107 protein-coding genes, 1 pseudogene and 2 riboswitches are annotated in these 114,986 nt (G+C 73.4%); of the genes and pseudogenes, 47 read left to right on the forward strand and 61 right to left on the reverse strand.

Features of this window, described 5'->3' with window-relative positions; translation table 11 throughout:
* Positions 1-192: 192 nt before the first annotated feature.
* Positions 193-1,401 carry an LCP family protein gene (locus ACRYR2_RS05490; RefSeq protein WP_432561828.1) on the forward strand — a complete coding sequence of 403 codons (1,209 nt, stop codon included), beginning with the start codon at positions 193-195 and terminating at the stop codon, positions 1,399-1,401.
* Here the strand turns inward: ACRYR2_RS05490 and ACRYR2_RS05495 are convergent.
* The 4 genes from ACRYR2_RS05495 to ACRYR2_RS05510 all read right to left on the reverse strand — a co-directional run bounded on the left by ACRYR2_RS05495 (position 1,387) and on the right by ACRYR2_RS05510 (position 6,604).
* On the reverse strand, positions 1,387-1,608 hold the full coding sequence (locus ACRYR2_RS05495) for a hypothetical protein (RefSeq protein WP_432561829.1): 222 nt from the start codon (positions 1,606-1,608) through the stop codon (positions 1,387-1,389). The genes ACRYR2_RS05490 and ACRYR2_RS05495 overlap by 15 nt on opposite strands.
* Positions 1,609-1,627: 19 nt before the next feature.
* Entirely contained in the window at positions 1,628-3,310 is a 1,683-nt protein-coding gene (locus tag ACRYR2_RS05500; RefSeq protein ID WP_432561830.1) for a sodium:solute symporter family protein, read from the reverse strand.
* A gap of 126 nt (positions 3,311-3,436) precedes the next feature.
* Complete coding sequence (locus ACRYR2_RS05505) at positions 3,437-5,182, reverse strand: S8 family serine peptidase (RefSeq protein ID WP_432561831.1); 1,746 nt, start codon at positions 5,180-5,182, stop codon at positions 3,437-3,439.
* 150 nt (positions 5,183-5,332) lie between these two features.
* Entirely contained in the window at positions 5,333-6,604 is a 1,272-nt protein-coding gene (locus ACRYR2_RS05510; RefSeq protein WP_432561832.1) for an alpha/beta fold hydrolase, read from the reverse strand.
* Between the two features lie 70 nt (positions 6,605-6,674).
* Here ACRYR2_RS05510 and ACRYR2_RS05515 point away from each other — a divergent pair, with 70 nt between their 5' ends.
* The gene (locus tag ACRYR2_RS05515) at positions 6,675-6,827 is read left to right on the forward strand and encodes a DIP1984 family protein (protein ID WP_432561833.1); all 153 of its coding nucleotides are present in this window, start codon (positions 6,675-6,677) and stop codon (positions 6,825-6,827) included.
* Between the two features lie 345 nt (positions 6,828-7,172).
* Here ACRYR2_RS05515 and purE read toward each other — a convergent pair whose 3' ends face one another.
* Positions 7,173-7,697, reverse strand: a complete 525-nt coding sequence (gene purE, locus ACRYR2_RS05520; RefSeq protein WP_432561834.1) for a 5-(carboxyamino)imidazole ribonucleotide mutase — start codon at positions 7,695-7,697, stop codon at positions 7,173-7,175.
* Positions 7,694-8,935, reverse strand: coding sequence for a 5-(carboxyamino)imidazole ribonucleotide synthase (locus ACRYR2_RS05525; RefSeq protein WP_432562005.1), 1,242 nt, complete (start codon positions 8,933-8,935; stop codon positions 7,694-7,696). Before ACRYR2_RS05525 ends, purE begins: the two co-directional genes overlap by 4 nt.
* A gap of 354 nt (positions 8,936-9,289) precedes the next feature.
* On the opposite strand from ACRYR2_RS05525, the gene ACRYR2_RS05530 reads away from it, so the two are divergent.
* Positions 9,290-9,877 (forward strand): GtrA family protein, encoded by a 588-nt coding sequence (locus ACRYR2_RS05530; protein ID WP_432561835.1) that lies wholly within the window; start codon positions 9,290-9,292, stop codon positions 9,875-9,877.
* On the opposite strand, the gene ACRYR2_RS05535 is transcribed toward ACRYR2_RS05530, so the two are convergent.
* Complete coding sequence (locus ACRYR2_RS05535) at positions 9,818-10,618, reverse strand: biotin--[acetyl-CoA-carboxylase] ligase (protein ID WP_432561836.1); 801 nt, start codon at positions 10,616-10,618, stop codon at positions 9,818-9,820. The two genes, ACRYR2_RS05530 and ACRYR2_RS05535, sit on opposite strands and share 60 nt — an antisense overlap.
* Positions 10,619-10,708: 90 nt before the next feature.
* Between ACRYR2_RS05535 and ACRYR2_RS05540 the strand changes: the two genes are divergently transcribed.
* From ACRYR2_RS05540 to ACRYR2_RS05555, 4 genes are all read left to right on the forward strand, one after another.
* Positions 10,709-11,716: an ABC transporter substrate-binding protein gene (locus ACRYR2_RS05540; protein ID WP_432561837.1), complete on the forward strand. Its 1,008-nt coding sequence runs from the start codon at positions 10,709-10,711 to the stop codon at positions 11,714-11,716.
* A gap of 129 nt (positions 11,717-11,845) precedes the next feature.
* The gene (locus tag ACRYR2_RS05545) at positions 11,846-13,492 is read left to right on the forward strand and encodes a DUF885 domain-containing protein (protein WP_432561838.1); all 1,647 of its coding nucleotides are present in this window, start codon (positions 11,846-11,848) and stop codon (positions 13,490-13,492) included.
* 135 nt (positions 13,493-13,627) lie between these two features.
* Positions 13,628-14,278 (forward strand): Maf family protein, encoded by a 651-nt coding sequence (locus tag ACRYR2_RS05550; protein ID WP_432561839.1) that lies wholly within the window; start codon positions 13,628-13,630, stop codon positions 14,276-14,278.
* 86 nt (positions 14,279-14,364) lie between these two features.
* Positions 14,365-16,212, forward strand: a complete 1,848-nt coding sequence (locus ACRYR2_RS05555) for an acetyl/propionyl/methylcrotonyl-CoA carboxylase subunit alpha (protein ID WP_432561840.1) — start codon at positions 14,365-14,367, stop codon at positions 16,210-16,212.
* Between the two features lie 38 nt (positions 16,213-16,250).
* Here the strand turns inward: ACRYR2_RS05555 and ACRYR2_RS05560 are convergent, their stop codons facing one another.
* From ACRYR2_RS05560 to ACRYR2_RS05575, 4 genes are all read right to left on the reverse strand, one after another.
* The gene (locus ACRYR2_RS05560; RefSeq protein ID WP_432561841.1) at positions 16,251-16,829 is read right to left on the reverse strand and encodes a DUF4097 family beta strand repeat-containing protein; all 579 of its coding nucleotides are present in this window, start codon (positions 16,827-16,829) and stop codon (positions 16,251-16,253) included.
* Positions 16,826-17,479 carry a response regulator transcription factor gene (locus tag ACRYR2_RS05565; RefSeq protein WP_432562006.1) on the reverse strand — a complete coding sequence of 218 codons (654 nt, stop codon included), beginning with the start codon at positions 17,477-17,479 and terminating at the stop codon, positions 16,826-16,828. Before ACRYR2_RS05565 ends, ACRYR2_RS05560 begins: the two co-directional genes overlap by 4 nt.
* A gap of 5 nt (positions 17,480-17,484) precedes the next feature.
* Positions 17,485-18,786, reverse strand: a complete 1,302-nt coding sequence (locus tag ACRYR2_RS05570) for a sensor histidine kinase (RefSeq protein ID WP_432561842.1) — start codon at positions 18,784-18,786, stop codon at positions 17,485-17,487.
* A gap of 89 nt (positions 18,787-18,875) precedes the next feature.
* The gene (locus ACRYR2_RS05575) at positions 18,876-20,315 is read right to left on the reverse strand and encodes an NAD(P)H-quinone dehydrogenase (RefSeq protein ID WP_432561843.1); all 1,440 of its coding nucleotides are present in this window, start codon (positions 20,313-20,315) and stop codon (positions 18,876-18,878) included.
* Positions 20,316-20,344: 29 nt separating this feature from the next.
* Between ACRYR2_RS05575 and ACRYR2_RS05580 the strand changes: the two genes are divergently transcribed.
* Positions 20,345-20,806, forward strand: a complete 462-nt coding sequence (locus ACRYR2_RS05580; protein WP_432561844.1) for a gamma-glutamylcyclotransferase — start codon at positions 20,345-20,347, stop codon at positions 20,804-20,806.
* Between the two features lie 31 nt (positions 20,807-20,837).
* On the forward strand, positions 20,838-21,659 hold the full coding sequence (locus ACRYR2_RS05585; protein WP_432561845.1) for a purine-nucleoside phosphorylase: 822 nt from the start codon (positions 20,838-20,840) through the stop codon (positions 21,657-21,659).
* A gap of 3 nt (positions 21,660-21,662) precedes the next feature.
* Here the strand turns inward: ACRYR2_RS05585 and ACRYR2_RS05590 are convergent, their stop codons facing one another.
* Both ACRYR2_RS05590 and ACRYR2_RS05595 read right to left on the reverse strand, forming a co-directional pair.
* Entirely contained in the window at positions 21,663-22,463 is an 801-nt protein-coding gene (locus ACRYR2_RS05590) for an ABC transporter permease (protein ID WP_432561846.1), read from the reverse strand.
* The gene (locus ACRYR2_RS05595; protein WP_432561847.1) at positions 22,460-23,482 is read right to left on the reverse strand and encodes an ATP-binding cassette domain-containing protein; all 1,023 of its coding nucleotides are present in this window, start codon (positions 23,480-23,482) and stop codon (positions 22,460-22,462) included. Before ACRYR2_RS05595 ends, ACRYR2_RS05590 begins: the two co-directional genes overlap by 4 nt.
* A gap of 290 nt (positions 23,483-23,772) precedes the next feature.
* Here ACRYR2_RS05595 and ACRYR2_RS05600 point away from each other — a divergent pair, with 290 nt between their 5' ends.
* The 4 genes and pseudogenes from ACRYR2_RS05600 to ACRYR2_RS05615 all read left to right on the forward strand — a co-directional run bounded on the left by ACRYR2_RS05600 (position 23,773) and on the right by ACRYR2_RS05615 (position 27,723).
* Positions 23,773-24,876, forward strand: coding sequence for a sensor histidine kinase (locus ACRYR2_RS05600; RefSeq protein WP_432561848.1), 1,104 nt, complete (start codon positions 23,773-23,775; stop codon positions 24,874-24,876).
* The gene (locus tag ACRYR2_RS05605; protein WP_432561849.1) at positions 24,873-25,532 is read left to right on the forward strand and encodes a response regulator; all 660 of its coding nucleotides are present in this window, start codon (positions 24,873-24,875) and stop codon (positions 25,530-25,532) included. Before ACRYR2_RS05600 ends, ACRYR2_RS05605 begins: the two co-directional genes overlap by 4 nt.
* Before the next feature lie 97 nt (positions 25,533-25,629).
* A pseudogene (locus tag ACRYR2_RS05610) lies at positions 25,630-26,688 on the forward strand (MMPL family transporter); the annotation flags it as partial.
* 306 nt (positions 26,689-26,994) lie between these two features.
* A complete protein-coding gene (locus ACRYR2_RS05615; protein ID WP_432562007.1) occupies positions 26,995-27,723 on the forward strand; it encodes an MMPL family transporter in 729 nt (242 codons plus the stop codon).
* Here ACRYR2_RS05615 and ACRYR2_RS05620 read toward each other — a convergent pair.
* A complete protein-coding gene (locus ACRYR2_RS05620; RefSeq protein ID WP_432561850.1) occupies positions 27,720-28,739 on the reverse strand; it encodes a CobW family GTP-binding protein in 1,020 nt (339 codons plus the stop codon). The two genes, ACRYR2_RS05615 and ACRYR2_RS05620, sit on opposite strands and share 4 nt — an antisense overlap.
* Before the next feature lie 30 nt (positions 28,740-28,769).
* Here ACRYR2_RS05620 and ACRYR2_RS05625 point away from each other — a divergent pair, with 30 nt between their 5' ends.
* The 3 genes from ACRYR2_RS05625 to ACRYR2_RS05635 are packed head-to-tail and all read left to right on the forward strand — an operon-like array spanning position 28,770 to position 31,360.
* Entirely contained in the window at positions 28,770-30,434 is a 1,665-nt protein-coding gene (locus ACRYR2_RS05625) for a phospho-sugar mutase (protein WP_432561851.1), read from the forward strand.
* Between the two features lie 45 nt (positions 30,435-30,479).
* Positions 30,480-31,139: a hypothetical protein gene (locus ACRYR2_RS05630; RefSeq protein WP_432561852.1), complete on the forward strand. Its 660-nt coding sequence runs from the start codon at positions 30,480-30,482 to the stop codon at positions 31,137-31,139.
* The gene (locus tag ACRYR2_RS05635; RefSeq protein ID WP_432561853.1) at positions 31,136-31,360 is read left to right on the forward strand and encodes a helix-turn-helix domain-containing protein; all 225 of its coding nucleotides are present in this window, start codon (positions 31,136-31,138) and stop codon (positions 31,358-31,360) included. The genes ACRYR2_RS05630 and ACRYR2_RS05635 overlap by 4 nt, the downstream gene beginning before the upstream one ends.
* A 20-nt stretch (positions 31,361-31,380) precedes the next feature.
* Here ACRYR2_RS05635 and ACRYR2_RS05640 read toward each other — a convergent pair whose 3' ends face one another.
* Positions 31,381-32,958 carry a PHP domain-containing protein gene (locus ACRYR2_RS05640; RefSeq protein ID WP_432561854.1) on the reverse strand — a complete coding sequence of 526 codons (1,578 nt, stop codon included), beginning with the start codon at positions 32,956-32,958 and terminating at the stop codon, positions 31,381-31,383.
* A gap of 144 nt (positions 32,959-33,102) precedes the next feature.
* Between ACRYR2_RS05640 and ACRYR2_RS05645 the strand changes: the two genes are divergently transcribed.
* Together ACRYR2_RS05645 and ACRYR2_RS05650 are read left to right on the forward strand one after the other, a co-directional pair.
* Positions 33,103-34,455 carry an aldehyde dehydrogenase family protein gene (locus ACRYR2_RS05645; protein ID WP_432561855.1) on the forward strand — a complete coding sequence of 451 codons (1,353 nt, stop codon included), beginning with the start codon at positions 33,103-33,105 and terminating at the stop codon, positions 34,453-34,455.
* The gene (locus ACRYR2_RS05650; RefSeq protein ID WP_432561856.1) at positions 34,448-35,062 is read left to right on the forward strand and encodes an aldehyde dehydrogenase family protein; all 615 of its coding nucleotides are present in this window, start codon (positions 34,448-34,450) and stop codon (positions 35,060-35,062) included. Before ACRYR2_RS05645 ends, ACRYR2_RS05650 begins: the two co-directional genes overlap by 8 nt.
* A gap of 66 nt (positions 35,063-35,128) precedes the next feature.
* On the opposite strand, the gene ACRYR2_RS05655 is transcribed toward ACRYR2_RS05650, so the two are convergent.
* Positions 35,129-35,614 carry a MarR family winged helix-turn-helix transcriptional regulator gene (locus ACRYR2_RS05655; protein WP_432561857.1) on the reverse strand — a complete coding sequence of 162 codons (486 nt, stop codon included), beginning with the start codon at positions 35,612-35,614 and terminating at the stop codon, positions 35,129-35,131.
* A gap of 87 nt (positions 35,615-35,701) precedes the next feature.
* Between ACRYR2_RS05655 and ACRYR2_RS05660 the strand changes: the two genes are divergently transcribed.
* Together ACRYR2_RS05660 and rsgA are read left to right on the forward strand one after the other, a co-directional pair.
* Positions 35,702-36,607: an NADP-dependent oxidoreductase gene (locus ACRYR2_RS05660; protein WP_432561858.1), complete on the forward strand. Its 906-nt coding sequence runs from the start codon at positions 35,702-35,704 to the stop codon at positions 36,605-36,607.
* An 83-nt stretch (positions 36,608-36,690) separates the two neighbouring features.
* Entirely contained in the window at positions 36,691-37,779 is a 1,089-nt protein-coding gene (gene rsgA, locus ACRYR2_RS05665) for a ribosome small subunit-dependent GTPase A (protein WP_432561859.1), read from the forward strand.
* On the opposite strand, the gene ACRYR2_RS05670 is transcribed toward rsgA, so the two are convergent.
* Positions 37,770-38,342 carry a TIGR03086 family metal-binding protein gene (locus tag ACRYR2_RS05670; RefSeq protein WP_432561860.1) on the reverse strand — a complete coding sequence of 191 codons (573 nt, stop codon included), beginning with the start codon at positions 38,340-38,342 and terminating at the stop codon, positions 37,770-37,772. The two genes, rsgA and ACRYR2_RS05670, sit on opposite strands and share 10 nt — an antisense overlap.
* Positions 38,343-38,403: 61 nt before the next feature.
* Here ACRYR2_RS05670 and ACRYR2_RS05675 point away from each other — a divergent pair, with 61 nt between their 5' ends.
* Positions 38,404-39,381 (forward strand): helix-turn-helix transcriptional regulator, encoded by a 978-nt coding sequence (locus ACRYR2_RS05675; protein WP_432561861.1) that lies wholly within the window; start codon positions 38,404-38,406, stop codon positions 39,379-39,381.
* On the opposite strand, the gene ACRYR2_RS05680 is transcribed toward ACRYR2_RS05675, so the two are convergent.
* Positions 39,366-40,466 (reverse strand): adenosine deaminase, encoded by a 1,101-nt coding sequence (locus ACRYR2_RS05680; protein ID WP_432561862.1) that lies wholly within the window; start codon positions 40,464-40,466, stop codon positions 39,366-39,368. The genes ACRYR2_RS05675 and ACRYR2_RS05680 overlap by 16 nt on opposite strands.
* A 118-nt stretch (positions 40,467-40,584) precedes the next feature.
* Here ACRYR2_RS05680 and ACRYR2_RS05685 point away from each other — a divergent pair, with 118 nt between their 5' ends.
* Positions 40,585-41,109 (forward strand): GNAT family N-acetyltransferase, encoded by a 525-nt coding sequence (locus ACRYR2_RS05685; protein WP_432561863.1) that lies wholly within the window; start codon positions 40,585-40,587, stop codon positions 41,107-41,109.
* Here ACRYR2_RS05685 and ACRYR2_RS05690 read toward each other — a convergent pair.
* A complete protein-coding gene (locus ACRYR2_RS05690; protein ID WP_432561864.1) occupies positions 41,030-41,956 on the reverse strand; it encodes a DMT family transporter in 927 nt (308 codons plus the stop codon). The two genes, ACRYR2_RS05685 and ACRYR2_RS05690, sit on opposite strands and share 80 nt — an antisense overlap.
* A gap of 89 nt (positions 41,957-42,045) precedes the next feature.
* On the opposite strand from ACRYR2_RS05690, the gene ACRYR2_RS05695 reads away from it, so the two are divergent.
* From ACRYR2_RS05695 to ACRYR2_RS05710, 4 genes are all read left to right on the forward strand, one after another.
* Positions 42,046-42,945, forward strand: a complete 900-nt coding sequence (locus ACRYR2_RS05695) for a LysR family transcriptional regulator (RefSeq protein ID WP_432561865.1) — start codon at positions 42,046-42,048, stop codon at positions 42,943-42,945.
* Between the two features lie 34 nt (positions 42,946-42,979).
* Positions 42,980-44,383, forward strand: a complete 1,404-nt coding sequence (locus ACRYR2_RS05700; RefSeq protein ID WP_432561866.1) for an MFS transporter — start codon at positions 42,980-42,982, stop codon at positions 44,381-44,383.
* Positions 44,384-44,423: 40 nt separating this feature from the next.
* Positions 44,424-45,413, forward strand: a complete 990-nt coding sequence (locus ACRYR2_RS05705; protein ID WP_432561867.1) for an intradiol ring-cleavage dioxygenase — start codon at positions 44,424-44,426, stop codon at positions 45,411-45,413.
* Positions 45,414-45,640: 227 nt separating this feature from the next.
* Positions 45,641-46,201 carry a hypothetical protein gene (locus ACRYR2_RS05710; RefSeq protein WP_432561868.1) on the forward strand — a complete coding sequence of 187 codons (561 nt, stop codon included), beginning with the start codon at positions 45,641-45,643 and terminating at the stop codon, positions 46,199-46,201.
* On the opposite strand, the gene ACRYR2_RS05715 is transcribed toward ACRYR2_RS05710, so the two are convergent.
* The 10 genes from ACRYR2_RS05715 to ACRYR2_RS05760 all read right to left on the reverse strand — a co-directional run bounded on the left by ACRYR2_RS05715 (position 46,188) and on the right by ACRYR2_RS05760 (position 59,061).
* Positions 46,188-48,446, reverse strand: coding sequence for a putative bifunctional diguanylate cyclase/phosphodiesterase (locus tag ACRYR2_RS05715; protein ID WP_432561869.1), 2,259 nt, complete (start codon positions 48,444-48,446; stop codon positions 46,188-46,190). The two genes, ACRYR2_RS05710 and ACRYR2_RS05715, sit on opposite strands and share 14 nt — an antisense overlap.
* An 86-nt stretch (positions 48,447-48,532) precedes the next feature.
* Positions 48,533-49,033 carry a DinB family protein gene (locus ACRYR2_RS05720; RefSeq protein WP_432561870.1) on the reverse strand — a complete coding sequence of 167 codons (501 nt, stop codon included), beginning with the start codon at positions 49,031-49,033 and terminating at the stop codon, positions 48,533-48,535.
* A gap of 287 nt (positions 49,034-49,320) precedes the next feature.
* Positions 49,321-50,604, reverse strand: coding sequence for a thymidine phosphorylase (locus tag ACRYR2_RS05725; protein WP_432561871.1), 1,284 nt, complete (start codon positions 50,602-50,604; stop codon positions 49,321-49,323).
* Entirely contained in the window at positions 50,601-51,056 is a 456-nt protein-coding gene (locus ACRYR2_RS05730; RefSeq protein ID WP_432562008.1) for a cytidine deaminase, read from the reverse strand. The genes ACRYR2_RS05725 and ACRYR2_RS05730 overlap by 4 nt, the downstream gene beginning before the upstream one ends.
* A 103-nt stretch (positions 51,057-51,159) precedes the next feature.
* A complete protein-coding gene (locus tag ACRYR2_RS05735) occupies positions 51,160-52,467 on the reverse strand; it encodes an ABC transporter permease (protein ID WP_432561872.1) in 1,308 nt (435 codons plus the stop codon).
* On the reverse strand, positions 52,464-53,681 hold the full coding sequence (locus tag ACRYR2_RS05740; RefSeq protein ID WP_432561873.1) for an ABC transporter permease: 1,218 nt from the start codon (positions 53,679-53,681) through the stop codon (positions 52,464-52,466). The genes ACRYR2_RS05735 and ACRYR2_RS05740 overlap by 4 nt, the downstream gene beginning before the upstream one ends.
* The gene (locus tag ACRYR2_RS05745) at positions 53,678-55,195 is read right to left on the reverse strand and encodes an ABC transporter ATP-binding protein (protein ID WP_432561874.1); all 1,518 of its coding nucleotides are present in this window, start codon (positions 55,193-55,195) and stop codon (positions 53,678-53,680) included. Before ACRYR2_RS05745 ends, ACRYR2_RS05740 begins: the two co-directional genes overlap by 4 nt.
* A gap of 39 nt (positions 55,196-55,234) precedes the next feature.
* Entirely contained in the window at positions 55,235-56,329 is a 1,095-nt protein-coding gene (locus ACRYR2_RS05750; protein ID WP_432561875.1) for a BMP family lipoprotein, read from the reverse strand.
* A 168-nt stretch (positions 56,330-56,497) separates the two neighbouring features.
* Positions 56,498-57,754: an amidohydrolase gene (locus tag ACRYR2_RS05755; RefSeq protein WP_432561876.1), complete on the reverse strand. Its 1,257-nt coding sequence runs from the start codon at positions 57,752-57,754 to the stop codon at positions 56,498-56,500.
* 107 nt (positions 57,755-57,861) lie between these two features.
* The gene (locus tag ACRYR2_RS05760) at positions 57,862-59,061 is read right to left on the reverse strand and encodes a mannose-1-phosphate guanylyltransferase (protein ID WP_432561877.1); all 1,200 of its coding nucleotides are present in this window, start codon (positions 59,059-59,061) and stop codon (positions 57,862-57,864) included.
* 321 nt (positions 59,062-59,382) lie between these two features.
* On the opposite strand from ACRYR2_RS05760, the gene sdhC reads away from it, so the two are divergent.
* From sdhC to ACRYR2_RS05790, 6 genes are all read left to right on the forward strand, one after another.
* Positions 59,383-59,802 carry a succinate dehydrogenase, cytochrome b556 subunit gene (gene sdhC, locus ACRYR2_RS05765; protein WP_432561878.1) on the forward strand — a complete coding sequence of 140 codons (420 nt, stop codon included), beginning with the start codon at positions 59,383-59,385 and terminating at the stop codon, positions 59,800-59,802.
* Between the two features lie 11 nt (positions 59,803-59,813).
* Positions 59,814-60,320: a succinate dehydrogenase hydrophobic membrane anchor subunit gene (locus ACRYR2_RS05770; RefSeq protein ID WP_432561879.1), complete on the forward strand. Its 507-nt coding sequence runs from the start codon at positions 59,814-59,816 to the stop codon at positions 60,318-60,320.
* 22 nt (positions 60,321-60,342) lie between these two features.
* Positions 60,343-62,175 (forward strand): FAD-binding protein, encoded by a 1,833-nt coding sequence (locus tag ACRYR2_RS05775; protein WP_432561880.1) that lies wholly within the window; start codon positions 60,343-60,345, stop codon positions 62,173-62,175.
* Entirely contained in the window at positions 62,175-63,014 is an 840-nt protein-coding gene (locus ACRYR2_RS05780) for a succinate dehydrogenase iron-sulfur subunit (protein ID WP_432561881.1), read from the forward strand. Before ACRYR2_RS05775 ends, ACRYR2_RS05780 begins: the two co-directional genes overlap by 1 nt.
* Positions 63,015-63,257: 243 nt before the next feature.
* Positions 63,258-63,866 (forward strand): class I SAM-dependent methyltransferase, encoded by a 609-nt coding sequence (locus tag ACRYR2_RS05785; RefSeq protein ID WP_432561882.1) that lies wholly within the window; start codon positions 63,258-63,260, stop codon positions 63,864-63,866.
* A gap of 110 nt (positions 63,867-63,976) precedes the next feature.
* Entirely contained in the window at positions 63,977-64,276 is a 300-nt protein-coding gene (locus ACRYR2_RS05790) for a hypothetical protein (protein WP_432561883.1), read from the forward strand.
* Positions 64,277-64,393: 117 nt separating this feature from the next.
* On the opposite strand, the gene ACRYR2_RS05795 is transcribed toward ACRYR2_RS05790, so the two are convergent.
* Genes ACRYR2_RS05795 through ACRYR2_RS05810 form a run of 4 tightly spaced genes read right to left on the reverse strand, consistent with a single transcriptional unit; the run spans position 64,394 to position 68,506 of the window.
* On the reverse strand, positions 64,394-65,428 hold the full coding sequence (locus ACRYR2_RS05795; protein ID WP_432561884.1) for a 4-hydroxythreonine-4-phosphate dehydrogenase PdxA: 1,035 nt from the start codon (positions 65,426-65,428) through the stop codon (positions 64,394-64,396).
* Complete coding sequence (locus ACRYR2_RS05800; protein ID WP_432561885.1) at positions 65,425-66,984, reverse strand: tripartite tricarboxylate transporter permease; 1,560 nt, start codon at positions 66,982-66,984, stop codon at positions 65,425-65,427. The genes ACRYR2_RS05795 and ACRYR2_RS05800 overlap by 4 nt, the downstream gene beginning before the upstream one ends.
* Positions 66,984-67,544, reverse strand: a complete 561-nt coding sequence (locus ACRYR2_RS05805; protein WP_432561886.1) for a tripartite tricarboxylate transporter TctB family protein — start codon at positions 67,542-67,544, stop codon at positions 66,984-66,986. Before ACRYR2_RS05805 ends, ACRYR2_RS05800 begins: the two co-directional genes overlap by 1 nt.
* Positions 67,541-68,506 carry a tripartite tricarboxylate transporter substrate binding protein gene (locus ACRYR2_RS05810; RefSeq protein ID WP_432561887.1) on the reverse strand — a complete coding sequence of 322 codons (966 nt, stop codon included), beginning with the start codon at positions 68,504-68,506 and terminating at the stop codon, positions 67,541-67,543. Before ACRYR2_RS05810 ends, ACRYR2_RS05805 begins: the two co-directional genes overlap by 4 nt.
* 161 nt (positions 68,507-68,667) lie before the next feature.
* On the opposite strand from ACRYR2_RS05810, the gene ACRYR2_RS05815 reads away from it, so the two are divergent.
* Both ACRYR2_RS05815 and ACRYR2_RS05820 read left to right on the forward strand, forming a co-directional pair.
* Positions 68,668-69,405: a FadR/GntR family transcriptional regulator gene (locus tag ACRYR2_RS05815; protein WP_432561888.1), complete on the forward strand. Its 738-nt coding sequence runs from the start codon at positions 68,668-68,670 to the stop codon at positions 69,403-69,405.
* 76 nt (positions 69,406-69,481) lie between these two features.
* Positions 69,482-71,140, forward strand: coding sequence for an ABC1 kinase family protein (locus ACRYR2_RS05820; RefSeq protein ID WP_432561889.1), 1,659 nt, complete (start codon positions 69,482-69,484; stop codon positions 71,138-71,140).
* 126 nt (positions 71,141-71,266) lie between these two features.
* On the opposite strand, the gene fdhA is transcribed toward ACRYR2_RS05820, so the two are convergent.
* Entirely contained in the window at positions 71,267-72,502 is a 1,236-nt protein-coding gene (gene fdhA, locus ACRYR2_RS05825; protein ID WP_432561890.1) for a formaldehyde dehydrogenase, glutathione-independent, read from the reverse strand.
* 181 nt (positions 72,503-72,683) lie between these two features.
* On the opposite strand from fdhA, the gene ACRYR2_RS05830 reads away from it, so the two are divergent.
* Complete coding sequence (locus tag ACRYR2_RS05830; RefSeq protein ID WP_432561891.1) at positions 72,684-73,313, forward strand: MBL fold metallo-hydrolase; 630 nt, start codon at positions 72,684-72,686, stop codon at positions 73,311-73,313.
* Here the strand turns inward: ACRYR2_RS05830 and ACRYR2_RS05835 are convergent.
* The 9 genes from ACRYR2_RS05835 to trpS all read right to left on the reverse strand — a co-directional run bounded on the left by ACRYR2_RS05835 (position 73,303) and on the right by trpS (position 82,234).
* Positions 73,303-74,772 carry a GH1 family beta-glucosidase gene (locus ACRYR2_RS05835; protein WP_432561892.1) on the reverse strand — a complete coding sequence of 490 codons (1,470 nt, stop codon included), beginning with the start codon at positions 74,770-74,772 and terminating at the stop codon, positions 73,303-73,305. The genes ACRYR2_RS05830 and ACRYR2_RS05835 overlap by 11 nt on opposite strands.
* Before the next feature lie 71 nt (positions 74,773-74,843).
* Positions 74,844-75,737, reverse strand: a complete 894-nt coding sequence (locus tag ACRYR2_RS05840; RefSeq protein WP_432561893.1) for a carbohydrate ABC transporter permease — start codon at positions 75,735-75,737, stop codon at positions 74,844-74,846.
* Positions 75,734-76,714 carry a carbohydrate ABC transporter permease gene (locus tag ACRYR2_RS05845; protein ID WP_432561894.1) on the reverse strand — a complete coding sequence of 327 codons (981 nt, stop codon included), beginning with the start codon at positions 76,712-76,714 and terminating at the stop codon, positions 75,734-75,736. The genes ACRYR2_RS05840 and ACRYR2_RS05845 overlap by 4 nt, the downstream gene beginning before the upstream one ends.
* 85 nt (positions 76,715-76,799) lie before the next feature.
* A complete protein-coding gene (locus ACRYR2_RS05850; protein WP_432561895.1) occupies positions 76,800-78,107 on the reverse strand; it encodes an ABC transporter substrate-binding protein in 1,308 nt (435 codons plus the stop codon).
* 146 nt (positions 78,108-78,253) lie between these two features.
* Entirely contained in the window at positions 78,254-79,270 is a 1,017-nt protein-coding gene (locus tag ACRYR2_RS05855; protein ID WP_432561896.1) for a LacI family DNA-binding transcriptional regulator, read from the reverse strand.
* A 27-nt stretch (positions 79,271-79,297) separates the two neighbouring features.
* Complete coding sequence (locus ACRYR2_RS05860) at positions 79,298-79,531, reverse strand: SCO4848 family membrane protein (RefSeq protein ID WP_432561897.1); 234 nt, start codon at positions 79,529-79,531, stop codon at positions 79,298-79,300.
* Positions 79,532-79,552: 21 nt separating this feature from the next.
* A complete protein-coding gene (locus ACRYR2_RS05865; RefSeq protein ID WP_432561898.1) occupies positions 79,553-80,644 on the reverse strand; it encodes a YihY/virulence factor BrkB family protein in 1,092 nt (363 codons plus the stop codon).
* Positions 80,645-80,660: 16 nt separating this feature from the next.
* On the reverse strand, positions 80,661-81,197 hold the full coding sequence (locus ACRYR2_RS05870) for a 2'-5' RNA ligase family protein (RefSeq protein WP_432561899.1): 537 nt from the start codon (positions 81,195-81,197) through the stop codon (positions 80,661-80,663).
* On the reverse strand, positions 81,194-82,234 hold the full coding sequence (trpS, locus tag ACRYR2_RS05875) for a tryptophan--tRNA ligase (protein WP_432561900.1): 1,041 nt from the start codon (positions 82,232-82,234) through the stop codon (positions 81,194-81,196). The genes ACRYR2_RS05870 and trpS overlap by 4 nt, the downstream gene beginning before the upstream one ends.
* A 115-nt stretch (positions 82,235-82,349) precedes the next feature.
* Here trpS and ACRYR2_RS05880 point away from each other — a divergent pair, with 115 nt between their 5' ends.
* From ACRYR2_RS05880 to galK, 4 genes are read left to right on the forward strand one after another with little or no spacing between them, the layout of a single operon-like run.
* Positions 82,350-84,386 (forward strand): beta-galactosidase, encoded by a 2,037-nt coding sequence (locus tag ACRYR2_RS05880; RefSeq protein ID WP_432561901.1) that lies wholly within the window; start codon positions 82,350-82,352, stop codon positions 84,384-84,386.
* The gene (locus ACRYR2_RS05885) at positions 84,387-85,172 is read left to right on the forward strand and encodes a DeoR/GlpR family DNA-binding transcription regulator (RefSeq protein ID WP_432561902.1); all 786 of its coding nucleotides are present in this window, start codon (positions 84,387-84,389) and stop codon (positions 85,170-85,172) included.
* A gap of 29 nt (positions 85,173-85,201) precedes the next feature.
* Entirely contained in the window at positions 85,202-86,302 is a 1,101-nt protein-coding gene (gene galT / locus ACRYR2_RS05890; RefSeq protein ID WP_432562009.1) for a galactose-1-phosphate uridylyltransferase, read from the forward strand.
* The gene (gene galK / locus ACRYR2_RS05895) at positions 86,299-87,522 is read left to right on the forward strand and encodes a galactokinase (protein ID WP_432561903.1); all 1,224 of its coding nucleotides are present in this window, start codon (positions 86,299-86,301) and stop codon (positions 87,520-87,522) included. The genes galT and galK overlap by 4 nt, the downstream gene beginning before the upstream one ends.
* 100 nt (positions 87,523-87,622) lie before the next feature.
* Here the strand turns inward: galK and panD are convergent, their stop codons facing one another.
* Genes panD through ACRYR2_RS05920 form a run of 5 tightly spaced genes read right to left on the reverse strand, consistent with a single transcriptional unit; the run spans position 87,623 to position 91,583 of the window.
* Positions 87,623-88,030 carry an aspartate 1-decarboxylase gene (gene panD / locus ACRYR2_RS05900; RefSeq protein WP_432561904.1) on the reverse strand — a complete coding sequence of 136 codons (408 nt, stop codon included), beginning with the start codon at positions 88,028-88,030 and terminating at the stop codon, positions 87,623-87,625.
* A gap of 38 nt (positions 88,031-88,068) precedes the next feature.
* The gene (locus ACRYR2_RS05905; RefSeq protein WP_432561905.1) at positions 88,069-88,806 is read right to left on the reverse strand and encodes an ABC transporter permease; all 738 of its coding nucleotides are present in this window, start codon (positions 88,804-88,806) and stop codon (positions 88,069-88,071) included.
* Positions 88,803-89,741, reverse strand: a complete 939-nt coding sequence (locus ACRYR2_RS05910) for an ABC transporter ATP-binding protein (protein ID WP_432561906.1) — start codon at positions 89,739-89,741, stop codon at positions 88,803-88,805. Before ACRYR2_RS05910 ends, ACRYR2_RS05905 begins: the two co-directional genes overlap by 4 nt.
* Positions 89,742-89,772: 31 nt before the next feature.
* On the reverse strand, positions 89,773-90,648 hold the full coding sequence (locus ACRYR2_RS05915; protein WP_432561907.1) for a hypothetical protein: 876 nt from the start codon (positions 90,646-90,648) through the stop codon (positions 89,773-89,775).
* The gene (locus ACRYR2_RS05920; protein WP_432561908.1) at positions 90,645-91,583 is read right to left on the reverse strand and encodes an ABC transporter ATP-binding protein; all 939 of its coding nucleotides are present in this window, start codon (positions 91,581-91,583) and stop codon (positions 90,645-90,647) included. Before ACRYR2_RS05920 ends, ACRYR2_RS05915 begins: the two co-directional genes overlap by 4 nt.
* Positions 91,584-91,665: 82 nt before the next feature.
* Between ACRYR2_RS05920 and ACRYR2_RS05925 the strand changes: the two genes are divergently transcribed.
* Positions 91,666-92,979 (forward strand): FAD-dependent oxidoreductase, encoded by a 1,314-nt coding sequence (locus tag ACRYR2_RS05925; RefSeq protein WP_432561909.1) that lies wholly within the window; start codon positions 91,666-91,668, stop codon positions 92,977-92,979.
* A gap of 21 nt (positions 92,980-93,000) precedes the next feature.
* Here ACRYR2_RS05925 and ACRYR2_RS05930 read toward each other — a convergent pair whose 3' ends face one another.
* The 4 genes from ACRYR2_RS05930 to ACRYR2_RS05945 form a co-directional block, all read right to left on the reverse strand.
* The gene (locus ACRYR2_RS05930; RefSeq protein WP_432561910.1) at positions 93,001-93,825 is read right to left on the reverse strand and encodes an exodeoxyribonuclease III; all 825 of its coding nucleotides are present in this window, start codon (positions 93,823-93,825) and stop codon (positions 93,001-93,003) included.
* Between the two features lie 129 nt (positions 93,826-93,954).
* Positions 93,955-94,842 carry a bifunctional methylenetetrahydrofolate dehydrogenase/methenyltetrahydrofolate cyclohydrolase gene (locus ACRYR2_RS05935; RefSeq protein ID WP_432561911.1) on the reverse strand — a complete coding sequence of 296 codons (888 nt, stop codon included), beginning with the start codon at positions 94,840-94,842 and terminating at the stop codon, positions 93,955-93,957.
* Entirely contained in the window at positions 94,839-96,134 is a 1,296-nt protein-coding gene (gene glyA / locus ACRYR2_RS05940; protein ID WP_432561912.1) for a serine hydroxymethyltransferase, read from the reverse strand. Before glyA ends, ACRYR2_RS05935 begins: the two co-directional genes overlap by 4 nt.
* Before the next feature lie 31 nt (positions 96,135-96,165).
* A riboswitch (ZMP/ZTP riboswitch) is annotated at positions 96,166-96,272 on the reverse strand.
* Positions 96,273-96,305: 33 nt separating this feature from the next.
* The gene (locus ACRYR2_RS05945; RefSeq protein ID WP_432561913.1) at positions 96,306-97,439 is read right to left on the reverse strand and encodes an isochorismate synthase; all 1,134 of its coding nucleotides are present in this window, start codon (positions 97,437-97,439) and stop codon (positions 96,306-96,308) included.
* A 23-nt stretch (positions 97,440-97,462) separates the two neighbouring features.
* On the opposite strand from ACRYR2_RS05945, the gene purU reads away from it, so the two are divergent.
* On the forward strand, positions 97,463-98,320 hold the full coding sequence (gene purU, locus ACRYR2_RS05950) for a formyltetrahydrofolate deformylase (RefSeq protein ID WP_432561914.1): 858 nt from the start codon (positions 97,463-97,465) through the stop codon (positions 98,318-98,320).
* A gap of 1 nt (position 98,321) precedes the next feature.
* Here the strand turns inward: purU and yidD are convergent, their stop codons facing one another.
* A complete protein-coding gene (gene yidD, locus ACRYR2_RS05955; protein WP_432561915.1) occupies positions 98,322-98,627 on the reverse strand; it encodes a membrane protein insertion efficiency factor YidD in 306 nt (101 codons plus the stop codon).
* A 26-nt stretch (positions 98,628-98,653) separates the two neighbouring features.
* The gene (locus tag ACRYR2_RS05960; protein WP_432561916.1) at positions 98,654-99,781 is read right to left on the reverse strand and encodes a magnesium and cobalt transport protein CorA; all 1,128 of its coding nucleotides are present in this window, start codon (positions 99,779-99,781) and stop codon (positions 98,654-98,656) included.
* Between the two features lie 158 nt (positions 99,782-99,939).
* Here ACRYR2_RS05960 and ypfJ point away from each other — a divergent pair, with 158 nt between their 5' ends.
* Entirely contained in the window at positions 99,940-100,860 is a 921-nt protein-coding gene (ypfJ, locus tag ACRYR2_RS05965) for a KPN_02809 family neutral zinc metallopeptidase (protein WP_432561917.1), read from the forward strand.
* A 232-nt stretch (positions 100,861-101,092) separates the two neighbouring features.
* Here the strand turns inward: ypfJ and ACRYR2_RS05970 are convergent, their stop codons facing one another.
* Positions 101,093-102,307, reverse strand: a complete 1,215-nt coding sequence (locus ACRYR2_RS05970) for an NADP-dependent isocitrate dehydrogenase (RefSeq protein ID WP_432561918.1) — start codon at positions 102,305-102,307, stop codon at positions 101,093-101,095.
* Positions 102,308-102,414: 107 nt separating this feature from the next.
* Between ACRYR2_RS05970 and ACRYR2_RS05975 the strand changes: the two genes are divergently transcribed.
* From ACRYR2_RS05975 to ACRYR2_RS05990, 4 genes are all read left to right on the forward strand, one after another.
* Complete coding sequence (locus tag ACRYR2_RS05975; protein ID WP_432561919.1) at positions 102,415-104,025, forward strand: acyl-CoA carboxylase subunit beta; 1,611 nt, start codon at positions 102,415-102,417, stop codon at positions 104,023-104,025.
* A gap of 13 nt (positions 104,026-104,038) precedes the next feature.
* Complete coding sequence (locus ACRYR2_RS05980) at positions 104,039-104,281, forward strand: acyl-CoA carboxylase subunit epsilon (RefSeq protein ID WP_432561920.1); 243 nt, start codon at positions 104,039-104,041, stop codon at positions 104,279-104,281.
* 92 nt (positions 104,282-104,373) lie between these two features.
* Positions 104,374-105,501, forward strand: a complete 1,128-nt coding sequence (locus tag ACRYR2_RS05985) for a metallophosphoesterase family protein (protein WP_432562010.1) — start codon at positions 104,374-104,376, stop codon at positions 105,499-105,501.
* Complete coding sequence (locus tag ACRYR2_RS05990; RefSeq protein WP_432561921.1) at positions 105,498-108,152, forward strand: AAA family ATPase; 2,655 nt, start codon at positions 105,498-105,500, stop codon at positions 108,150-108,152. The genes ACRYR2_RS05985 and ACRYR2_RS05990 overlap by 4 nt, the downstream gene beginning before the upstream one ends.
* On the opposite strand, the gene idi is transcribed toward ACRYR2_RS05990, so the two are convergent.
* The 5 genes from idi to purN form a co-directional block, all read right to left on the reverse strand.
* Positions 108,109-108,648: an isopentenyl-diphosphate Delta-isomerase gene (gene idi, locus ACRYR2_RS05995; RefSeq protein WP_432561922.1), complete on the reverse strand. Its 540-nt coding sequence runs from the start codon at positions 108,646-108,648 to the stop codon at positions 108,109-108,111. The genes ACRYR2_RS05990 and idi overlap by 44 nt on opposite strands.
* A gap of 120 nt (positions 108,649-108,768) precedes the next feature.
* The gene (gene sfnG / locus ACRYR2_RS06000) at positions 108,769-109,902 is read right to left on the reverse strand and encodes a dimethylsulfone monooxygenase SfnG (protein WP_432561923.1); all 1,134 of its coding nucleotides are present in this window, start codon (positions 109,900-109,902) and stop codon (positions 108,769-108,771) included.
* Positions 109,903-109,911: 9 nt separating this feature from the next.
* Positions 109,912-109,994, reverse strand: a riboswitch (SAM riboswitch).
* Positions 109,995-110,041: 47 nt separating this feature from the next.
* Positions 110,042-110,326, reverse strand: coding sequence for a DUF3017 domain-containing protein (locus ACRYR2_RS06005; RefSeq protein ID WP_432561924.1), 285 nt, complete (start codon positions 110,324-110,326; stop codon positions 110,042-110,044).
* A gap of 16 nt (positions 110,327-110,342) precedes the next feature.
* Positions 110,343-111,914, reverse strand: coding sequence for a bifunctional phosphoribosylaminoimidazolecarboxamide formyltransferase/IMP cyclohydrolase (gene purH / locus ACRYR2_RS06010; protein ID WP_432561925.1), 1,572 nt, complete (start codon positions 111,912-111,914; stop codon positions 110,343-110,345).
* Positions 111,911-112,501: a phosphoribosylglycinamide formyltransferase gene (purN, locus tag ACRYR2_RS06015; RefSeq protein ID WP_432561926.1), complete on the reverse strand. Its 591-nt coding sequence runs from the start codon at positions 112,499-112,501 to the stop codon at positions 111,911-111,913. Before purN ends, purH begins: the two co-directional genes overlap by 4 nt.
* 47 nt (positions 112,502-112,548) lie before the next feature.
* On the opposite strand from purN, the gene ACRYR2_RS06020 reads away from it, so the two are divergent.
* Entirely contained in the window at positions 112,549-113,310 is a 762-nt protein-coding gene (locus ACRYR2_RS06020; RefSeq protein ID WP_432561927.1) for a VOC family protein, read from the forward strand.
* A gap of 78 nt (positions 113,311-113,388) precedes the next feature.
* On the opposite strand, the gene ACRYR2_RS06025 is transcribed toward ACRYR2_RS06020, so the two are convergent.
* Positions 113,389-114,921 (reverse strand): LCP family protein, encoded by a 1,533-nt coding sequence (locus tag ACRYR2_RS06025; RefSeq protein WP_432561928.1) that lies wholly within the window; start codon positions 114,919-114,921, stop codon positions 113,389-113,391.
* Positions 114,922-114,986: the final 65 nt, after the last annotated feature.

A 114,986-nucleotide genomic window follows, 5' to 3' on the forward strand; every position in this document is an offset into this window, starting at 1 on the left:
CCCCACCCGCCCCCCCCCCCCCCGCCCCGCGACGCCGCCCCCCCCCCCCCCCCCCCCCCCCCCCCCCCCCCCCCCCCCCCCCCCCCCCCCCCCCCCCCCCCCCCCCCCCCCGAGGCAACGGGTCCGGGCGGAAAGTGTGCTTTCCGCGTGTGGACGCGGAGTCGGGCCCGGTGACCGCCGTACGGTGGGGCAATGCCCGCTGATCCGCCCGAGCACCACGACTCCCCCGGGAGCCACGACGCGGCCGGGCAGCGCTGGCACTCCACGACCTACGGCCGTCCCTCCCGCCGCCCGGTGCGGACCCGTGCGGCCGCGCAGACCCCCGGCCGCGGGCAGCGGCTGACGCAGTACGCGCGGGACCTCGAGGAACCGCCCACTCCCCCGCCGGCCCCCCGTCGTCCCGCCGAACCCCGTGCGCGGCGCCGGCCGAACGTGCGGCGCCGCCGGCGGGTCCTGGCCGTCGTCGCCGTGCTGGTCGTCCTCGCCGTCGTCTACCCCCTCGCCCTGGCCTGGCGCGGGTGGTCGGCGGTGGACCAGGTCGCGGCGGCCTCGACGGGCGAACGCCCGGCCGCCACCCCCGGAACCACGTACCTCATCGTCGGCAGCGACTCGCGCGACGGCCTGAGCCAGGAGGAGATCGCGGAGTACTCCGCCGGTGGGGACGACATCGCCGGGCGGCGCACCGACACGATCATGCTGCTGCACGTCCCCGAGGGCGGGGGCCCGGCGGCGCTCATCAGCGTCCCCCGCGACTCCTGGGTCCCCATCCCCGGTCACGACCGCAACAAGATCAACGCCGCCTACGCCATCGGTGGGGCGCCGCTGCTCGCGCAGACCCTCGAGGACGTCTCGGGCCTGCGGATCGACCACTACGTCGAGACCGGCTTCGGGGGTTTCGCCCAGATCGTCGACGCGCTCGGCGGGGTGGACATGTGCCCGGCGGCAGCCGTGAGCGACGTCCGCGCCGGGCTGGACATCCAGGCCGGCTGCCAGACCATGGACGGCGCGACGGCGCTGGGGTACGCCCGCTACCGCTACTCCGACAACCTGGGCGACTTCGGCCGCGTGCAGCGCCAGCGGGAACTGCTCGGCGCCATCACCTCCGCGGCCGCCAGCCCGGCGACGTTGCTGAACCCGTTCCGCGCCTTCCCGCTGGCCTCGGCCGGCGGCGGCGCCGTCACCCTCGACGAGGACGCCTCGATCACCGACCTGGTGGGTTTCCTGCGCGGGATGCGCTCGGCGACCGGCGCCGGGGGGATCTCCATGACGGTCCCGGTGTCGGACCCGAACTACCGCACCTCGCACGGCCTGGCCGTGAAGTGGAACACCGACCAGGCGCTGGAGATGTTCGAGGACCTCAAGGCCGACGACACCGAGGCGCTGCGCTCACTGCTGGCGTGAGCCCCGCGTCGACCGCGCCGCGGCGACCGCGAACACCAGGCCCACGACGAGCAGGGCGGCGCCCGTCCACAGGTTCAGCGCGATCCCACCGGTCTTGGCCAGGTCCTCCTCGGTCGTGCCGAAGAGCCCCTGCCCCAGCAGCAGCAGGCCGAACAGGAACATCGTCACGGCACTGATGCCGCGCAGGTCGGTGACGAAACGCTTCACGGGTGCTCCTCAGGGTCGCTCAGGCGAAGGCGAGGTTCAGGGCCAGGCAGCCGGCGAGCACGACCAGCCCCAACGGCAGCGGACGCCGCCACCACGGCTCGTCGACCTCGGGCGCCGCGCCGTCGAGCACGGGAACCGCTGCGGCACCGCGGATCGGCAACCGGCCGCGGCCCCACACCAGCCCGTCGAGCTCCTCCACGGGTTTGGGCGTCGTCACCAGCGACACGACGACGCAGGCGAGGGCACCGGCCACGAACGCCACCCCCATGCCGACGAAGGAGGCCATCTGGCTGGAGTTGAACGTCACCCAGCCCAGTCCACCCACCACGCTCGTCCCCACCGCACCGGCGGTACCCGCCAGCAGCCCGGCCAGCCCCGCCCACGGCGTCATCCGCTTCCAGAACAGGGCGATGATGAACGTCGTGAACAGCGGGGCGTTGAAGTAGGACTGCAACTGCTGGATGTAGTCCTGCAGGTTGTCGAAGCGGGCGGCGATGAACGCCGTGGCCACGCCCACCAGCACGCCGTGCACGTTGACGCGCCGGCCGACGCGCAGGTAGTAGGCGTCGGGCCGGTCCTTGCGCACGTACGTCTGCACGATGTCGTAGGTGACGACGGTGTTGAACGCGGAGACGTTCGCGGCCATGCCGGCCATGAACGCCGCCATCAACCCGGCCAGGGCCAGGCCCAGCAGGCCGTTCGGCAGCACCTCGTCGATGAGGGCGGGCAGCGCCTCGTTGTACGGCAGCCCCGGTTCCCCGAGCCCGACGACCAGCTGACCGGCGACCATGCCCGGCACGATGACGATCGCCGGCAGCAGCATCTTGACGGCCGCGGCGAGGATCGGGGTGCGCTGCGCGGCCGACATGTCCTTGGCCGACAGCGCGCGCTGCACCTCGGTGAAGTTCGTCGTCCAGTAGCCGAACGAGTTCACGAAGCCGATGCCCAGGACGATGAGGATCCAGTTCCCGAAGGGGTTCGTGGCCTCCCCCACACCCGTTCCGCCCCAGGCGTGCAGGGCCGTGGGCGCCAGCGCGGGATCGGCCGCCGTGCTCGCGACCAGGCCGTCCCAGCCGCCGATGCGGTGCAGCCCGGCGATCGTCAGCGGCGTCATCGCGGCGACCACGACGAAGAACTGCAGGACCTCGTTGTAGATCGCGGCAGTGAGCCCACCCAGGCCCGTGTAGACCAGCACGACGGCGGCCGCCACGCCGATCGACAACCAGATCGGCCAGCCGATGAGCACGTTGACCAGCAGCGCCAGGGCGTACAGGTTGATCCCGGCGACCAGCGCGGTCGCGATCGCGAACACGACCGACTGGTACAGGTGGGTGGCGCGGTTGAACCGCAGCCGCAGGAACTCCGGCACCGAACGGACCTTGGAGCCGTAGTAGAACGGCATCATCACCAGGCCCAGGAACACCATGGCCGGGATCGCGCCGATCCAGTAGTAGTGCGTCGTCGGCATCCCGTACTGGGCGCCGTTGGCGGCCATCCCGATGAGCTCGACGGCTCCGATGTTGGCCGACAGGAACGCCAGCGCCGTGATCCACGCGGGCAGGCGACGGCCGGAGAGGAAGAAGTCGCGGCTGTCGTGCACGGTGCGGCGGGCGATGAAACCCACGCCGAGGACGACCGCGAAGTAGACGACGACGAACGCGTAGTCGATGGCCTTCGCCTCGAGCCGGAGATCGACGTCCACTGCGCGAACCACTCCCCACCGGTGCCGGACCCACCACCACCTCGACCGCGGGCCGGACCACTGTACCCGTGCACACGACGGCGCCCCGCCCACCGCGCGGGTGGACGGGGCGCTGGAGGGGGACGCTCAGAACAGCGAGACGGCCGCCTGGGCGTCGACGAGGCCTTCGCCGTAGAAGCCGTTGTCCTCGGCCGGACCGGCGCAGGTGGCGGTGGAGACGACCTCCCCGGCCGTGGCCGAGTACCGGCGGTAGGTGTACTCGGCCGGCACCGGGCAGGGCGTGTCGGTCGCGGTGCCGAGCAGGACCGCCTCGGTGACGGCGGGGTCCAGCGTCAGCGTGCCCGGGTGGGCCGGGTCGGGCCGGCCGTACTCGCTGACGATGAGGGCTGCGACCCCGGCCGCGTGCGGCGCGGCCATCGAGGTGCCCTGGGCGTACTGGTAGTAGGCGTCCTGCCCGTCCGGGGTGGTTTCGCGGATCACGAACGGGCTGGTGGGCTCACCGTTCTCGTCGATGGCGCCCTCGGCGATCGCGACGTTCTCCGGGTAGGCCCCCAGGACCTGCGCGCCGGGGCTGACGCGGCCGTTCGGGGTGTCGTAGGCGTCACCGCCGGGCGCGGAGACGTCGGACTGCTCGGTGCCGAAGTTGGAGTAGTACGCCTTGCGGCCCGAGGGTCCGGTCGAGTTCACGGTGACGACGCCGTCGTTCTCGGCCGGCACGTTCAGGCAGGTCGCGTTGTCGATGGTGCGCTCGCGCGCGTCGGCGGGGTTGCCCTCCGGATCCAGCGGGTAGTCCGGGCTGGAGGCGTCGACGCCGGGGGCGCCGAGGTCGGTGGCCTCGTTGCCGGAGGCCGACACGGGCAGGACGCCCTTGCTGCGCGCGTAGTCGATGGCGCGCTGCACGGCGGCGACGATGACGCGCTGCTGCTGCTGCTCGGCCGGGGAGTCGGCCGGGTTGGCCTGGCAGTTGTACAGCCACGGGTCGACGTAGAAGCTCATGTTGATGACGTCCACGCCGGCGTCGGCGGCGTAGGTGATGGCGTCGAGGGTGGGCTGCAGGAAGAAGAACCCGGAGTCCTGGCCGGCGCGGATGTTGACGAGGTTCACGTTCGGGGCGACCCCGGCGATGCCGACGCCGTTGACGGGCGAGCCGATCGAGCTGGCGACGTGGGTGCCGTGACCGCCCTCGTCGACGTCGGCGGGGTCGACGCAGCTCTCGACCTCGCAGGGACCGTCGATGTCGGGCATGTCGGTGACGAAGTTGCGGCTGAGCCCGGCGTCGAAGTTCGGCGCGATGTCGGGGTGCGACCCGTCGACGCCGGTGTCGATGACCCCGACGCTGACCTTCTTGCTGCCCGGCTGTGTGCGGTAGCTGCCCTCGGCGGTGGCGCCGATGGCCTGCATGTCCCACTGCAGGGAGGCCAGCGGTTCCTCGGCGGGCCGACGCGCCGCGAGCGCCTTGAGCGAGACGTCCCCGTCGACCTGGGCGCGCTCGGCGGCGGTGAGGCGCTCGACCGCGTCGGTGTCGCGGACGGCGTCCTTCGGGGCGGCGCCGATCGTCCGGTTGGCGGCGGCGCCGACGAGCCCGGCTGCGTCGCCGGTCTTCTCGGAGAAGTCCGCGGCCGTGCTGGTGACGACCGCGTAGCCGACCTCGGCGTTGCTGGACAGGACGGTGCCGCCGGCCGCGGCGATCTGAGCCCGCGCCACGGCGTCGGAGGTGCCGGGGTCGTAGAGGACGACGTAGTTGGTCTGGCCCGCGGTCGTGGTGGTGCTGTCGGTGGTGCTGGTCCCGGCCGAGGACGCGGACTGCGTCACCGCCAGGGTCGTCGCGACGAGCGCCGTGCTCATCGCGGCCGACAGGATGATCTTGCGCACGGGGGGTCTCCTACCTCGATGGTTGCTGGAGGCAGAGTTTGGTGCACAGAGTGCTCACAGACAAGGGTTTGCCGTGGTCGATTTGAGGATGCGGGACGGGCGTTCGGCGTTATCGTGCGCGCCCCGCGCGGGACGCCGCCCAGGGCCGGGTCAGCGCCGCGCCAGGTCCACCAGCACGTCCAGCAACCGCCGCCCGTCCATCCGCAACCCGTCGTGCTGGTACTCGTTCGTCACGAACGTGCGGGCCCCGCGGATCGCCTGTGCGGTGCGCCGGCTGAACTCGTACGGCACGAACATGTCGTCGACGTACACCGCGGCCGCGACGGGAACGGTGTTGTGCGCCAGCACGTCCGCGTCGTACAGCGGCGGCAGCGAGTCGTCGGCGGCGAGCAGGCCGGCCGCCTCGCGCAGGGGCACCAGGGCGGGATCCTCCTCGAACTGCCACGGGTACACGTGTTCCCCGGTGAACCGGAACTCCGGCGCGTCGAGCGCGAAACCGGCCTCGTCGCGCACCCGGTGCGCCGACCAGTTCGTCGCCGACCCCTGCGCGTAGATGCTCTCGTGGACCAGCGCGTACAACGGGTGGTCGGCGAAGGACAACCGCCGGGACATCTCCAGCAGGAACCGCTCGGACAGCCGGCGGACGCCGTGCACCGTGGTGAACGGGTCCTCCAGGGCGAAGTGCAGGGCGTCGAAACCCGACACCTGCCCCAGCGCGATCCCGATGGTCCGGAACCGCCGGGACGACAACCGCTCCCCCGTCACCAGGAACTCCTCGGTCCCCTCGAGGTGGTCGGCGACCTGCTGCGCGACCACGAGGTCGCGGGGGTAGCGGGCGAAGAACTCCTCGTTGCGCACGGCGGTCTGCGCGTAGGTCGCGCGGTAGACGTCGTCCGCCGTCGTCTCGATCCCCGGCAGCCCGGCGGTGATGAACACCTCGCGCAGGCCCTGCGGCGCCTGGGACAGGTACGTCGTCAGGCAGAAACCGCCGTAGCTCTGCCCCAGCGCCGCCCAGGTGTCCCCGCCCAGCTCGGCGCGCAGCAGTTCGGCGTCGGCCACGATCGAGTCGGCGCGGAAGTGCCTCAGGTACCGCGCCTGCTCGGCCGGTGCACCGGTCAGGCTCTGGCGGTCCAGCCGGTTCGAGCGTCCGGTCCCGCGCTGGTCGAGCAGGACGACGCGGAACTCCTCCAGCGCCCGGTCCAGCCAGCCGCCGACCACGTCGGGACGGTTCGCGGGATGGCCCGGCCCGCCCTGGAAGAACACCAGCCGCGGCGCGTCCTGCCGGCCGTCCCGGACGTACTCGCGGGCGAACACCTCCAGGGTTCCCGGTGTCCCGCCGCGGTGGTCGAGGGGGACGGTGACGACGTGCTCGTGCACGTCGTGGCCGTCGACGCGGTGGGACTCGGTGCTCAGCGGACTCACCCCCCGACCGTAAGCCACCGGTGGACGCGACCCGGTCGACGGGAGCGGCCGCCGCGCCCACCGTCGCGACGTGGAGATCGCCGGGGCGCTGACCGAGCGCGCCGACGCCCAGCGGCGGGTGGAGCAGCTGCGCTCACGCATCACCGCGAACGCCCGCCACCAGGAGGGCGAGGAGCCGGCCGGGGACGCCGCCGCGCTGCTGGTCGAGACCGGCAGGTGCTGACCCGGTCGCAGACCCTCGTCGCCCGCACCGACCGCACCGACTCCCAGGTCGACCTCGGGCCCGACGGCACGATGACCGGCGCTCGTCGTCGCCCAGCCGGAGCGGCCGCGCGTTCGAGCGCGAGGTCACCGCGTGCGCGGTGAACGCGCGCGAGGTCACCGCGCGCCACGACCACCACGCCGCGCGTTCGAGCGCGACGTCACCGCGTGCGCGGTGAACGCGCGCGAGGTCACCGCGCGCCACAACCACCACGCCGCGCGTTCGAGCGCGACGTCACCGCGTGCGCGGTGAACGCGCGCGAGGTCACCGCGCGCCGGCACGGTGGCCGCGCGGCGGCCGGCGACCTCAGCCGCCGAAACCGACGCCGGAGCGCCGGGTGCGGGCACGCAGCTTCTCGCCCTTGTCGTACGCCGCCTGCCGCAACGAGTCCTGGAACTCCACCATCCGCGTCCGCAGCTCCGCGTCGGCCGCGGCGAGGATCCGCACGGCCAGCAGCCCGGCGTTGCGCGCGCCGCCGATGGAGACCGTCGCGACCGGGACGCCGGCGGGCATCTGGACGATCGACAGCAGGGAGTCCATGCCGTCGAGGTGGCGCAGCGGGACGGGGACGCCGATGACGGGCAGCGGCGTCACGCTGGCCAGCATCCCCGGCAGGTGCGCCGCCCCGCCGGCGCCGGCGATGACGACCTGCAGACCGCGTTCGGCGGCCGCGGCGCCCCAGGCGACCATGTCGTGCGGCATGCGGTGCGCCGAGACGACGTCGGCCTCGTAGCCGACCTCGAACTCCTCCAGCGCCTTGGCCGCCTCCTCCATCACGGGCCAGTCGGAGTCCGACCCCATGACCAGACCCACACGCGTCACGGTGCTCACTCGTCGATCTCCCCCGCGATGAAGGCCGCCGCGTGCCGGGCACGCGCGCGGACGGTTTCCAGGTCGTCGCCGTAGACGGTGACGTGCCCGAGCTTGCGGCCGGGCCGCTGCTCCTTGCCGTACAGGTGCACCTTGACGCCCGGGTCGTGCGCCATGACGTGCAGGTAGGACCGGTAGAGGTCCTCGTGCCGGGCCTCGATGGCCTTCGGCCCCAGCACGTTGACCATGACCGTCCACGGCGCGCGCGGCTGCGTCGACCCCAGCGGCAGGTCCAGCACGGCCCGCAGGTGGTTCTCGAACTGGCTGGTGACCGACCCGTCGATGCTCCAGTGACCGGAGTTGTGCGGGCGCATGGCGAGCTCGTTGACGACGACGTCGCGCACCCCGTCGCGGTCGACCTCGAACACCTCGACGGCCAGCACGCCCGTGACGTCGAGGCCGCCGGCGATCCGCAGGGCGATGTCGGTGAGCCGGCCGGCGAGGTCGTCGGACAGGTCCGGCGCGGGGGCGGTGACCTCGTGGCACACACCGTCGCGCTGCACGGTCTCCACGACCGGCCACGCCGCGGCCTGGCCCGAGGGGCTGCGCGCGACGAGCGCGGCGAGCTCGCGGGTGAAGGGCACGTGCTCCTCGGCCAGCAGCCCACCGCGCCCGGCCCAGTCGGCCAGCCACTGCTGCGCCGTGGACCACTTCGCGTCGTCGGGGCCGTCCAGGACGAGGACGCCCTTGCCGTCGTAGCCGCCGCGCGGGGTCTTCAGCACGACCGGCCAGCCGGCGGTCGCGGCGAACCGCTCGACGGCGCCGCGGTCGGCGACCCGCGCCCACGCCGGGCACGGCACGCCGAGGGAGCTGAGCTTCTCGCGCATGACGATCTTGTCCTGGGCGTGCACGAGGGCGTCGGCCCCCGGCTGCACCGACGTGACCTCGGCCATCGCCCGCAGCCCCGGACCGGGGACGTGCTCGTGGTCGAAGGTCACCGCGTCGCACTCGGAGGCGAAGGCGACCAGCGCCTCGAGGTCGTCGGCGGCGCCGAGCGGCGCGGGCGTGATCACCTGCGCGGCCGCGACGTCGGGGCCTTCGGCCAGGACCCGCAGCCGCAGGCCGAGCGCGAGCGCGGCGGGCTGCATCATGCGGGCGAGCTGGCCGCCGCCGACGACTCCGACGACGGGGAAGCCGCCGGGCCGGGCGTACGGGGCGGGATCCGTCCGGTGGGGTTGCGTGCGGGCGGGTGTGGGCACAGCGGTCACGTCTGCCGAGCGTAGTGGCCGCGGCGCGTCGTTCAGGTCATCACCCGTTCGGCCGATGGACCCTGGGATGCCTGCCGCACCGAGGTGCGTCACAGTTGACCCGTCGCGCCACGGAACCGTGGTGCGTGCCCACGGAGGGGGAGCAAGTTGTTCACCGTGATCGCCTGTGTGGCGTTCGTCGTCCTCGGCATCGTTGGAGCCGTCAAGATGGAGGACCACCTCGACCCGCGGAAGACACGCACCTCTGCGAAGCGGTGACGTCGAGCCCGTTCCCAGCCTGACCCGTCAGACTGCGTGGCCGCGGGGGAACACCCACCCCCGGGACGACGGAGAGAGCGGGAGCCAGTGAGCGGGAGAGATCAGGGCGGGACGGGTCTCGTGCGCCGGTTGCGCGACACCTACGAGGTCCTGGCCCGCGAGGCCGCGAAGTTCGGCATCGTCGGCGCGGTCGCGTTCGTCACCGACTTCGGGATCTTCAACCTGCTGCGCTACGCCGGCCCCGACGGGGTCGGCGTGCTGCACCACAAGCCGCTGACGGCCAACGTCATCTCGGTGGTCACCAGCATCGTGGTGGCCTGGCTGGGCAACCGGTACTGGACGTTCCGGCACCGGCGTCGCGCCTCGGCGCCCCGGGAGCTGCTGCTGTTCTTCGTGATGAACGGCTTCGGGCTGCTCATCTCGCTGGCCTGCCTGGGGTTCACCTACTACGTGCTCGACCTGCGCGGGCCGCTGGCCTCGAACATCTCGGCCAAGGTGGTCGGCGTCGCGCTCGGCACGCTGTTCCGCTGGTGGGCCTACCGGAGGTTCGTCTTCGTCGAGGAGCTGCGCGAGGAGGGCTGGGAGGCCCACCCCTCGCACGAGCAGCCGCAGGCCTCAGCGGGGCCGCAGGTGGACGACGTCCGCCGCAGCGAGGCGCGTCCGGGCGCCGCCTGAGCCCTCCACGAGCAGCCGCCCGTCGTCGTCGACGTCGACGGCCCGGCCCTCCAGCGCCGACCCGTCGGGCAGGTGGGCCCGCACGTCGGCGCCGATCGTCGCGCTGACCGCGCGGTAGGCCGCCAGCGGTGACTCCCCCGCCGCCCACCGGTCCACCCGCACGCGCAGGGCCCGCAGGTAGCGGCGCAGCACGGTGTCCCGGTCGTACGACCGGGCCCCGGCCAGCAGCAGCGAGGTGGCCGTCTCGACGGGCAGCTCGTCGGCGCGCAGGGACACGTTGAGCCCGGCGCCGAGGACGACCCGGTCCGGGCGGGCCTCGGCGAGGATGCCGCACAGCTTGCCCGGCCGGTCGGGGCCCTCGACGAGGACGTCGTTGGGCCACTTCAGGCGCGCGCGGACCCCGAGCCCCTCCAGGGCGTCGACGACGGCGACCCCGGTGACCAGCGGCAGCAGCGCCCAGTCCTCGACCGGCCGCTGCGGTCGCAGGAGCACCGAGACGGCCAGGGAGGAGCGCGGCGGGGCCGACCAGGTGCGCCCCAGCCGACCGCGGCCCGCGGCCTGGTGGTCGGCGACGAGCACGGCGCCGTGCGGCGCGTGCTCCTCGGCGACGAGGTCGGCGTTGGTGGACCCGGTGCTCGCGACGACGTCGAGGCGGCTCCAGCCGTCCGGTCCGACGAGCGCGGCGCGCAGGGCGGCGGCACGCAGCGGAGGGCGTTCGAGGTCGCTCCACGGGTTGTCCACGCCTCGATCATCCCCTCCGGGATTTCCCTCTCGGCGCGCCGTGTGGTGAGGTGAGCCTGCCCTGACCCTCCGAGCTCGATGGAGTTCCCCGTGCGCACCTCCCGCCGCGCCCTGCTGGCCACCGTTCCCCTCGCCGCGCTCGTCGGCGCCTGCGGCTCCGAGGACGAGACGGCCTCCGAACCCGCCAGCGCCCCCACGAGCGGCGGCGGCGCGTTCCCGGTGACGATCGAGCACGCGCTGGGGTCCACGACGATCGACGCCGAGCCGAAGCGGATCGTCTGCCTGGGCTGGGGCTCGCAGGACGTCGTGTGGGCGCTGGGGCTGCAGCCGGTGGGCGTTCCGGAGGTGACCTACGGCGGCCTGGAGGACGGCACCTACCCGTGGTGGGAGGGGCACTTCGACGCCTCGACGACGACGTTCCTGCCCAACCCGACCTCCGGGGAGGTCCCGTTCGAGCAGATCACGGCGCTGGCCCCGGACCTGGTCCTGGCGGTCTACTCGGGCATCACAGCCGACGACTGGAGCACCCTGAGCCAGATCGCCCCGACCGTGGCCTACCCCGGCGAGCCGTGGCTGACGAGCTGGCAGGACCAGACCACGATGATCGGGCAGGCCGTCGGCAGGAGCGCCGAGGCGGAGGCGCTCGTCGCCGACACCGAGGACGACCTCGCCTCGCGCGCCGCGGGCAGCCCCGCGCTGGCCGGCAAGACGTTCACCTACATCTCGGCCGACCCGGCCACGCTGTACGTCTACCTGCCCGGGGACCCGCGCGTGGACATGCTGCACGAGCTGGGCCTGGTGGACGCGCCCGGCGTGACCACGCTGGCCGAGCAGGAGGACACCTTCTACGCCACCGTGGCCAAGGAGCGCGTCCGCGACCTGGACGCCGACATCGTCGTCGGGTACGGCATGACCCGCGACGAGCTGCGCGCCGACCCCGTGTACGCGACGATGCCGGCCGTCGCCGCGGACGCCGTCGCCTGGCTGGAGGACCAGTCGCTGGTCAGCGCCACCTCGGCCACCGTGCTGAACCTGCCCTGGCAGCTGGACCGGCTCGTGCCCTTGCTGGACGCGGCGGCGCAGAACGCCTCCGCCTGACCCGCCGCCCCACCCACCCTCCCCCGCGATCAAGGACTCAACTCCGACGATCAAGGATTCGCGATTCCTTGATCGACATCGGCGAATCCTTGATCGCGGGGGTGGGGGGTCGGGAACTAGGGTCGGGGCGTGAGTGAGCAGCGGCAGGCGACCGCGATCGACGCAGTGGCCGAACGTCACCTGGAGACGGTGCTGCGGTTGCAGCCGTCCTTCGCCCTGTCCCTCGGCGTCCCCGACCCCGCACCGGGGCTGGGTGACCGTTCCCCCGCGGGCCTGGAGCAGATCGCGGACGCCGACCGGGCGACGCTGGCCGCGCTCGAGGCGACCCCCGAGGTCGACGAGGTCGACCGGGTGACGGTGGCGGCCCTGCGCGACCGGCTCGGCCTGGAGGTCGCGCTGCACGAGGCGGGCGAACTGCTCGGCGACCTCAACGTCATCGCCTCCCCCGTGCAGGACCTGCGGATGGTCTTCGACCTGCTGCCGACCGGCTCCGACGACGACTGGCAGGTCGTCGGCGAGCGGCTGGCGGCCGTGCCCGCGGCCCTGGAGGGGTACGTCGAGAGCCTGCGCACGGCGGCCGCGGCCGGCCGGGTCGCCGCGGTCCGCCAGGTGCGGGCGTGCACGGCCGAGGCGGCCTCGTACGCCGCGCCGGAGGGGTTCTTCACCACCTTCACGGCCGGCCGGGGCCCGGCCGTCGAGGCGGCCGGAAACGCTGCGGCGCAGGCCTACGGGGACCTGGCGCGGTTCCTGCGCGAGGAACTGCTGCCGCAGGCGCCGACGGCCGACGCCGTCGGCCGCGACCGGTACGCCCTGTGGTCGCGGTACTTCGTCGGCGCGCGGGTCGACCTCGACGAGACGTACGCGTGGGGTCTGGAGGAGGTCGCCCGGCTGCGCGCGGAGATGGCCGACGTCGCCCGCCAGCTGACGGGTTCGGGTGACGTCGCGGCCGCGGCCGCTGCGCTGGACGCCGACCCCGGCCTCGTCGTCGAGGGCGCGGAGAACTTCCGGGCGTGGATGCAGGACCGCTCCGACGCCACGGTGGACGCGTTGCAGGGCAGGCACTTCGACATCCCCGAGCAGATCCGCCGACTGGAGTGCCGGATCGCGCCGACGACCAGCGGCGGGATCTACTACACCGGCCCCAGCGAGGACTTCTCCCGTCCCGGGCGGATGTGGTGGGCGGTTCCCGCAGGGCAGACGACGTTCTCCACGTGGCGCGAGGCGACGACGGTGCACCACGAGGGAGTCCCCGGGCACCACCTGCAGATCGGCCAGACGGCCGTGAACAGCGCCCTGCTCAACCGCTGGCGGCGCCAGGCCTGCTGGATCTCCGGGCACGGCGAGGGCTGGGCGCTGTACGCCGAACGGCTGATGCAGGACCTGGGTTTCCTGCGCGACCCCGGCGAGGTGCTGGGCATGCTCGACGCGCAGCTGCTGCGCGCCGGTCGCGTCGTGCTGGACATCGGGATCCACTGCGGCCTGCCGGCTCCCGCGGAGGTCGGCGGCGGCGCGTGGACCTACGCCAAGGCGTGGCAGTTCCTGCAGTCGGTCTCGGGCAACCACCCCGACGTGCTGCGCTTCGAACTCGACCGCTACCTCGGCTGGGCCGGGCAGGCACCCAGCTACAAAGTCGGCGAACGGTTGTGGACGGCGCTGCGCGACGACGTCGCCGCCCGCGACGGCGCCTCGTTCGACCTCAAGGAGTTCCACCGGCGCGCGCTGGACGTGGGTTCCGTGGGCCTGGACGTCCTGCGCTCGGCCCTCCTCCCCGCCTGACCCCGCTCACTGCGCGTGGTCGCCAGGTGGGGACCGTTGACGCAACGGGCCGCACCTACCGGCCCGTTGCGTCAACGGTCTCCCACCGTGACCACCCACCGTGACCACCCGCAGTGACGTGTGACGATTGACGGCGTGACGTCGCTGCTGCTCGCCTCCGCCTCCCCCGCCCGCCTGGCCACCCTGCGCGCGGCCGGTCTGGACCCGGCGGTGATCGTCTCCTCGGTCGCCGAGCCGGCGGTGGTCGAGCGGTACGGGGTCACCGACGCCGAGGACGTGTGCCTGGTCCTGGCCAAGGCGAAGGCCGAGGACGTGGCCGGGCAGCTGGCGAACCGCGACGACGCCCCCGACGACGCGCTGGTCCTGGGCTGCGACTCGGTCCTGGCCATCGACCTCGGCGACGGCGTGGAGGTCCTGGGCAAGCCCGCCGACGCGGCGGAGGCGACGACGCGCTGGCAGGCGATGCGCGGGCGCAGCGGGGTCCTGCACACCGGGCACTGGCTCATCGACGACCGCGAGGACGGCTCGGGCGCCACCATCGGCGGCGTCGCGAGCGTGACGGTGCACTTCGCCGACGTCACCGACGCCGAGATCGAGGCCTACGTCGCCTCCGGTGAGCCGCTGAACGTGGCGGGCGCGTTCACCGTCGACGGCCTCGGCGGGGCCTTCGTGCGGGGCGTGGAAGGAGATCACCACGCCGTCGTGGGGGTCTCGCTGCCCCTGCTGCGCGACCTCGTCCGCGAGGCGGGGGTCTCCTGGACCGACCTGTGGGCCGAGCGCGGGTAGTCTCAGCCCTCGTCCCGCACCCTCCCTCGAACTTCCGGAGACGCCGCATGACCTCCCCCGAGCCGTCGACACGAGTCACGGGTCCGGTGACGAAGGTCCTCGTCGCCAACCGCGGGGAGATCGCGGTCCGCGTCGTGCGGGCCGCACGCGACGCGGGCCTGCGTTCCGTCGCCGTCTACTCCGAGGGCGACCGGGACGCGCTGCACGTGCGCAGCGCCGACGAGGCGTACGCCCTGGGCGGCACGACCGCCAAGGAGTCCTACCTCGACGCCGGCAAGATCGTCGAGGTCGCGCTGCGCTCCGGCGCCGACGCCGTGCACCCCGGGTACGGCTTCCTGTCCGAGAACGCCGCCTTCGCCCAGGCCGTCATCGACGCCGGGCTGACGTGGATCGGCCCGCCGCCCGCGGCGATCGAGGCCCTGGGCGACAAGGTCTCCGCCCGGCACCTGGCCGCCCGCGCGGGCGCGCCGCTGGTGGCCGGCACCCCCGACCCGGTGGCCGGGCCCGAGGAGGTCCTCGCCTTCGCCGACGAGCACGGTCTGCCCATCGCGATCAAGGCCGCCTTCGGTGGTGGCGGGCGGGGGCTGAAGGTCGCCCGCCACCGCGAGGACGTCGAGGAGCTGTTCGCCTCGGCGGTGCGCGAGGCCGAGGCCGCCTTCGGCCGCGGCGAGTGCTTCGTGGAGCGCTACCTCGGCCGTCCGCGCCACGTCGAGACGCAGGTCCTGGCCGACGCGCACGGCGGCGCCGTCGTGGTCTCCACCCGTGACTGCACGCTGCAGCGCCGGCACCAGAAGCTCGTCGAGGAGGCCCCGGCCCCCTTCCTGACGCCCGAGCAGGACGCCGAGCTGCGCCGCGCCTCGCTGGCGATCGTGCGCGAGGCCGGCTACGTCGGCGCCGGGACGGTGGAGTTCCTCGTCGCCGCGGACGGGACGCTGGCCTTCCTGGAGGTCAACACCCGCCTGCAGGTCGAGCACCCGGTGACCGAGGAGGTCAGCGGCATCGACCTGGTCGTGGAGCAGTTCCGCATCGCCCGCGGTGAGCACCTGGGCTACTCCGAGGTCGCCACCCGCGGCCACTCGATCGAGTTCCGCATCAACGGCGAGGACCCGAGCGCGAACTTCCTGCCCCGGCCGGGCAAGCTGACCCGGTTCTCGCTGCCCTCCGGTCCCGGCGTCCGCGTCGACACCGGCATCGACCCGCGGTCGGCGGCCGTCGACGGTGGCGTGGAGATCTCCCAGGACTTCGACTCGCTGCTGGCCAAGCTGATCGTGACCGGCGCGACCCGCGAGCAGGCGCTGGCCCGTGCGGCCCGTGCGCTCGGCGAGTTCGTCGTCGAGGGCGTGCCGACGGTCCTGCCGTTCCACCGCGCGATCGTCACCGACCCCGCGTTCGCGGCGACCTCGGCCGGGCAGTTCACGGTGCACACCCGCTGGATCGAGTCCCCGGAGTTCGACGCCTCCCGGCTGGAGGGTTCCGGCTCCCACGAGGAGGCCGGCGACGCCCCGCACCGGGAGACGATCGTCGTCGAGGTCGCCGGCAAGCGCCTGGAGGTCTCCTTCCCGGTCGAGCAGTTCAACGCCCAGCTCTCCCGCGCCGGCCACGAGATCTCCCGCGCCGGTGTCGCCACCGGTGCGGCGGTGGCCCGCGCCTACCGTTCGGCCACCCACCGCGGTGCCGGCAAGAAGGGCAAGGCCGCGGGTGGGTCGGCGAAGAACCCGAACGCGCTCGTGACGCCCATGCAGGGCACGATCGTCAAGATCGACGTCAACGAGGGTGACGTCGTGGCCGAGGGCGACCTCGTCGCGGTGCTCGAGGCGATGAAGATGGAGCAGCCGCTGCTGGCCCACCGCTCCGGGACGATCACCGGCCTGACGGCCAAGCCCGGCGACACCACGACGACCGGCGCCGTCCTCTGCGAGATCCTCGACGCCTGAACGCGCACCCCGCGGAGGGGAAGCTCTCCGCGGGGCGGTCAGGACGTGGTGACGGTGACGTCGCCGGCGCCGGTGTTCAGGTCGAGGACCGGTCCGTCGTCGTCGGCCGGCACCTCGACCGTGCGGTCGCCGACCAGCGAGCCGCCGCGCACCGCGTAGCCCGTCCCGTCCCCCGGGACGGTCACGTCGAGGTCACCGGCCGACGTCTCGACCCGTGCCGCGGAGAACTCCCCGACGAGTTCGACGTCCCCGGCCTCCGAGGTCACCTCGACGTCCAGACCGGCCGGGACGGTGAGCGTCCAGTCGGCCGAGCACGGGCCCGGCAGGCTGCCCACCTCGCAGTCGCTGCGGAACACCAGGGTGTCGCCCTGCCGGGTGAACCCGTGCTCGGCCCGCCCCCAGCTGTGGGTGACGGTTCCGGTGACGGACACCTCGCCGACCTGACCGGCCCGGATGCTCACGTCCCCGACGCCCAGGACCACGACGAGACGGTCGCCGACCGCCGCACGCTCGGCGACCCGCACGTCGACGGACGTCATCTGCCCCAGCGCCGAGAGCGAGCCCGCCGCCACCGCCAGGCCCGCGAGCACCCCGGCGGCCACCTTCCCCGCGCTCACCGGGCCGCCTCCTCGAGGTAGCGCAGCACGGCCAGCACCCGGCGGTGGTCGTCGGAGTCGGGTGGCAGGTCGAGTTTGGCGAAGATGTTCGACACGTGCTTCTCCACGGCCTTCTCGGTGACGCCGAGCTCGGACGCGGTGCCGGTGTTGGACCGGCCGGCGGCCATGTGCCGCAACACCTCCGTCTCGCGCGGGGTGAGCCGGGCCAGGGGGTCGTCGCGACGGGCGCGGGCCAGCAGCTGCCCCACGACCTCCGGGTCCACGGCCGTCCCCCCGGCGGCCACCCGGCGCAGTTCACCGACGAACTCCCCGACGTCGCCGACGCGGTCCTTCAGCAGGTACCCGACCCCGCGGGCGCTGGAGGACAGCAGGTCCCCGGCGTACTGCTCCTCGACGTACTGCGACAGCACCAGCACCGCCGTGCCGGGGTTGTTCGCCCGCACGACGACGGCCGCGCGGATCCCCTCGTCGGTGAACGTCGGCGGCATCCGGACGTCGACGAGGGCGAGGTCGGGGGCGTGCCGGTCGACGGCGGTCAGCAGCCGCTCCGCGGTGTCGACGGCCTCGACGACCTCGATCCCCTCGGCCGTCAGCAGGCTCGTCAGCCCCTCGCGCAGCAGGACCGAGTCCTCCGCGATGACCACCCGCAGCCCCATCACCCCTCCCTCCCGTCGAAACCCGGCAACCCGACGCTGACGTCCGTGGGCCCACCGGGCGGGGAGTCGACGCGCAACCAGCCGTCGACGGCGCCGAGCCGGTCGGCCAGGCCCGTCAGACCCGATCCCCCGGACCCGTCCGCGCCGGCGCCCCCGATCCCGTCGTCGCTGATCCGCGCCCGCAGCTGCGTCCCGTCGCGCCACACCTGGACGCGGGCCGAACTCGCGCGGGCGTGCTTGGCGACGTTGGTGAGCGCCTCGGAGACGCAGAAGTAGGCGATCGCCTCGGCCGCCGGCACCGGCCGGGTGGACAGCCGCACCTCCACCGAGACCGGCAGCGGCGCGGCGGCCGCCAACCCGGACAGCGCGGCGTCCAGCCCGCGGTCGGTGAGCACGGGCGGGACGATCCCGCGGGCCACCGAGCGCATGTCGGTGATGGCCTCCCGAGCGTTGCCCTGCGCGGCCGCCAGGAAACCGGAGACGTCGGCCTGCGGATCCTTCTCCAGCGCGCGCCGGGCCATCCCGAGCTGCAGCGCGACCGCGACGAGCCGCTGCTGGGGGCCGTCGTGCAGGTCGCGTTCGATGCGCCGGCGCTCGGCCTCCACCGAGTCCACGGCCCGCTCCCGGGTGGTGGTCAGCGTCTCGACCCGTCGCCGCAGGGCGGCCTCGGTGGTGCGCGGCGGCCGCAGCAGGGAGCGGGCCGGTCCGGCCTCGCACTCCAGGAGGTACGGCGCGAACCGCACGACGCCGACGACCAGCAGCGCCCCGGCCGCGGCGACGGCGCCGTCCGGCAGCGGGATGGTGCCGGGGATGCCGAACGGCCAGTGCACCCCGGCACCGGCGACACCGCTGACGCTCTCGACCAGCACCGGCGCGAAGATCGCCCCGGTCCCGGCCGAGACCAGGCCCAGCGCCAGCGTCCCGACGAGCGCGCCGACGGTGCAGACGAGCGCCAGGTGCGCCACCGTCCGCCACATCACGACGTCGCCCAGCAGCGTGCGCCACCAGCCGCGCCCGGGCACCGGGTCGCCCGGCGCCTGGATCTCGACGTCCAGCAGCGTCCGGTAGCGGCGACGTTCGAGGCCACCGGCCAGGCGGGCCAGGAACCGTCCGGCCACGAGCAGCGGAACCCCGGTGAGCAGCACGGGGGTCAGGGCGGTGCCGAGCACGACGAGGAGCACGACGAGGAGGTAGGGCCCGAGCAGCAACAGGCTGGTGGTGCCGTGGCACAGGGCCCACCACCCCGAGCGCCAGGGGGCCAGCCAGGGGCGACCACCGGCCGGCTGCTGAACGTTGGACACGCGTCGACCCTAGGGATCGGCCGGCCCCCGGGAACAGGGGGCGATCACCCGGGCGGTGGTGGGGTTTCCCCCACCACCGGGCTACCCCGTCACTCCCCCATGACGTGCAGCTGGCGCGCCGCCTCGGCCAGCGACCCCGACAGCGAGGGGTAGACGGTGAACGCGTGCGCGACGTCGTCGACGTTGAGCCGCTTCTCGACCGCCAGGGTCACCGGGAAGATCAGCTCGCTCGCCCGCGGGGCCACCACCACCCCGCCGATGACGGTGCCCGAGCCCTTGCGGCAGAACAACTTCACGAACCCGTCGTGGATGCCGAGCATCTTGGCCCGGGCGTTGGTCGACAGCGGCAGCTTGACGATCTCGCCCTGCGCCTCGTCGGAGTCGATCTGCGCCTGGGTCCAGCCGACGGTCGCGATCTCCGGGGAGGTGAACACCGTCGAGGCGACCGAGCGCAGCTTCAGCGGGCCGACGCTGTCGCCGAGCGCGTGCCACATGGCGATGCGGCCCTGCATGGCCGCGACCGAGGCCAGCGGGAAGACGCCGGTGCAGTCGCCGGCCGCGTAGACCCCGCGCGCCGACGTGCGCGAGACCCGGTCGACGTCGATGTGCCCCGACTCCGAGGTCCACACCCCGGCCTCCTCCAGACCGAGGCCGGCGGTGTTCGGGATCGCGCCGACGGCGACGATGCAGTGCGACCCCTCGACGGTGCGCCCGTCCGAGAGGGTGACGGTGACGGAGTCGCCGTGCCGTTCGACCTTCTCGGCGCGCGAGCGGGACAGGACGGTCATGCCGCGGCGGCGGAAGACGCCCTCGAGGACCTCGGCGGCGTCGGCGTCCTCCCCCGGCAGCACCCGGTCGCGGGAGGAGACGAGCGTGACCTGCGCGCCGAGGGCGTCGTAGGCGTTGGCGAACTCCGCGCCGGTGACGCCGGAGCCGACGACGATGAGGTGCTCGGGCAGTTCGGTGAGGTCGTAGACCTGCTTCCACGTGAGGATGCGCTCGCCGTCGGGCTGGGCGTCGGGCAGCGTGCGCGGGCGGGCGCCGACCGAGACGAGCGTGACGTCGGCCTCCACCCGGGCGCCGGCGTCCTCGCCCTCCCGCACCACGATCGTCTGCGGGCCCTCCAGGGCGCCGTTGCCGGACAGGATCCGCACGCCCTCCTTCTCCAGCCGGGCCCGCACGTCGGCCGACTGCGCGGCGGCCAGCGCCTTGACGCGGGCGTGGACGCGCCCCAGGTCCACGCTCACCGCGCCGGCGGGCTCGGACTCGGGCGTGGGCCCGCCGGGGAAGCGCACCCCGAGTTCGGTGGCACCGCCGACGGTGGTCATGAGCTCGGCGGTGGCGATGAGGGTCTTGGAGGGCACGACGTCGGTGAGGACGGTGGACCCGCCGAGGCCGTCGCGTTCGACGACGGTGACCTCGGCGCCGAGCTGGGCCGCGACGAGGGCGGCTTCGTACCCGCCGGGGCCGCCACCGAGGATGGCGACACGGGCGGCCTGGGCTTTCGGGGACGCACTGGTGGCACTCACGACTCCATGCTCCCCTACCCTTCTTCTCCGTGCCTCCCTCGCCCGCCTACGCCGCGTACGCGACCAACCTCGACCCCGAGACGATGGCGCGCAAAGCCCCGCACTCGCCCCTGCGTTCGACGGGGTGGCTGCTCGGCTGGCGGCTGACCTTCGGCGGGGAGGACCGCTCGTGGCAGGGTCCGATCGCCACCGTCGTCGAAGCCCCGGGCGAGCAGGTCTACGTGGCGCTGTACGACCTCACCGAGGCCGACGAGGCCCGCCTCGACGCCAGCGAGGGCATGGACATCGGCCTGTTCCGCAAGATCAAGGTGCGGGTGCAGACCCTGGACGGCGACGTCGTGGCGTGGACGTACGTCCTCGACGACTACGAGGGCGGCCTGCCCACCGCGCGCTACCTCGGCGGCCTGGCCGACGCGGCCGAGGCCGGCGGCGCCCCCCACGACTACGTCCTGGACCTGCGCGGGCGGGCCTGCCGCTCCAACGACGCCTGAGCCGCCGCCGGGCACGCCCTAGGGTGAGCCCGTGACCTCGATCGACGACACCGACCCGTTCACCCTCGCCGAGGAGTCCGCCGCCCGGCTGGCCGAGCTGACCGGTGTCGCGCGGCACGACGTCGCGCTCGTCCTGGGGTCGGGCTGGGCCGCGGCCGCCGACCAGCTCGGCGAGGTCGTCGCGACCGTCCCCTCCACCGACCTGCCCGGGTTCCGGGCCCCGGCGGTCGTGGGGCACGCCGGCACCGTCCGCTCGATCAGCGTGCCGCGGCAGGGCGCGGACCCGCTGCGCGCCCTGGTGCTGCCCCGCACCCACGTCTACGAGAACCACGGCGTGCGGGCCGTCGCGCACGGCGTGCGGGTCGCGGCCGCGGCGGGCTGCCGCACGATCGTGCTGACCAACGGCTGCGGCGGGCTCGACCGCTCGATCCCGGCCGGGTCGCCCGTCCTCATCGCCGACCACCTCAACCTCACCGGCGCCTCGCCGCTGGAGGGGCCGACGTTCGTCGACATGACCGACCTGTACGACCCGCAGCTGCGCGCCCTGGCGCGGAGCGTGGACGCGGACCTCCCCGAAGGGGTCTACGCCCAGTTCCGCGGGCCGCAGTACGAGACCCCCGCCGAGGTGCGGATGGCCGGCGTCCTCGGCGCCACCCTCGTCGGGATGTCGACGGGGCTGGAGGCCGTCGCGGCCCGGCACGTGGGCCTGAAGGTCCTCGGGTTCTCCCTGGTGACCAACCTCGCCGCCGGGGTCTCGGACCAGCCGCTGTCGCACGAGGAGGTGCTGCAGGCCGGCCGCGAGGCCGCCCCCCGCTGCGCCGCCCTGCTGGCCGGCGTCACGCCGCTGCTCTGAGGTTCACCGCGCCGCGGCCCGCTTGTACTGGCGGGTCGCCAGCGGCACGAACACCACGAGGATCAGCACGATCCACGCCAGCGTGTACAGCTCGGCGTGCTGCAGCGGCCACGCCGTGGGCTCGGCCCCCGGGCCGACGTTCCCGAACCGCTCCCGGGTGGCCTGCACGAGCGTGGAGACGGGGTTCCACTCCGCGATCGCCTTCAGGACCGGCGGGTAGCTGTCGATCGGCACGAACCCGTTGGTGATGAACGTGACCGGGAAGATCGTGATGAACACCAGGTTGTTGAACGCCTCCGGTGTCCGGATCAGCAGTCCCAGCAGCGCCATGCACCAGGAGATCGCGTACGCGAACAGCAGCAGCAGCGCGTAGCCGATGAGCGCGTCCCACACCGAGGTGCGGATCCGCCAGCCGATCACCAGACCGGTCAGGGACATGATGACCACCACGATGACGTTGGTCACCACGTCGGAGGCCGTCCGGCCGATGAGCACCGCCGACTGCGCCATCGGCAGCGAGCGGAACCGTTCGATGATGCCCTTCTGCATGTCGTCGGCCAGCCCCGCGCCGGTGATCGTCGCCCCGAAGATGACGGTCTGGGCGAAGATCCCCGGCACGAGGAACTCGCGGTAGTTGATGCCCGGCACCGCGATCGCCCCGCCGAACACGTAGCCGAACAGCAGGATGAACATGATGGGTGAGATCAGCGTCCCGACCAGCAGGTCCGGGATCCGCTTGATCTTGATGATGTTGCGCTTGGCGACGACCGATCCGTCGGCCAGCGCCGTCCCGAGCGAACTCATGCCTGCCCCGATCCTTGCGTCTGCGGTTGGTCGGCGTCCTCACCCGCGAGCTCCTCGGCGGGTTTGCCGGTCAGGGTGAGGAAGACGTCGTCCATCGTCGGCCGGCGCAGCCCCGCGTCGAGCGGGACGATCCCGGCGGCCTCCAGCCGGCGCAGGGCGTCCACCAGCGCCGGGGTGCCCCCGCTGACCGGGACGGTGATGCGGCGCGCGCGGCGGTCGACCTGCAGGTCGCCGACGGCGACGGGTTCGAGCGCCCCGACGGCCGCGGCCACCTCCTCGTCGCGGGCCACCACGAGCTCGACCCGCTGTCCACCGACCTGCGTCTTCAGCTCGTCCGCGGTGCCGCGGGCGATGACCCGGCCGTGGTCGACGACGACGATGTCGTCGGCGAGCCGTTCGGCCTCCTCCAGGTACTGCGTCGTCAGCAGCAGCGTCGTGCCACCGGCGACCATGTCGGTCAGCAGTTCCCACATGTCGTTGCGCGAACGCGGGTCCAGACCCGTCGTCGGCTCGTCGAGGAAGAGCACCGGCGGGTGGGCGACCAGGGCCCCGGCCAGGTCGAGCCGGCGACGCATGCCGCCGGAGTAGGTCTTGGCGACCCGGCCGGCCGCGTCGGTCAGCCGGAACTGGTCCAGCAACTCCCACGCACGCTCACGGGACCGCTTGCGGCCCAGGTGGTACAGCCGGCCGACCATGTCCAGGTTCTCGAAACCCGTGAGGTTCTCGTCGACCGCGGCGTACTGCCCGGACAACCCGATGCGGCGCCGGACCTCCCGCGGGTCGCCCACGACGTCCACACCCGCGACCGAGGCCGTTCCCGCGTCGGGGAGCAACAGCGTCGTGAGCATCCGCACGACGGTCGTCTTGCCCGCGCCGTTGGGGCCCAGCAGGGCCGTGACGGTGCCCTCGGGCACCTCGATGTCCACTCCCGCGACGGCCGTGACCTCGCCGAAGCGCTTGACCAGTCCGCGCGCCTGCACCGCCGCGTCCGGACCCCGAGACCTTCCGCTCACCGCCATGTCCCCGACCCTAGGAGGTACCACCGACACCACGCCCGTCCTTTCCCGGCACGTTCCCGACCCGCCGAACTCCTGCGACCACCGACCCCGCACGCCGCGCGAACTCATCGGCTCCGCCCGCCCCGTCGTGCAACCCCGGTCCGCAACGCCGGACCGGCGGCGCCCGGTGCCCGTCGAGCACGAGCGCCCGGACGGCGAGGGAACGGTGAGGCGGTCCGAACTCGTGCGCGAACTCCAGCACGGCCCTCCGACACGACCACGCCGGCGTCCCGCCCGGTACCGTCACCCGCGTGCACGCCCTGCGTGGGAGGACCTCGTGGCGCAACCCGCTGCTGCAGGACGCCCTCGGCGGCGTCGTGCTGCTCGTGGCCTGCGTGGTCGTGCGGGAGCCGCACCCCACCCGGGAACCGTGGCCGTGGGGATGGGTGCTCGTCCTCGTCGCGGCCGTGGGCCTGGCGGTGCGCCGCCGGTACCCGGTTCCGGCGCTCGTGCTGACCTTCGCGGCGGCGCTGACCTACTACCCGTCGGGTTTCCCGGGCAACCCGATGGGTGTGGCGTTCTTCCTGACCCTCTACACCGTCGCGCAGACCAGCCGCGTGCTGTGGATCGTGGCCGTCGTGGCGTTCGCGACCAGCCTCGCGCTGGTGGCCTCGCTGCTGGCCGACCGCCCCGAACCACCGGCCGACCTGGTCGGACTCACCGGGATGCTGCTGGTGACGGCCGCGCTGGGCGAGGCCGGCCGGGCCCGGCGGCTGCGGCTGGAGGCCGCCGAGGAACGCGCCCGCGCGGCCGCCGGCACCGAACGGCTGCGCATCGCGCGCGAACTGCACGACGTCCTGGCCCACCAGATCTCCCTCATCGCCGTGCAGTCCGGGGCGGCGCTGCACTCCGGGAACCCCGACCGCGCCCAGGACGCGCTGCGGGCGGTGAACGTCGCCAGCCGGGAGGCCCTCACGCGGCTGCGGGAGGTGCTCGGCGTCATGCGCGACGTCGACAGCTGGCGGGACGCCGACGACCCCGGCCCCGGGCTGGCCGACCTGGAACGCCTCCTCGAGGGGGTCCGGGCGACGGGACTGCGCGTGCGGTTCACCCCTCAGCCCGCGCACGCCGCCGCCGACGTCGAGCTCGTGGCCTACCGGATCGTCCAGGAGGCCCTGACGAACACCGTCCGCCACGCCGGCGCCCGCACCGTCGACGTCGAGGTGCGCGCCGACGGTGACCGGCTGCGCCTGCGGGTGAGCGACGACGGGCGGGGAACCGGCGGGCGGCCGGCCGGCAACGGGGTGCGCGGGATGGGCGAACGCGCCGCCGCGGTGGGTGGCCGGGTGCAGGTCCGCGACTCGCCGTCCGGTGTGACCGTCACGGCCGACCTGCCGATCGGCGGCCGCCCGTGATCCGGGTGCTGCTGGCCGACGACCAGGCGCTGGTCCGGGCCGGTTTCCGGCTGATCCTCGAGGACGAACCCGACGTCGAGGTCCTGGAGGCGGCCGACGGGGAGGAGGCGGTGGCGCTCACCCGTCGCGAGCGCCCCGACCTGGTGCTGATGGACGTGCGGATGCCGGGCACCGACGGCCTGGAGGCCACCCGCCGCATCACCGGCGATCCCGACCTGGCCGGCTGCCGCGTCGTCATCCTCACGACCTTCGAACTCGACGAGTACGTCTTCGCGGCGCTGCGCGGGGGTGCCAGCGGGTTCCTCGTCAAGGACACCGAACCGGCCGACCTGCTGCGCGCGGTGCGCACGGTCGTCGCGGGCGAGGCGCTGCTGTCGCCGTCGGTGACGCGCCGGCTGATCGAGGCGTTCGCGACCGGTCCGGCGCCGAGCCCGGTGGCGGGCGCGCTGGCCGAGCTCACCGGCCGGCAGCTGGAGATCGTCCGGCTGGTGGCGACGGGGGCGTCCAACGCCGAGATCGCCGCGGCCCTCGACATCACGCACGCCACCGCCCGCACCCACGTCAGCCGGATCCTCGGGCGGCTGGGGCTGCGCGACCGCGCGCAGCTGGTCGTGCTGGCGTACGAGAGCGGGCTGGTGGCGCCGGGGCGTCGATAGCCGGCGCGGGTCGTGTCGCCTCGAGGCGTACGGCAGCAGCCGACCCCGCGACGTGCGGACGATGCCGCCCGGCACCCGGCCCACGCACGATGGGCGGGTGCTCACGTCCCTGGCCCGCACCGTCGTCGCCCACCGCTGGTGGGTCATCGCCGTCTGGCTCGTCCTGACCGCCTTCGGCGCGTTCGCGGCCCCGCGGGCGACGGACGCGCTCACGTACGACTTCAGCCTCCCCGGCCAGCCCGGGTACGAGACGAACCTGACGATCAGCGAGGAGTTCGGGTCCGGTGGGGACCGGGCCCCGGTCCTGCTCGTCGTCGGCGACGGGTCGGCGGCGGTCGACCCCGCGGCCGCCCGGCCCGTGACCGACGCCGTCGCCCGGGCCCTGCCCGGATCGCGGACGGCCTCGTTCGCGACCGAACCGGAACTGCTCGCCCAGGACGGCCGGCTCGGGGTGGTCGTCGTGTACCCGCAGCCGGTTCCGGGGCCGGACGGCTACGTCGCCGCACTCCCTGCGCTGGAGGGCCTCGCGGGGCAGTTCAGCGCGAACGGGACGCCGGTCGCGGTGACGGGTGCGGATGCGCTGATCGCGGGGCAGGGTGCCGAGTCGGGCGGCGCGGACGTGCTGGCCGAAACGCTGTTCGGGGCCGTCGGTGCGCTGGTCGTGCTGCTGCTGGTGTTCGGTTCGGCGCTGGCCGTCATGCCGCTGCTGGTGGCGGCCGCCTCGATCCTGACGACGTTCGCCGTCGTGTGAGGGCTGACCGGGATCACCGACATCTCGTTCATCGTGCAGTTCCTGCTCGCACTCATCGGCCTGGGCGTCGCGATCGACTACGCCCTGCTGCTGGTGACCCGCTGGCGCGAGGAACTCGGCCACGGTTTCGAGGCCCGGGAGGCCGTCGAACGGGCCATGGCGACCGCGGGCCGGTCGGTGATGTTCTCCGGGCTGACCGTGGCGATCAGCCTGGCCGCGCTCATCGCGCTGCCGGTGCCGTTCCTGCGCAGCGTCGGGTTCACCGGGCTGCTCATCCCGCTGGTCAGCGTCGTCTCGTCGCTGACGCTGCTGCCGGCGCTGCTGGCCGTGGCCGGTCGCCGGCTGGACTGGCCGCACCGGCGGACCACGTCGCCGGACTCGCGCAGCTGGCGGCGCCTGGGCGGTCTCGTGGTGCGGCACCGCTGGATCGCCGCCGCGCTGTCGACGGCGGCGCTGCTGGCGCTGGCCTTCCCCGTGCTGGGCCTGCGGCTGGGTTCGCCCAGCGACGCCTCCCTCGCCTCGACCGGTGGCCCCGCCGCGCAGGCCGTGCTGCGGTTGCAGGACAGCGGCATCGGGAACGGCCTGACCTCGCCGGTGGAGGTCGTCACCGACGATCCGGACGCGGTCGTGGCCGCGGTGCGGGGCCTGGACGGGGTCGCCGGGGTGGTGGCCCCCGCGGACTGGACGGCCGGTGGTTCCTCGATCGTGCAGGTGTGGAGCGCGGCCGAGTCGAGTTCGGCGGCCGGGGTCGGCACCGTGGCGCTGGTGCGCGAGACGGCCGAGGACCTGGGCGCGGGGGTCGGCGGAGTTCCGGTGCAGGACGCCGACTTCCTCGAGGCGGTCTACGGCAACGCGTGGTGGGTCGTCTCGCTCATCGTGGTCGTCACGTTCGTGCTGCTCGCGGTGGCCCTGCGCTCGGTCGTGCTGCCGTTGAAGGCGTTGCTGCTGAACGTCCTGTCGCTGGCCGCCGCCTACGGCGTCACCGTCCTGATCTGGCAGGAGGGCTTCGCCACCGAGGTCCTGTTCGGGCAGATCGCGTCGGGTTCCCTCACGACGTGGGTCCCGATCGCGGTGTTCTCGTTCCTGTTCGGGTTGTCGATGGACTACGAGGTGTTCCTGCTCTCCCGGATCCGGGAGGAGTACGACGCCACCGGCGACACCGACCGGGCCACGGTCGACGGGGTCGCCCGCACCGGGCGGCTGGTCAGTTCCGCCGCGCTCATCCTGTTCCTGGCGTTCATCTCGCTGTCCCGCGTGCCCGCGACCGACGTGAAGATCATGGCGACCGCGCTGGCCCTGGGCATCATCCTCGACGCGACCCTGGTGCGCGGGGTCCTGGCTCCCGCCCTCGTCGCCGGGCTGGGCCGGGCGAACTGGTGGCACCCGTGGGCCCGGCGGCCGGAGGCCGCCGGGCGGCACCGGATCAGCACGAAGGTCTAGGCGTTCTCGGTGCTGCGCAGCACCCCCATCATCGCCATCTCGTCCTCGAGCAGCGGCCCGTCGTGCACGCACTCCTGCAACGCCTCGCGCAACCGCTCCTCGTCCAGCCCGGCGCCGATGAGGACGAGTTCGGTGACCCGGGCCGAACCCCGCGGCCAGCTGCCCCGTTCGAACCGCACCGCGGCACCGACGGTGTGCAGCAGGTACCGCTGGTCGAAACCCTCGACGGCGAACCGGACGAAACCCTTCATCCGGAACACCCCGGAGGGGCGGCCGTCGAGGAACCGCACGAAGCGGCGGGGGTCCAGCGGGGTGTCGCTGCGGAACTCCACGGCGTCGTACATGGAGTGCAGGTGCGTCCCGTGATCCTCGGGGACGGTCTCACCCAGGGCCAGTTGCCGTTGCTGGACGGGCCTGGGCTCGAACAGCAACCGCGGGTCCAGCTGCCCGCGGGCGGCGGGGACGACCGGGGCCCAGGCGTTGAGCCGGCGGCACACCGCGGCGATCCGTGCCGCCTCCTGCTCGTCCACCAGGTCGGTCTTGGTGAGCAGGACGACGTCGGCCATGGCGACGTGGTCGTCCAGTTCGGTGTGCCGCAACCTCGTCGTCTCGAACTCGACGGCGTCGACGGCCACCACGAGCCCGCCGTAGGCGATCCCGGGCACGGTGCTGGTCAGGACCTGCCGGACCATCGCGGCCGGCTCGGCCACCCCGCTGGCCTCGATGAGCACCGCGTCCAGGCCGGGTCCGCGGCGGCGGGGGGCGGTCAGCCTCGTCAGCAGTTCGTCGATGCTGCCGTCGTCGGTGGAGCAGCACAGGCAGCCGTTCTCCAGCGAGACGGTGCTGTCGGCCCAGCCGGCCACCAGCAGCGAGTCGATGCCGACGGAGCCGAAGTCGTTGACGATGACCCCGAGCCGCACGTCGGAGGCCGAGCGCAGCAGCTGGTTGAGGACCGTCGTCTTCCCGGCGCCGAGGAACCCGGCCAGGACCACCACGGGGATGCTCACGCCCGTCATCGTCGCACGGACGGCTCGTAGGCTGGTGAGGTGAACGATGCCCTGTTCGACCGTGTCCGCACCTGGATCGCGGACGATCCCGAACCCCACGACCGGCAGACCCTGCAGCAGTTGCTGAGCGACGCCGAGGGCGGCTCGCAGACCGCGCTCGACGACCTCGCGGAGCGGTTCTCGGGTCCGCTGGAGTTCGGCACGGCCGGGCTGCGCGGCGTCGTCGGCGCCGGTGAGCACCGGATGAACCGGGCCGTCGTGCAGCGCGCCGCGGCCGGTCTCGGGGCGTGGCTGACCGCCCGGTTCGAGCGGCCGCGGGTCGTGATCGGCCTGGACGCCCGGCACGGGTCGCGCGAGTTCGCCGACGACTCCGCGGCCGTCCTGCTCGCCGCCGGGTGCGAGGTGCTGCTGCTGCCGCGGCCGCTGCCGACGCCCGTCCTGGCGTTCGCGGTCCGCCGCTTCGACGCCGACGCGGGGGTGATGGTCACCGCGAGCCACAACCCGGCGCGCGACAACGGCTACAAGGTCTACCTCGGTGGTCGCGCGAGCGGGCCCGAGGGGCGCGGGGTGCAGATCGTGCCACCGGTCGACGCCGAGATCGCCGAGCGGATCGCCGCGGTCGGCCCGCTCGCCGACCTGCCGCGGGCGGCCGGCGGGTGGACGGTCCTGGGCGAGGAGGTGGTCCAGGAGTACCTGGCCGCGATCGGCGACGCGGTGTCCCCGGCCCCCGGGCCGAACCCGCGGATCGTCGTCACCGCGATGCACGGCGTCGGTGGCCCGGTCCTGACCGAGGCGCTGCGGCGCAACGGGTTCACCGACGTGCACGAGGTCGCCGAGCAAGCCGAGCCGGATCCGGGGTTCCCGACCGTGCCGTTCCCGAACCCGGAGGAACCCGGCGCCCTGGACCGTGCGGTCGAGCTCGCCGTCCGGGTGGGGGCCGACGTGGTGCTGGCGGTGGACCCGGACGCGGACCGGTGCTGCGTCGCGGTGCCCGGCCCGGACGGCTTCGTGCAGCTGTCCGGGGACCAGCTGGGCCGGGTGCTGGGCGAGGAGCTGGCCGGCCCGGGGGCCGTGCTGGCGTGCTCGGTGGTGAGCTCGCAGGCCCTGCAGCGGATCGCCGCCCGGCGCGGCGCCCGGTTCGCCTCCGCGCTCACCGGGTTCAAGTGGATCGCCCGCGTTCCCGGGCTGACGTTCGGCTACGAGGAGGCGATCGGCTACTGCGTCGCCCCCGACGTGGTGCGCGACAAGGACGGGATCTCCGCCTCGCTGCTGGTGGCCGGGATCGTGCGCCGCGAGCTGGCCGCCGGGCGCACCCTGCACGACGTGCTGGCCGACCTCGACCGCGCCGACGGGGTGCACCTGACCGCGCCGGTGACGCTGCGGGTGCAGGACCTCTCGCTCATCGGGGCGGCGATGACCCGGCTGCGCCAGGACCCACCCGCCTCCCTCGGCGGGTCGGCCGTGACGTCGGTCGAGGACCTCGCCGACGGGCTGGACGGTCTCCCGCCGACGGACGGGCTGCGGTTCCGCACCGCCGACGGCACCCGCGTCGTCGTCCGGCCCAGCGGGACCGAGCCGAAGCTGAAGTGCTACTGCGAGGTCGTCGCGGACGTGGACGGACCGCTCGAGGACGTCCGGGGGGTGGCCCGCGAGCGCCTGGCCGCCGTCACGCGGGACGTGCGGGCGGCCACCGGGATGGACTGAGGCCTTTCCGGGACGCAGCGACAGTCGATGCGCCACGCTCTCGGCATGGCACATCGACCGTCGACGGCTCCGCGGGTCGCGCGGCGGTTCGGCGTCCACCTGCGCCCGCACGTCATGGCGTTGTGCGGCTTCTTCGCCGGGCGCATCGGCTGGTGGTGCGTCGTCGTGGGGACCTGGCTCCTCGTCGCCCCGTCGGGGACGGCGACGGAGCAACCCGTCCGTCCCCTCGGCGACGCCGGGGCTGCCGTCGACGGGCTGGTGGTCGACCCGCCGGTGCCCGCGGGCGTCGAGGTCCGGACGATGCCGACCTCGGATCCGGTGCTGGTCCTGCACCCGGGGTCGTGGCTCGAACGCGGCCTCGCCCACGGGCAGACCCCGCTGGTCTGGTTGTGCGTCGGGGCGGCCGCGCTGTGGCTGGCGCCGCTGCTGCGCAGCTTCGCGGCGGGTGAGCCGTTCGACCGCGGCAACCCGCGACGGCTGCGCGGCATCGCCGCCGCCGTCCTGGTCGCCGGCCACGTCGCACCCTGGCTGCCCGTCCTGGCGACGGAACTGGCGCTGCGACGGCTGGGCATGACCGGCGACTGGTCCCCGTCCCGGGGTCTGCCCGTCCACACGTCGCTGCTGTTCGCCCTCCTGCTGCTGCTCCTGGCCGGAGCCCTGCGCCAGGGGCGCACGCTGCAGGACGACGTCGAGGGGCTGGTGTGAGCGACGACGCTGCGCACCGGGTGGTCTGCCACCTGGACCGGTTGCTGGCCGAGCGCGGCATGACGCTGGTGGAACTGGCGGCGCGCGTGGGGGTGACGGTGGTGGACCTGTCGGTCCTGGAGGACGACCGGGCCCGGGCCGTGCGGTTCTCCACGCTGACCGCGATCTGCGACGTCCTGCACTGCCAGCCGGGGGACCTGTTCAGCGTGCGCGGCGCCTGACCCCTGGGGATGCTCGCAGGTCAGCGCACGTCGACGAACACCGGGTTGGTGTAGCACCACAGGTCGTCCCAGGGGTCGGCGTCGCCGATCCGGTCGACGCGCGGGTGCCCGTCGGCGTCGGCGTGCCGGCCGTCGCTGCCCCGGAACCGGACGTACAGCGGGTCGGCCACCCCGCGCAGGACGGTGCGGAACACCTGCCGGCCCGAGGCGTGGGCGGGCACCTCGAAGCTCTCCACGACCCGGGTTCCGGGCGCCTCGAACAGGTCCCGGTCGACGTCGGCGACCCGTCCGGTGACGGTGCCGACGATGACGTCCCAGCGCGCCGAGCGGGGAACCTGCCCGCTGCCGTTGGGTTCGGTGGCGGGATCGACGGTGAGTTCGACCTCCACGTCGCCGCCGCGTTCGACGGTGGTGCGGGCGCCGAACGTCACCCCGGGCCCGGGACCGGTGCGCACCCGCCCCTCGACGGCCTTCACCAGCCCACCGTGGACGACGAAGATCCGGCCGCCCCGCAGGGCGGCCATGACCGAGCGGTAGTCGCGCGAGGGTGAACCCACGCAGGTGCGGGAGTAGAAACCCGGGGCGAAGTCGACGTACCCGTGCTGCACGACGCCGGTGTCGACGGGTTCACCGCGCGAACCGTGCTCGCGGTAGTGGTCCAGGGAGAGGTTCCCGGCCACCCAGGTGTCGCCGATGTCGAAGTGGTTGTCGGAGTTCGCGGTGATCCACCACGGCAACCCCTCGGCCAGCAGCGAGTCCCACAACCCGCCCATCCGCGCGGTCGCGGCGTCGAAACCACCCCAGGTGCGGTACTGGTCGAGGTCGTAGCCCGGGAAGGACCACCTGCCCGGGGACTCGTCGTACTGCCCGCGCCCGCGCCCGCGTCCCAGCGGGGCCGGCAGCGCCGCGGCCTGGTGACCGGGCGCGCCCTCCCAGCCGATGAACACCCCGGGCGCGGCGTCGCGCCAGCCGCGCACCTTCGAGGGCGAGACCCGGCCGGTGCGCATGGGGTGGTTGGACAGGACGAGGGCCTCCCCCACCGTGCCGGTGCGCAGTTCCTCCACCAGCCAGGCCAGCGCGTCCAGGCCCAGCTGCTCGGCGACCGGGCCGCCCTCGACGGAGTCGGCGATGGCCCGCGGGCCGTGCGGGTTCTGCCGGGCGCCCAGGACGTCGCCGTCGAAGCGCCGTTCGAAGCGTTCGAGCAGGTCCGGGGTGTCCTCGTGGTCGGGCGCGATGAACGTCGCGTGCTCGGCGCCGGGGATGTTCCACTCCATGCCCTGGAAGACCAGGACGTCGTGCTGCTCGCGGGCCGCCGCGATGAGCGGGGTCTGCAGGGCGACGGACTGCTTGGCGTGGTCGGGGCCGCCGTGGTCGGTGATGACCATCCAGTCCAGCCCGCACTCGGAGGCCCGGCGGACCTGGTCGTCGACGGAGTACATGGCGTCGCGGGAGAACGTCGTGTGGATGTGGTGGTCCCCGGCGTACCAGGCGAACTGCCGGTCGTCGCCCTCGGAGCTGACCGGGTCGGGCGGCAGCGGGGTGGGCTCGTGGGAGTGCGGTTCCTGGGAGTGCGCATGGGTGTGCGGGTGGGGGTGCACGACGCCCACCCTGCCAGGGCCGTTCAGCGGCTGCGCGAACGCCCCTCTCAGACCACGGATGTCTCAGTAGACTCACTCGTCGTGAGTACCTCGCTACCGGACACTGTCGCGGGGCTGTCGGCCCCGCGGGAGTCCCCGCTGCGTGTGACCACGCTCGACCTGCCCGCCGCCGCCGACTCCCTCGCCGCCGTGTCCCAGCCCGACCCCGGCCCCTTCCCGTCCCTGCCCGACGAGGTCCCGGCCGTCGTCCTGGCCGACGGGCCCGCGGGCCACGCCGACGGACGAGGACCGGTGCCGGGCGAGCTGCTCGACGTCCTGGCCCCCACGACGGGCGAGCGGCTGCTGCAGGTCGAGGACACCGGCCCGGAGCTGGTGGGCGACATCGCCTCGGCCGTCGCGGCGACCAGCCGCAGCGACTGGGCGTGGCTGTCCCCCGAGGACCGGGCCAGGTTCCTGTTCGCCGTCGCCGACGTCCTGGCCGACCACGTCCGCGCCCTGGCCGTCACGGCCGCGCTGACCACCGGCCGTCCCCTGGCCGCCGGTTTCACCGTCGACGCCCCGGCCGCCCACGCCGCCGCGTTCTCCGCCGCCGGCTGGGCCGACAAGCTGCCCGCGGTCGGCGCCGCCCACCGACCCGGCGGCGGTGTCGTGGCGGTCCTGACGACGTGGCGCACGAGCACCGCGGACGCCCTCAGCGCCGTGGTGGCCGCGCTGGTGACGGGCTGCGGGGTCGTCCTGCGCGCCCGGCCGGCCGCCGCCGCGAGCGCCCGCCAGATCGTCCGGCTGGTGGAGGAGGCGGGCGTGCCCGCGGGCCTGGTGCGCTCGGCTCCGGGCGCCGACGCCGCGGCCGACGCGGCACTGTGGTCGCACCCCGAACTCGTCGCGGTCCGCGCGGACGGTTCGGTCGAGGACCTGCGGGGGGTCGGGGTGGCGCTGGCGCACAGCGGAACCCCGCTGCTGCAACGGGTCGACGCCCCGCACGTGGACGTCGTGCTGCCCTCGGCCGACCTGGAGGCGGTGGCGGCGGCGCTGGTCGAGGCGGCCGTCGGCGGGGCGCACGAACGTCCCGGCGGCTCCCGCGTGCTCGTCGTCCGCTCCGTCGCCGACGCGCTGGTGGCCCGGGCCTCGCCGGTCGTGGCCCGGCTGCGCACGGGTCATCCGCTGGACCGCGCCACCGCCGTCGGCCCGGTCCCGACGCCGCACCTGGCCCGCGCCGCGCGGGAGGTGCTGGACGCCACCGCGGGGTTGCCGCCGGGGTTGCCCGAGGGCGGCTGGTGGGCTCCCCCGGGGATGGCGACGATCGGCCGGCACAGCGCCTGGCCACCGCCCGGTCCCGTCCTCGGCGTGCGCACGGTCCGCTCGACCGAGGACGCCCTCAACCAGCTGGCCGGCGCCGGGTCGGTGACGGTGTGGGGCGGCGAACTGGGCGCGGAGGTCCCCGCCCCGCCGGATCCGCGCCGGGACGCCCTGGACCTGCTGCGGGCCTGCCGTGCCTGAGCCGGCCGGCGCCCAGGGCGCGGCCCGCCGCGGCCGGGCGCTGCTGGCGGCCGCCTCGGAGGTCGAGGCCGACCGCAACCGCTTCGTCGAGCAGGTCCGGCGCGCGCACGGCTGCCGGATCTCCGAGGCCGTGGCGCAGGTCGACGGCTGCGTCGACACGATCGTGCGCTGGGCCGGCTGGGCCGACAAGCTCGACCTGCTGCTGCCCGTCGCCGCGGGCGGCCGGCGGCCGCCCCCGGTGGCGATCCTGCCTCCCGGGGAGTTCCTCGGCGCCGCCCGGGCGGTGTGCTCGGCCCTGGCCGCGGGCGCCCGCTGCGTCGTGGCCCACGAGTCCGCGGCCGTGGGCTCGCTCATCGACGTCATCGCGGCGGAGTTCCCCGCCGCGGCCGTGACGATCGTGGCCCGCGACCCCGCCACCGTGCGCGAGCTGGCCACGACGGTGGCCCTGCTCGACGCCCGCGCGGCCGCCGAGGACTTCGACGCCGACCTGCGGCTGGCGTGCGCCGAGGCGGGGACGCGCGTGCTGGCGCCGCACCCCGGGCTGGCCGACCTCGGCGACCTGGAACTCGTCGGCGCCCTGTTCGCCGGCGCCACCCGTCCCGTCTGAAGCGATCGTGAGGGGACCGTTGACGCAGCGGGCCGGACCTACCGGCCTGCTGCGTCAACGGTCCCCTCACGATCGTCGGCGCGGCCGGGCCGAGCGCGGCGGGGCGGCGCGCAGCCGGTCGCGCACGGGCCCCAGCACGCCCTGCAGCACCGCGACGTCCCCGTCCGGCATGGCCTCGAACAGCACCCCGCGCACGACGTCGACGTGCCCGGGCATGACCCGCGCCAGCAACTCCCGGCCGGCCGCCGTGATGGTCACGAGGGTGCTGCGCTCGTCCTGCGGTGAGGGTTCCCGCGCGATGAGCCCGCGCTTCTCCAGCTGTCCCGCCTGGTAGCTGAAACCGCTGCGGCTGTAGACGATCCGATCGGCCAGGTCCGTCATGCGGTAGGTCGCGTCCGACGTTCCCAGCGTGGCCAGGACGGCGAACTGCACGGGACTGAGGTCCCCGTCGGCGCGCAGCTGGCTGCTGACCGCCTGCTCGAGCAGGTTCCCGACCTCGGTGAGCGTGAAGTACGCCTGCAGCTGCTGCTCGCTCAATCCCGACCGGTTCATGCCCCCAGGGTACTTGCGTCGAATTCGAAGCAGCTCTACTCTCTCCACATGCTTCGAATTCGGAGCACTTTCCCAGGAGGAGACACCGTGCGCACCGTTCAGATCACCCGCTTCGGCACCCCCGACGTCCTGCAGGTCTCCGAGGTCGAACCCCCCGTCCCCACCGCCGGCGAGGTCCTCGTCCGGGTGGCCGGCACGACCTTCAACAACGTCGACGCCGCCATCCGCTCGGGCGTCATGACCGGACTGATCCCCGTCGAGCTGCCCTACACCCCCGGCCTGGAGGTCTCCGGCACCGTCGAGGGGACCGGCGAACGGGTCATCGCCTTCCTCGGCGTCCCGGTCGGCGGCGGCGCCGCCGAGTTCGCCGCCGTCCCCCGCGAACTGCTCGTGCCCGCTCCGCGGTCGGTGCCGCTGGCCGACGCCGCGGTGCTGCCCGTCGCCGGCCTGACCGCCCACCAGGGCCTGTTCGAGCACGGTGGTCTGCGCGCCGGGCAGCGGGTGCTGGTCAACGGCGCCGGTGGCGGCGTCGGCGGTTTCGCCGTCCAGCTCGCCAAGCGCGCCGGCGCGCACGTGATCGCCACCGCCAGCGCCCGCAGCCGGGCGGCCGTGCAGGCCCGCGGCGCCGACGAGGTGATCGACTACACGACCACGGCGCTCGCCGACGCCCTGACCGAACCGGTCGACCTGCTGTTCAACAACGTCTCCGGCGACCCCGCGGACCTCAGCCGGCTGACCGACCTGGTCCGCGACGGCGGCACCGCCGTCAGCGCTCCCCCGCTGCCGCTGACCGACGACGAGGCCCGCGAGGTGCACTGGAAGGTCCTCTACGTCCGCAACGACACCGCCCAGCTGAGCGACCTCGTCAAGGCGGTCGACGCCGGTGAACTCGTGCTCGACGTCTCCGACCGGCGCCCGCTCGCGGACCTGGCCGCCGTCCACGCCGACGGGGAGGCCGGCCGGTTCCGCGGCCGCGTCGTGGTCACCCTGTGACCCCTCCTCCCTCCCCACCGGGTGGGTGGGTGGCCGGGGAAAACCCCTCGCCGCCCGGGGCGGGGGAAACCTAGCCTCGTCGCGTGCTGACCGAAGCGAACCCGGCCGACCCGCTGGTGCGGCTCGGCTGGGACGAGGACTGGGCCGTGCGGTGGGCGAGGTTCCACGACGCCTCCGGCTGGGCCGACCGGCACCTGCTGCCCGCACGGGTGGTCCAGGTGCACCGCGGCGCCTGCGACGTGGAGACGCCGCTGGGCCCGCAGCGCGTGGAGACCCCCGCGGGCCACCTCGTTCCCGAACCCACCACCGGCGACTGGGTGGGGTTGTCGCTGGACGAACCCGAGGGCGCCCGGATCGTCGGCGTCGTCCCCCGCCGCACGGTGCTCGCCCGGGCCTCGGTCACGGGACGGTCGCACGAGCACCAGCTGGCGGCGAACGTCGACACCGTCGTGGTGGTCATCGGCGCCGATTCACGCACGACCCTCGGGCGGGTGGAACGTTTCCTGGCCCTGGCCTGGAACTCCGGCGCCACCCCGGTGGTGGCGGTCACCAAGTCCGACCTGCTCGGGCAGGAGGCGCTGCAGGAGGTGCTGCAGCGGGTCCGCGCCGACGCCGTCGGCGTGGAGGTGGTCGCGGTGAGCAGCACCGGCGGCGACGGACCGGTCGGCGTCGAGGAACTGCGCGACGTGCTGCGCGGCACCGTCGTGCTCATCGGCTCCTCCGGCGCCGGGAAGTCGACGCTGGCGAACGCCCTGCTGGGCCGGGACCGCTTCGCCGTCGGTGCCGTGCGCTCGGTCGACGGCAAGGGCCGGCACACCACGGTGACCCGGGAACTCGTGCCCGTGCCCGGTGGCCTCGTGCTCGTCGACACCCCGGGCCTGCGGACCCTGGGCCTGGCCGAGGTCGGCGACGGCCTGGACCGGACGTTCGCCGACGTCGAGGAGGTCGCCGTCGACTGCCGGTTCTCCGACTGCTCGCACACCAGCGAACCCGGGTGCGCCGTGCTGGCCGCCATCGACGCCGGGGTGTTCGAGCGACGCCGGCTGGACAGCTACCGGCGGCTGGAACGGGAGCAGGCGTGGTTCGCCACCCGCACCGACGCCCGGCTGGCCGCCGAGCGACGGCGCGAGTGGAAGAAGATCGCCAAGGCGAACCGGAACCGCTACACCTGAACCAGGTCGCGGCCCAGCCAGGCCGCCAGCCGGACGTGCACGGGCGCGTCCTGCGGAACCGCCACCGGCGGGGCGAACGGGAAGCCGGGCCGGTGCGCGGGCACGACCCGCAGCGCGACCTCGAGGACACCGGCGAGGAACTCCTCGTCGAGCAGGTCGGTGCGGTCGATCGCGACGGCCAGGTCGACGGCGTGGGTGGCGAACTCCTGCGCGTAGATCGCCGCACCGGCCGCCCCCGGCATGTCACCCGCCGGGTGGTGCACGGTGCGGGTCAGGACGGAGTCCTCCGCCCACGCGTCGCGGACGCCGGCCACGCCCGAGCGGTAGGCCGTGGCGAAACCCTCGGCCGGTTCGGCCGCCAGCACGGTCGGCAGGTCGGACGGGTGGCCACCGCGGGCGATGTGCGCCACCCGCGCCGTGACGGCGACGAGGTGGCCGAGCAGGTCGCGGACGGTCCACTCCCGGCAGGGCGTGGGGCGGTCGTGGGCGTCGTGCGGAACGGCGGTCAGGACGAGGCCGGCGAGGTCGGCGGCGCGGAACATGTCGGTCCGGGGATCGGTCATGGAGGCACTCTCCCCGTAGAACACGACACCTCCTGTCATGTTCTCGTGCGATCCTCGACCGGTGCGCGCCGACCGTCTGCTCTCCCTCCTCTTCCTGCTGCAGACGCACGGCCGGCTCTCGGCCCCGGACCTGGCCGCCCGGCTGGAGGTCTCCCCCCGCACGGTGCTGCGCGACGTGGAGGCCCTGTCGACCGCCGGGGTGCCGGTGTGGACCGAACGGGGTCGCGGCGGCGGGATCTCGCTGCTGGAGAACTGGCGCACCGACGTCTCGGGGTTCACCACGGCCGAGGCGCGCGCCCTGTTCTCCGGGGCGTCCGGCACGGGCGACCCGCAGCGGCGGGCCTGGGAGTCGGCCGTGCGCAAACTGCTGGCGGCGACCCCGGCGGCCCGGCGCGAGCCGTTCCGCCGCGCCGCCGAACGGATCCTGGTCGAACCGGCCGGGTGGCGTTCGCGCGAGCGGACCCCGCACCTGGCGGCGTTGCAGGAAGCGGTGTTCTCGGCGCGGCGCGTCCGGATCCGCTACCGCTCGGCCGGCGCGGCACGGGCCTCCACCAGGACGCTGGACCCCCTGGGCCTCGTGGCCAAGGGCGGCACCTGGTACCTGGTCGCCGCCGTCGCCGACGGCGAGAGGCTGTTCCGGGTCGACCGCGTCGCCGAGGCCGAACTCCTCGACGAGCCGGTGGCGGCGGACCTGCCGGACCTGGCCCCGGTGTGGGGGCGGCTGCGCGAGCAGGTCGAACGCCCGCCCGGCGAAGGGGTCCGGGTGCGGTTGCGGGTGGGCGCCGACGACGCCGGCCTGCTGCTGCGCATCGCCGACGCGCAACTCCTCGACGAACCCTCCGTGGAACCCGTGGAACACGCGGAACCCGGTGGGTTCGTCGAGGTGGTCGCGACGTTCCGCGCGCTACCGGCCGCGCGCGCCGTCCTGCTCGGGCTGGGCACGGCGGTCCTGGTGCTGGAACCTGCCGAACTCGTCGCGGACCTGGTGCGGACGGCCCGCGACGTGCTCGGCAGGTACGCGGGTCAGGCCGGGGTGTAGGCCGGGCGCACGACCTCGGTGGCCAGCGCCAGCCGGTCCGGGAAGGGCAGGAAGGAGGCCGACAGCGCCGTGATGGTGGCCCGCTCCACGTCGGCCAGTTCCCAGCCGGCCTCGTCGACCAGCAGCGCGAACTCCCGCGACAGCGACGTCCCCGACATCAGCCGGTTGTCGGTGTTCACGCTGATCGAGAAGCCCAGGTCCTTCAGGACGGTGATCGGGTGCTCGGCGACGCTGGTCGCGGCCCCCGTCTGCACGTTGCTCGACGGGCACAGTTCCAGGACGATCCCGCGGTCGCGGACCCACGTCGCCAGCCGGCCCAGCGTGGCGTTCGGCAGCCCGAGCCGGTCGCGGCCCTCACCGAGTTCGACGTCCTCGATGATCCGCACACCGTGGCCGATGCGTTCGGCGCCGCAGGTGTGCAGCGCGTCGGCGATGCTGGGCAGCCCGAACGCCTCCCCCGCGTGGATCGTCACCGGGAAGTTCTCCGCGTGCAGCCGGTCGAACGCCGCGAGGTGGTTCGAGGGCGGGAAACCGATCTCGGCGCCGGCGATGTCGAACCCGACGACGCCGGAGTCGCGGTGCCGCAGCGCCAGTTCGGCGATCTCCAGGCCGCGGTCGGCGTGGCGCATGGCGGTGACGAGGGTTCCGACCCTGATCGGGGTTCCGGCCTCGGCCGCGAGCTGTTCCCCGCGGCGCATGCCCTCCTCGACCGCGACGACGACCTCGTCGAGGCTCAGTCCCTGCTGCAGGTGCTGTTCGGGGGCGTAGCGCAGTTCGCCGTAGACGACACCGTCGGCGGCCAGGTCCAGGACGGCCTCGGTCGCGACGCGGGCCAGCGATTCCGCGTCCTGCATGACGGCGATGGTGTGGTCGAACGTCTCCAGGTAGCGGACCAGGGTGCCGGAGTCGGCCGCGTCGCGGAACCAGGCGCGCAGTTCCTCGGGGTCGGTCGTCGGCAGCCGGTGCCCGTTCGCCTCGGCGATCTCCACGATCGTCGCGGGCCGCAGCCCCCCGTCGAGGTGGTCGTGCAGCGACACCTTCGGCAGTGCCTTCATCCGGTCCAGGGTCGTGCTCTCAGTGCTCACCCCCCGATCCTGCCAGCCGCCCCGGCGGATCCGCACCACGCGGACGAGGCGGCGGTCGGCCCGGCCGCGGGTGCGGTGCCGGTCACGCCGACCGGCTTCCCGCACCTACGCTCCTGACGTGCAGCACCGAACCGTCCGCCCGGCCACCACCGCCGACGCCGCCGCGTGCGCAGGCATCTACGCGCACTACGTCCGCGAGACCGCCGTCACCTTCGAACTCGACCCCCCGACCGAGCAGGAGGTGGCGCGTCGCATCGAGGCGTCCTGGCGGCAGCACGCGTGGCTCGTGCTCACCGAGGACGACGTCGTCCGCGGTTACGCCTACGCGGCGCCCTACGCGGCGCGGGCGGCGTACGCGTGGTCGTGCGAGACGAGCGTCTACCTCGAACCGGGGCTGCGCCGCAGCGGCGCGGGCCGGGCGCTGTACCAGGAGTTGTTCGCGACCCTGGAGCGCCGCGGTTTCCGCATGCTGGTCGCCGGCATCACCCAGCCCAACGAGGCGAGCACGGGCCTGCACCGGGCGATGGGTTTCACCGACGTCGGCACGTTCACCCGGATCGGGTTCAAACTCGGTCGCTGGTGGGACGTGCACCGGATGCAGCGCCCGCTGGGTCCCCGGACGGCACCGGGGCCGTTGCTCTAGAACGGGTCTCGATCCGCTGCCCGCAGAACGTCGCGCCGAGCAGCAGCACGGCCCCGGCGGCCCCGGCCACGCCGAGCACGTCGCCGGCGAAGGCGATCCCGAAGACCACGGCCCACAACGGCTCGGTGCCCAGCAGCAGGCTGGCCCGCGCCGCCGACGTCCGGCGCACCGCCCAGGACTGGGCCAGGAACGCGAACACGCTGCAGCCCAGGGCCAGGTAGGCGATCCCCAGCCACTGCGCCGGCGTCGCGGAGGCCACCAGACCGGCCGTGCCGACGGGATCCAGCACCGCGCAGACGAGGGCACCGACGACGGTCTGCACGAACGTCAGGGCGCGCAGGTCCAGCCGCACCCGCCGGGTCACCCGGCCGATGGCGGTGACGTGGCAGGCCCGGACCACGGCCGCCGCCAGCACCAGCAGGTCCCCGGCGTTCGGCACCCGCCAGCCACCGCCCCCGACGAGCAGCGCCACCCCGACGACGGCGACGAGCGCCGCGGCGAAGAACGCCGGCGGCAGCCACGACCGGGCCACCAGGCCGTCGACGGCCGGGGTCAGCAGGATCGTGGTGGAGATGAGCAGGCCCGCGTTGGTCGCGCTGGTGCCGGCGACGCCGAACGTCTCCAGCAGCAGGATCGCGGCCTGCGACAGGCCCAGCAGCAGCCCCCAGCGCAGTTCGGCGCGGCCCACCCCCGCCCGGGCCACCACGAGGACCACGCCCAGCGCGAGCGCCGCGCCGGCGTAGCGCAACGCCAGCACCGGCAGGACGCCCGCGACGTCGACCAGCAGCTTGGCGGCCAGGTAGCTGCTGCCCCACACCACGGCGACGCCCAGCAGCAGGGCGTCCACCCGACGATCTCGTACCACCCCCCGAGGATGGCCGCAGGCAACAGTCCAGTCCAGCGCCGGTTCCTCACCCCGGTGTTTAGCCTGTCTTCATGGACGTGCGGCAGCTGACGATCCTGCGCGAGCTCGCCGAGCGCGGCAGCCTGGTCGCCGTGGCCCGCGCGCTGCACGTCACCCCGTCCGCGGTCTCGCAGCAACTGGCCGCGCTGCAGCGGACCTGCCCGGTCCCGCTGACCGAGAAGCGCGGACGGCGGCTGGCGCTGACCCCGGCCGGGGAGGCGCTGGCCGTCGCAGCCGTCGACGTCGCCGCCGCGATGGACCGCGCCAGGACCGCCGTGGCCGGGCACCTGGACTCACCCGACACCGAGGTCGGCGTGTCCGCCTTCCACTCCGCCGCGCTGGCGTGGTTCGGGCCGCTGCTGACGGCCCTGGACGGCAGTCCACCCCTGCGGTGCGCCGACGAGGACGTCGCCCAGCACGAGTTCCCGGCGCTGGTGGCCGACTACGACGTCGTCGTCGCCCACCGGCCCGAAGCCGGGCCGTCGTGGCCCGCGCGGCGGGTGCGGGTCGTCCCGCTGCTCGTCGAACCCCTGCACGTGGCGATCGCCGCGGGCCACCCCCTCGCGGGCCGCGAGCACCTCACCGTCGCCGACGTCGCCGGTGAGCGGTGGATCTCGGTGCACGAGGGGTTCCCGCTGGCCGGGGCCCTGGACGTCGTGGCGGCCGCGGCCCGCCGCCCGCTGGACGTCGTGCACCGCATCAACGAGTTCTTCGTCGCCGCCTCGGTGGTGGCCTCCGGGGACGCCGTCGCCCTGCTGCCCTCGCGCACCACCCGTCCCGAACCGGGCGTGGTGCTGCGGCCGCTGGCCGACGTGTCGGTGAACCGGCGCGTCGACGCGCTGCTGCGCCCCGAGGCGCTGGCGCGGCGCAGCGTGCGGGCCGTCCTGGACGCCCTGCGGGAGGTGGCGGGCACGGCACCGGAACTCGGTTGAGCTCAAGCGCGCTGCAGCACCTAGCGTGAGCCGGGTGACCCAGAGCACCACCCCGGCGCGCGCCGCCGCGCCCACCGCGGGGATCTTCTCCGCCCACTACCTCGTGATGACGTTGGGCACGACGGCCCTGGTGTTCCTGACGGCCTTCGAGAGCCTGGCCGTGACGACCGTGATGCCGGTCGTCAGCGCCGACCTCGGCGGCCGCGACGCCTACGCGACGGCGTTCGCGGCGACCCTGGCCGCCAGCGTCCTGGGCATGGTCGCGGCCGGGGGCTGGGCCGACCGCCGGGGGCCGGGGCGGCCGCTGCTCACCGCGCTGGCGGTGTTCTGCGTCGGGTTGCTCGCGGCGGCGCTGGCGCCGTCGATGGAGGTGTTCGTCGCCGCCCGGTTCCTGCAGGGGCTGGGCTCGGGCGGAATCAGCGTCACCCTGTACGTCCTCGTCGCGCTGGCCTTCCCGCCGAACCTGCGCCCGGCGGTGTTCGGCGCGTTCGCCGCGGCCTGGGTCCTGCCCTCGCTGGTCGGCCCCTCGCTGGCCGCCCTGGTCGCGCAGGCCTTCAGCTGGCACTGGGTGTTCTCCGGTGTGCTGGTCCTCGTGCTGGTCGCCGCCGCGGCCGTCCTGCCCACCCTGCTGCGCGTCCGGCCGACGGCCACCACCACCGACCGGTTCCCCCGCAGCCGGTTCCTGGCCGCGGCCGGGGTGGCGACGGCGGTCGTCGCGCTGAGTTCGGCGACCTCGACGGGCGGCTGGCGGTGGCCGCTGGCGGTCCTCGCCCTCGTCGTGCTCGTGGTCTCGGTGCGCCCGCTGCTGCCGGCCGGAACCCTCACCGCCCACCGCGGGATGCCCGCGACGGTGCTGCTGCGCGGGCTGCTCGCGGCGACGTTCTTCAGCACCGAGGTGTACCTGCCGCTGATGCTGCACGAACGGTTCGGCCTGGAACTGTGGGCCGCCGGCGCCACCCTGACCGCGGCGGCCATCGCGTGGGCGGCGGCCTCGGCGGTGCAGGGCCGGCTCGGCGCACGACTGCCGCACTCGCGGGCCGTGCGGACCGGCACGGTGCTGCTCCTCGTGGGCGTGGTGGTCCAGGCCGTCGTGGCCGCGGCCACCCCGGCCCCGCTGGTCGCCGTGGTGGTGAGCGCCGCGGGCTGGTTCTGCGCCGGTGCCGGGATGGGGCTGAGCTTCCCGCGCACCACGGTGCTCGTCCTGGAGCAGTCCGCCCCGGGACAGGAGGGCGCCGGTTCGGCGGCGCTGACGATCTGCGACGCCGCCGGGGGCGGAACGGCGATGGCCCTGACCGGCCTGGCCTTCGCCGCCTTCGGTGCGGTGTCGGCCTGGGCGGGGTTCGCCGGGACGTTGCCGCTGTGCGTCGTCTTCGCCGTCCTGGCGCTGCTGGCCGCCCGCCGGGTGTCGGGGGGCGCCTCACAGCCGGTTCATCGATGAGGCACCGCGGATCCTCGGCCGGCCCGCCGACGGTGGTGCCATGACGAACAACCAGCCCAGCTACGAGGGTCGCCCGCTCCCCCGCCCCGACGAGGACGTCGACGACCAGGGTCTGGCGTTCGACATCGCGACGATGCTGGACCGTCGTCGTGCGCTGGGCCTGATCGGCCTGGGAGCCACCGGCCTGACCCTGGCCGCCTGCGGGGACGACGACGCGACGGCCGCCTCCTCGTCCTCCTCGAGCACGACGTCGGGCAGCCTGGCCGAGATCCCCGACGAGACCGCGGGCCCCTACCCCGGTGACGGCTCGAACGGGCCCGACGTCCTGGAGCAGAGCGGGGTCGTGCGCAGCGACATCCGCTCCAGCTTCGGGTCGAGCACGACGACCGCCGAGGGGGTTCCGATGACCCTCACGCTGAACGTCGTCGACCTGGCCGGCGGGAACGTCCCCTTCGAGGGCGTCGCCGTCTACGTGTGGCACTGCAACCGGGACGGGGAGTACTCCCTCTACGGCGAGGGCATCACCGGCGAGAACTACCTGCGCGGCGTCCAGGTGGCCGACGAGAACGGCGACGTCACGTTCACCAGCATCTACCCGGCCTGCTACGACGGCCGCTGGCCGCACATCCACTTCGAGGTCTACCCCGACCTCGACAGCATCACCGACGTCGCGAACTGCATCGCGACCTCGCAGGTCGCCATGCCCCAGGACGCCTGCGAGGCCGTGTACGCCACCACGGGGTACGAGAACTCGCTGAGCAACTTCGCCGGGGTCGACCTGTCGACCGACAACGTGTTCGGCGACGACAGCGGCGCCTCCCAGACCCCGACCGCCACCGGCGACACGACGAACGGCTACGCGGTGGAGCTCACCGTCGGCGTCGACACCACCACCGAACCGACCGCGGGAACCATGGCCGGCATGGGCTCGGACACCTCCGGGCACCCGGCCGGCGGCCCGGGCGGCGGCGGAACCCCGCCGTCGGGCGCGCCCACGGACCTGCCCACCGCGATGTCCTCCGCCGCCTGATCGGGCGCACGCCGGGGACCTCGCGCGAGCCGTCCCGTCCACCCCTCGCGTCAGGGCCAGCAGGGTTCCGTCCGCGGAACCCTGCTGGCCCTGACGCACCGTGTCCGCAGGGCCCGTTCGAGGGACGCCGCGTCGGCTGAACGGATGGCTGCGATCTTGTTCCGTCACCGATCGTGATCGATCGGTGTCAAGATCGGGTCACGCCGAAACGCACCGGAGGACATCTCATGCCGCGCGCCAACACCGCCCTGGACGTGCTGGACCGACTCGACGGGAACGACCGGGAAGACGCCTGGAAGGCCTACGAACTGGCCTTCTCGGGGCTCGCGGTCCGGGCCGCGCAACAGCACCTCATGACCCGGGAGGAGTTCGAGGAGGTCTGCCTCGACGAGCGCTGGCGCAAGTACGTCATCCGCGACGTGGACCGCGACGGGACCGTGGGGGCGTTCGGCACGGCCACGAACGACCTGTCCGTGGTGCCGCTGCTCTCCCTGGACTTCTACGCCGACCGGTACCCGCGGCAGTTCGCGGACCGGACGATCTGCTACATCGGGTGCATCGGGGTGCACCCGTCCTACCGCAGCAGCGGCGCGTTCGTGCGGATCGTGGAGACGATCTGCCGCGGCATCCACGAGCAGGGCGGCGTGGCCGCGGTGGACGTGTGCGCGTACAACGACGAGCAGCTCGCGCTGCCGCGGCTCATCAACCGCATCACACGGACGTTCGGCACCGAGGGCGAACGCCTCGACACCCAGGCGTTCTACGGTTACGACTTCAGTCGGCCTTGAGCGCCGGCCGCGGGTCCACCGCCACCAGGCGGAAGGAGGCGAGGTACTGCGCGGTGTCGGCGACGGGCTGGGCCCGGTGCCACAACCACCCCTGGCCCTGCCCGACCCCCAGGCGCTGCAGCACCTCCCGCTGTTCCTCGGTCTCGACGCCCTCGGCGGTGATGGCGAGCTCGAGGGCGTTGCTGACGGCCACGACAGCACGCAGCACCTCCTCGTCCCCGATGTTCCGGTCCACACCGGAGACGAGGCTGCGGTCGACCTTGACCCGGGTCACGGGGAAGTTGCGCAGGTAGCTCAGCGCGGAGTACCCCGTCCCGAAGTCGTCGACGGCCAGGCCGACGCCCAACGACCGCAGCCGGTCCAGCAGCCGCATCGTCTGCTGGTCCTGCTGCAGCATCGAGGTCTCCGTGATCTCGAGCATGAGCGCGGGCCCCTCGAGGCGGTGGGCCTGCAGGAGTTCACCGACGGTGTCGGCGAAGAACGGGTCGAGCAGCTGGCGCGGCGAGACGTTCACCGACAGCACGAAGTCCTCGGTGACCAGGCCCTGGTCGCGCCAGCCCCGCAGGTCCGTCAGGGCGGTGTCCAGGACCCGGCGTCCGACGTCGACGATCAGCCCGGTCTCCTCCAGGACGGGCACGAACCGCACGGGCGAGATCGGGCCGTGCAGCGGGTGGTTCCACCGCAGCAGGGCCTCGACACCGTGGGGGGAGCCCGTGGCCAGCGAGACGACGGCCTGGTAGTGGACCTCCAGGGTGTGTTCGGCGACGGCGCTGCGCAGGTCGAGCTCGAACTCGACCTCGTCGCCGATCTGCATCCGCAGCGACTCGTCCCAGATGGCGAACTGGTTCCGGCCGTGCGCCTTCGCCCGGTACATCGCGGCGTCGGCCTCGCGCAGCGCCACGGCGAAGGAGGTCGCGAGCTCGGCGACCCCGAGGGAGGCGGAGACGGCGACCTCGGCCACCGGCAGCCGGACGGGCGTGCGCAGTCCGCCGATGAGTTCACCGGCCAGGTCGACGGCAGCGGGCAGGTCGCCGCTGACGGCGACGACGAACTCGTCGCCGGCCAGCCGGCCGATCACCGCGTCGGGCGGGGCCAGTCGCCGCAACCGCCCCGCGACCGCGCACAGCAGGTCGTCGCCGGCGCCGTGGCCGTAGGAGTCGTTGACGAGCTTGAAGCCGTCGAGGTCGATGAACAGCAACCACGCGGACCCGGCGCGGCCGGCCAGCGTCGCGTCGACGCGACGTTCGAACTCGTCACGGCCGGGCAGGTCGGTGAGCGCGTCGTGCGTCGCCCGGTGTTCCAGGACGACCTTCGCGGCGGCGTGCCCGTTGACCGCGACGACGGCCCGGGCCAGCACCAGGCCGATCATCACGCACAGCAGCACGAACGCCGCGATCTGTTCCAGGCGACTCTGGTTGACGCGGGTGCTGGCGAGGTAGGCCGCCCCCGCGAGCGAGGTGCCCAGGACGGCGAGCCGGGCCGGCGACCAGGCGTCGAAGCGGACGGTGCGGCGGCGGTCGCGGGACGTGCGGCGGGGCAGGTGCAGCAGGGCGACCGCCAGCAGGAAGTACGAGACGACGAACGGGGTGTCGAACGCGGTGGGCGCGACGAACTGCCCCTGCCGCCCGAGGACGGCGTACCCGAGGTCGCCCAGGAGCATGAAGCCGATGCACCCACCCAGCCAGCGGTAGGCCACCACCTGCGGGGCCGTCAGCAGCAGGTCCAGCACCAGCAGCAGGACGAAGGCGTCCAGCAGCGGGTAGACCCCGGCGAGCACGGAACCGGTCACGGTGCGGCCGGGCAGGTCCAGCACGGGCAGCACCAGGAACTGCACCGCGGCCACCGCCCCGGCCAGCCCCGCGACCAGCACGTCGATGACCACCTCGCGCCGCAGCCCGCCGGCCGCCCGCGCCAACCGGGCCAGGCCCACCGACAGCACGACGTAGCCGGAGAGGGAGAACGGGTCCCCGGCGAAGGCCCACACCCCGGGCCTGCCGTCGGCCCAGGGCCGCAGCGCGGACCCGACGAGGAACAGGGCCGCGCTGATCGGGACGAGGGACCACGTCCACGCCGGTCGCGGCCGGCGGCGCCGGACGACCACGACCGAGACCCCCAGGACACCGACGGCCAGGACGCCGTAGCCACCGGACCGGACCGCGTCGGGCACCGGAGCGAGGTAGGCCACGGCCAGCACGAACGTCGCCGCCATCCACCCTGCGGCGCCGACCCGCGGTCGCTGGAACACCTGGAACCTCCTCCTGTCCTGCGAACCATCGGTGCGTGGAACCGGGATCTTGATCACGGTTGGGCCGTCCGGGTGGCGGTCCGCCGTCAACCCTGGGCGAGCACCTGCTCGCGCAGGACGTCCGCGTGCCCGCAGTGCTGCGCCAGTTCCCGCAGCACGTGCAGGTACACCCAGCGCAACGGCAGCGGCCCGCGACGGTTGCCGCGCAGGACCTCGTCCAGGCCCGTCCCCGCGACCGCCCGGCGGGAGGCCGCGCACGCCGCGAGGTGAGCCGCCTGCACCGAGGCGGTGGTGTCGTCCGGGTGCAGCACGAACGACTCCGCCGGACCGGCCTCGAGCCCGAGGTCGGCCCGGCTGCGGCAGGTGACGGCCTCCTCGAACCACACCCGCTCGACGAACGTCGCGTGCTTGACCAGCCCCAGCAGCGTCGTGTCCGACGGCACGAGCCGCCGGCGGGCCTGCTCCTCGGTCAACCCGTCCAGGCACGCGGTGAGCATCAGGCGGTGCTGGTCGAGGAAGACCTCGAACTGTTCCCTGAGCGGCTGCGCCACGACGTCGTCGACCGGAGGCGTCGCAGGTCGGGTCACGCCGTGAGCATCCCAGAGGTTCGGCGTGCGCGGCGCGACGACGGAGGCGGACTGAGCGGGCTGCGGCGGAACGCAGCAGGACTCCCCCGCCGACGACCGGACCGCCGTCAGCGCCCCGCGCTGCGAGACGTCCACACGGTGAGCCCCGTGCCGTCCACGGACGCGGACGCGACGAGGCGTGGGGGCAGCCGTGGGTGTCCCGAGGACGTCGCCCCAGCGACGGTTCCGGGACACCCGCACCTCCCTCCACGTGGTGACACCGGCGGGTGTCCGCCCGGGGTGAGCGGTCAGGCGGTGATGCGCTGGTGCACCAGCGGCACCTGCACGGGTGCCTGCGCGGACACCGAGAACCCGCCCTCCAGCGCCTGCGCGGCCCAGTCGAACCGCTCGGGGGTGTCGGTGTGCAGCGTCATGATCCGCTGGCCGGCGCGCACGGCGTCCCCGCGCACGGCGTGCAGTTCCACGCCCGCCCCGGCCTGCACGGCCTCCTCGCGCCGCGACCGGCCCGCACCCAGCCGCCAGGCGGCCACGCCCACGGCCATCGCGTCGACGTCGAGGAAGCCGGCGGACGGGGCGAGCACCTCCTGCGTGTGCTGCGCCACGGGCAACGGCGCGTCCGGGTCGCCGCCCTGGGCGGCGACCATCCGGCGCCAGGCGTCCATCGCGCGCCCGTCGGCGAGCGCGTCGGCGGGGTCCACCGCGTCCAGCCCGACGGCGGCGAGCATCTCGCGCGCCAGCACGAGGGTGATCTCGACGAGGTCGGCGGGCCCGCCACCGGCGAGCACCTCCACCGATTCGCGGACCTCCAGCGCGTTGCCGGCCGTGCGGCCCAGCGGGGTCGACATGTCGGTGACGACGGCGACGGTGCGCACCCCGGCGTCGGTGCCCAGGTCGACCATCGTGCGGGCCAGTTCGAGGGAGTCCTCCAGGGACTTCATGAACGCCCCGGAGCCGGTCTTGACGTCCAGGACGAGCGCGCTGGTGCCCTCGGCGATCTTCTTGCTCATGATGGAGCTGGCGATGAGCGGGACGGCCTCGACGGTTCCGGTGACGTCGCGCAGCGCGTAGAGCTTCTTGTCCGCCGGTGCCAGGTCACCCGTGGCGGCGCAGATCACCGCGCCCACGTCGGTCAGCTGCGCGCGGATCTCCGGCAGCGTCAGCGACGCGCGCCAGCCGGGGATCGCCTCGAGCTTGTCCAGGGTGCCGCCGGTGTGACCGAGCCCGCGGCCGGACAGCTGCGGCACGGCCGCACCGCAGGCCGCGACGAGCGGGGCCAGCGGCAGCGTCACCTTGTCCCCCACCCCACCGGTGGAGTGCTTGTCCACGCTGGGCCGGGGCAGGTCGGTGAAGTCCAGCCGCGCGCCCGAGGAGATCATCGCGCTCGTCCAGCGCGACACCTCGCGACGGTTCATGCCGTTGAGCAGCACCGCCATCGCCAGGGCGGACATCTGCTCCTCGGCGACCTCGCCGCGGGTGTAGGCGTCGATCACCCAGTCGATCTGGGCGTCGGACAGCTCACCGCGGTCCCTCTTGGTGCGGATGACGTCGACGGCGGCGAACTGCCGGCTCATTCGGGGACCTTCCGTGCGGGGTCGTCCAGGTCGTGCGGCCCGAACGCGTCGGGCAGCACCTGCGTCATCGGCACGATCCCACGCGGGGAGTCGACCAGCAGGTCCGGGCCGCCGAACTCGAACAGCAGCTGGCGGCACCGCCCGCACGGCATGAGGACGTTGCCGGCGGCGTCGACGCAGGCGAAGGCGACGAGCCTGCCGCCGCCGGTCATCTGCAGCTGCCCGACCATCGTGCACTCGGCGCACAACGTCACGCCGTACGAGGCGTTCTCGATGTTCGCGCCCGAGACGACGCGCCCGTCGTCGACGAGCGCGGCCGCGCCGACGGGGAACTTCGAGTACGGCGAGTAGGAGTGCTGCAGCGCCTCACGAGCGGCGGCGCGCAGGACGTCGAAGTCGGGCGGAGCAGCGAGGGTGGGGTGTCCGTCCCGGTCGTGCGCCCGCTCGGGCAGCTGGTCGCTCACGTGCGTCCTCCTCGTGCGGTGCTGCCCGGGCGGGTGTGCGATCGGGGCGGACTCCATGCCCCACCCACCCTGGGCAGCGATCGGATGCGGCTCACGCCGGGTACGGCTCCCCGCTGGCGGCGGGCGGCCGCACCCGCCCGACGAACCCGGCCACGGCCAGGATCGTCGCGAGGTACGGCAGCATGGACAGGAAGCTGGAGGGGACCTCTCCCGGCGCGGGCAGGACCCCGACGAGCGTCTGCAGCGCGGCGAAGAACCCGAACAGCAGCGAGGCCGCGACGGCACCGCGAGGGCTCCACCGGCCGAAGATCACCGCGGCCAGGGCGATGAACCCCTTGCCGGCGGACATGTTCTCGGTGAACGGCCCGATGGTCCCGATCGACAGGTAGGCCCCGGCCAGGCCCGCGATGCCGCCGGCCACGACGACGTTGACGTAGCGCACGCGCAGCACGTCGATGCCCACGGTGGCCGCGGCCTTGGGGTGCTCGCCGACCGCACGGGTGCGCAGACCCCACCTGGTCCGGAACAGCACGACCTGCAACGCGATGATGATCGCGTACATGACGTAGACGAGGACGTTGGCCTGGAACAGCAGCGGGCCGACGACCGGGATGTCGGCCAGCAGCGGGATGCGGATCGGGTTGAGCACGCCCGGGGCGTTGTACCGCTGGGTGTCGGACTGCATGAGCGCCTTGTAGGCCCACCCGGTGAACCCCAGCGCGGCGGCGTTGATGACGACACCGAGGATGACCTGGTTGACCCGGTAGCGGATCGCGAAGACGGCCAGCAGCCAGCCGACGAGGGCGCCGGACAGGACCGCGCCGACGACCCCCGCACCGAGGTTGCCGGCCATCGAGCCCACCAGCGCGCCGGCGAACGCACCGGTCAGCAGCTGACCCTCGATGGCGACGTTGACGACCCCGCTGCGCTCCCCCAGCACACCGGCCAGGGCGCCCAGGATCAACGGGGTGGCGAGGAAGACCGTCTGCTGCAGCAGCCGCACGACGTCGATCGACGCGTTCGGCCCGCCGCTCATGACCCAGCACAGGAACGCCAGGACGAAGCAGACCAGGGTGACCGCGATGACCAGGGGGTTGCGCCGGGCCCGGAAGCCCCGGGCCAGCTGGAACAGACCCAGCACCACGATCACCAGCCCCAGGAGCACGGGCGTGATCGTCGAGGGGACCGTGAGGTCGGGCAGGGTGAGCGCCGAACCACCGCCGAAGCGGAACGTGGCGTCGTCGGGGCCGGAACCGGTTCCCCAGCCCAGCACGGTCACCAGGCCCACGACGACGAGCAGGCCGCCCGTCAGGACGCGCTTGCGCAGGGTCAGCGGGGGTTCGACGTACGCGTGCTCGACGACCGCCGCGGGAGTCTCGGGGCTGACTGCGGAGCTCATCGGGTCCACCCTCCGGCCAGTTCGGAACCGACGCCGGCGCCACCGCCGGACCTCAGGCGGAACACCGAGCGGATCAGCGCCGGGGCCGCGATGAACAGGACGATCGTGGCCTGCAGGACGCCGACGAGGTCGACGGGGACGCCGGTGGCGGACTGCATCTGCACGGCCCCGGCCCGCAGGCCGCCGAACAGGACGCCGGCCGCGATCACCCCGTACGGGTTGTTGCGGCCGAGCAGCGCCACGGTGATGGCGTCGAAACCGATGTTGCCCGCGACGCTGCTGGTCACGCTGCCGGTGACACCGAGCACCTGGGTGGCCCCGGCCAGCCCGGCGAGCCCACCGGCGAAGGCCATCGAGACGACCTGCAGCCGCCCGACCGCCATCCCGGCCGTGCGGGCCGCGTTCGGGTTGGCGCCCACCGCGCGCAGGCGGAACCCCAGCCGGGAGCGCTCGAACAGCCACCAGACGAACACCGCCGCAAGCACCGCCAGCACCAGGCCGGCGTTGACCCGCAGCGACGACCCGAGCAGCGGGGGGAGCTCGGCGCTGGCGTCCACCTGCGAGGAGATCGCCTGGTTGTACGGCGGCCGCTGGAACCAGCGCACCCCCAGCAGGTAGGTCAGCAGGTTGATCGCGACGTAGTTCAGCATGATCGTCGTGATGACCTCGTGGGCGCCCGTGCGTGCCTTCAGCAGGCCGACGATCCCACCCCAGACCAGGCCCCCGGCGATGCCGGCGACGACCGCCACGACCACGTGCAGCACGACGGGCAGGTCCAGGGTGAACCCCACCCACGCCGCGCTGACCGCGCCCGTGATGATCTGACCCTGGGCGCCGATGTTGAACAGGCCCACCCGGAACGACAGGGCCACGCCCAGGCCGGCCAGGATCAGCGGCGTGGCGTTGACCAGCGTCTCGGAGACCGGCCGCAGCGCGGCGGTCCCGGAGAAGTTCGGGTTGTAGACCGCTCCCTGCAGCAGCGCCAGGTAGGCGTCCCGGACGGAGTACCAGGCGTTGGCGAAGAAGTCCCACGGGTAGCTGAAGAAGTACTGGGCGCTGGCCCGGGACTGCTCGTCGCCGACGACGATGAGCACCGCACCGACCAGCAGGGCGCTGAAGATGGCGCAGACCGTCAGCAGCCAGCTGCCGCCCCAGTACAGGCGCCGGCGCTTCGCCTCCCGCGCCGGTTCCTCCACGAGCGAGGTCGAGCTCACAGGCCGTCCTTCCCTGTCGTACCGGCACCCGCCATGAGCAGCCCCAGTTCCTCCTGCGTGGCGTCCGGACCGACCTCACCGGCGATCCGGCCGCGGTACATCACGACGATGCGGTCGGCCAGCGCCCGCACCTCGTCCAGTTCCGTGGACACCAGGACCACGGCGGCGCCCTTGTCGCGCTCGGCCACGATCCGCTGGTGCACGAACTCCTGACTGCCGACGTCGACGCCGCGGGTGGGCTGGGCGACGACCAGCAGCTTCAGCGGCCGCGTCATCTCGCGGGCCAGCACGACCTTCTGCTGGTTGCCGCCGGACAGGGTCGAGGCCGCCGCCTGCGCCGACGGTGTGCGGATGTCGAACTCCGCGATGCGCTCGGCGGCGTTGCGCTGCAGCGCGTCGCGGTTGACGGACAGCCCGCGCGCGAACTGCGGGGAGTCCACCAGGTCGAGCACCAGGTTCTCGGCGATGCTGAACGAGCCGACCAGCCCGTCGTGCAGCCGGTCCTCGGGGACGTACCCGACCCCCAGCGCCAGGACGTCGTCGATGTCGGCACCGGTCACGTCGGTGCCCGCGATGCGCACCGATCCCGCCTCGACGTCCTGCAGGCCGACGATGCTGCGGGTCAGTTCCGTCTGGCCGTTGCCGTCGACGCCGGCGATCGCCAGGACCTCCCCGGCGCGGACGTCGAGGTCGATGTCGTCCAGGAGCACGGTGCCGGACGGGTCCAGCACCCGGACGCCGGCCATCTGCAGGACCGTCCCGCCGGGTTCGGCGACCTCCTTGTCCACCCGCAGCCGCACGTCCCGGCCGACCATCAGCGCGGCCAGTTCCTCCGGCGAGGCGCTCGGCTGCGCCTGGCCGACGACCCTGCCGCGACGGATGACCGTGATGCGGTCGGCGACGGCCTTGACCTCGCGCAGCTTGTGGGTGATGAAGACGATCGACGTGCCGGCGTCGGCCAGTTCGCGCATGACGCGCATGAGGTCGTCGGTCTCGGCCGGGGTCAGCACGGCCGTGGGTTCGTCCAGGACGAGGACCTTCGCCTCGCGCAGCAGCGCCTTGACGATCTCGATGCGCTGCTGCACGCCGACGGCCAGGTCGGCCACGAGGGTGTCGGCGGGGATGGCCAGCCCGAACCGCTGCGAGGTCTCCTCGACGCGCTTGCGGGCCCGGCGCCGGTCGAGCAGGCCGCCGGCCTTCGTCAGCTCGGTGCCCAGGACGATGTTCTCGGTGGCGGTGAACGTCGGGACCAGCATGAAGTGCTGGTGCACCATGCCGATGCCCGCCGCCATGGCGTCACCCGGTGAGGTGAACTCCACGGGTTCGCCGTCGACGAGGATCTGCCCCTCGTCGGGGGTGTACAGGCCGTAGAGCACGTTCATCAGCGTGCTCTTGCCGGCCCCGTTCTCGCCCAGCAGGGCGTGGATCTCGCCCTCGCGGACGACGAGGTCGATGGAGTCGTTGGCGACGAGGGGCCCGAAGCGCTTCGTGATGCCCTTGAGTTCCAGTTGCACCTGCGCGTCGTTCCCCTCGTCGCCTTCGAAACCCGTTGCTCAGCTGGCCTGGATGGCGTTCGGCGAGGTGATCTCGATCGAGCCGTCGATGATGCCCTGCTTGACGGCGTCGAGCTCGCTCTTCAGCTCGGCGGACACCTGCGAGTCGAACTGGTTGAACGGCGCCAGGCCGGTGCCGTCGTTCTCCAGGGTCCCGACGTACCCACCGGTCGGGACGTCGCCCTCGGCCGCGGCCAGGACGTAGTCCTTGACGGCGTTGGTGAGGTTCTTCGTCACCGAGGAGATGAAGTACTGGCAGTACTGCGCGGCGCTCACGCAGCCGTCGGTGTCGACCCAGATGAGGTTCAGGGAGCCACCGGCGGCCTCGGCCGCCGCGCCCGCGCCCAGGCCGGCCTGACCGGCGACCGGCATGACGATGTCGGCGCCCTGCGCAGCCAGCGTCTCGGTGATCGAGCGCCCGGCGGCCTGGTCGACGAAGGAGTTGGCGAAGGTCCCGCCGTCGGGGTTGTTCTCGTCCCAGCCGATGACCTTGACGTTCGTCCCCTTCTGGGCGTTGTAGTACTGCACGCCCTCCCAGAAACCGTCCATGTAGATGGTCACCGGCGGGATGGGCAGACCGCCCCAGGTGCCGACGGTGCCCGTCTTGGTCATGCCGGCCGCGAGGTAACCACCGAGGAAACCACCCTCGGCGGTGTTGTACTGGAAGGCGTAGACGTTGTCGGCGGCCGCGTCGGAGTCGATCTCGGCGAAGTTCTGGTCGGGGTTGGCCTGCGCGACCTCGGCGACGGCGTCCTTCATGAGACCGCCGACGGCGACGATGGTGCCGCAGCCCTTGGCGACCTCGGCGTTGAGGTTCGGGATGTAGTCCGCGTCGCTGTTGGACGGGACGTAGGAGATCTCGATGTTCGGGTTCTCCTCCTTGGCCTGCTCGAAGCCGGCGTAGGAGCTCTCGTTGAACGAGCGGTCGTCGACACCACCGGTGTCCAGGACCATGCAGGCGCTGAAGGCGTCGCCGCCGCCGGCGGCGGACTCACCCGACCCGGCGGTGTCGTCCGGACGGTCGCCGCAGGAGGCGAGCAGGAGGGCGGCCGCGCCCAGGGCGGCCACCGGAGCGAGGCGGTGGAACGTCTTCATGGTGGGAAGTCCTCCAGGTCTGGGTGTCCCGCACGTGAACGCGGCGCGTCCGGAGTGGAACAGGCGAACGCGCCCCAATCGTAATGGTCAGGAACTCCCCCTCCGTCCGTTCGAGCGGACAGGTTGTCCAGATCGAGACCGTCCGGCCGGGCACGTCAGCCGGACAGGTCAGTGCGGGGCACCTCCGGGCATCGCGCGCTGTGAGGCCGCGGTCACCGCGAGCACTCCGATGCCGACGGCGAGCGCGTCCTCGTCCGGCGTGAAGTCGCCGCGGTGCAGGTCGTAGGCCGGCCCGCCGGGCGAGCGCGTGCCCAGCCGCACCATCGCCCCGGGGACGTGGTGCAGGTACCAGGCGAAGTCCTCCCCGCCCAGGGACTGCCGGGTCGGCAGCACCGCGTCGGGGCCCAGGAACTCGCGGGCCGCCTCGTCGAGGGCGGCCGTGGCGTGCACCTCGTTGTCGACCGGCGGCACGCCGCGCACGAGCGTCACCTCGGCCTGCACGGAGTAGGGCCGCACGAGGTCGGCCACGACGGCCTCGACGAGTTCGCCGGCGTGCTGCCAGGCCTCGGTCTCCATGCAGCGCAACGTCCCGGCCGCGTACCCCTCGGCGGGCACGGCGTTGGGGGCGTCGCCGGCGTGGACCGCGCCCCAGGTGAGGTTGACCCCGGCGCGCGGGTCGACCCGGCGGGCCAGGACGGCCGGCAGCTGGGTGACGACCTGGCCGAGGGCGAACACGAGGTCACCGGCCAGGTGCGGGCGCGAGGTGTGCCCGCCGGTGCCGGAGAGCCGGACGGTCACGTGGTCCGAGGCCGAGGTGATGGGCCCGGCCTTCAGGCCCACGGTGCCGGCGTACAGGCTCGGGTCGCAGTGCAGGCCGTACAGGGCGGCGACGCCCTCGAGCGCGCCGGTGCCGATGACGTCCAGCGCACCGCCGGGCATGACCTCCTCGGCGGGCTGGAAGATCAGCCGGACGCCGTGCGGGAGGTCACCCGTCCGGGCGAGGTCGGCCAGCACCAGCCCGGCGCCCAGCACGCTGGCGGTGTGCACGTCGTGCCCGCAGGCGTGGGCGACGCCGGGAACGGTCGAGGCGTAGGGCAGCCCGGTGGCCTCGGTCAGGGGCAGGGCGTCCAGGTCGGCGCGCACACCCACCCGCCGGCCGTCGGGTCCCTGCGGCCCCAGGTCGCAGAGGAGGCCGGTCCCCGGCAGCAACCTGACGCGCCCGCCGGCCCCGGTGAGCAGCTCGGCGACGCGGGCGGTGGTGCGGTGCTCCTCGCGCGCGAGCTCGGGGTGGCTGTGGATCTCGCGGCGCAGGGCCCGGGCGGTCGGCTCGTGCTCGGCGACCAGCGCGGCGATCCGTGCTGCGAGGTCGCCGGAACGCCCACCGGACCCGGTCGCCGCCCGTGGGGTGCTCGTGTCGCTGGTCACTGGGCGCTCACCGGGTCCTCACGTGGTCCGACGGTACCCGCCACTCGTCGCCGACGCCGACCTCGCCCGGCCGCCGGCCCCCGCGCGCAGGAGCCGGCGGCCGCGGGTCAGACGACCTTGAGCCCGGCCTCCTTGGCGCGCTCGACGAGCTTCTTGACCTCCTGGGCCCGGGCGCGGGTGGTCACCATGAGCGCGTCGGGGGTGTCGACGACGACGAGGTCGTCCACCCCCAGCAGCGCGACGACGCGGTCGTTGCCCGGCACGACGAGGCCACCGGCGACGCCCTCGGTGATGACCAGGTCGGGGTCGCCCAGGATCTTGGGCATGTCGACGTCGGCCGGCAGCAGCTCGGCCAGCGAGGAGAAGTCCCCGACGTCGTCCCAGCCGAAGGTGGCCGGCACGACGGCGACGCGCCCCTCCTCGGCGGCCGGCTCGGCCACGGCGTGGTCGATGGCGATGGACGGCAGCGCGGACCACTGCTCCTCGAGCACGGTGTCGCGCTGCGGGGTGTCCCAGGCGTCGGCGATGCGCTGCAGCCCCGCGTGCAGGACCGGGGCGTGCAGGGCCAGCAGTTCCAGCAGCACGTCGGCGCGGGCGACGAACATGCCGCCGTTCCAGCGGTAGTCGCCGGTGGACAGGTACGCCGAGGCGGTCCGCGCGTCGGGCTTCTCCTTGAACTGCACGACGCGGCGGGCGTTCGGCGCCCCCTGCAGCCGCAGGCGCTTGCCCAGGCGGATGTAGCCGAAGCCCGTCGCCGGGTGGGAGGGGGCGATGCCGATGGTGACGACGAAACCGCGGCGGGCGGTGACCACGGCCTCCTCCACCGAACTCTCGAAGTCGTCGCGGCCGGAGATGTTGTGGTCGGCCGCGAAGGACCCCAGGACGGCGTCGGGGTTGCGGCGCACCAGGACGGCGGCGGCCAGGCCGATGGCGGCCGCGGAGTCGCGCTGGCAGGGTTCGCGCAGGATGTTGGCGTCGGGCAGCTCGGGCAGCTGGGCGGCGACCGCGTCCGCGTGCAGGCGGCCGGTGACGACGAGGGTGCGGTCGGCGTCGGCCAGCGGTTGCAGGCGGTCCCAGGTCGACTGCAGCAGGGTGCGGCCCCGGCCGGTCAGGTCGAGCAGGAACTTGGGCCGGTCGCTGCGCGACAACGGCCACAGCCGGGTCCCGGCGCCTCCGGCGGGGACGACGGCGTGGAAGTCGGACAGGTCGATCTGACCGTCCTCCAGGTCGTCCTCCGACCAGGACGCCGACCAGCTGCTGCCCGCGCCCGTCTGCACCCCGCCACTCACGGGTCCCCCATCGCTCATGGGCGGGAACCTACCGGTGACCCCCCGCCACCCCGTCGTCCCCGCCGGATTCGTCCCGCATCCGGCGGAGAATCCCCCGTACGGGCCTCCGACGCGCTGTAGGAGGTTGCGCCGGCCCGCCCGGGTGGTCCAGGGTAGGTGAGCCTGACCTGCGTGACCTGGACCTCACGACGCCGTGAGTCCTTCATCACAAATGCCCCACGGCGAGCCGGTGGGGCTTCCTCGCTGTACCCGCACGCCTACAGTGGACTCGAGGACGCCGACGCCCGAGCGCCGCAGCCCGGGAGTACCGGCGTCGAGGAGCACTCGAGGAGGACGTCGGTGGCCACGAGCCTCACCCCACCCGGACAGGGCGCACCCGCCGGGAAGCTGAAACCTGCAGGCACCCTCTACCGCGGCCAGGAAGGCATGTGGTCGTGGGTCATGCACCGGATCTCCGGTGTCCTGATCTTCTTCTTCCTCTTCGTGCACGTCCTGGACACCGCCACCGTGCGGGTCTCGCCCGAGGTGTACAACGGCGTCATCGGGCAGTACAAGAACCCGGTGATGGGCCTGGGCGAGGCCGGCCTGGTGGGTGCGGTCGTCTTCCACGCGCTCAACGGGATCCGGATCATCCTCGTCGACTTCTGGTCCGGCGGCACCAAGCACCAGCGCAAGCTCTTCTGGGGCGTCGTCGTCGTCTGGGTGGCTCTGATGGTCCCCTTCCTGATCCGCCACCTGACCAACGTCTTCACCCACTGAGGGACGCAGCCGTGAGCACCGACCAGACCCCCGGCGGCAGTTACGCCCCCGCCCTCGAGACCCCGCGCTCGCCGTACAAGCGCAACAAGGCGACCCGGACCAACTGGGAGCTGTACGGCTGGCTGTTCATGCGCGTGTCCGGTGTCGTCCTCATCGTCCTGGTGTTCGGCCACCTGTTCGTCAACCTCATGACGGGCAACGGGATCCACCAGGTCGACTGGGGGTTCGTCGCCGGCAAGTGGTCCAGCCCGTTCTGGCAGGTCTGGGACCTGCTGATGCTGTGGCTGGCCCAGCTGCACGGCACCAACGGCGTCCGCACCGTCATCAACGACTACGCCGAGCGCGACGCCACGCGGTTCTGGCTGAAGATGGCCCTCTACCTGGCCACCGTGATCGTCCTCGTCGTCGGCACGCTGGTCATCTTCACCTTCGACCCGTGCATGGACCCGAACTCGACGCTGGACGTCTGCCGCCCGGCGATCGACAACGTCCCCACCGTCACCAGCCCGAACACCTGATCCGAGAGCGGGAGCAGCCACCATGCAGACGCACCAGTTCGACGTCGTCATCGTCGGCGCGGGCGGCGCGGGGATGCGCGCGGCCCTGGAATCGGGGCAGCGGGCGCGTACCGCCGTGCTCACCAAGCTCTACCCGACGCGCTCGCACACCGGTGCGGCCCAGGGCGGCATGTGCGCCGCCCTGGCCAACGTCGAGGAGGACAACTGGGAGTGGCACACCTTCGACACCGTCAAGGGCGGCGACTACCTCGTCGACCAGGACGCCGCCGAGGTGATGTGCAAGGAGGCCATCGACGCGGTCCTCGACCTCGAGAAGATGGGCCTGCCGTTCAACCGCACGCCCGAGGGCAAGATCGACCAGCGCCGGTTCGGCGGGCACACCCGCGACCACGGCAAGTCCCCCGTGCGCCGCAGCTGCTTCGCCGCCGACCGCACCGGCCACATGATCCTGCAGACCCTCTACCAGCAGTGCGTCAAGCACGAGGTGGAGTTCTTCAACGAGTTCTACGTCCTCGACCTGCTGCTCGTGCCGCAGGCCCAGGCCAGGACGGGCACGGAGATCGAGGGCGCGGCCGACCAGCCGGGCCTGCAGACCCCGCCGACCATCGGCGTCCCCGGCGACAAGCGCATCGCGGGGGTCGTGGCCTACGAGCTGGCCACCGGCGAGATCCACGTCTTCCAGGCCAAGTCGGTCGTCCTGGCCACCGGCGGCGCCGGCAAGGTCTACAAGACGACCTCGAACGCGCACACGCTGACCGGTGACGGCATGGCCATCGCCTACCGCCGCGGCCTGCCGCTGGAGGACATGGAGTTCTTCCAGTTCCACCCGACCGGCCTGGCGGGCCTGGGCATCCTGCTGTCCGAGGCCGCGCGCGGTGAGGGCGGGATCCTGCGCAACGCCGACGGCGAGCGGTTCATGGAGCGCTACGCCCCCACCATCAAGGACCTCGCACCGCGCGACATCGTCGCCCGCTCGATGGCCAACGAGGTGCGCGAGGGCCGCGGTGCCGGGCCGAACAAGGACTACGTCCTGCTCGACCTGACCCACCTCGAACCGGCGCACATCGACGCCAAGCTGCCCGACATCACCGAGTTCGCCCGCACCTACCTGGGCGTCGAGCCGTACACCGAACCCGTTCCGGTGTACCCCACGGCGCACTACGCCATGGGCGGGGTCCCGACGAACGTCGAGGCCGAGGTGCTGCAGGACAACACCCGCGTCGTCCCCGGGCTGTACGCGGCCGGCGAGGTCGCCTGCGTCTCGGTGCACGGCTCGAACCGGCTGGGCACGAACTCGCTGCTGGACATCAACGTCTTCGGCCGCCGCGCCGGGATCGCGGCCGCGGAGTACGCGAACAAGGCCGAGTGGATCGCCGTTCCGGACGGTTCGGAACTGCACGTCGTGAACTGGATGGCCGAGCTGCGCGACCGTCCGCAGGGCGAGCGGATCTCCGACATCCGCCGTGAGCTGCAGGAGACGATGGACGCCAACGCCCAGGTGTTCCGCACCGAGGCGACGCTCAAGCAGGCGCTCACCGACATCGACCGGCTCAAGGAGCGCTACGCGCGCGCCTCGGTGCAGGACAAGGGCAAGCGGTTCAACCTCGACCTGCTCGAGGGCCTCGAGCTCGGGTTCCTGCTCGACCTCGCCGAGGCGATGTGCCTCGGCGCGCTGGAGCGCAAGGAGTCGCGCGGTGGGCACTTCCGCGAGGACTACCCCAACCGCGACGACGTGAACTACATGCGGCACACGATGGTCTACCGCGAGAACGCCGCCGACGGGTCCTACACGACGCGGCTGGACTTCAAACCCGTCGTCCAGACCCGCTACCAGCCGATGGAGCGCAAGTACTGATGTCCACGTTCGAGACGAGCCCGCGCGAGACGAACGCCGAGGCGGGCCCGGCGAAGTCGGCCGAGACCGCGCGCAGCGGCCAGGGCAAGCCCTCCCCCGGTGAGGGTCAGGGCGGCACCGGCGAGATCCCCTCGTTCACCATCACGCTCAAGGTCCGCCGGTACGACCCCGAACTGGACTCCGAGCCGCACTGGGAGTCCTACGAGCTGACCATGCACGGCACCGACCGTGTGCTGGACGCCCTGCACAAGGTGAAGTGGGAGCAGGACGGCCGGCTGTCGTTCCGGCGTTCCTGCGCCCACGGCGTCTGCGGTTCGGACGCCATGCGCATCAACGGCCGCAACCGGCTGGCCTGCAAGACGCTGCTCAAGGACCTCGACATCAAGAAGCCGATCCTCGTCGAGCCCATCAAGGGCCTGCCGGTGGAGAAGGACCTGATCGTCGACATGGAGCCGTTCTTCGCGGCCTACCGCGAGGTCATGCCGTTCCTCATCACCAAGGGCGCCGAGCCCACGCGTGAGCGGATCCAGTCCCAGGCCGACCGCGAACGCTTCGACGACACCACCAAGTGCATCCTGTGCGCGGCGTGCACGTCGAGCTGCCCGGTGTTCTGGAACGACGGCCAGTACTTCGGACCGGCCGCGATCGTCAACGCGCACCGGTTCATCTTCGACAGCCGCGACCAGGCCTCGGACCTGCGCCTGGAGATCCTCAACGACAAGGAAGGCGTGTGGCGCTGCCGCACCACCTTCAACTGCTCCGAGGCGTGCCCCCGCGGCATCCAGGTGACCAGGGCGATCGCCGAGGTCAAGCAGGCGCTGATCTCGCGCAAGCTCTGACGTCGTGACGTCGAAGGGCCCGACCGCCGGTGCGGTCGGGCCCTTCGTCGTGGGCGGCGCGGTCGGCAACGCCGGTCAGCCAGGTCGGGCGGTGGGCGGTGGAGCACGCTCACCACGTCCTCGTCCAGTTCCGCTGCCACCCCCACCCTCCTGGCCCGGTCGGCTCCCGCGTCCCCGAGCGCACCCCGGTCGGCGAGACCCGGCATCGCGTCGAGGTGGCCGCGGGGTGGATACGCTCCCGGAGTGCTGGATCTGGTCGAGCGGAACCTGTCGGTGGCCGGACGGGCGCTGAGGCTGCGGATGCCGCGCGACCTCGAGGCGCTGTTCACCGAGGAGGCCTTCGAGCGCGACGAGTTCGTGCCCTACTGGGCCGAGCTGTGGCCCAGCGCACTGGCCCTGGCGGACGTGCTGGCCGACCGCGGACCCGGCCCCCGGACGCTGGAGATCGGCTGCGGGCTGGGCGTCCCCTCCCTCGTCGCCGCCCTCGCCGGGTACGAGGTGACGGCGGCCGACTGGTCCCCCGACGCCGTCTCGGTGCTGCGCGGGAACGCCGCCGCGAACGGTGCCGCGCTCACCGTGGCCGAGTGGAGCTGGACGACGGACCCGGCCCCGCTGACACCGCCGTTCGACCTCGTCCTGGCGGCCGACGTGCTGTACGAGCGCCGCAACGTCGAGCCGATCCTGGCCGTGCTGCCCGCTCTCCTCGCCCCCGGCGGCGAGGTGTGGATCGCCGACCCCGGTCGCCTCCCCACCCCGGAGTTCCTCGAGCGCGCGGCGGATCACTGGGCCGTCGGTCGCGTCGAGCACGGCGGACCGCCGGCGGTCACGGTGCACCGCCTCACCCGCCGCTGAGGTCCACCCGGCCCTGAGGTTCACCCGGCGGACACCGTCGACCACCTCGCGCCCCGGCCCCAGGGCCCTACCGTCGGGGTGTGGACACGATCCGTTCCCACCCTGCGCGCGTGGCCACCCTCGTGGTCGCCCTGTGCGCCGCCCTGTTCCTCGGGACGGGCGAACTGGTCTGGACGCGGACGGACGCCGGCGAGCTGATCTCCGTCGAAGCGTTCCTGCTCGGCCGGTGGTTGCTGCTCGTCGCGGCCGCGCTCGCCGGCCTCGGCGCGGTCGACGTCGGCCGCCGCGCCGTGGTGCACCGGTCGCCGACCCGGTCCGACACCGTGCTGGCCCTGCTGGGCGTGGCGGCCGTGGCCGCGCTCGTCGTCGTGTTCTTCCCGGGCGGCGGCGGGTCGGGCGCGGGCGGCTGAGCCGGCTCACGGCTTCCCGCGCGACGCAGGACCGGGATCGCCCGCACCGGAACGTTCCGACACCTCGGAGTCGCTGCGGGGTGTCGGAACGTTCCGGTCCGCGGAGCGCTTGCGGGGTCAGGCGCCGGCAGCGGCCAAGGAGGCGGCCCGGCGCCGCGCGCCCACGGACGCGGCGATCTCGAAGGCGTGCTCGATGGCACCGGTCCCCGCGACCCCCTGGCCGACGATGTCGAAGGCCGTCCCGTGCGCCGGGGTGCAGATCGGGACCTCGAGCCCACCCGCGATGGTCACCCCGCGGTCGAAGCCGATGAGCTTCATCGCGATCTGTCCCTGGTCGTGGTACATCGTCACGACGCCGTCGAACTCGTCGGTGCGCGCCCGCAGGAAGATCGTGTCCGAGGGGAACGGACCGGCGACGTCGATCCCCTCCCCGGTCAGCTGCGCCACGGCGGGCTGCAGGACGTCGATCTCGTGCCGGCCGAAGCGGCCACCCTCACCGGCGTGCGGGTTCAGCGCGCACATCGCGAGCTTCGGGCTGGCGATCCCCCGTTCACGCAGCAGGCGGTCGAGCAACCGGGTGGCGCCGAGCACGCGGTCGGTCGTGATGAGCGCGTCCACCTCACCGATCGACACGTGCGAGGAGACCCGCGAGGTCATGAGCCCGGGCAGCACGTTGATCTCGCACGTGAACCCGTCGCCGGCGGGGTCCGGCCCCAGGACCGACTCGAACCAGTGCAGCTCGTCGTTCTCGGCCATGCCGGCCAGGTGCATGGAGGTCTTGTTCAGCGAGGCGAAGACGATGGCGTCGACCTCGCCGGCCTGGACCAGGTCCAGTGCGGTGGCCAGGGCGTCCAGCGACCACCGGCCGCCCTCGGCGGTGGCCTTGCGGCGTTCGAACCCTCCCTCCGGTCGCACCCCCCGCGTGGGGTGCACGGTCGGCAGGCCGTCCCCGGGGGTCTGCGAGATCCGGATCGGCACCCCGGCGTCGGCCTCGGCCGCGGCGATCTCCTCGGCGTCGGTCACCAGGACGACGTCGGCGGCGGCCGTGGTCGCCGGCAGCGACAGCAGCTTGGCCACCAGTTCCGGGCCGACACCGGCGGGGTCACCGAAGGTCAGGGCGATGCGGGGTCGGGCGGTGGGCTGGTCGGTCACGAGTTTCCTTCCGAGGAGTTGTCGTTGCGGTGCGGGGCACCGGCCGTGACGGTTTCGCGGTCGGTCCCGGCGGGCACGGCCGCCGGCCGCAGCCGGCGGTAGAGCGCCGGCCCACCGACGAGCGCGGCGGCCAGGACGAGGATGACGACGGCCGTCGGGCTGCCGAAGACCAGGCCGGCGACGCCGGCGTCGCCGGAGAGCGCGGAGGTCTGGACGAGCGCCTTCTCGAACAGCGGACCGATGACCAGCCCGAGCACGAGCGGGGCCATCGGCAGTCCGAGCCGTTTCATCGCGTAGCCGACGAGGCCGAAGACCAGCACGACCCAGATGCTGAACATGCTGTTCTTGACCGAGTAGGCACCCAGCAGGCTCGTGGCGATGATCAGCGGGTACATGAACGCGTAGCGGATCCGCAGCAACTGCGCGAAGACCGGCGCGAGCGGCAGGTTCAGCATCAGCAGCATGAGGTTGCCGATGAAGAACGAGACCAGCAGACCCCAGACCAGCACCGGCTGGTTCTCGAACAGCAGCGGGCCGGGCTGGATGCCGTAGACGAGGAACGCCCCGAGCAGGACGGCCGTCGTCGCCCCACCGGGAACCCCCAGGGCCAGGGTGGGGATGAAGTTGGCGTTGGAGGCCGCGTTGGTGGCCGCGTCGGGGGCCACGACGCCCTCGATGGCCCCCTTGCCCAACTGCTTGCGGTTCCTGGAGAACTGCTTCTCCGCGCCGTAGGCCATGAACGAGGCCAGGGTGGATCCCGCCCCGGGGAGGCAGCCCAGGAGGAAGCCGATGACGGTGCCGCGCAACGTCGACGGGGTCGCGCGGCGCAGGTCCTCCTTGGTCAGCAGCAGGTCGCGGAAGCGGGCCCGGATCGGGGTCGCCATGCCCTGGTGCAACTGGTTCAGCAGTTCCCCGAGCGCGAACAGGCCGATCATCACCTCGACGAACGGAACCCCGCCGAACAGGTCGATGGTCCCGTAGGCGTAGCGGGGAGTTCCGCTGCCGACGTCCACACCGATGCAGGCGATGAGGATGCCGACCAGGCCCATCGAGATGCCCGGCAGCAGGGCGCCCCCGGAGAAGACCACGATGGTGCACAACCCCAGGACCATGATCGCGAGCATCTCGGCGGGGCCGAAGCCCAGCGCCAGCTTCGCGAACGACGGCGCCAGCGCCATCAGGGCCACGAGGGAGATCGTGGCGGCCACGAACGCCCCGACGGCGGAGATGGCCAGCGCCGGGCCGGCGCGGCCCTTGCGGGCCATCTGGTAGCCGTCGAGGGTCGAGACGACGCTGGAGGCCTCCCCCGGTGTCGCGATGAGGATGGCGGTCGTGGTGGCCCCGAACTGGGCACCGTGGTAGATGCCGGCGAGCATGATCAGCGCGGTGAGCGGGGACAGGGTCAGCGTGACCGGGATGAGGATGGCCACCCCGGTGGCCGACCCCAGCCCGGGCAGGATGCCGATGACCGTGCCGAGCAGGACACCGAGGAAGCACCAGAGGAGGTTCTCCGGTGTCACGGCCGCCGAGAAGCCGGTGGCGAGGTTGTCGAGCATCACTGCTCCCAGACGGCGGGGTCGAGCAGTCCCCAGGGGAGCGGGATCTGCAGGAGGACGACGAAGACGAGGTAGGACACCGCCAGCGTGCCGACGGCCACGGCCAGCGAGCGCAGCAGCGGCTGACGCTCCACGTACGCGGCCAGGAAGAGGGTCATCACCCCGAGCGTGACGAGCAGGCCCAGGTAGGGGATGGCCAGGGCGGTGACCAGGACGGTGGCGCAGACCAGCAGCAGTTTGCGGCGGGCGTGCGGGACCTCCTCGACGACCGGCGCGTCGTCCGCCTCCACGGCCGTCGCGGCGGGCTCCGCGGCTGCCGCGGCAGGCCGGCGAGCGGCGAGCACGAGCCTGGCCACCGAGACCAGGACGAGGAGGGCCGAGGCGGTCCGCGGAAGGACCGCGGGCCCGACCGAACCGTCCTCCAGCCGCCAGTCGTAGGCGAAGGACAGGACGAAGAACAGGGCGCCCACGAGACCGGTGACGATCGTGGCGACCGTCTGCCCGTCGGGTCCCCGCCGTGCGAGCACCGCACCGGCGTCGCGGCTGGCGGTCACGGTCACGAGAACACCTCCTGCATCTGGACGTCGTAGTCGGCGAGGAAGGCCGCGAAGTCGTCGCCGGTCAGGTTCGCCGGGATGAGCAGGTCCTCGGCGAGGTAGTCGCGGTAGGTGTCCGACTGCATGCCGGCCTCGATCTCGCGGATCCAGTAGTCGCGCTGGACGTCGGAGATGCCCCCGGCGCCGAAGACACCGCGCCACAACGTGACCTCGGCGTCGACGCCCTGTTCCCGGGCGGTCGCCACCTCCCCCAGCACCGGGTCGTCGAAGCGTTCCTTCGACATGGTGCACAACGCCTTCAGGTCGCCGCTCTCGACGTAGGGTTTCGCCGCGGCGGCACTGGCCGGGGCCAGCGCGACCTGCCCGCCCAGCAGTCCGGTGATGACCTCGCCGGTGGATCCGTAGGGGACGACGTCGAGCTGCGCGCCGTTCTCCTCCAGCCCGGCGATGGCCAGCGCGTCGGCGCCCGTACGACCGGAGGAACCGGACACCACGCGCTCGGACGTGCTGGCCGACACCACGTCGGCGCAGGTCTGGAACGGCGAGTCGGCCGGTGCGACGACCATCCGTGAGTCCTCGGCGAACATCACCAGCGGGGTGAAGTCGCGGTAGGTGAACGGCACGTCGTAGACCAGGGGCAGGGTGTTCAGCGCGGTCTCCGCCACGAGCAGGGTGTTCCCGTTCCCCTCCTCGGCGAGGAAGGTCGACCAACCGACCGCGCCGGAACCGCCTTCCTTGTTCTCGACGTTGACGTCGAAACCGAGCTCGCGTTCGTTGAGCGTCTGGGCGATCACCCGGGCCGAGCGGTCGCTGCCGCCACCGGGGGCGAAGGCGACCACGGCCGGCACCGATCCCCGTGGTGTCCAGTCGTCGGGCACCCGGGCGGTGGCCTGCGGGAAGCTGCAGGCCGTCAGCACCGCGACCGCCCCCAGGAGGGCGGAGCGGGAGAGCAGTCGTGACGTCATCGTCACCCCTTCTGCGGCGTGCGAGCCGCTGGACGGAGTTCTTCGTCGAGCTGTGCGGTCCAGCTGTGGAGCTGCCCCGACAGTAGGGGTGACGAGCCGAGACTTCAACCACTTGACCCGAAGTGGTCAACCACTTCGCCACCACCTGCTACGTTTCGGCCATGTCCGACAGCGTCGCCGAGGCACCTCGCACCTCACCGGCCGGCACCTCGGTGTCCGACACGACCCGCCGCGTCCTGGCCCTGGTCGCCGACGCCGGGCTGACCAGGGGCGACAAGCTGCCCGCCGAACGGCAACTGGCCGCCGAGCTCGGTGTGAGCCGCTCGGTGGTGCGCGAGGCGCTGGCCGCCCTGGACCTGCTCGGCGTGGTCGACGTCCGGCACGGCTCGGGCACCTACCTGGCCGGCCGGCCCTCCACCCTGCTCCCCCAGGCCATCGAGGCGGGGCTCGTCGTCGGCCGCCCCGAGACCTTCCAGCTGGTCGAGGCCCGCCACCACCTGGAGGTGGCGCTGGCCTCGATCGCGGCGCGCCGGATCGAGCCCGAGGGCCTGGTCCGGCTGAGCGAGGCGCTCGCGCAGATGCAGCGCACCGGATCCGCCGGGGACATCGACGCCTTCGTCGACGCCGACGTGGCGTTCCACCTGGTCGTCGCCGAGGTCTCCGGCAACGTCGTCCTCGCCGACATGCTCGGCAGCGTCCGCTCGCTGCTGGGCGTGTGGATGTCCCGGGCGGTCCGCGCCGACGGTGGGCACGTCCACGACACCCTGGCCGAGCACGGCGCGGTGCTCGACGCGATCGCCGCCGGCCGTCCCACGGCCGCCGAGCGCGCGATGCGCGTGCACATGAGGAACGCCGAGAGCCGCCTCATGCGGACCCTGCGGGACGTGCCCGAGGAGTAGGTCGCGGAGCCCCCGCCGGGAAGTGGTCCGCGCCACCGCTGCGTAGAGTGCGGGCAGGGCCACCTCGGGGAGACTGATGCGTCACCAGGACCGCTACCTGCAGATCAGCCGGATCCTGTCCCGGCACGGTCTGGGGTACTTCATCGACGCCCTGGGGCTGGAACGGTGGGTGCGCACCGACTGGGACTTCCTCGGCCGCCCCCGCGAGCGCGAGCGCCACTCCCGCGCCGAGCACGTCCGGCTGGTCATGGAGGAGCTCGGGCCGACGGCGGTCAAGATCGGCCAGATCCTGTCGACCCGGCCCGACCTGCTGCCGCCCACCTTCCAGCGTGAGCTCGAGAAGCTGCAGGACAGCGCGACCCCGGTGCCCTACGAGACGGTGCGCGACGCCGTCCACGAGGAACTCGGCCAGGACCCCGAGGACCTGTTCGTGAACTTCAGCCGCACCCCGCTGGCCAGCGCCAGCATCGGCCAGGCGCACACCGCCGTCCTCGACGACGGCACCCAGGTCGTGGTGAAGGTGCGCCGGCCGGGGGTCGTCGAGGAGGTCGAGGGCGACCTGGAGATCCTGCGGACGCTGGCCGTCCAGGCCTCCCGCCGCTGGTCGGTCGCGGCCGACTACGACGTCGTCGGGCTCGCGACGGACTTCGCGGACACCCTGCGCGCCGAGCTCGACTACCTGGCCGAGGGCCACAACGCCGAGCGGTTCGCCCGCAACTTCGAGGGCGACCCCGACATCCGGATCCCGACGGTGTACTGGGAGACCACGACCTCCCGGGTCATCACCCTCGAGCGGCTGCACGGGGTGAAGATCAGCGACGAGGCCGCGCTGGCGGAGTACGGGATCGACCGCTCGGCGCTGGCCGCGCGGGCGACGCGCCTGCTGGCGGACATGGTGTTCGAGCACGGGTTCTTCCACGCCGACCCGCACCCGGGGAACTTCCTCATCGAACCGTCCGGGCGCATCGGGCTGCTGGACTACGGGATGGTCGGCGAGGTCGACGAGCGCTCCCGCGAGCACCTGGCGATGCTGCTGGCCGCGTTCGACCGCCGCGACCCGGCCCGCATCGCCGCCGCGTTCGCCACCGTCGGCGTCACCGAGCACCGCGTCGACCGGGTGCGGCTGACGACCGACTGCGCCCACCTGCTGCGCACCTACGAGGGTCTGCCCCTGGGCAAGATCTCCGTCGGCGACATCGTGCGCGACGTGCTGGAGATCCTGCGCCGGCACCACCTGGCCCTGCCCCGCAACCTCGCGCTCGTCGTGAAGATGATCGTGATGACCGAGGGTCTCGGGGCCAGCCTCGACCCGGAGTTCCAGCTCGGGCGGATCCTCGGTCCCTACGCCCGCCGCCTGGTGCGCAAGCACTTCGATCCGCTGGTCCTGGCCAAGCGGGTGCGTCAGGCCGGCCTCGACGTCGCCGCGCTCGGGGTGGAACTGCCCGGTCAGCTCGGTCGCGTCCTGGACGTCCTGGACCGCGACGGCATCTCGGTGTCGTTGCGGACCGAGGAGCTGGACCCCCTGATCACCCGGGTCGAGCGCATCGGCAACCGGCTCGTCGTCGGCCTCATCGTCTCGGCGGGGGTGGAGGCGCTCGCGGTCATCGCCTCGACCGATCCCGACCGGCTCAAACCGCACGAGACGAAGGTGGCCGCCGTGGGGATCGCGGCGCTGGGCGCGCTGACGGGGTACCTGGGCTGGACGGCCCGCGGCCACCGCCGGCGCCGGCGCTGACCCCCGGAACCGGCGTCCCCCGCCGCGAGGTCACGGCAGGCTCCCCTCGTCGGCGCGCCACGGAACCGACACCGCAGCGCGCCGGCGACCGGCCCTCGCCTGCCGGACCGGACCGGGCAGGACCCGTCAGCGCCCGATCATCCCGTGCGGGTCGATGACGAACTTCTTCGGTGCCCCCGCGTCGAACTCCGCGTACGCGGCGGGGGCCTCGTCCAGGGAGATGGGCGTCGCGCCGACGGCCTTGGCGATCTGCACCTTGTCGTGCAGGATCGCCATCATCAGGCCCCGGTGGTACTTCATGACCGGGCACTGCCCCGTCGTGAACGACAGCGACTTGGCCCACCCGGTGCCCAGGTCCAGCGACAGGGAACCCTTCTTGGCGGCCTCGTCGACGCCGCCGGGGTCGCCGGTCACGTACAGGCCCGGGATGCCCAGGGCACCGCCGGCCTTGGTGACCCCCATCAACGAGTTCAGCACCGTGGCCGGCGCCTCGGTCCCCGACCCCTGGCCGTGCCCGCGGGCCTCGAAACCGACGGCGTCCACGCCGCAGTCGACTTCGGGAACCCCGAGGATCTGCTCGATCTGGTCCTTCGGTTCTCCCTTCGACACGTCGACGGTCTCGCAGCCGAAGCTGTGGGCCCGTTCGAGCCGGTCGGCGTTGAGGTCGCCGACGATGACGACGGCCGCCCCCAGCAGTTGCGCCCCGACCGCGGCGGCCAGGCCCACCGGCCCGGCCCCGGCGATGTAGACGGTCGACCCGACGCCGACCCCGGCGCTGACGCACCCGTGGAAACCCGTCGGGAAGATGTCGGAGAGCATGGTCAGGTCGAGGATCTTCTCCATCGCCTGGTCCTTGTCGGCGAACCGCAGGCAGTTGAAGTCCGCGTACGGCACCAGGACGTACTCGGCCTGGCCGCCGACCCAGCCGCCCATGTCGACGTACCCGTACGCCGAGCCGGGCCGGTCGGGGTTGACGTTCTCGCAGATCCCCGTCTTGCGTTCCTTGCAGTTGCGGCACCGGCCGCAGGCGATGTTGAAGGGCACCGAGACCAGGTCACCGACCTGGAGGAACTCCACGTCGCGACCCACCTCGACGACCTCGCCGGTGATCTCGTGGCCGAGGACGAGGTTGGGCGGCGCCGTCGTCCGGCCACGCACCATGTGCTGGTCCGAACCGCAGATGTTGGTGGCGACGAGTTTGAGGATGACCCCGTGCTCGACCTTGCGGCCGACGTTGGCGGGATTGACGCCGGGGCCGTCCTTGAGTTCGAACGTCGGGTAGTCGATGGTCTGCACCTCGACGCGGCCGGGCCCGAGGTAGGCGACGGCGCGGTTGCCTGCGGAAGTTCCGGTCGTGGTCACGGACGAGTCCCCTCTCACGTCGGCACCGACTCCGGTGTCGGCGCGCTGAGGCTCACCCAACCCCGCGAGCGGGCGGCGCGCAAGGGCCTGATCACGCCGGTCACCACTGGCAACGCGGTTCCTACCGTAGGTAGCCACCCCCGGCGACGCACCCGGTGGGGAGCGCCGTAGCGTCCCCCGCATGGAACTCACCAAGCACACCCACGCGACCGTCGTCCTGGCCAAGGACGGGGCGTCCCTGCTGGTCGACCCGGGGGCCTACACGCCGAACACCCCCGACCTGCTGGCGAGCGCCGACGCCGTGCTGTACACGCACGACCACCCCGACCACGTCGACGTCGAGGCGCTGCAGGCCGCGCTCGCCCAGCGCCCGCGACTGCCGGTGTTCGGGCCGGCCAGCGTCGCGGACGCCGTGGGCGGGGACGCGGTGCGCACGGTGAGCGCCGGTGACACCTTCGAGGTGGCGGGTTTCGCCGTGCGGGTGTTCGGCGGCCGGCACGCCGTCATCCACCCCGACGTGCCGCTGGTGCAGAACGTCGCCTTCCTCGTCGACGACGAGGTGTTCCACCCCGGCGACGCCTACGAGGTGCCGGGGGTGCCGGTGGAGGTGCTGCTGCTGCCGACCAGCGGCCCGTGGACGAAGGTCGCCGAGGGGGTGGACTTCGTGCGCGCGGTGCGACCGCGGCGCGCCGTCGCGATCCACGACCTGATGCTGTCCGACGCGGGCCAGAGCAGCACTGCCCGCTTCATCGGCGAGCTCGGTGGGGTGCCCCTGGAGGTCGTGCCCGTCGGGTCCACCATCACCCTGTGACGAGCGCTCCGTCCGTCGCCGGCACGGCGTGGGCGCGCACGACCGAGGCGTACCAGTAGCCGCTGTCCTTGATCGTGCGCTGCTGGGTCGTGTAGTCGACGTGCACGACGCCGAAGCGCTTGGAGAACCCGTAGCTCCACTCGAAGTTGTCCAGGAAGGACCACAGGTAGTACCCGGTGACGGGGGCACCGGCCTCCACGGCGTCGAGCACCGCCGCGAGGTGGTCGCGCAGGTACCGGGTGCGCTCGACGTCGTGGACCCGCCCGGCGACGACGACGTCGTCGTAGGCGGCGCCGTTCTCGGTGACGATCAGTTCCAGGCCGGGGTGCTCGCGGTGCAGCCGCAGCAGCAGCTCGGTCATGCCGCGGGCGTCGACGCTCCAGCCCATGGCGGTCTTGTCCCCGGGCAGCTCGGGGAACTCCACGTCCTGCGCGGCCACCCACGGGCTGTGCGCGCTGGCGCCGTGCCCGTCGTTCTCGGCGCGGGGTGTCGTCCCGTCCCAGGCCCGCACGACCGTGGGGCTGTAGTAGTTCACGCCGAGCGCGTCCAGCGGCTGGTGGATCAGGTCTAGGTCGCCGTCGCGCACGAAGGACCAGTCGGTGACGCCGGCGGTGTCGGCCAGGACGTCGTCGGGGTAGCGCCCGCGCAGCACCGGGTCGAGGAACACCCGGTTCTGCAGGCCGTCGACGCGGCGCACGGCGTCGGCGTCGGCGGCGGTGGTCCCCTCGGTGCGGACCCAGGCCAGGTTCAGCGTCAGGGCCACCCGCGCCCCGGGGGCGGCGCGGCGGACGGCGGCGGCCCCGAGGCCGTGGGCGAGGTTGAGGTGGTGGACCGCGGCCAGGGCCGCGGCGGGTTCGGTGCGCCCGGGGGCGTGCACGCCGGAGGCGTAGCCGAGGTAGGCCGAGCACCACGGCTCGTTGAGGGTGATGAAGGTGCGCACCCGGTCCCCCAGGGCGGCCGCGACGACCTCGGCGTACTCGGCGAAGCGCTCGGCGGTGCGCCGCGACGTCCAGCCGCCGGCGTCCTCCAGGGCCTGCGGCAGGTCCCAGTGGTACAGGGTGACCGCGGGTTCGATGCCCGCGGCGAGCAGTTCGTCGACCAGCGCCGAGTAGAACGCCAGGCCTTCGGCGTTGACGGGACCGAGGGCGTCGGCGCTGACCTGCGGGGTGATGCGCGGCCAGGCGACGGAGAACCGGTACGAGGCCATCCCCAGCCGCTGCATGAGCGCGACGTCCTCGCGGAAGCGGTGGTAGTGGTCGTCGGCGACGTCACCGGTGTCCCCGCCGACGACCCGGCCGGGGGTGTGGCTGTAGGTGTCCCAGATCGAGGGTGTGCGCCCGCCCTCGGCGGCCGCCCCCTCGACCTGGTAGGCGGCCGTGGCGGTGCCCCAGACGAAACCGGGCGGGAAGGCGCGCGCGGTGGCGCTGGGGGCGGTGGGGCGTTCCTCGGTGGTGGTCACGGGGACCCTTCCTGGCGACGGGACGGTGGGTTCGGGGTTCGGGGTTCGGAGTGCGGTGGGCGCGGGGCGGCTCAGCCCTTGACGGCGCCGGCCATGATGCCGCTGACGATCTGCTTGCCCAGCAGGGCGAAGACGACGATGACCGGCAGGGTGCCGACGAGGGTGCCCGCCATGATGATCGAGGTGTCGGGCACGTACCCGCTGCCGAGGTTGTTCAGCGCGACCTGGACGGTCGGCATCGAGGAGTTCAGTGCGATGACGGGCCAGAAGAAGTCGTTCCAGGCCGTCATGAAGGTGAGCATCCCCAGCACGGCCATCCCCGGGCGGGCGATGGGCAGCACGATGCTGACCACGGTGCGGGTCGAGGAGGCGCCGTCGACCTTGGCGGCCTCGAGCAGTTCGTCCGGCAGCGTCTGCACGAGGTACTGACGCATGAAGAACACGCCGAACGCCGTGACGAGCGAGGGCAGGATCACCGACTCCAGCCGGCCCGCCAGGTTCCAGTCGGACATGATCTTGTACAGCGGCACCACGCCGAGGGTCGGCGGGATCATCAGCGTGCCGATGGTCACGGCGAACAGGGCGTCCTTGCCGCGGAACCGCAGCTTGGCGAACGCGAACCCGGCCAGGGTGCAGAACAGCAGCGTGCCGAGGGTCGTGGCGCCGGCGACCACGAGGGAGTTCACGATGGCCAGGCCGATGGCCTGCTGCTCCAGCGCCGTGGCGATGTTCTGCCACAGGTACGGGCCGGGCAGGAACGGCGGCGGGGACTGCGTCATCTCGGACATCGGCCGGCTCGCCGCGACGACCATGTAGTAGAAGGGCACGAGGAAGACGAACGCCGTGATGCCGAGCAGCACGTAGGTCAGCCAGCCGGCGGCGTCGGGAGCGCGGTAGCGCCTGCGCGCCCCGGGCGCCGGGACGGGGGCCGCGAGCGCGGCCTCGCGGACGGTCGTGGCGCTCATCGGCGGGCTCCTTCGGTGTCGCGGTCCCGCCACCGGGCCAGCGCGGTGTTGAGCAGGACGAGGACGATGATGAGCAGGAACGTCACCCAGGCGATCGTGGCGGCCCGGCCCAGGGCGCCGAAGGCCCAGCCCTGCTGGTACATGAACAGGCCCAGCGTCTGGTACTGGTTCAGCGCCCCGCCGTCGACCCCGCCGAACAGCAGCGGCTCACCGAACAGCTGGGTGGCGCCGATCGTGGAGACCACGACGGTGAACAGGATCGTCGGGCGCAGCCCCGGCAGGGTGACGTGCAGGAACTGCTGCCAGCGGTTCGCGCCGTCCAGGGCCGCGGCCTCGTACAGGTCGTGCGGGATGGACTGCATGCCGGCGAGGTAGATCAGGGCGTTGTACCCGGTCCAGCGCCAGATGACGATGACCGAGATGGCGATCTGCGCGCTGAGGTCGCCGTTGCGCCAGTCCAGGGCGTCCAGGCCCACCAGCGACAGCAGCCAGTTCGCCAGGCCGGCGTCGCGGCCGAAGATCTGCGCGAACACGAGCGTCGAGGCGGCCACCGAGGTGGCGTACGGCATCATCATCGACACGCGGAAGAAGTTCCGGGCCCGCATCCGGTAGTTCAGCAGGTGCGCCAGCCCCAGGGCCAGCAGCAGCTGCGGAACGGTGGACAGCACGCCGAGGGAGAACGTGTTCCACAACGCGTTGTAGAACTTGCCGTTGGTGAACAGCCAGACGTAGTTGTCCCAGCCGTTGAACTCCGGATCGGCGCCCAGTTCGTAGGAGTGGAAGCTGATCCACATCGTGTAGACCAGCGGGAAGAGCCCGAAGGCGAAGAACAGCAGGAAGAACGGGGCGATGTAGGCGTAGGGCGCGGCCAGTCCCTCGAACCGGAACAGCCGCGAGCGCAGCGTCGGTTCCGGAGCGGTGGCCTTCGCGCCGGAACCGGGCGGAACCGGTGGTGCGGTGGTGCTCTGAGCGCTCACGGCGTCTCCTCGCGGGTCGGGTTCGGGGCGGCGGCGGGAACGGGGTGGCCGCCGGGTGCGGCGGCCACCCCCGGTCCGGCGGGGATCAGCCGATCTGGTTGGCGAGGTCGCTGGCGGCGCTGTCCCAGGCGGCGGCGGGAGCGACCCCGTTGACCTCGACGGACAGCAGCGCCTGCACCAGCGAGGACTTCACGACCGCGTCCTCCTCACCCAGGACCTGGGTGGGGGCGGCCTCGGCCGCCTGCGAGAAGATCTGCCCGATCGGGGCGCCCTGGAAGTACTCGTCGGTGGCGTCGGCGACCAGCGGGAACGCCTTCGTGTTGGACGGGAAGTTCCCGCCGACCTCGAAGACCTTGGCCTGCTGCTCGGGGTCGGTCAGCCACTTGACGAGCTTGGCGGCCTCCTCCTGGTTCTTGCTGGAGGCGGGGATCCCCAGGTAGGCGCCACCCCAGTTGCCCCCGGCGCCGCCGGGCAGGGACGTGACGTTCCACTTGCCGCTGCCGGCGTCGCCGGCCTTGCCCTTGATGTAGCCGACCATCCAGGCGGGGCAGGCGATGGTCGCGAAGGAACCGCTGCCGAAACCGCTGTCCCAGGCCGGGTCCTCGAACTGCTCCAGCTTGGCGGTCAGTCCCTCCTGCGCGGCGGCGGCCGCGGTGTCGAAGGCGCTCTTCACGGCGGGGTTGCTGTCCCAGACCAGCTCGCCGGCCTGGTCGTAGTAGATCTCCTCCTCGGTGGAGACGATCGCGTTGTAGAAGCCGCCGGCGGAGTCCATCCAGGCGGTGCCCGCGGGCGCCTTGGCCTTGAACTCCCGGCCCAGCGCCACGTAGTCGTCCCAGGAGGTCATCCGGGCGGACAGCTGCGCGGGGTCGGTGGGCAGCCCGGCCTGCTGGAGCAGGTCGCTGCGGTAGCACAGGCCCATGGGGCCGATGTCGGTGCCCATGCCGAGGACCTTGCCGTCCTCGGTGGTGGCGGCGGCCGACTTCCACTCGGGGTAGTTGGCGGTCTGCTCCCCCGCCACGGTGGTGGACAGGTCGACCCACTTGTCGTCCTGGTTGGCCACGACGTCGGCGATGCGCCCGACCTCGATGCCCTGGATGTCGGCCGCGCCGTTGCCGGAGGCCAGCTTGGTCTGCAGCGCGGGCCAGTAGTTGTTCTCGCCCTGGGTGGACTCGTACTGGATGGTGACGTCCGGGTTGAGCTTCTCGTACTCGTCGAACAGGCCGGCCTCGTCGAGGCCGAACGTGCCGAAGAGGCTGACGCTGAGCTGGGTCCCGCCGTCGGCGGCCGTCGCGTCGGAGGAACCCGCGTCGGTGGTGCTGCAGGAGGACAGCAGCAGGGCGCCGCTGACCGCAGCCGCCGCGGCGGCCAGGGTGGTCTTGCGGATGGTGGTCATGGGAACTCCTCGGGCCCCGCCGGGTCGGCGGATCGTCAGTGATCGTGGGTCCGTGAGAGCGCTCTCAAGAAAGAGCCGAGATACCGTGAGAGCGCTCTCAAGGGGTGGGTACAGCCTGAACCCAGGACCCGGCCGCTGTCAACGGCTCAGGACGTGGCGCGTTCGACCAGTTCCGTCGGAGCCGTCACGTTGCCGACCTCGTCCGCGCCGTCGACCAGCGCCAGCAGCATGCGGGCCAGCTCGCGGCCCATCTCGACGACCGGCTGGCGCACCGTCGTCAGCGGCGGCGTCGCGGCCGCCGCGAGGGGCGCGTCGTCGAAACCGACCACGCGCACCTGCCCGGGCACGGACCGGCCCGCCGCCGCCAGCGCCTGCAGGGCACCCGCGGCCATGAGGTCGTTGGCCGCGAACACCCCGTCGAGGTCGGGCCAGCGCGACAGCAGCGTCTCCGTCGCCGCGCGACCGCCGTCGACGCTGAAGTCGCCGCACTCGGCCAGGCCCGCGGCGAAGCGGCGACGCTGTGCGCGCAGCTCGGCGCGGAAACCCTCCAGCCGCTCCTGCCCGACCCGCATGTCCATCGGCCCGGTGACGGTGACCAGACGCCGGCAGCCGCGCTCCACCAGGTGCCGGGTGGCCGTGCGCGCACCCCCGACGTTGTCGGCCGAGACGAACGGGACCGGGGAGGACTCCTCGTACGGGCGCCCGGACATCACCACCGGGATCCCCGCACCGCGCAGGTGCTGCGGCAGCGGGTCCGGCCCGTGCACCGAGACCAGGATCGCCCCGTCCACGTGCCCTCCGCGGGCGTAGCGCTCGAAGCGCTCGCGCTCGCGTTCGGTCGAGAGCACCACCAGGACCAGCTGCACCTCCCGCTCGGCGAGCTGGGACTGGGCCCCGCTGAGCACCAGCGGGAAGTAGGAGTCGGCGAAGAACCGCTCCACCGGCTCGACGACGACCAGCGCCACCGAGCCGCTGCGGCGGGTCACCAGCGTGCGGGCCGCCTGGTTGGGCACGTAGGACAGTTCCGAGGCGGCTCGCAGGACGGCCTCGCGCGCCGCCTCGCTGACCCGGGCGTACCCGGCGAGCACCCGTCCCGCGGTCGCCCGGGAGACGCCGGCGCGGGCCGCGACGGACTCCAGGGTCGGCGCGCTGGGGCTGGGCACGGCGGCTCCCGGGTCAGTGGTGGAGGGTCAGCGGTTCGAGCGGGCCCATCCTCGCAGGCCGCGGATCCCCAGGACGGCGATCGCCGTCCCCAGCACCAGGCTCACGACCACCAGCACCAGGTGCACGAGGAAGAACGGCTGCGGCCCGTCCTGCCAGGAGCGTTCGTCACCCCAGATGTTGCGCAGGAAGTTGGGCCAGATGAACCAGCTCCAGACACCGAACAGGACGAGGAACCAGCTGGCGGGTTTGGACAGGACCACGGTCCGATCCTGCCACCCGCGTCAGTGGTCGCGGCGTCGCACCAGCCCCAGGGCCGCACCCGCTCCCACGAGGCCGAGCAGGACACCGGACACGAAGGGCCCCCGGCGCCGGCGCGCCGGGGCCTTGAGCTCCTCGGGCACCTCCGGGCCGAGCGGGACGACGAGGCGGGCGGCGGCCATGAGGTCGGGGTTCAGCGAGCCGCTGTCCTCGGCGCGCACGGCCGCCAGGGACGCGGCGAGCAGGATCAGCCGGCCGATGAGGTTCATGAGCACCAGCAGGACGATGAGGGTGACGGCCGAGCCGACGAACGCCCCGCCCCCGTCGGCGCTGCGGCTGGCGATGGTCGTGCCGAACTGCTTGAGGATCCCGATGCCGACCCCACCCAGGACCGCGCCCTGCAGCAGGTCGCGCACCGGGACGTCCGCACCGGGCAGGAACCGGAACACCGCGAGGAAGGTGAGGGTGTCGAAGACGAACGCCACGGCGAAGCCGAGGATCGCGAGCAGCCACCGCGACCACGTCGACGGCTCGAAGCCCATGACGTCGAGCAGGAACTCCCCCGCTGCGTTGGTGGCCACGACCGAGGCCACCGACAGCAGGACCCCGAAGCCGATGATGACCAGGCCGCCGACGTCGCGCAGCTTGACGAGGGCGAAGTTCCCGCCGCCGGAGTCCTCGCCGAAGACGGCGCGCACCCCCTGGCGCATGCCGTCGATCCAGCCGATGCCGGTGAACAGGCCGGTGCCGATGGACACCAGCAGCGCCCAGGTGAGCGTGGTGTTGTTCAGGTAGTCGTCGATGTAGATGCCGCTGGCCCGGTCCTCGCCGCCGGCCGGGGTGGCTCCCTCGTGGACCAGGCCCGGGGCGTAGACGTCGACCCCGGCCACGAGGTTGCGCACCACCCAGTCCCGCAGCTCGGGGGTGTTCTGCATGACGAAGCCGACCAGCGTCAGCGTGACGGCGAGCGCCGGGAAGATGGAGAAGAAGGCGAAGTAGGCGATGCCGCCGGCGAGCACGTTGCCGCGGGCGTCGCCGTACTTCTTGTAGGCCCGGGCCGGCACCGTCCGCTGCACGGTGCTCACCGCGCTCTTGGCCTGCTCGACCGCGCTCACGCCGGGCCACGCCCCCTCACTGCTGGAAGGTGAAGTCCTCCCGTGGCCGCCAGACGCCGTCGGCGCCGTGCTCGTAGAGGCTGAACCCCTTCACGGTGAAGGTCGCCTCCCAGTCGCGCAACACGAGCTCGGCGCGGTCCAGCGAGGGCTCGTCGACGTCGTGGGCGACGGTGACGTGCGGGTGGAAGGGGAAGGCGATGTCCGCGGTGAGCGGGCCGGTGCGGATGGCGGCCTGCAGCAGCTCGCACTCGGAGATGCCGCGGGCGAGCTGGATGAAGACGACGGGCGAGACCGGCCGGAAGGTCGCCGTCCCGCGCAGGTGGACGTCGAACGGCGCCGCGGTCGCGGCGGTGGCCTCGAGGTGGTCGCGGACGGCGTCGATGTCGGCCCAGGCCAGCTCGTACGGCGGCAGCAGCGTGATGTGCGGCGGGATCGCCCGGGCCCGCGGGTCGCCGAACGCCTCGCGCCAGGCCGTCAGCTCGGCGGCGTGCGGGGCCGGCACCGGGATGGAGACCCCGATCGTCCGGACCTGCGCGACGTGTTCTGAGCTCACCGGGGACGTCCCACCAGGCCCACGCGGTCGTACACCGTCGCGAGCGTCCGCTCGGCGATCTCGTTGGCGCGGTCGGCGCCGCGGGCCAGGAGCTCGTCGAGGGCTCCCGGGTCGGCCATCAGCTCGGTGGTGCGGGCCCGCACCGGGCTCAGGGCGTCGGTGACGACCTCGGCGAGCTCCTTCTTCAGGTCCCCGTAGCCGCGACCGGCGAAGTCCTGCTCGAGCTGGGCGATCGAGCGCCCGGACAGCGCGGAGTGGATCGAGAGCAGGTTGGACACGCCGGCCTTCTCGACGGGGTCGAAGGAGACCTCGCGGCCGGTGTCGGTGACGGCCGAGCGGATCTTCTTCGCGGTGACCTTCGGGTCGTCCATGACGTCGACGATCCCGTTCGGCGAGGAGGACGACTTGCTCATCTTCGCCGTCGGTTCCTGCAGGTCGAAGATCTTGGCCGTCTCCTTGGGGATGAACGGCTCGGGCACGACGAAGGTGTCGCCGAAGCGGGAGTTGAAGCGCTGGGCGAGGTTGCGGGTCAGCTCCAGGTGCTGACGCTGGTCCTCACCGACGGGCACCTCGGCGGCCTGGTAGAGCAGGATGTCGGCGGCCATGAGGACGGGGTAGGTGAACAGCCCGACGGTGGTGGAGTCCGCGCCCTGCTTGGCCGACTTGTCCTTGAACTGCGTCATCCGGCTGGCCTCGCCGAAGCCGGTGATGCAGGACAGCACCCACGCCAGCTGCGCGTGCGCGGGGACGTGGCTCTGCACGAACAGCGCCGAGCGTTCGGGGTCGATGCCCGCGGCGATGTACTGCGCGGCCGTGCGGCGGGTGCGCTCGCGCAGCTCGGCCGGGTCCGGGGCCACGGTCAGGGCGTGCAGGTCGACGACGCAGTAGAGCGCCTCGTGGGTCTCCTGCAGCGCCACCCACTGCTTCAGTGCGCCGAGGTAGTTGCCGAGGTGCAACGACCCCGAGGTCGGCTGCATCCCCGACAGGAGCCGCGGGCGACCCGTCGCAGTGGTGGAGAGTCCTGCCTGTCCCGACATGTCTCCATCCTGCCAGCCGCGGCAGAGCGCTCCGAGCCCAGGCCGCGTGTGCGGTTGTGTTCGGTTCTGGTTGATCCCGGTTGACGCGCCGGGTCGTGACCGGCATGCTCGGCGGGTGCGGCGATGGAGCGAGGGACAGCACGCGGGACGACAGGGTCTGGCGTTCGGGGCGGACTACAACCCCGAGCAGTGGCCCGTCGAGGTCCGCCGCGAGGACGTGCGGCTGATGGCGCAGGCCGGGGTGAACCTCGTCTCGGTCGGGATCTTCTCCTGGAGCCTGCTGGAACCGGAGCCGGACCGCTTCGACTTCGGCTGGCTCGACGACGTCCTGGACGACCTGCACGCGGCCGGGGTCGACGTCAGCCTGGCGACCGCGACGGCCTCCGAACCGGCGTGGCTGGCCCAGCGCTGGCCCGAGGCGCTGCGGGTGGACGCCGCCGGCCGCCGCGTCGTGTTCGGCAGCCGGCAGAGCTGGTGCCCCAGCTCCCCGGTCTACCGGGAGCGCTCGCTGAAGCTCGTCGAGGCCCTGGCCACCCGCTACGCCGAGCACCCCGCGCTGCGGTTGTGGCACGTCAGCAACGAACTCGGCTGCCACAACCCGCACTGCTACTGCGACGTCAGCGCGGAGTCGTTCCGCCGCTGGCTGAGCGGGAGGTACGGCGACGTGGAGGCGCTGAACGCCGCGTGGGCGACGGCGTTCTGGAGCCAGCACTACACCTCCTTCGAGCAGGTGCAGGCGCCCGGGTCCACGTCGACGTTCAAGAACCCCACGCAGGTGCTGGACTTCGCACGCTTCTCCTCCGACGAGCTCCTGGGCCAGCACCTGGCCGAGAAGGAGGTCCTGCGCCGGATCACCCCCGACGTGCCGGTCACCACGAACTTCATGATCGGGTCGCAGCTGAACCCGCTGGACTACGGTCGCTGGGCGCTGGAGCAGGACGTGGTCTCGAACGACCACTACCTGATCCACGGCGCCTACGACGACCCGCGCGGGGAACTCGCCTACTCCGCCGACCTGACCCGCGGGGTCGCGGACGGGCAGCCCTGGCTGCTGATGGAGCACTCGACGTCGGCGGTGAACTGGCAGCCGGTGAACATCGCCAAACCCGCCGGGCAGATGCTGCAGGACAGCCTGTCCCACGTCGCCCGCGGCGCCGACGGGGTCTGCTTCTTCCAGTGGCGCCAGTCCGCCGGTGGCGCCGAGCAGTGGCACTCCGCCATGGTTCCGCACGCCGGCGAGGACTCCGAGCGGTTCCGCGAGGTCGTGGAACTGGGCGCGCTGCTGGACCGGCTCGGCGAACTGCGCGGGTCCACCGTGACCCACGACGTCGCGATCCTCGTGGACTGGCAGAACGCCTGGGCGATGGGTGGGGAAACCCTCCCCTCGGACCGGGTCCGCCACGCCGACCTGGCCCTGCGGATCCACGGGGTGCTGCGGGCCGCGCACCTCGGCGCCGACGTCGTGCCCGTCGGGGCGCACCCCGGGGACCTGGCCACCGTGCTGTCGCGGTACCGGGTGCTCGTGGTGCCCACGCTGTACCTGTGCGACGACGCCACCGCCGCGGCGGTGCGCGCGGCCGCCGAGGCCGGCACCCACGTCCTGGTCACCTACCTGTCCGGGATCGTCGACGGGAACCTGCGCGTCCGCCTCGGCGGGTACCCCGGCGCGTTCCGCGACCTGCTCGGCGTGCGGGTGGAGGAGTTCCACCCGCTGGCCGACGGCGTCGCCTGCGAACTCGACGACGGCACCGTCGGCGACCTCTGGACCGAGATCGCCACGGCCGCCGACGACGTCGAGGTCCTGGCCTCCTACGCCGAGGGCGCCACGGCCGGCTGCCCCGCGCTGACCCGCCGGGACCTGCCCTCGGGCGCCTCGGCCTGGTACCTGGGCACCTCCGTCGACGACGAGGCGCTGGAACGCGTCCTGCGGGAGGTCTGCGCCGCAGCGGGTGCGAGGCCGGTGGCCGCCGCGCAGGGCCCGGTCGACCTGGTGCGCCGGCGTGCCGCCGACGGCCGCAGCTGGCTGTTCGCGCTGAACCACGGCGAGGAACCCGCGACGGTCCAGACCCGCGGTGTCGACCTCGTCTCCGGGCAGGACGTCGACGGCCTGGACCTGGAGCCGGGGGCCAGCGCCGTGGTGCGGGAGGGCTGAGTGCTCGCCCACCAGCGGCAGGAGGTCATCCTCGAGGCCGTCCGCACCCAGGGCGGGGTCCGGGTCGCCGAGCTCGTCGAGCAGCTCGGCGTCTCGGAGATGACGGTGCGGCGCGACATCGGGGAACTGTCCCGGCAGGGGCTGGTCGCGCGGGTGCACGGGGGCGCGGCCGCGCTCGGCCGCTCCAGCGAGGAACCGGGTTTCGCGGCCAAGTCCACGCTGCGGACCGAGGCCAAGCAGGCGATCGCGCGGGAAGCCGCGCGGTTCGTCGAACAGGGTTCCTCCGTGGCGCTGTCGGCGGGGACGACGACCGTCGCCGTCGCCCGGGAACTGCGCACCGTCGCCGACCTGACGGTCGTGACGAACTCCCCGCGGGTGGCCGACGTCCTGCACGAACCGGACCGGACGGTGGTCCTGTCCGGCGGGATCCGCACGCCCTCGGACGCCCTCGTGGGCCCCGTCGCCCTGGCCGGGCTGCGCGGGTTGCACGTCGACGTGCTGTTCCTGGGCGTCCACGGCTTCGACGTCGCCGCGGGCCTGAGCACGCCGAACCTGCTGGAGGCCGACACCGACCGGGCCCTCATGGACTGCGCCGCGCGGGTCGTCGTCGTCGCCGACGCCTCCAAGCGGGGCGTCGTGGGGTTGTCCTCGTTCGCGCCGCTGGACGCCGTCGACGTCCTGGTCACCGACGACTCCCTCACCGGAGCGGCCCGCGCCGAACTCGAACACCACGTCGGCGAACTCGTCGTCGCCAGCCCCGAAGGACCGCAGGAGGAAGAACAGTGACCCATCCGTTCCGGAAGACGTCGACCCGGATGGCCGACGGGCGCGAACTCGTCTACTTCGACGACACCGAACCGTGGCTGTCCGGCGACCGCGTCCGCGACGCCGTCGACCACCGGCCGCTGAAACCCGCGGACGAGACGTTGCGCGGCGGTGCCCAGGTCCGGTTCGACCCGCTGACGGGCGACTGGATCGCGATGGCCTCGCACCGCAACGACCGCACCCTCATGCCCCCGCCGGACCAGGACCCGCTGGCCCCCACGGTGCCCGGGGGGTTCCCCACCGAGATCGCCGACTCCAGCTACGACGTCGTCGCGTTCGAGAACCGGTTCCCGTCGTTCTCCAACCGCATCGGGGGTTCGGCGGGGCTCGTCGACGGTGAGGAGCTGTGGCCGACGCGCCCGGCGGCCGGTCGCTGCGAGGTCGTCTGCTTCACCTCCGACACCAGCGGCTCGTTCGCGACGCTGGACCCGCACCGGGCCCGCACCGTGCTCGAGGCGTGGATCGACCGCACGCAGGCGCTGAACGCGACCGAGGGCGTCGAGCAGGTGTTCGTGTTCGAGAACCGCGGCGAGGAGATCGGCGTCACGCTGCCCCACCCGCACGGGCAGATCTACGGCTACCCGTTCGTCACGCCCAAGACGGCCACCATGCTGCGCCGGGCCCGCGAGCACCGCCAGGCCACGGGCCGCAACCTGTTCCGCGACGTCCTGGACGCCGAACGACGTTCCGGCGCGCGGGTCCTGTTCGAGACCGAGCACTTCACGGCCTACGTCCCGGCGGCCGCGCGCTGGCCCGTGGAGGTGCACCTGGCCCCGCACCGCGACGTCCCGGACCTGCCGTCGCTGACGGAGGCCGAGCGCGCCGACCTGGTCCCGGCCTACCTGGACCTGCTCGGCCGCCTGGACCGCTACTACCCCGACGACCACCCGCTGCCCTACATCGCCGCCTGGTTCCAGGCCCCCGCCCGCGAGGGGCGCGAGGAGTTCCGCCTGCACCTGCAGGTGTTCAGCGTGCAGCGCGGTCCGGGCAAGGTGAAGTTCCTCGCCGGGTCCGAATCGGCCGCGGCGGCCTGGATCAACGACACGACGCCCGAGAAGGTGGCGGCCCGACTCCGTGAGGTCTCGCAGTGAATGCACCTGAGTTCTTCGACGCACCCGACCGTTCGACGACCGCCGAAGCCCTCGCGAAGGAGTTCCGCGACGTCTTCGGCGTCGGGCCCGCGGGCGTGTGGTCGGCGCCGGGCCGGGTGAACCTCATCGGCGAGCACGTCGACTACACCGGCGGCCTGTGCCTGCCGCTGGCGCTGCCGCACCGCACGTTCGTCGCGTTGCGCCCGCGCACCGACGGCGTGGTGCACGTCCGGTCGCTGCAGGAGGCCGGCGGCCAGGTCGACGTGGACCTGTCCTCGGTCGGCGCGGGCTCACCCACCGGCTGGGCCGCGTACGTGGCCGGAGTTCCGTGGGCGCTGCAGCAGCGGGGCCTGGCCGGCGAGGTGCTCAGCGGCGGTTTCGACGCCGTCGTCGACGGCCACGTGCCGTACGGCTCGGGGTTGTCCTCCTCGGCGGCGCTGGAGTGCGCCGTGGCGATCGCGCTGGGGGAACTGGCCGGTGCGCCGCTGGACGACGCCGGCCGGGCCGCGCTGGCCGGGGCCTGCCAGCTCGCCGAGAACGTCGTCGCGGGCGCGGCGACGGGCGGCATGGACCAGGCCGCGTCGCTGCGCTGCCACGAGGGCGGCGCGATCCTGCTCGACACCGACGACGACTCCGTCACCCAGGTGGCCCTCGACCTGGCCGGCGCCGGGCTGGCGCTGCTCGTCGTCGACACCCGCGCCGAGCACTCCCACGCCGGCGGCGAGTACGGCAAGCGCCGCGCCGACGTCGAACGCGCCGCGCAGCTGCTGGGCGTACCGAACCTGCGCGGGGTGGACCCGGCGGGGCTGGACGAGGCGCTGGACCGGGTCGGCGCCGAACCCGACGGGGAGGTGCTGCGCCGGCGGGTGCGGCACGCCGTCACCGAGATCGACCGGGTGCGCCGCACGGCGCAGCTGCTGCAGGCCGGGAAGGCGTCGCGGATCGGCGACCTGCTCGACGCCTCCCACGACTCGCTGCGCGACGACTACGAGGTGTCCTGCCGCGAACTCGACCTGACCGTCGACGTCGCCCGCGCCGAAGGTGCGCTGGGAGCCCGGATGACCGGCGGGGGTTTCGGCGGTTCGGCGATCGCGCTCGTGCCCGCCGACCGCGTCGGGGCCGTGGCCGACGCCGTCGCCGCGGCGTTCGCCGCCCAGGCCCTGGCCGCGCCGCGGTTCCTCACCGCCCTGCCCGCCGAGGGCGCCGGCCGCGACCTCTGACCCACCCCCGGCGCCTCCCGCTGTGCTTGATCACGAAAGTGCTCGATCACCGCTGTGCTCGATCGCGGTGATCAAGCACAGCGGTGATCAAGCACGGGGGTCAGCGGGTGGCGAACTGGTCGGCCGCCCCGGGCACGGGCTCGGCGAGGTCGTCGCCGAGGGCGACGATGCGGTTCGCGGCGTCCACGTGCACGACCTTGGGCACGTGCCGGGCGCGCTCGTCCTCGTCGAGGTCGACGTAGGACATGACGATCACCAGGTCCCCCGGCGACACCAGGTGGGCGGCGGCCCCGTTGATGCAGATCTGCCCCGTCCCGGCCGGCCCGACGATGACGTACGTCTGCAACCGGGCGCCGTTGGTGACGTCGACGATGTGCACCTGCTCGCCCTCGACGAGGTCCGCGGCCTCGCACAGGTCCGCGTCGATCGTCACCGAACCCACGTAGTGCAGGTCGGCCCGGGTGACGGTGGCCCGGTGGATCTTGCCGTTGAGCAGGGTTCGTCGCACCGGGGAATGGTAGGTCCCCCTGCGAGTGCGGGAGGGGGTCAGACGTCCATGCGCTGCAGCCGGACGGCGGACAGGACGACCGCGACGAGCGTGATCCCGACCAGCACGAGCGCCGACGCGCCGACCCCGGTCGAGGCGACCGTCCCCAGCGGCACGTCGCCGGGGATCGCCAGCGACGCGACCCGCCGGCCGTAGGAACCGATCGACAACCCCCGCAGCGCCGGCGCGAGCCCGGCCAGGAACGTCTCCCACAGCACGACGTACGCCAGCCCCGCCAGCAGCCCGCGGCGGGTCAGCAGCGACATCAGCACGAACACCGCGCAGTAGGCCGCCGAGGTGAGCACGGTCGCCAGCACCACCCCGCCGACCACCCGGCCGGCCGGCTGGTTCACCGACAGGCCCAGGACGGCGCAGGCGATCACGGCGGGCAGGCACACCACGACCGTGGCCGTCCACGCCGCCGCGAACCGCGCGAGGAGGGTGTGCCAGCGGGGCCGGGCGATGGCCCGAAGCAGCGGCAGCGTCCGCGCGTCCCGCTCGTCCCCGAAGGCGCCGATCGCCAGCACCAGCGCCACGATCGGGACGACCAGCCCCGTCAGCAGGTTGCCGGTGAAGGTGTTCTGCACCCCGTACCGGCTGGGCACGCTGGTGATGGCGATGACGGCGAACGTCACGGCCGCCACGACCAGCGGCAGCACCGCGAAACCGGCCGTCCGGCCGCGCAAGAGGATCCCGCGCAGCGAGAACCCGTACAACGTCGTGCCCACCGCACTCATCGGCCCGCTCCTCTCGCGGCGCGCACCAGGTGCGCGAACACGCTCTCCAGGTCCTCCCCGACGCCCTCGACGCGGCGCAGCGTCGCTCCCGCCTCCTTGGCCAGCCGGGGGACCGCCTCGGCCAGCGCCACCGCCCGCGGCGCCTCGACGAGGACGCCCGGGCGGCCCGCACCCTCCCGGCGCACCGAGTCCACCAACCCCTCCGACAGCAGCATCCCGGCCAGTTCCAGCACCCGTTCCCCCTCCAGCCGCACCGTGCGCGGCCGGTCGACCAGCAACTCCCGGATGCCGGCCGGCTCGCCCTCGGCGACCAGCCGGCCGTTGACGACGACGAGCACCCGGTCGGCCATCCGCTCGACCTCGGACAGGACGTGCGAGCTCACCAGCACCGTCCGCCCCTCGCGCCCCAGGGCGGCGAGCAGGTCGACGTCCGCGCGGCGCTGGGCCGGGTCCAGGCCGTTGAGGGGCTCGTCCAGCAGCAGCACCTGCGGGTCGTGCACGAGCGCCTGGGCCAGTTTCACGCGCTGCCGCATCCCCTTGGAGAAACCTCCGACGCGCCGGTCGGCGGCCTGCGTGAGTCCCACCCGGTCCAGGACCGCCCCGGTGGCCGCGCGGTACTGCTTCACCCCGCGCTGACGGGCCAGGAACTCCACCTGGGTGCGGGCCGTGGCGTGGGCCCAGGTGGCCTCGCCGTCGGCGACGATCCCCAGGCCCCGGTGCACGGCCGGGTCGGCGTGCGGGTCCGTCCCCAGCACGCGCACCGTCCCCTGGCTGGGACGGGTCCCCCCGGCCAGCATCGTCAGCGCCGTCGACTTCCCGGCGCCGTTGTGGCCGAGCAGACCGGTGACGCCGGCGTCGATGTGCACCGAGACGTCGGACAGCGCCACGGTGTCGGCGAACCACTTGCTGACGTTCTCGAACTCGATGGCGCTCACGCCGGCCTCCTCCGCTCCTCAGCCGCCCGGGTCACGCGTCGCTCCCCCGTGCGTAGCGGCCGGCCAGGACACCGAGCCCGCCGACGACGACCACGACCCAGACGAACCACGCCAGCAGCCCCGGATCCCCCAGCCCGCCGCCGACGAACGTGGTGGCCAGCCGGATCGGTCCGCTGGAGGGGTCCAGCGAGAACGGCCACTCGTCACCGGTGACCGCCGCCACGACCCCCGTCAGCGCCGGCCCCACCAGGACGACCGCCAGGTAGCCGCCGACGGCGAACACCCGCCGCGAGGTCAGCGAGCCGATCGCCAGCCCCAGGCTGGTGTGGAACAGCACCACCAGCGCCGCGGCCGCCACGATCCGCGGCAGGTCGCCGACGTTGTCGGCGAACCACGCGCCGGGCGCGTCGGCCGTGGCGATGGAGCCGACGAACAGCACGAGCATCGGCCCCAGGACGATGATCGCCAGCAGCGCGGCCGCCGCGAGGAACACGCCGAGCACGTACTCGAACCAGGACAGCGCCGTCGCGAAGTACAGCGACAGGACCCGGTCGCGCCGGTCCCGGGTGAGCATCGAGGGGACGGAGGTGGCCACGAACGCCAGCAGCACCACCGAGTTCGTCGTCAGCAGCTGCGGGTAGTCGATGAGGTCGGTGGGTTGCACCTGCACCGCCGGGACCAGCAGCGGCACCGCGACGACGGCCAGCGCCGGCAGGTACGCCACCGCCAGCAGCAGGAACGGCCAGACCTTCGCGCCGGCGCTGCGCCGCAACCCCAACGGCCGGCGCACCCCGCTGGCGACGAAACTGCCCACCGCGCTGCGCCGGGGCCGCAGGGCCCCGGTGAACCGTGAGTACCTGATGTCGTGCAGGACGGCCCGCGGCGCGCCCCCGCTCACCCCGCTCACCGGGCACCCCCCGCCATCGCGTCGACCACGACGTCCTCCAGTCCTCGGGCCGCGGGGGCCAGCCGTTCGATCCCCACGGAACGTTCGATGGCCAGGTCGCGCACGACGTCCAGTGCGCCGTCCGGGCTGGAACTCAGGCTGATGTCCCCGGCGGCGGTCGGCGCGATCGAGACGCCCAGCACGGCCAGCCGGGGTTCCAGCGCGGCGGCGAAACCGGCCACGTCCCCGGAGACCCGCAGTTCGGCCGGGCCGGACGGGTCGTGCCCCACCGCCACGGGGCGTTGCGCCGCAAGCGTTCCCGACCGCAGAACGACGACCTCGTCGCACGTGCGCTCGATGTCGTCCAGGACGTGCGAACTGGCGATGACCCGGATGCCCAGTTCGGTCGAGAGCCGGCGCACGATCGCCAGCATCTCCTCGCGGCCGGCCGGGTCGAGACCGGAGGTCGGCTCGTCCAGCAGGACCAGGTCCGGTCCGTGCACGAGGGCCTGAGCCAGTTTCGTGCGCTGCTGCATGCCCAGGGAGTACGAGCCGACCGGGCGGCGACGTTCCTCCTCCAGACCCACCGCGAACAGCACCTCGCTGGTCCGGCGCACGGCGTCCCGCCGCCCCAGGCCGCGCATGCGGGCCAGCGAGACGCACACGTCCTGCGCGGACATGTCCGCCGGCAGGCACGGGTGCTCGGGCATGAAACCCACCCGGCGGCGGACCTCGGACCGGTCGCGGACCGTGTCGAGGCCCAGGACGCGCAACGTGCCGCTGTCGGGCCGGGTCAGGCCGAGCGCCGTGCGCAGCAGGGTCGACTTGCCCGCCCCGTTGGCGCCGAGCAGGCCGGTGGCGGGGGCGGTCAGCGTCATCGTCAGGCCGTCGAGGGCCTGCACGGTGCCGAACCGCTTCCCGACGTCGAGACACTCCAGTCCCGCAGGTTCACTCACCCTCCTACTAGAGCACTCACAGCACCCCGCTGCGTCCCCCCTTCGACGCGCGGCACGTCAATCCTTCGGGAACCATCACGAGGTGATCACCTCTCGTCACACCGTCGCGGACGTGGTCGTCGTCGGTTCCGGATCGGGCGGGAAGATGGTGGCCCAGCAGCTCGCGCGGGCCGGCCGCCGCGTCGCCCTCGTCGAACGCGGGTTCGTCGGCGGGTTCTGCCCCTTCCTGGCGTGCGTCCCCGCCAAGTCCCTGCTGCTGTCGGCGCGCGCCGGGCTGTCCTGGGTCGCCGCCCGAGCCGTCCGCGACGCCGCGGCCTCCGGGCGCGACGACTCCGCCGCGGCCGCCGAACTCACCGCCGACGGCGTGCTGGTGCTGCGCGGGGCCGCGCGGACCGTCGCCCCCGGCCGGGTGGAGCTGGACGAGCACGTCGTCGAGGCGCCGGCCGTGGTCGTCGGGACCGGCAGCGCACCCGTGCGCCCGGACCTGCCGGGCCTGGCCGGCGCCGCGACGTGGACGTCGGAGGAGGCGCTGGCGAGCGAGGAGCTCCCCCACCGGCTCGTCGTGCTCGGCGGCGGGCCGGTGGCGTGCGAGCTCGCCCAGGCCTACCGCGGCCTCGGCAGCGAGGTCGCGCTCGTCCAGCGCGGCGAGCACCTGCTGTCCGGGGAGCCGTCGTGGGTGGGGGGCGTGCTCGCCGCGGCGCTGGCCGCCGACGGCGTGGACGTGCGCACCGGCGACCCGGCGCGGGAGGTGACGCCGCAGGGCCTGCGGCTGGAGTCCGGCACCACGCTGCCGTTCGACCGGCTGCTGCTGGCGACCGGCCGTGCCCCGGTGACCGCCGGCCTCGGGCTCGACGAGTGGCTCACCGGCTCCGGCGCCCTGCGCACCGACGCCCGGTGCCGGGTCACCGACGCCGGTGGGGCACCGGTCGAGGGGTTGTTCGCCGTCGGCGACGTCACCGGCGTCGCCGACTACACCCACACCGCCAACCACCAGGCCCGCACGGTCGTCGGGGAACTCCTGGGCCGTGGCCGCGACGCCGACTACTCGGCGATCCCCCGCGCCGTCTACACCGACCCCACCGTGTTCTGCGTGGGCGTCACCGCCGGCGTCCCGGGCGGCCGGTCGGCCCGGTTCGAGGTCGGCGACGTCGAACGCGCCGACCTCGTGCGGCTCTCGCGCCGCCGCGAGGTCACCGGCGGCGTGGAGTTGTTCGCCGACGCCGGCGGAGTTCTCGTCGGCGCCGCCTGCGTCGGGCCGGACGCCGACTCCTGGGGCTCGGAACTGGCGCTCGCCGTCCGCGCCCGCCTCGACGTCGACCTGCTGTGGCACCACGTGCGGGCGTTCCCGACGTGGTCGGAGGCGGTCTTCCCGGCGTTGGAGGAGTTGCGGGGCTGAGGCCGGGGACGACCGCGGGGCTCAGGCCCCGTAGACCGCCACGACGGGGGCGTGGTCGGAGAACCGCTCGGCGTAGCTGGCGGCCCGGTCGGTCTCGACCGACGTCAGCCGCTCCCCCAGCCCGGGCGTGACGAGCTGGTAGTCGATGCGCCAGCCGGTGTCACGGTCGAAGGCCTGCCCCCGCCAGCTCCACCAGGCGTAGGGCCCGTCGACGTCCCCGGCGACCTGGCGCTGGGTGTCGACCCAGCCGAGCTCGTCGAACCAGTGGTCGAAGTGCGCCCGTTCGTCCTCGAGGAAACCCGCCTTGCCCCGGTTCCCCTTCCAGTTCTTGATGTCGCGTTCGGTGTGCCCGATGTTCAGGTCCCCCGCGACGAGGGCTTCGCGGCCGGTGTCCTGGGCGGTCTTGCCGAGTTCGGCCAGCCGCACGTCCATGGCGTTCAGGAACCGGTACTTGTCGTCCTGCTGCGGCGTGCCGACCTCGCCGGAGTGGACGTAGGCGCTGACGAACGTCATCGGCCCCACGGCGGTGTCGACGTCGACCTCGACCCAGCGCCCGGAGGTCTCGAAGTGGGGGTCGTGGGCGAACCCGATGCGGACGGCGGTGAACTCGTCCTTCGTCGCGACGGCGACCCCGGCGCGGCCCTTGGCGGCGGCCTCGGTGTGCGCGACGTGCCGGTAACCCGGCAGCGCCTTGCGCAGTTCCTCGTCGGGTGCGCGGACCTCCTGCAGCAGCAGGACGTCGGGGTCGCGCGATTCCAGCCACGGGTGCATCCCGCGCCGGACGGCGGCGCGGACCCCGTTGACGTTGACGGTCGCGACGACGAGCTGCTTCTCCTGGCCAGGCACCCGCGGGACGCTACCCGACGCTCCTGACACCGCGAACCACTCGCCCGCTGGTGATCGTGCACGACCGTGTCCGCGGTCAGCCGCGGTTCACGACCACGGGTCGTGCACGATCACCAGCGGGGTGGCGTGTCAGCGCAGGCCGGCGGCCCGTTCGGCCGACTCGACCACGTTGGTCAGCAGCAGCGCGCGGGTCATCGGCCCGACCCCGCCGGGGTTCGGCGCCACGAACCCGGCCACCTCGGCGACGTCGAGTGCGACGTCACCGGTGAGCTGGTTCTTGCCGGTCTCGGGGTTGAGCACCCGGGACACCCCGACGTCGAGGACGGCGGCGCCCGGCTTCACCAGGTCGCGCGTCACCAGTCCGGGAACCCCGGCCGCGGCGACGATGACGTCGGCCCGCTTCAGGTGCGAGGCCAGGTCACGGGTTCCGGTGTGGCACAACGTGACCGTCGCGTTGGGGTGGCGGCGGGTCAGCAGCAGCCCGATGGGCCGCCCGACCGTCACCCCGCGGCCCACGACGACGACCTCGGCCCCGTCGAGCGGGACGTCGTGGCGCAGCAGCAGGTCGATGACCCCGCGCGGGGTGCACGGCAGCGGGGAGGTGATCTCCTCGCGCACCCGCAGCACCAGCCGGCCCAGGTTCGTCGGGTGCAGCCCGTCGGCGTCCTTGTCCGGGTCCACCATCTCCAGGACCCGGTTGGCGTCGACGCCCTTCGGCAGCGGCAGCTGGACGATGAACCCGGTGCAGGCCGGGTCGGCGTTCAGCTGGGCGATCTCGGACTCGATCTCGCCCTGCGTCGCGGTCGCCGGCAGTTCCACCTGGATCGAGGCGATGCCCACCTCGGCGCAGTCGCGGTGCTTGCCGCGCACGTAGCTGGCCGAGCCCGGGTCGTCGCCGACCAGGACGGTGCCCAGCCCCGGGACGACGCCGTGCTCGCGCAGCCTCGCGACGCGCTCGGCCAGGTCGGCCTTCACGGCCGCCGCGGCGGCCCTGCCGTCGAGGACGGTGGCGCTCATGCGAACGTCTGCGCGTTCGGGTACAGCGGGAACTGCGCCGTCAGCTTCGCCACCCGGGCGCGCAGGGCCTCGGCGTCGAACTCGGGCTTCAGGGCCAGGGCGATGACGTCGGCGACCTCGGTGAACTCGGCGGCGCCGAAACCGCGGGTGGCCAGCGCCGGGGTGCCGATCCGCAGCCCCGAGGTGACCATCGGCGGGCGCGGGTCGAACGGCACGGCGTTGCGGTTGACCGTGATGCCGACCTCGTGCAGCCGGTCCTCGGCCTGCTTGCCGTCCAGCGCGGAGTCGCGCAGGTCCACCAGGACCAGGTGCACGTCGGTGCCGCCGGTCAGGACCGAGACGCCGGCCTCCTTGGCGTCGGGGGCGGTGAGGCGCTCGGCGACGATCTGCGCGCCCTCGAGGGTGCGGCGCTGACGCTCGGCGAACTCCTCGGAGCCGGCGACCTTGAACGCCACGGCCTTGGCCGCCACGACGTGCATGAGCGGGCCGCCCTGCTGACCCGGGAACACCGCGGAGTCGACCTTCTTGGCGAACTCCTCCCTGGTGAGGATGAGCCCGGAACGCGGACCGGCCAGCGTCTTGTGCACCGTGGAGGTGACCACGTGCGCGTGCGGGACCGGCGAGGGGTGCAGCCCGGCGGCGACCAGACCCGCGAAGTGGGCCATGTCGACCATGAGGTGCGCGCCGACCTCGTCGGCGATGGAGCGGAACGCGGCGAAGTCGAGCTGGCGCGGGTACGCCGACCAGCCGGCGATGATCAGCTTGGGGCGGGCCTCGAGCGCGACGGCGCGCACGACGTCCATGTCGACGCGGAACGTCTGCGGGTCCACCCCGTAGGCGGACACGTCGTACATCCGGCCGGAGAAGTTGATCTTCATGCCGTGCGTGAGGTGACCGCCGTGGGCCAGTTCCAGGCCCAGGATGCCGTCGCCGCCGCGGATGAAGGCGTGCATGGCGGCCGCGTTGGCGCTGGCGCCGGAGTGCGGCTGGACGTTGGCGTGCTCGGCGCCGAAGAGCTCCTTGGCGCGCGTGCGGGCCAGCTCCTCGGCGACGTCGACGTGCTCGCAGCCGCCGTAGTAGCGCTTGCCGGGGTACCCCTCGGCGTACTTGTTGGTCAGGACCGAGCCCTGGGCCTCGAGCACGGACCGCGGCGCGAAGTTCTCGCTGGCGATCATCTCCAGGGTGTCGCGCTGACGGCCGAGTTCGGCGTCGAGCACGGCGGCGATCTCGGGGTCGACCTCGGACAGGGGCCGGTCGGTCACGCCCGAGGTGGTGGTCTGGACGTCGGTCACGTTCGCTCCTCGTACGGCGGCGGTGGTGGCGACGCGGAGCCCAGGCGGACGACCCCGTGAACGGCGGACCCCCGCGGTCGAGGACCCGTTGCCGCTCCCCGGTGGTACCCCACCTTCACGCCAGTCGCGGCGCGGCCAGGGTAGCCCAGGACGCGGCCGCCGATCCACGCGTCAGCGGGCGATGGCCGCGTCCAGGACGGTGCGCATCTTGGCCGCGGTCTCGGCCACCTCCAGGTCGGGGTCGGATCCCTCGACGATCCCGGCGCCGGCGAAGATCCGCAGCGACCGCCCGCTGACCTCGGCGCAGCGCACGGCCACGACCCACTCGCCGTCGCCGTGCACGTCCTGCCAGCCGACGGCCCCGGCGTAGCAGCCGCGGTCCAGGCCCTCGACCTCGGCGATGACCTTCAGCGCGGCCTCGCGCGGGGACCCGCCGACGGCCGGTGTCGGGTGCAGCGCGGCGACCAGGTCGACCGAGGTGGTGTCGGTGTCGTTGAGCAGCGCCGTGATGCGGGTGGCCAGGTGCCACACCGCCGGGGTCGCGACGAGCTCGGGCTCGGGGGCGTTGACGGTGCGGCAGAAGGGTGACAGCGCCTCGACCACGGCCTCGACCACGTACTTGTGCTCGCGGCGGTCCTTCTCGGAGGCCATCAGCGCGTCGGCCCGGCGCATGTCCTCGTCCGGCTCGGGCGAGCGCGGGATGGACCCGGCCAGCGGCCGCAGCAGGACGCTGGGGCCGCGGCGGCGCAGGAGCAGCTCCGGGCTCGCCCCGACCAGCCACCGCGCGTGCGGGTCGGCGGGGTCGTCCAGCGGGACGGCCAGCGCCGTGGCGCCGGGGTTGCGGGCCACCAGGGAGGCGACCAGCTCGGGCACCGACCAGTCGGCGAGGGCCTCCAGCTGCAGCGTGCGGGCCAGGACGACCTTGTGGGCCTGCCCGGCGCGGATGCGCGTCAGCGCGGCGCGGACGCTGTCGGCGTAGCCCTCCGGCGGGGGCACGGGCCGGCTGCGTTCCACCGTGACCTGCCCGCGCGAGCCGGTCGGCGGCAGCTGCAGCGGCCCCGGGACGGTCTCGGACCGGCCCAGCCGCAGTGCCCCCGGACCGGACAGGTCGAAGGGGACGGCGCCGGCGGCGATGACCCCGCGCTCGACCCCGTCGAGGACGTCGGTGGTGCGGCGCAGCTGCTCCAGCCCCGACCCCCCGGGCACGAGCGGTCGCGGGCCCGTCTGGACGAGGGTGGACTTCTCACCGGAGAAGACGGTCGCGCCCGCTCGCACGGCGAGGGCCACCGCCTCGGGTTCTGACACCTCTTCAGCCTAGGCTCCGTCGTGTGAGTACGCGCCCGAGGGTCCTGACCCTTTCCTGCCCCGACCGTCCCGGCATCGTGCACGCCGTGACGGGAGCTCTCGTCGCCCTCGACGCGAACATCACCGAGAGCCAGCAGTTCGGCGACCCGGACACCGGGTTGTTCAGCATGCGCGTCGCCTTCGACGCCACCGCGAGCGACGAGGCGCTGCGCGCCAACCTGGAGGTCGTGGCCACCCGGTTCGACCTGACCTGGAAGCTGTCGGCGGCCGACGAGCCGATGCGCACGCTGGTGATGTGCTCCAAGCAGGGCCACTGCCTGAACGACCTGCTGTTCCGGCACCGTTCGGGGGGCCTGCCCGTCGACATCGCCGCCGTGGTGTCCAACCACACCGACCTGCAGCCCCTCGCCGAGTTCTACGGCATCCCCTTCGTGCACGTGCCCGTCGTCACCGGCGACGCCGACTCGAAGAAGGCCGGCGAGGCGCGGCTGCTCGAACTCGTCGACGACCTCCAGGTCGAACTCGTCGTCCTGGCCCGGTACATGCAGATCCTGTCGGACGAGCTGTGCCGCAACCTGTCGGGCCGCGCCATCAACATCCACCACTCGTTCCTGCCCAGTTTCAAGGGGGCGAAGCCGTACCACCAGGCGCACGCGCGCGGCGTGAAGATCATCGGCGCGACGGCCCACTACGTGACGGCCGACCTGGACGAGGGGCCGATCATCGAGCAGGAGATCGAGCGCGTCGACCACCGGCACACCCCCGCCGAACTGGTGCGCCTGGGCCAGGACGTGGAGGCCCGGACGCTGGCCCGTGCGGTGCGCTGGCACGCCGAGCAGCGGGTGCTGCTGGACGGCAACCGCACGGTCGTCTTCCGCTGAGTCAGCGGTCGCGGCCACCGAACCGGAAGGGGATGGGGATGCCGCCCAGGCAGCAGAACCCCTGCACCTCCAGGGGCGACAGCAGCGCCACGGCGCGGTAGCAGGCCAGGAACCGCACCGCGCTGGGCGCGACCGCGCGCAGCACGCCCCGGCGGCGCACCTGCTCGCGCACGGCGGCCGAGCAGGAGTCGCCGCCGTGGGCCAGCCGGTGCGCGCAGGAGTAGCCCTTGCGGGGTGAGAGCGTGCGCTGGTAGCGCGCGATGGCCCGGTCGACGAGCGAGGCGGCGAGGCCGTGTGGGGTACCCATGGGACGACGCTAGGCGCCGGATCGGCTCACAGCCACCCGCGGCGCCGGAAGACGACGAACAGCACGACGCTGCTGGCCAGCATGAGCAGGAGCGCCAGCCAGAAGCCCCAGGCGTCGTCGGTGCCCGGCAGGTGCGCGAAGTTCATGCCGTAGACGGCGCCCACCAGGCTCGGGGCGAAGAGGATCGCCGCCCAGGAGGAGATCTTCTTGACCTCCTCGCTCTGCGCGAAGCTGGCCTCGGTCAGCGCCCGCATCTCCTCGTTCTGCCGCTGGCCGACGAGGGTGGCGTTGACGGTGAGGATGTCGCGCAGCTGGTTGCGGTAGTTCTCGATGCGCTCCACGGCGAGGGTCACGTGGTCGGCGACGTCCCGCAGGTAGCGCTGCAGCTCCTCGTCGACGCGGTACTTCTGGAAACCCCCGGTGAGCCCGGTGAGGATCGTGGTCAGCGGGGTCACGGCGCGCTGGAAGTCCGCGACCTCCTGGGACAGCTCGTAGATGCGCCGGGACACCGTCGGGTCGCCGCTGAAGACCTCGGTCTCGATCTCGTCGATGTCGTTCTCCAGGCCCCTCAGCACCGGCCCGTAGCCGTCGACGACGGCGTCCAGGATGGCGTAGAGGATCGCCTCGGTGCCCAGGGCCAGGAGTTCGGGGTCGGCCTCCATGCGCCGCCGGACCGCGGACAGGTCCGGGGACTCGGCGTGCCGCACCGTGATGACGAAGTCGTGCCCGAGGAACAGGTGCAGTTCCCCGAACTCCACCTCCTCGCGGTCGTCGACGTAGCGGGCGGCGCGCAGGACGACGAAGAGGGTCTCGCCGTAGCGTTCCAGCTTGGGCCGCTGGTGGGCCAGCACGGCGTCCTCGACGGCCAGTTCGTGCAGGTCGAACTCGGCGGCCAGGGTGTTCAGCTCCGGCTCGGCCGGGCGGTACAACCCCATCCAGGCGATGCGGCCGCCGTCCTCGCGCAGCCGCGCGACCGTCCCGGCCAGGTCGGTCGGGGAGGCGATGCGCCGGCCCCGCTCGTAGACCCCGCTGTCGACCAGGCTGGTGCCGCGGGCGATCGGCTCGGAGGGGATGGCACCGTCCCGGGCGAGGTTGCGGGAGGGGACCATGCCGCGCCGTCCCATCGACGGCAGCGGCAGTCGACGTCGGGGCATGGCGGTCCTCCTCGGGGTCCTCGGGCTCTCGGTGGGTGCACCGTGCGGCAGCCCAGTGTGCCGCCTGCCCGGCTCGCCGGACGCCGGACGCCCTCCGAAGGGCGCAACGGCCGCGTCGGCAGCAGGCTGGGCGGCACGCTCGATCGAGGAGGCAGGTCATGAGGTACCGGGACGACGCCAGCCTGGACCCCGGCGGTGTCCAGGACCGCCGCGGCGGTGGCGGCGGCAGGGCCGTCGCGGTGGGTGGTGGTGGGCTCGGGATCGTCGGGCTGCTGATCGTGGTGCTGTTCCAGGTGCTGGGCGGTGGAGGCGGTGACAGTACCGGTGCGGGGGTGCAGGGCTCGGTGTTCGACCAGCTGGGCTCCTCCGGCGGGACGGCCGACAACACCGAGCTGGCCCGGTCCTGCCGCACCGGCGCCGACGCGAACGCGCGCGCCGAGTGCGCCGTCGTGGCCGACATCGAGTCGATCCAGGACTACTGGACCGGCGTCCTGGGGCAGGACTACGTGCCGACCGACACCGTGTACTTCGCCGGCGCGACGCAGACCGGTTGCGGCGCAGCGTCCTCGGGCACCGGGCCGTTCTACTGCCCGGCCGATGGGCTGGTCTACCTGGACCTGTCGTTCTTCGACGAGCTGCGGACCCGGTTCGGTGCCGAGGGCGGCACCTTCGTCGACGCGTACGTCATCGCCCACGAGTACGGCCACCACGTGCAGCACCTGCTCGGCATCTCCGACCAGGTCCAGGCCGGCGTCGCGGGGCCGGAGTCGGGCAGCGTCCGGCTGGAGCTGCAGGCCGACTGCTTCGCCGGGACGTGGGCCAACCACGCCACGACGGTGCCGGACGACTCCGGCGCCCCGCTGATCGCCGAGCTGACCGACGACGACGTCGCCCGCGCCCTGGACGCGGCCGGGCGCATCGGCGACGACTTCATCCAGACCGAACTGGGCGGCGGGTCCACCGACCCCAGCAGCTACACGCACGGCACGTCCGAGCAGCGGCAGCAGTGGTTCACGACGGGTCTGCGCACCGGCGACCCGGCGCAGTGCGACACCTTCGCGGCCGCCGACCTGGGCTGAGGCGGCCCGGCCGTGCTTGACCACCGGAGTGCTCGACCACGGCGGCCTGCCCCGGCCACCCCTCGGTGATCGAACACTCCGGTGATCGAGCACTCCAGTGGGACAGCCTGCCCTGCAACGGGTCGGCGAGATCGGGTCGCGGTGCCCCGGGGGACGCGGAAGGGCTCGCCGCCCCCCCCGAGGACGATGACCGTCCTCGGGGAGGCGACGAGCCCCCAGGAGATGCGGCGCGTCAGGCCAGACGCGCGGCCAGGTTCTCGTCGAGGGTCGCGAGGAACTCCTCGGTCGTCTGCCAGGCCTGGTCGGGCCCGACGAGCAGCGCGAGGTCCTTGGTCATCTTGCCGCTCTCGACGGTCTTGATGACGACGTCCTCGAGGCTCTCGGCGAAGCCGATCAGCTCCGGGGTCGAGTCGAGCTTGCCGCGGTGCGCGAGGCCGCGCGTCCAGGCGTAGATCGACGCGATCGGGTTGGTCGAGGTCGGCTTGCCCTGCTGGTGCTGGCGGTAGTGGCGCGTCACGGTGCCGTGCGCGGCCTCCGCCTCCACGACCGAGCCGTCCGGGGTGGACAGCACCGAGGTCATGAGCCCGAGCGAGCCGAAGCCCTGGGCCACGGTGTCGGACTGGACGTCACCGTCGTAGTTCTTGCAGGCCCAGACGTAACCGCCCTCCCACTTCAGGGACGCGGCGACCATGTCGTCGATGAGGCGGTGCTCGTAGGTGATGCCCGCTTCGGCGAACTTGTCCTTGAACTCGTTCTGGAAGACCTCCTCGAAGATGTCCTTGAAGCGGCCGTCGTAGGCCTTCAGGATCGTGTTCTTCGTCGAGAGGTACACCGGGTAGCCGCGGGCCAGGCCGTAGTTCAGCGAGGCGCGGGCGAAGTCGACGATCGAGCTGTCGAGGTTGTACATCGACAGCGACACACCGGCACCGGGGGCCTGGAAGACCTCGTGCTCGATCGGCTCGCCGCCGTCCTTGGGGGTGAAGGTGACCGTCAGCGTGCCCTCGCCGGGGAACTTGAAGTCGGTCGCGCGGTACTGGTCGCCGTAGGCGTGACGGCCGACGATGATCGGCTTGGTCCAGCCCGGCACCAGGCGCGGGATGTTGCTGATGATGATCGGCTCGCGGAAGATCACGCCGCCGAGGATGTTGCGGATCGTCCCGTTCGGGGACCGCCACATCTTCTTGAGGCCGAACTCCTCCACGCGCGCCTCGTCCGGCGTGATGGTGGCGCACTTCACGCCCACACCGGCCTTCTGGATGGCGTGCGCGGCGTCGATCGTCACCTGGTCGTCGGTGGCGTCGCGGTGCTCGACGCCCAGGTCGTAGTACTCCAGGTCGACGTCGAGGTACGGGTGGATCAGGCGGTCCTTGATGAACTGCCAGATGATCCGGGTCATCTCGTCGCCGTCGAGCTCGACGACCGGTCCCTGAACCTTGATCTTGGCCACGGTGCTGTCCCCTCCGACTCCATCGGCTCTTTCTCGACGTCAAGCTACCGGTCCCGGTGCCGCACGTCTGGGTGCGGGGTGCCCGGAGTCCCGTACGCTGCCGCCCCGTGAGCAGTCTCGAGACACCAGAGCAGCTTGATCCCCGCACCACGGCGGGCCAGCTGGCGGGACTGCACGCCCGGGCCGACGCGGCCGTGCGCGCGGCCGACGAACGGGCCGCGGCCAAGCAGCACCCGCGCGGCAAGAAGACGGCCCGCGAGCGCATCGCCGCCCTGGTCGACGAGGACTCCTTCGTCGAGCGCGGCGGCTTCGTGCGCAGCCGTGCCACGGCCTTCGGGATGGCGTCCAAGCACGTCGACGGCGACGGCGTGGTCACCGGCTACGCGACGGTCGACGGCCGGCCGGTGTGCGTGTACGCCCAGGACTTCACGGCCTTCGGCGGCTCGCTGGGCGAGGAGCACGGCGCCAAGATCGCCGAGCTGCAGGACTTCGCCGCGACGACGGGCTGCCCCGTCATCGGGATCAACGACGGCGGCGGCGCCCGCATCCAGGAGGGGGTCGCCTCCCTCGTGCAGTACGCGCGGATCTTCCGCCGCAACGTCCACGCCTCCGGCGTCGTCCCGCAGATCTCGCTCATCCTGGGCCCCTCGGCCGGCGGTGCGGTCTACTCCCCCGCCCTGACCGACATCACGGTGATGGTCGAGGAGACCTCGCACATGTTCGTCACGGGCCCGGACGTGATCCGCACCGTGACCGGTGAGGACGTCGGCTTCGAGGAGCTCGGCGGCGGACGCACGCACGCCACCCGTTCGGGCGTGGCGCACCACCTCGCCGAGAGCGAGGACGAGGCCATCGCCTACGTGCGCGACCTGCTGTCCTACCTGCCCTCGAACAACCTGTCCGAAGCTCCGCTGCTGCCGGCCGAGCACGTGCGCGACGCGTTCGTCGACTCCGACGACCTGGTCCTGGACTCGATCGTCCCGGACTCGCCCAACCAGCCGTACGACATGACCCGGGTCGTCGCCGCGGTGCTGGACGACGAGGAGTTCCTGCAGGTCCACGAGCTGTTCGCGCCCAACGTCCTCACCGGCTTCGGCCGCGTGGAGGGCCGGCCGGTGGGGATCGTGGCCAACCAGCCCTCGCAGCTGGCCGGGACGCTGGACATCGACGCCTCGGAGAAGGCCGCGCGCTTCGTGCGGCTGTGCGACGCGTTCAACGTCCCGGTGCTGACCTTCGTCGACGTGCCGGGTTTCCTGCCCGGCACCGACCAGGAGTGGAACGGCATCATCCGCCGCGGCGCCAAGCTGCTCTACGCCTACGCCGAGGCGACCGTCCCGCTGGTCACGGTCATCACCCGCAAGGCCTACGGCGGCGCCTACATCGTCATGGGCAGCAAGGAGATGGGCGCCGACGTGTGCCTGGCCTGGCCCAGCGCCCAGATCGCCGTGATGGGCGCTCAGGGCGCGGTGAACATCCTGCAGCGCGCGACGCTGAAGGCCACCGCGGACGCCGGCGAGGACGTCGAGGCCAGGCGCCGCGAACTCGTCGACGAGTACGAGCTGCAGCTGGCGAACCCGTACGTGGCCGCCGAACGCGGTTTCGTCGACGCCGTCATCGCGCCGAGCGAGACGCGGGTGCAGATCGTCAAGGCGTTGCGCGCGCTGGCCACCAAGCGCGCGACGCTGCCGGCCAAGAAGCACGGGAACATCCCGCTGTGATGGGAGGAACGGCGTGAGCGACCACGACGCGCAGGGCATCGGCGAACTGCTGACGGCCCTGCGGATCGAACGCGGCAACCCCGAACCGGAGGAACTGGCGGCGCTGACGGTCGTGCTGACCTCGCGGATGCGGCGCACCCCGCCTCCCGAGGTGGTCCCGGCCCCGCGCTCGCGGTGGTCGGACCGGCGGCACTGCCTCGGTCTGCCGCCGGTTCCCGGGCAGGGTTCCTGGCGGGCCAGCGCGCTGCCCCGCTGAGGGCGCCGGGCGGGTCGGCCGGAGTCGTGTCGGAGGCCTCGCCTACCGTCGTGGACATGGCGTCGAACACCCGCTCGACCACCCCGGGCACCGTGCGGTTCGTGCACACCGCGGACTGGCAGCTGGGCATGACCCGGCACTTCCTCGACGCCGACGCCCAGCCCCGCTACACCTCCGCGCGCATCGACGCGCTGCACCGCATCGCCGGGGTCGCCCGTGAGCACGAGGCCGAGTTCGTCGTGGTCTGCGGGGACGTGCTGGAGTCCAACGCCGTCGGCCCGCGCGTCCTGTCCCGCGCGCTGGAGGCGCTCAAGGCCTTCGAGGTCCCGGTGTACCTGCTGCCCGGCAACCACGACCCGCTCGACGCCGGCTCGCTGCTGGCCTCCGACGCCGTCCGGGGCACCCCGAACGTCCACGTCCTGGACACCGCCGGGCCGGTGCCGGTGCGCGACGGCGTCGAGGTCGTCGCCGCGCCGTGGAGGTCCAAGCACCCCACGCACGACCTCGTCGCGGCGGCCCTGGGCGGGCTGGAGGCCGACGGAACCCTGCGGATCGTCGTCGGCCACGGCGCCGTCGACGAGCTGTCCCCGGACCGGGACGACCCGGCCCGCATCGCGGTGGCGCCGCTGGAGGACGCCGTCGCCGACGGCCGGATCCACTACGTCGCGCTCGGCGACCGGCACTCCACGACGCAGGTCGGCCGCACCGGAGCGCTCTGGTACTCCGGCACCCAGGAGGTCACCGACCGGCTGGAGACCGACCCCGGCAACGTCCTGGTCGTCGAGGTCGGCGGCACGTGCCCGCCCAAGGTCGAACCCGTCCACGTCGGCCGCTGGGCCTTCCCCCACCTGCGCGCCGAGCTCGACTCCGCCGAGGACGTCGAGGCGCTGCGGAACCGGCTGGAGGCGCTGCCGGCCAAGGACCGCACGGTCGTCACCCTCAGCCTGACCGGCACGCTGTCGGTGCGGCAGAAGGCGGTCCTGGACGACCTGCTCGCCGTGCAGGCCGACCTGCTGGCCGGGGTGCAGCACTGGGAACGGCACTCCGACCTGGTCGTGCGCGCCGACGCCGACGAGCTCGCCGACCTCGGCATCGGCGGTTTCGCCGACGCCGCCGTCGAGGAGCTGTCGGCGCTGGCCCAGGGCGACGGGCCCGAGGCCGGCACCGCCCGCGACGCCCTGTCGTTGCTGTTCCGGCTGGCCGGCGGGGCCGCACGGTGAGGGTCCACCGGCTGCTCCTGGAGAACTTCCGCGGCGTCGAGCACCGCGAACTGTCGTTGCCGGACAACGGGATCGTCGTGCTGGAAGGCGCCAACGAGATCGGCAAGTCCTCGATGCTCGAGGCGCTGGACATGGTGCTGACCGAGAAGCACTCCTCGCGCAAGGCCGCGGTGCTCGCGGTCAAACCCGTCCACCGCGACGCCGCCAGCGTGGTCGAGGCCGAGATCAGTTCCGGTCCCTACCGGTTCACGGTGCGCAAGCAGTGGCACAGCCGGCCCGCGACGACGCTGAGCGTCTGCGCCCCGCGGGCCGAGCAGCTCACCGGCGACGAGGCGCACCAGCGGGTCCGGGACATCCTCACCGAGACCCTCGACCAGCACCTGTGGAACGCGCTGCGGATGCTGCAGAACGCCTCCCCGGACGCGACCGCCCTGGGCGGCAGCTCGGCCCTGGCCGCGGCCCTGGACGCGGCCGCCGGCTCGGCCGAACCCGACGGGGACGGAGCGCAGGACCTGTACGCGGCGGCCCGCGAACGGTCCGCGCAGTTCTGGACGGGCACCGGACGCCCGACGGGCCGGCACCGCACGTGCGCCGAGGAGCTCGCCGCGGCCCGGGAGGCGGCCGGCCAGGCCCGGCAGGCCCTCGACCTGCTCGCCGACGACACCGAGCGGCACGCCGACCTCACCCGGCAGCGCGCCGACGTCCAGTCCGCGCTGGAGGAGACGGCCGAGCGCGCGCAGGCGCTGACCGACCTCGTCGCCGACCTCCTGGCCCGCCGCGACCGCCTCGACGCGGTCCGGGAGCAGGCCGCGACGGCGGAGCAGGCGGCCGCCGACGCGCGGAGCGCGCTGGCCGCCCGCCGGCGCGAGGCCGACGACCACGCCCGCCGCACGGCCGCGCTCGAGCGGGACGTGACCCGGATCGGCGCCCTGCGCCCCGCCGTGGACGAGGCCCGGGCGCGCGCCACCGCGGCGGCCACCGGCGCCGAGGAACTCACCGCCGCCCTCGACAGCGCCCAGGAGAGCTCCGACCGGGCCCGGGAGGCGTTGCGCCGCAGCCAGGACCGCGACGCGCTCGGCAAGGTCCGGCGCCGGCTGGCGGCCGTGGCCGCGGCCGCCGAGGAGGTCCGGACGGCCGGCGCGGCCCTGGCGGGGCTCGGGGTCGACGCGACGACGGTCCGGCGCATCGAGGAGGCCGACGACACCCTGCGCCGGTTGCGGGCCCGGGCCGAGGCCGTCGCCGCCCGCGTGGTGGTGGACGCCACCGCCGTCGAGGTCGTCGTCGACGGCACGCCCGTGCCCGCCGGGACGGTCGCCGAGCACTCGGCCACCCGGCCGCTGACAGTGGGCGTCGCCGGTTTCGCCACCGTCCGGGTCCTGCCGGGCGCCGACACTGGCTCGCTGGCCGACGATCTCGACGCGGCGCAGGCCGCGCTGCACGACCTGCTGACCGGGGCCGGGGTCGAGGACGTCGCCACGGCCCGCGCCGCCCACGAGGAGCGGCGGGCCGCCCAGTCCGCGCTGGACCTGGCGCGGGGCCGGTTGACCCACCTGACCGCCGAGGCCGGCCCGGCCGAGCTGCAGGCCGAGGCCGACCGGCTGCTCGCGGACCTGCCGGGGGACGACGAGCACCCGCTGGACCTGCCCGCCGCCCGCGAGGCCGAGCAGGTGGCACGGGAGTCGTTGCAGCGCATCCGGTCGCAGGCCCGGCAGGGGCAGGCGCAGGCCAGCGCCGCCGCCCGGGAGGCCGACCGGCTGGCCGGCGAGCTGGCCGCGCTCGAGGCGGCCCTGCAGGTCGCCCGCACGGAGGCCGCCACCGCCGCCCGGCGCCTCACCGAGGCCCGCGCGACCCGGGACGACGCCGACCTGGAACGCACCGCGCAGGAGGCGCAGGGGGCGGCCGAGCGCACTCGCGCCGAGGTCGCCGCCCTGGAGGCCGACCTCGCCGCGCGCGACGCCGACACCGTGCTCGTGCGCGCGCGCGACGTGCAGGCCGAGCTGACGAGGCTCACCGACCGCCGCGACGCGCTCGACGCCGAGCTGGTGCGCCTGGAGGCGCGGTTGTCCGTCATGGAGGGCGAGGCGCGGCAGGAGGTGTGGGACGAGGCCGAGTCCCGCGTGCAGCGCCTGGCGCAGGAGTTCGAGTCCCTGGCCCGCCGCGCGGCCGCGGCCCGCCTGCTGCACCAGACCCTCGAGAAGCACCGGGACACCCAGCGCCGCCGGTACGTCTCCCCCTTCACCGACCGGCTGGAGGAACTGGGCCGCGCGGTCTACGGCGACACCTTCCGCATCACCCTGGACGACGACCTGCGCATCACCGCCCGCACCCTGCAGGGCCGCACCGTCGCCTACGAGCAGCTCTCGACCGGGGCGCGTGAACAGCTGGCGGTGCTGCTGCGGCTGGCGTGCGCCACGCTCGTCGATCCCGCCGACGGGGTTCCCGTCGTCCTCGACGACGCCCTGGGGCACTCCGATCCCGCACGGCTGCAACGGCTCGCGGCGGTGTTCGAGCACGTCGCCCCCACCAGCCAGGTGCTGCTGCTCGCGCCCGGCCCGGGTGTGCACGGCGCGATCCGGGGCGCCACCGTGGTCCGGCTGGACGAGGCCGTCAGCTCTGCAGCTGCTCCAGCTGCCAGCGCATCCACGGGCTGAACGGCTGCGGGTCGGCGGCGACGAGCGCGCGCAGCCCGGCCAGGTCCACCCACCGGGAGTCGTCGACCTCGTCGGGGTCGAGGTGGAGTTCGCCGGCCAGCCGGGCGCTGAACACCGGGCAGACCTCGTTCTCGACCGTCCCGTCGTCCATCACCGCGCGGTAGCGGAAGTTCGGCAGCAGCGGCTCCACCCCCTCGACGGGGGCGCCGAGTTCCTGCACGGCCCGCCGCACCACGGCGTCGGCGGGTTCCTCCCCCGGCCCCGGGTGACCGCAGAACGAGTTCGTCCACACCCCCGGCCAGGTGCGCTTGACGGCCGCCCGCCGGGTCAGCAGCGTGCGACCGGCGTCGTCCAGGATCCAGCAGGAGAACGCCAGGTGCAGCGGGGTGCTGGTGTGGTGCACGTCGGCCTTGCGCGCCGTTCCGCACGGGGTGCCGTCCTCGGTCAGCAGGACGACCAGCTCGGTGGTCGGGTCGGCAGTGGGCGCGAGAGTCACCTGCGCACCGTAAGCGGTCCCGGGCCTCCCGCGCGCGAGGAACGCCGCGACACCGTCGGCGGTCCCCGGGCGCGGTCGTCGCCGGGCCGGTCCGGGGGCTCCGCCGGCCCACGGGTGAGCTCAGGCGGGGACCTTGAGGGTGGCCGCGGCCACCGCCTCGTCCAGTTCGGCGCCGAGCTGCAGGTCCTCCCCCGCGGCCAGCCGCGCCTCGAGCTCCCGCACGCGCGGGATGACGAGTTCGCCGAACGCCTCGACCTCCTCCTTGACGTGCAGGAAGCCCAGCAGCAGCAGGTCGACGCCGACGAGTTCGTAGGCCAGCACGCGCCGGGCGACCTCGTCGGGGGTTCCGACGAGCCCGGTGCGGAAACCGTCGTTGTACTGCACCAGATCACGGAACTCGCTGTCGGCCCACATGCCCTTGCGGTCGCTCGTGGAGTTCCCGGCCTCCTGGACCGCGGCCCCGAACCCCTCGACCTTGGCGACGTCGGCCTTGGCGATGATCTCCTCCAGCACGGCCTCGGCCTCGGCGCGGGTGTCGCGCACCAGCGCGAACCCGTTGAGCCCGAACCGCACCGACCGGCCGTTGGCGGCGGCCAGCGCGCTGACCTCCCTGACCCCGGTGGCGGCGTCGGCGATCGACTTGCCGTTCATGAAGTACCAGTCGCTGACCCGGCCCGCCATCGCCTGCGCCGCAGTCGAGTTGCCGCCCTGGAACACCTCGGGCGGCGCCGTCGGCTGCGGTCGGAAGGTGATGTCGGTGGCGTTGAAGAAGTCGCCCTGCTGGCTGTACCCGTCCTGGCCCCAGACCCCGCGCAGCAGCCGGATGAACTCCTCGGACTGCTTGTACCGGTCGTCGTGCTCGTGCCAGGTGACGCCCAGCTGCGTCGCCTCGTCCTTGAACCAGCCGGAGACGACGTTGAGCGCGAGCCGGTTCTGCGTCAGCTCCTGGGTGGTCGCGGCGAACTTGGCCAGCACGCCCGGGTGCCAGAAGAAGGGGTGGACGGCGGCGATGACCTTGAGCCGCTCGGTGGCCAGCAGCAGCGCCAGCGAGAACGACGTCGACTCGTGCTGCGCGTCGGCACCGTAGGAGGCGAGGTAGCGGACCTGGGTCAGGGCGTACTCGAAGCCGACGCGCTCGGCGGCCCGCGCGACCTCGACGTTGTAGGCCGGGTCGTGGCTGGTGCGTTGCTCGATCGTCGAGACCACCAGGCCCCCGGAGACGTTCGGGACCCAGTAGGCGAACTTCAGCGGCATGCGCGTGCTCCTCCATCGGTCCTGGCGTTAGCACCCCCGAGAGGTTGCTGCGGCGTCGCGGAGCCAGGTCTCTCAGCCGCTCTGGATGGTTCGTCGCAGCGTAACCCACACCCACCACGCCGCGGGGTGGGTCGGCCCGTCAGACGGGGGTGGGCACGAGGCCGGCCAGGACCAGGCAGGAGACGGCGAGCACGAGCAGGACCGCGACGTCGAGCGCGCGGGAGCGCACGGCGAGCGCCCCGGCGATGCGGACCGGCAGCACCAGCCGCAGGACGGCGGCGACCGCGAGGTCCGCGCCGAGCAGGATCCCGCCGGGCGTCGGCCCCGCGAGCAGGGTCAGCGCCAGGGCGAGCGCGATCCCGCCGACCAGGGTCAGCAGGACCGCGTTGCCCGGGGGCGGAACCCGCTCGGGGGCCGTGCTCATGGAACGAACGTACCGGTCAGTGCGCGAAGTGGCGCGCGCCGGTGAAGTACATCGTCACGCCCGCCTTCGTGGCGGCCTCGACGACCTCGGCGTCCCGGATGGAGCCGCCCGGCTGCACGATGGCCTTCACGCCGGCGTCGATGAGGATCTGCGCGCCGTCGGCGAACGGGAAGAACGCGTCGGAGGCCGCGACCGAGCCGGCGGCCCGGTCCTCGGCGCGCGAGACGGCCAGCTTGCAGGAGTCGACGCGGTTGACCTGGCCCATCCCGACCCCGACGGACGCGCCGTCGGCGGCCAGCAGGATCGCGTTGGAGCGCACCGAACGCACGGCCCGCCAGGCGAACTCGAGGTCGGCCAGGGTCTGCTCGTCGGCGGCCTCCCCGGCGGCCAGGGTCCAGTTCGCGGGTGCGTCACCGTCGGCGTCGATGGCGTCGAGGGTCTGCACGAGCACCCCGCCGGAGACGTGGCGCCACTCCTGCGGACGACGGGAGTAGCCCTCGGGCAGCTGCAGCAGCCGGACGTTCTTCTTGGCCTGCAGCACCTCCAGCGCCTCCGGCTCGAACCCGGGGGCGATGACGACCTCGGTGAACACCGGCGCGATCTGCGCGGCCATCGCCGCCGTCACGGGCCGGTTGGCGGCGATGACCCCGCCGTAGGCCGAGACCGGGTCGCAGGCGTGCGCCTTGGCGTGCGCGTCGGCGACGTCGGTGCCGGTGGCGATGCCGCAGGGGTTGGCGTGCTTGATCACCGCGACGGCCGGGCCGGTGAAGTCGTACGCGGCGCGCAGGGCGGCGTCGGCGTCGACGTAGTTGTTGTAGGACATGGCCTTGCCGTGCAGCTGGACGGCCTGCGCGATGCCGGGCTCGGACGTCGGGTCGGCGTAGACCGCCGCCTGCTGGTGCGGGTTCTCGCCGTAGCGCAGGACGGCGGTGCGCTCCAGGGCCGTGCCGGTCACGGCCGGCCAGCCCTCGTCCTCGGTGGACAGCGTCTGCTCGGCGAACCAGGACGCGACCGCGGTGTCGTAGGCCGCGGTGTGCGCGAAGGCCGCGGCGGCCAGCCGCTTGCGGTCGGTCAGGTCGAACCCGCCGTCGGCCACGGCGCTCAGCACGTCGGCGTAGCGGGCGGGGTCGACGACCACGGCGACGCTCGGGTGGTTCTTCGCGGCGGCGCGCACCATCGAGGGACCGCCGATGTCGATCTGCTCGACGACGTCGTCGTACCCGGCGCCGGAGGCCACGGTCGCCGCGAACGGGTACAGGTTCACCACGACGAGGTCGAACGGTTCGACGTCGAGCTCGGCGAGCTGGCGGACGTGGTCGGGCAGCCGGCGGTCGGCGAGGATCCCGGCGTGCACGCGCGGGTGCAGCGTCTTGACCCGGCCGTCGAGGCACTCGGGGAAGCCGGTCAGCTCCTCCACGGGGGTGACCGGGACGCCGGCGGCGGCGATGCGCGAGGCGGTGGAGCCGGTGGAGACGATGGCGACGCCCGCGGCGTGCAGGCCGTGGGCGAGCTCCTCGAGGCCGGTCTTGTCGTAGACGCTGATCAGGGCGCGCTCAACGGGGATCTTCGCAGCCTGGGGGTCGCTCAACGGGATGCCGTCCTCTCGGTGGTGTTCATCGCCCGGGCCAGCCGGCCCACGACGTCGACGAGCAGTTCGCGCTCGCGGGTCTTGATGCGTTCGTGCAGCGACGTCTCGTCGTCGTCGGGCAGCACGGGCACGGCGGCCTGGTCCAGGATCGGGCCGGTGTCGACGCCGGCGTCGACGAGGTGGACCGTGCAGCCGGTGATCTTCACGCCGTGCGCGAGGGCGTCGCGCACGCCGTGCGCGCCGGGGAAGGACGGCAGCAGGGCGGGGTGGGTGTTGACCATCCGCCCGCCGAACGCCTCGACCATCGGAGCGCCCAGGATGCGCATGAACCCCGCCAGGACGACCAGGTCGGGCTCGCGGCGGGCCACCTCGGCGGCCAGCGCGGCGTCCCAGGCGGGCCGGTCGACGTGGTCGGCGGGGGCGACGGTGAAGGTCTCGACACCCGCGGCGGCGGCGCGGTCGAGGGCCTGGACGCCCGCCTTGTCCGAGCCGACGGCGACGATCTCGAAGGCGTCGTCGGATGAGTCGAGCAGGGCCTGCAGCGTCGACCCGGATCCGGACGCGAGGACGACCACTCGTGCAGGCACGGGGCGAGACTCTAGTGCTCCGGCGGGACTTCCCCGAAACTCGGCGCATGACGATCCGCACCGAACCGTGGCCCACGGGTGTGCCGTCGTGGGCGGAGTTGTCGAGCACCGACCCGGCGGCCGCGGCCGCCTTCTACGGCGCAGTCCTGGGCTGGAGCACGGACGAGACCGGCCCCGGGCACGACGGAACGCTCATCTGCCGGGTCGACGGGCACGCCGCGGCGAGCATCGGCCGCAACGGCCCGCGCTCCTGGACCCTGTTCATCGCCACGCGCGACCTCGACGAGACGGTCGGCCGGGCCGGCGCCGCGGGCGGGACGGTGGTGGTGCCGGCGATGGACATCGGCGAGTTCGGCCGTGTCGCCGTGGTCGCCGATCCCACCGGCGCTCCCGTCGGGCTGTTCCAGCAGGGCGAGCAGCCGAAGTCCTTCTGGGTCAACGGCCCCGGTGGCCTGAACTGGGAGGACCTGCGCTCGGCCGACCCGGCCGCCTCGCGGGAGTTCTACGCCGCGGTGTTCGGGTGGAGGTTCGAGCCGCTGTTCGAGGAGTACGGCACCGTCACCAACCCCGACGCCCCCCACCCCGTCGGCGGGATCGGGCCGTTGTGGGGCTCGGAACCGGGGTGGCTGGTCTACTTCGGCGTCGAGGACGTCGACGCCGCGGTGTCGGCCGCGCAGGCGGCGGGCGGCGCGGTGGTGGAGGCCGCGCACGACAGCGACTACGGCCGGATGGCCCGGCTCGCCGACCCCGAGGGCGCGCAGTTCGCCGTCTTCACCCCGCCGGCCGGCGCCGCGCAGCCCGACCGCTGAGGTCGGGGGTGGGGACCGTTGACGCATCGGGCCGGTAGGTCCGGCCCGATGCGTCAACGGTCCGAACTCGCGGGCCTTTCAGGCGCAGATGTCGTCGCTGGCGACGCGGGCGGTGAACGTCGGGCTCGGGGTCGCCGACGGCGTCTCGGTGCCGGTCACGCGCGAGCGGACGTCGGTGACGGTCACGTCCGCGCTGGCCACCTCCACGACGACGTTGCGGCCCAGGCTCGGGTCGAGCCGGGTCTCCGCCCCGCCGAACGCGGCCGCCACGGTGTTCGCCGAGTCGGCGCGGTCGGTGCCGTAGCGGACCAGGACGTCCGCGCCGGGGTCGGTGGCCTGGCCGTCCCCGGTGCCGCCGCCGAGGAAACCGACGTCGGCCAGCTGCTGCGCGACCGTGCCGGCCGTGCCCGCCGGGGCACCCACGTTGAGCACCTGCACCGAGATGCTCGAGGGCGCCACCAGCAGCTGCGAGCTGGTCGAGGGGTCCGCCGTCGCCGACGCGGTGGGGGTGGCCGCGGCCGGGCCGGCGGTGTCGGTGCGGATCTGCGCCCACAGCGTGTCCGCCGCGTCGGTCCACTGCACGCGGTTCTCGTCCGCCGTGTACGGCTCGGTCGGGACGGTGACGAACTGCACGCCGTCGGAGGGCATCTTCTGCAGGCTCTGGGCCAGCGAGGCGATCTGCGACAGGCTGGCCAGCTCGGTGTCGGTGGTCACCGAGCTCGTCGCGGCGTTGAGGAAGCCGTACAGCTGGTCCGGGCGCAGCAGCATCTGCGAGCTGGTGACCTTCTGCACGATCGAGCTCATGAGCGCCTGCTGGCGGTTGATGCGCGACAGGTCCGAGCCGTCGCCGATGTAGCGCACCCGGGCGTAGGCCAGCGCGGTCTCGCCGTCGACCTGCTGCGTCCCGGCGGGCAGGTAGAGGTTGGCCTTGGCGTCCTCGATGTCCTCCGGCGTGCAGATCGTCACCCCGCCCAGGGCGTCGATCATGGAGCGGAACCCGCTGAAGTCGACGACGACGTAGTGGTCGACGAGCACCCCGGTCGTGGACTCCACCGTCTTGATCGTGCAGGCCGCCCCGCCCTCGGAGAAGGCGGAGTTGAACTGGCCCTTGTGCGCCGCCGTCGTCGTGCCGTCCGAGGCGGTGCACGCCGGGATGTCCACCATCGAGTCGCGCGGGATGCTCACCAGCGTCGCGCTCTGCCGGTCCGCGGCCAGGTGCACCAGGACGGTGGTGTCCGAGCGGGCGCCGGGGTCGGCGGCCTCGCCGCCGTAGGCGTCGCCCGAGCCGTCCGACAGCGCCCGGGTGTCGCTGCCCATGACCAGGATGTTGACCGCGTCCTGACCGGTCGTGGGGTCCTCGGTGGCCTCGTCGGACGGCCGGTCGTCGCCCAGCAGGTCCGTGATGTCCTCGGCCTGGATGTTGCCCTGCAGCCGGTAGAAGGCGTACACCCCGCCGCCGGTGGCCAGCACGGTCAGGACGACGGCGGCGACCAGGAACCCGCGCAGCAGCTTGTACGCGGTGCCGTGGGCGTGGCTGGCGTGCCGGCCGCGGGCGAGACGACCCGCGCCGGGGACGTCGCGCGGGGGTTCCTGACCGGTGGGAGTGGACACGTCGTCACCGTACGGCCGGAACGGGCCGGGGCTCGAAGGCACCGGGCACAGTTGCGCAGCGTGTC

This window comes from Kineococcus deserti (assembly GCF_050871945.1).
Classification (GTDB): Bacteria; Actinomycetota; Actinomycetes; order Actinomycetales; family Kineococcaceae; genus Kineococcus.

Bases quoted from the DNA above. Each gene is read 5' to 3' on its own strand.
- ACRYR2_RS05725 (WP_432561871.1), bottom strand. From the start codon at position 50,604: ATGAGCCGGCAGTTCGCCGCCGTCGACGTCATCCGCACCAAGAGGGAC.
- ACRYR2_RS05760 (WP_432561877.1), bottom strand. From the start codon at position 59,061: ATGAGCGATGGGGGACCCGTGAGTGGCGGGGTGCAGACGGGCGCGGGC.
- galT (WP_432562009.1), top strand. From the start codon at position 85,202: ATGGCCGACGGGCGCGAACTCGTCTACTTCGACGACACCGAACCGTGG.
- ACRYR2_RS05840 (WP_432561893.1), bottom strand. From the start codon at position 75,737: ATGAGCGCCACGACCGTCCGCGAGGCCGCGCTCGCGGCCCCCGTCCCG.
- ACRYR2_RS05775 (WP_432561880.1), top strand. From the start codon at position 60,343: ATGCAGACGCACCAGTTCGACGTCGTCATCGTCGGCGCGGGCGGCGCG.
- ACRYR2_RS05800 (WP_432561885.1), bottom strand. From the start codon at position 66,984: ATGCTCGACAACCTCGCCACCGGCTTCTCGGCGGCCGTGACACCGGAG.
- ACRYR2_RS05905 (WP_432561905.1), bottom strand. From the start codon at position 88,806: ATGAGTGCGGTGGGCACGACGTTGTACGGGTTCTCGCTGCGCGGGATC.
- ACRYR2_RS06005 (WP_432561924.1), bottom strand. From the start codon at position 110,326: ATGAGCACGGCCCCCGAGCGGGTTCCGCCCCCGGGCAACGCGGTCCTG.
- ypfJ (WP_432561917.1), top strand. From the start codon at position 99,940: ATGAGGTACCGGGACGACGCCAGCCTGGACCCCGGCGGTGTCCAGGAC.
- ACRYR2_RS05490 (WP_432561828.1), top strand. From the start codon at position 193: ATGCCCGCTGATCCGCCCGAGCACCACGACTCCCCCGGGAGCCACGAC.
- ACRYR2_RS05590 (WP_432561846.1), bottom strand. From the start codon at position 22,463: ATGAGTTCGCTCGGGACGGCGCTGGCCGACGGATCGGTCGTCGCCAAG.
- ACRYR2_RS05935 (WP_432561911.1), bottom strand. From the start codon at position 94,842: ATGAGCGCCACCGTCCTCGACGGCAGGGCCGCCGCGGCGGCCGTGAAG.
- ACRYR2_RS05815 (WP_432561888.1), top strand. From the start codon at position 68,668: ATGTCCGACAGCGTCGCCGAGGCACCTCGCACCTCACCGGCCGGCACC.
- ACRYR2_RS05620 (WP_432561850.1), bottom strand. From the start codon at position 28,739: ATGACGGGCGTGAGCATCCCCGTGGTGGTCCTGGCCGGGTTCCTCGGC.
- ACRYR2_RS05710 (WP_432561868.1), top strand. From the start codon at position 45,641: ATGCCGCGCGCCAACACCGCCCTGGACGTGCTGGACCGACTCGACGGG.
- ACRYR2_RS05695 (WP_432561865.1), top strand. From the start codon at position 42,046: ATGGACGTGCGGCAGCTGACGATCCTGCGCGAGCTCGCCGAGCGCGGC.
- ACRYR2_RS05705 (WP_432561867.1), top strand. From the start codon at position 44,424: ATGACGAACAACCAGCCCAGCTACGAGGGTCGCCCGCTCCCCCGCCCC.
- ACRYR2_RS05830 (WP_432561891.1), top strand. From the start codon at position 72,684: ATGGAACTCACCAAGCACACCCACGCGACCGTCGTCCTGGCCAAGGAC.
- trpS (WP_432561900.1), bottom strand. From the start codon at position 82,234: ATGTCGGGACAGGCAGGACTCTCCACCACTGCGACGGGTCGCCCGCGG.
- ACRYR2_RS05810 (WP_432561887.1), bottom strand. From the start codon at position 68,506: ATGACGTCACGACTGCTCTCCCGCTCCGCCCTCCTGGGGGCGGTCGCG.
- sfnG (WP_432561923.1), bottom strand. From the start codon at position 109,902: ATGCCGCTGAAGTTCGCCTACTGGGTCCCGAACGTCTCCGGGGGCCTG.
- ACRYR2_RS05750 (WP_432561875.1), bottom strand. From the start codon at position 56,329: ATGAAGACGTTCCACCGCCTCGCTCCGGTGGCCGCCCTGGGCGCGGCC.
- ACRYR2_RS06020 (WP_432561927.1), top strand. From the start codon at position 112,549: ATGACGATCCGCACCGAACCGTGGCCCACGGGTGTGCCGTCGTGGGCG.
- ACRYR2_RS05630 (WP_432561852.1), top strand. From the start codon at position 30,480: ATGGCACATCGACCGTCGACGGCTCCGCGGGTCGCGCGGCGGTTCGGC.
- ACRYR2_RS05735 (WP_432561872.1), bottom strand. From the start codon at position 52,467: ATGAGCTCCGCAGTCAGCCCCGAGACTCCCGCGGCGGTCGTCGAGCAC.
- ACRYR2_RS05595 (WP_432561847.1), bottom strand. From the start codon at position 23,482: ATGGCGGTGAGCGGAAGGTCTCGGGGTCCGGACGCGGCGGTGCAGGCG.
- ACRYR2_RS05960 (WP_432561916.1), bottom strand. From the start codon at position 99,781: ATGCCCCGACGTCGACTGCCGCTGCCGTCGATGGGACGGCGCGGCATG.
- ACRYR2_RS05820 (WP_432561889.1), top strand. From the start codon at position 69,482: ATGCGTCACCAGGACCGCTACCTGCAGATCAGCCGGATCCTGTCCCGG.
- ACRYR2_RS05670 (WP_432561860.1), bottom strand. From the start codon at position 38,342: ATGACCGATCCCCGGACCGACATGTTCCGCGCCGCCGACCTCGCCGGC.
- ACRYR2_RS05850 (WP_432561895.1), bottom strand. From the start codon at position 78,107: ATGACCACCATCCGCAAGACCACCCTGGCCGCCGCGGCGGCTGCGGTC.
- ACRYR2_RS05655 (WP_432561857.1), bottom strand. From the start codon at position 35,614: ATGAACCGGTCGGGATTGAGCGAGCAGCAGCTGCAGGCGTACTTCACG.
- yidD (WP_432561915.1), bottom strand. From the start codon at position 98,627: ATGGGTACCCCACACGGCCTCGCCGCCTCGCTCGTCGACCGGGCCATC.
- ACRYR2_RS05780 (WP_432561881.1), top strand. From the start codon at position 62,175: ATGTCCACGTTCGAGACGAGCCCGCGCGAGACGAACGCCGAGGCGGGC.